The 111,667-nt window shown below is 67.1% G+C and carries 100 protein-coding genes and 3 pseudogenes (1 of these 103 cut by a window edge); 49 read left to right on the plus strand and 54 right to left on the minus strand.

Going from position 1 to position 111,667, the window contains the following annotated elements:
- Both MAA8898_RS26535 and MAA8898_RS26545 read left to right on the plus strand, forming a co-directional pair.
- Window positions 1-172 (plus strand): annotated as a pseudogene (locus MAA8898_RS26535) (hypothetical protein) (its annotated part extends 5 nt beyond the left edge of the window); the annotation flags it as partial.
- Between the two features lie 75 nt (window positions 173-247).
- A pseudogene (locus MAA8898_RS26545) lies at window positions 248-652 on the plus strand (integrase core domain-containing protein); the annotation flags it as partial.
- 318 nt (window positions 653-970) lie between these two features.
- On the opposite strand, the pseudogene MAA8898_RS02295 reads toward MAA8898_RS26545, so the two are convergent.
- The 4 genes and pseudogenes from MAA8898_RS02295 to MAA8898_RS02310 form a co-directional block, all read right to left on the minus strand.
- A pseudogene (locus tag MAA8898_RS02295) lies at window positions 971-1,279 on the minus strand (transposase); the annotation flags it as partial.
- 316 nt (window positions 1,280-1,595) lie between these two features.
- On the minus strand, window positions 1,596-3,896 hold the full coding sequence (locus tag MAA8898_RS02300) for a xanthine dehydrogenase family protein molybdopterin-binding subunit (RefSeq protein ID WP_094019334.1): 2,301 nt from the start codon (window positions 3,894-3,896) through the stop codon (window positions 1,596-1,598).
- 3 nt (window positions 3,897-3,899) lie between these two features.
- Window positions 3,900-4,352, minus strand: a complete 453-nt coding sequence (locus MAA8898_RS02305; RefSeq protein WP_094019335.1) for a (2Fe-2S)-binding protein — start codon at window positions 4,350-4,352, stop codon at window positions 3,900-3,902.
- Between the two features lie 149 nt (window positions 4,353-4,501).
- On the minus strand, window positions 4,502-5,593 hold the full coding sequence (locus tag MAA8898_RS02310) for an IS630 family transposase (RefSeq protein ID WP_094019336.1): 1,092 nt from the start codon (window positions 5,591-5,593) through the stop codon (window positions 4,502-4,504).
- 281 nt (window positions 5,594-5,874) lie between these two features.
- On the opposite strand from MAA8898_RS02310, the gene MAA8898_RS02315 reads away from it, so the two are divergent.
- The 3 genes from MAA8898_RS02315 (at window position 5,875) to MAA8898_RS02325 (ending at window position 8,607) form a co-directional block, all read left to right on the plus strand.
- A complete protein-coding gene (locus MAA8898_RS02315; RefSeq protein ID WP_094019337.1) occupies window positions 5,875-7,293 on the plus strand; it encodes a TrkH family potassium uptake protein in 1,419 nt (472 codons plus the stop codon).
- Window positions 7,294-7,357: 64 nt separating this feature from the next.
- Window positions 7,358-8,119 (plus strand): potassium channel family protein, encoded by a 762-nt coding sequence (locus tag MAA8898_RS02320; RefSeq protein WP_094019338.1) that lies wholly within the window; start codon window positions 7,358-7,360, stop codon window positions 8,117-8,119.
- Complete coding sequence (locus MAA8898_RS02325; RefSeq protein ID WP_094019339.1) at window positions 8,116-8,607, plus strand: GNAT family N-acetyltransferase; 492 nt, start codon at window positions 8,116-8,118, stop codon at window positions 8,605-8,607. The genes MAA8898_RS02320 and MAA8898_RS02325 overlap by 4 nt, the downstream gene beginning before the upstream one ends.
- On the opposite strand, the gene MAA8898_RS02330 is transcribed toward MAA8898_RS02325, so the two are convergent.
- Complete coding sequence (locus MAA8898_RS02330) at window positions 8,604-9,566, minus strand: DUF3137 domain-containing protein (protein WP_094019340.1); 963 nt, start codon at window positions 9,564-9,566, stop codon at window positions 8,604-8,606. The genes MAA8898_RS02325 and MAA8898_RS02330 overlap by 4 nt on opposite strands.
- Before the next feature lie 119 nt (window positions 9,567-9,685).
- On the opposite strand from MAA8898_RS02330, the gene MAA8898_RS02335 reads away from it, so the two are divergent.
- The 3 genes from MAA8898_RS02335 to MAA8898_RS26120 all read left to right on the plus strand — a co-directional run bounded on the left by MAA8898_RS02335 (window position 9,686) and on the right by MAA8898_RS26120 (window position 11,144).
- Entirely contained in the window at window positions 9,686-10,393 is a 708-nt protein-coding gene (locus MAA8898_RS02335) for an NYN domain-containing protein (RefSeq protein ID WP_094019341.1), read from the plus strand.
- Between the two features lie 227 nt (window positions 10,394-10,620).
- The gene (locus tag MAA8898_RS02340) at window positions 10,621-10,803 is read left to right on the plus strand and encodes a hypothetical protein (RefSeq protein WP_094019342.1); all 183 of its coding nucleotides are present in this window, start codon (window positions 10,621-10,623) and stop codon (window positions 10,801-10,803) included.
- Between the two features lie 191 nt (window positions 10,804-10,994).
- Window positions 10,995-11,144, plus strand: a complete 150-nt coding sequence (locus MAA8898_RS26120; protein ID WP_176445043.1) for a hypothetical protein — start codon at window positions 10,995-10,997, stop codon at window positions 11,142-11,144.
- 56 nt (window positions 11,145-11,200) lie between these two features.
- On the opposite strand, the gene MAA8898_RS02345 is transcribed toward MAA8898_RS26120, so the two are convergent.
- Together MAA8898_RS02345 and MAA8898_RS02350 are read right to left on the minus strand one after the other, a co-directional pair.
- On the minus strand, window positions 11,201-12,136 hold the full coding sequence (locus MAA8898_RS02345) for an AEC family transporter (protein ID WP_094019343.1): 936 nt from the start codon (window positions 12,134-12,136) through the stop codon (window positions 11,201-11,203).
- Window positions 12,137-12,197: 61 nt separating this feature from the next.
- On the minus strand, window positions 12,198-12,710 hold the full coding sequence (locus tag MAA8898_RS02350; RefSeq protein WP_094019344.1) for a hypothetical protein: 513 nt from the start codon (window positions 12,708-12,710) through the stop codon (window positions 12,198-12,200).
- A gap of 415 nt (window positions 12,711-13,125) precedes the next feature.
- On the opposite strand from MAA8898_RS02350, the gene MAA8898_RS02355 reads away from it, so the two are divergent.
- From MAA8898_RS02355 to MAA8898_RS02365, 3 genes are all read left to right on the plus strand, one after another.
- Window positions 13,126-14,016, plus strand: a complete 891-nt coding sequence (locus MAA8898_RS02355) for a CPBP family intramembrane glutamic endopeptidase (RefSeq protein ID WP_094019345.1) — start codon at window positions 13,126-13,128, stop codon at window positions 14,014-14,016.
- Between the two features lie 99 nt (window positions 14,017-14,115).
- Window positions 14,116-14,646: an RNA polymerase sigma factor gene (locus MAA8898_RS02360; RefSeq protein WP_094019471.1), complete on the plus strand. Its 531-nt coding sequence runs from the start codon at window positions 14,116-14,118 to the stop codon at window positions 14,644-14,646.
- Window positions 14,643-16,694, plus strand: a complete 2,052-nt coding sequence (locus MAA8898_RS02365) for a vWA domain-containing protein (RefSeq protein WP_094019346.1) — start codon at window positions 14,643-14,645, stop codon at window positions 16,692-16,694. Before MAA8898_RS02360 ends, MAA8898_RS02365 begins: the two co-directional genes overlap by 4 nt.
- 85 nt (window positions 16,695-16,779) lie before the next feature.
- On the opposite strand, the gene MAA8898_RS02370 is transcribed toward MAA8898_RS02365, so the two are convergent.
- From MAA8898_RS02370 to MAA8898_RS02400, 7 genes are all read right to left on the minus strand, one after another.
- Window positions 16,780-17,703, minus strand: coding sequence for a LysR family transcriptional regulator (locus tag MAA8898_RS02370; protein WP_176445044.1), 924 nt, complete (start codon window positions 17,701-17,703; stop codon window positions 16,780-16,782).
- A 231-nt stretch (window positions 17,704-17,934) separates the two neighbouring features.
- Window positions 17,935-18,411: an Hsp20 family protein gene (locus MAA8898_RS02375; RefSeq protein WP_094019348.1), complete on the minus strand. Its 477-nt coding sequence runs from the start codon at window positions 18,409-18,411 to the stop codon at window positions 17,935-17,937.
- Window positions 18,412-18,545: 134 nt separating this feature from the next.
- Entirely contained in the window at window positions 18,546-19,268 is a 723-nt protein-coding gene (locus tag MAA8898_RS02380; protein ID WP_094019472.1) for a trypsin-like serine peptidase, read from the minus strand.
- Window positions 19,269-19,422: 154 nt separating this feature from the next.
- Window positions 19,423-20,706 (minus strand): glycolate oxidase subunit GlcF, encoded by a 1,284-nt coding sequence (glcF, locus tag MAA8898_RS02385; RefSeq protein ID WP_094019349.1) that lies wholly within the window; start codon window positions 20,704-20,706, stop codon window positions 19,423-19,425.
- A 1-nt stretch (window position 20,707) separates the two neighbouring features.
- A complete protein-coding gene (locus MAA8898_RS02390; protein ID WP_094019350.1) occupies window positions 20,708-21,040 on the minus strand; it encodes a hypothetical protein in 333 nt (110 codons plus the stop codon).
- A complete protein-coding gene (locus MAA8898_RS02395; RefSeq protein WP_094019351.1) occupies window positions 21,040-22,161 on the minus strand; it encodes an FAD-binding protein in 1,122 nt (373 codons plus the stop codon). The genes MAA8898_RS02390 and MAA8898_RS02395 overlap by 1 nt, the downstream gene beginning before the upstream one ends.
- 66 nt (window positions 22,162-22,227) lie before the next feature.
- Window positions 22,228-23,676, minus strand: a complete 1,449-nt coding sequence (locus MAA8898_RS02400) for an FAD-linked oxidase C-terminal domain-containing protein (RefSeq protein WP_094019352.1) — start codon at window positions 23,674-23,676, stop codon at window positions 22,228-22,230.
- A 168-nt stretch (window positions 23,677-23,844) separates the two neighbouring features.
- Here MAA8898_RS02400 and MAA8898_RS02405 point away from each other — a divergent pair, with 168 nt between their 5' ends.
- From MAA8898_RS02405 to MAA8898_RS02415, 3 genes are all read left to right on the plus strand, one after another.
- Window positions 23,845-24,255 carry a CopD family protein gene (locus MAA8898_RS02405; protein ID WP_094019353.1) on the plus strand — a complete coding sequence of 137 codons (411 nt, stop codon included), beginning with the start codon at window positions 23,845-23,847 and terminating at the stop codon, window positions 24,253-24,255.
- Window positions 24,255-24,968 (plus strand): DUF599 domain-containing protein, encoded by a 714-nt coding sequence (locus MAA8898_RS02410; protein WP_094019354.1) that lies wholly within the window; start codon window positions 24,255-24,257, stop codon window positions 24,966-24,968. Before MAA8898_RS02405 ends, MAA8898_RS02410 begins: the two co-directional genes overlap by 1 nt.
- Before the next feature lie 61 nt (window positions 24,969-25,029).
- Window positions 25,030-25,377 carry a hypothetical protein gene (locus MAA8898_RS02415; RefSeq protein ID WP_094019355.1) on the plus strand — a complete coding sequence of 116 codons (348 nt, stop codon included), beginning with the start codon at window positions 25,030-25,032 and terminating at the stop codon, window positions 25,375-25,377.
- A gap of 20 nt (window positions 25,378-25,397) precedes the next feature.
- Here MAA8898_RS02415 and MAA8898_RS02420 read toward each other — a convergent pair whose 3' ends face one another.
- From MAA8898_RS02420 to MAA8898_RS02435, 4 genes are read right to left on the minus strand one after another with little or no spacing between them, the layout of a single operon-like run.
- Window positions 25,398-27,437, minus strand: a complete 2,040-nt coding sequence (locus tag MAA8898_RS02420) for a glutamine amidotransferase (RefSeq protein ID WP_094019356.1) — start codon at window positions 27,435-27,437, stop codon at window positions 25,398-25,400.
- A gap of 12 nt (window positions 27,438-27,449) precedes the next feature.
- Complete coding sequence (locus MAA8898_RS02425; protein WP_094019357.1) at window positions 27,450-30,212, minus strand: DUF4159 domain-containing protein; 2,763 nt, start codon at window positions 30,210-30,212, stop codon at window positions 27,450-27,452.
- A complete protein-coding gene (locus MAA8898_RS02430; RefSeq protein ID WP_094019358.1) occupies window positions 30,209-31,087 on the minus strand; it encodes a DUF58 domain-containing protein in 879 nt (292 codons plus the stop codon). Before MAA8898_RS02430 ends, MAA8898_RS02425 begins: the two co-directional genes overlap by 4 nt.
- Window positions 31,084-32,103 carry an AAA family ATPase gene (locus MAA8898_RS02435; protein WP_094019359.1) on the minus strand — a complete coding sequence of 340 codons (1,020 nt, stop codon included), beginning with the start codon at window positions 32,101-32,103 and terminating at the stop codon, window positions 31,084-31,086. The genes MAA8898_RS02430 and MAA8898_RS02435 overlap by 4 nt, the downstream gene beginning before the upstream one ends.
- A gap of 69 nt (window positions 32,104-32,172) precedes the next feature.
- Here MAA8898_RS02435 and MAA8898_RS02440 point away from each other — a divergent pair, with 69 nt between their 5' ends.
- Window positions 32,173-32,754 carry a DUF1285 domain-containing protein gene (locus MAA8898_RS02440; protein WP_094019360.1) on the plus strand — a complete coding sequence of 194 codons (582 nt, stop codon included), beginning with the start codon at window positions 32,173-32,175 and terminating at the stop codon, window positions 32,752-32,754.
- Here the strand turns inward: MAA8898_RS02440 and MAA8898_RS02445 are convergent.
- Both MAA8898_RS02445 and MAA8898_RS02450 read right to left on the minus strand, forming a co-directional pair.
- The gene (locus MAA8898_RS02445) at window positions 32,739-34,181 is read right to left on the minus strand and encodes a Hint domain-containing protein (protein WP_094019361.1); all 1,443 of its coding nucleotides are present in this window, start codon (window positions 34,179-34,181) and stop codon (window positions 32,739-32,741) included. The two genes, MAA8898_RS02440 and MAA8898_RS02445, sit on opposite strands and share 16 nt — an antisense overlap.
- Window positions 34,182-34,297: 116 nt before the next feature.
- A complete protein-coding gene (locus MAA8898_RS02450; RefSeq protein ID WP_245853214.1) occupies window positions 34,298-35,212 on the minus strand; it encodes a DMT family transporter in 915 nt (304 codons plus the stop codon).
- A 253-nt stretch (window positions 35,213-35,465) separates the two neighbouring features.
- Between MAA8898_RS02450 and MAA8898_RS02455 the strand changes: the two genes are divergently transcribed.
- Complete coding sequence (locus MAA8898_RS02455; protein WP_094019362.1) at window positions 35,466-35,855, plus strand: rhodanese-like domain-containing protein; 390 nt, start codon at window positions 35,466-35,468, stop codon at window positions 35,853-35,855.
- 4 nt (window positions 35,856-35,859) lie between these two features.
- On the opposite strand, the gene MAA8898_RS02460 is transcribed toward MAA8898_RS02455, so the two are convergent.
- Window positions 35,860-36,678: a sulfotransferase family protein gene (locus MAA8898_RS02460; RefSeq protein WP_094019363.1), complete on the minus strand. Its 819-nt coding sequence runs from the start codon at window positions 36,676-36,678 to the stop codon at window positions 35,860-35,862.
- A gap of 137 nt (window positions 36,679-36,815) precedes the next feature.
- On the opposite strand from MAA8898_RS02460, the gene MAA8898_RS02465 reads away from it, so the two are divergent.
- Together MAA8898_RS02465 and MAA8898_RS02470 are read left to right on the plus strand one after the other, a co-directional pair.
- Window positions 36,816-38,390 (plus strand): DUF5928 domain-containing protein, encoded by a 1,575-nt coding sequence (locus MAA8898_RS02465; RefSeq protein WP_094019364.1) that lies wholly within the window; start codon window positions 36,816-36,818, stop codon window positions 38,388-38,390.
- Between the two features lie 141 nt (window positions 38,391-38,531).
- Window positions 38,532-38,900, plus strand: coding sequence for a histidine triad nucleotide-binding protein (locus MAA8898_RS02470; RefSeq protein WP_094019365.1), 369 nt, complete (start codon window positions 38,532-38,534; stop codon window positions 38,898-38,900).
- 216 nt (window positions 38,901-39,116) lie between these two features.
- Here the strand turns inward: MAA8898_RS02470 and MAA8898_RS02475 are convergent, their stop codons facing one another.
- Complete coding sequence (locus tag MAA8898_RS02475; RefSeq protein ID WP_094019366.1) at window positions 39,117-40,055, minus strand: ABC transporter ATP-binding protein; 939 nt, start codon at window positions 40,053-40,055, stop codon at window positions 39,117-39,119.
- A 64-nt stretch (window positions 40,056-40,119) separates the two neighbouring features.
- Here MAA8898_RS02475 and MAA8898_RS02480 point away from each other — a divergent pair, with 64 nt between their 5' ends.
- The 5 genes from MAA8898_RS02480 to polA all read left to right on the plus strand — a co-directional run bounded on the left by MAA8898_RS02480 (window position 40,120) and on the right by polA (window position 45,924).
- Window positions 40,120-40,299 (plus strand): zinc-finger domain-containing protein, encoded by a 180-nt coding sequence (locus MAA8898_RS02480; protein WP_094019367.1) that lies wholly within the window; start codon window positions 40,120-40,122, stop codon window positions 40,297-40,299.
- Between the two features lie 103 nt (window positions 40,300-40,402).
- Window positions 40,403-41,314: a pirin family protein gene (locus MAA8898_RS02485; RefSeq protein WP_094019368.1), complete on the plus strand. Its 912-nt coding sequence runs from the start codon at window positions 40,403-40,405 to the stop codon at window positions 41,312-41,314.
- A gap of 163 nt (window positions 41,315-41,477) precedes the next feature.
- Entirely contained in the window at window positions 41,478-42,149 is a 672-nt protein-coding gene (gene trhA / locus MAA8898_RS02490) for a PAQR family membrane homeostasis protein TrhA (protein ID WP_094019369.1), read from the plus strand.
- A 141-nt stretch (window positions 42,150-42,290) separates the two neighbouring features.
- Window positions 42,291-43,055, plus strand: coding sequence for a DsbA family protein (locus MAA8898_RS02495; RefSeq protein ID WP_094019370.1), 765 nt, complete (start codon window positions 42,291-42,293; stop codon window positions 43,053-43,055).
- A 67-nt stretch (window positions 43,056-43,122) separates the two neighbouring features.
- A complete protein-coding gene (gene polA / locus MAA8898_RS02500) occupies window positions 43,123-45,924 on the plus strand; it encodes a DNA polymerase I (protein WP_094019371.1) in 2,802 nt (933 codons plus the stop codon).
- Between the two features lie 114 nt (window positions 45,925-46,038).
- On the opposite strand, the gene MAA8898_RS02505 is transcribed toward polA, so the two are convergent.
- Both MAA8898_RS02505 and nth read right to left on the minus strand, forming a co-directional pair.
- Window positions 46,039-47,028, minus strand: a complete 990-nt coding sequence (locus MAA8898_RS02505; protein WP_094019372.1) for an adenosine kinase — start codon at window positions 47,026-47,028, stop codon at window positions 46,039-46,041.
- Entirely contained in the window at window positions 47,025-47,669 is a 645-nt protein-coding gene (gene nth, locus MAA8898_RS02510; RefSeq protein ID WP_094019373.1) for an endonuclease III, read from the minus strand. The genes MAA8898_RS02505 and nth overlap by 4 nt, the downstream gene beginning before the upstream one ends.
- A 199-nt stretch (window positions 47,670-47,868) precedes the next feature.
- Between nth and MAA8898_RS02515 the strand changes: the two genes are divergently transcribed.
- The 3 genes from MAA8898_RS02515 to MAA8898_RS02525 all read left to right on the plus strand — a co-directional run bounded on the left by MAA8898_RS02515 (window position 47,869) and on the right by MAA8898_RS02525 (window position 50,202).
- Window positions 47,869-48,711, plus strand: coding sequence for a methylated-DNA--[protein]-cysteine S-methyltransferase (locus MAA8898_RS02515; RefSeq protein ID WP_094019374.1), 843 nt, complete (start codon window positions 47,869-47,871; stop codon window positions 48,709-48,711).
- A gap of 177 nt (window positions 48,712-48,888) precedes the next feature.
- Window positions 48,889-49,545 (plus strand): YiaD family glycine zipper/OmpA-like lipoprotein, encoded by a 657-nt coding sequence (locus MAA8898_RS02520; RefSeq protein WP_094019375.1) that lies wholly within the window; start codon window positions 48,889-48,891, stop codon window positions 49,543-49,545.
- A gap of 105 nt (window positions 49,546-49,650) precedes the next feature.
- Window positions 49,651-50,202, plus strand: coding sequence for an NADPH-dependent FMN reductase (locus MAA8898_RS02525; protein WP_094019376.1), 552 nt, complete (start codon window positions 49,651-49,653; stop codon window positions 50,200-50,202).
- A 39-nt stretch (window positions 50,203-50,241) separates the two neighbouring features.
- Here the strand turns inward: MAA8898_RS02525 and MAA8898_RS02530 are convergent, their stop codons facing one another.
- The gene (locus MAA8898_RS02530) at window positions 50,242-50,640 is read right to left on the minus strand and encodes a VOC family protein (protein ID WP_094019377.1); all 399 of its coding nucleotides are present in this window, start codon (window positions 50,638-50,640) and stop codon (window positions 50,242-50,244) included.
- A 39-nt stretch (window positions 50,641-50,679) separates the two neighbouring features.
- On the opposite strand from MAA8898_RS02530, the gene MAA8898_RS02535 reads away from it, so the two are divergent.
- Window positions 50,680-51,483, plus strand: coding sequence for an HTD2 family dehydratase (locus MAA8898_RS02535; protein ID WP_094019378.1), 804 nt, complete (start codon window positions 50,680-50,682; stop codon window positions 51,481-51,483).
- Between the two features lie 19 nt (window positions 51,484-51,502).
- Here the strand turns inward: MAA8898_RS02535 and MAA8898_RS02540 are convergent, their stop codons facing one another.
- Window positions 51,503-52,192: a sugar transferase gene (locus MAA8898_RS02540; protein WP_094019379.1), complete on the minus strand. Its 690-nt coding sequence runs from the start codon at window positions 52,190-52,192 to the stop codon at window positions 51,503-51,505.
- A 985-nt stretch (window positions 52,193-53,177) separates the two neighbouring features.
- Here MAA8898_RS02540 and MAA8898_RS02545 point away from each other — a divergent pair.
- The 7 genes from MAA8898_RS02545 (at window position 53,178) to MAA8898_RS02575 (ending at window position 58,434) form a co-directional block, all read left to right on the plus strand.
- The gene (locus tag MAA8898_RS02545) at window positions 53,178-53,792 is read left to right on the plus strand and encodes a ribonuclease D (protein WP_094019380.1); all 615 of its coding nucleotides are present in this window, start codon (window positions 53,178-53,180) and stop codon (window positions 53,790-53,792) included.
- 13 nt (window positions 53,793-53,805) lie between these two features.
- Complete coding sequence (locus MAA8898_RS02550; protein ID WP_094019381.1) at window positions 53,806-54,420, plus strand: hypothetical protein; 615 nt, start codon at window positions 53,806-53,808, stop codon at window positions 54,418-54,420.
- Window positions 54,417-54,926 carry an LptA/OstA family protein gene (locus MAA8898_RS02555; protein ID WP_094019382.1) on the plus strand — a complete coding sequence of 170 codons (510 nt, stop codon included), beginning with the start codon at window positions 54,417-54,419 and terminating at the stop codon, window positions 54,924-54,926. Before MAA8898_RS02550 ends, MAA8898_RS02555 begins: the two co-directional genes overlap by 4 nt.
- The gene (gene lptB / locus MAA8898_RS02560; RefSeq protein ID WP_094019383.1) at window positions 54,926-55,684 is read left to right on the plus strand and encodes an LPS export ABC transporter ATP-binding protein; all 759 of its coding nucleotides are present in this window, start codon (window positions 54,926-54,928) and stop codon (window positions 55,682-55,684) included. The genes MAA8898_RS02555 and lptB overlap by 1 nt, the downstream gene beginning before the upstream one ends.
- Before the next feature lie 259 nt (window positions 55,685-55,943).
- Complete coding sequence (hpf, locus tag MAA8898_RS02565) at window positions 55,944-56,507, plus strand: ribosome hibernation-promoting factor, HPF/YfiA family (RefSeq protein ID WP_094019384.1); 564 nt, start codon at window positions 55,944-55,946, stop codon at window positions 56,505-56,507.
- Window positions 56,508-56,579: 72 nt separating this feature from the next.
- A complete protein-coding gene (locus tag MAA8898_RS02570; RefSeq protein WP_094019385.1) occupies window positions 56,580-57,044 on the plus strand; it encodes a PTS sugar transporter subunit IIA in 465 nt (154 codons plus the stop codon).
- 259 nt (window positions 57,045-57,303) lie between these two features.
- Window positions 57,304-58,434, plus strand: a complete 1,131-nt coding sequence (locus tag MAA8898_RS02575; protein WP_094019386.1) for an RNA ligase RtcB family protein — start codon at window positions 57,304-57,306, stop codon at window positions 58,432-58,434.
- A 182-nt stretch (window positions 58,435-58,616) separates the two neighbouring features.
- On the opposite strand, the gene MAA8898_RS02580 is transcribed toward MAA8898_RS02575, so the two are convergent.
- The 8 genes from MAA8898_RS02580 to cysQ all read right to left on the minus strand — a co-directional run bounded on the left by MAA8898_RS02580 (window position 58,617) and on the right by cysQ (window position 68,004).
- Window positions 58,617-60,044 carry a sulfotransferase family 2 domain-containing protein gene (locus tag MAA8898_RS02580; RefSeq protein WP_094019387.1) on the minus strand — a complete coding sequence of 476 codons (1,428 nt, stop codon included), beginning with the start codon at window positions 60,042-60,044 and terminating at the stop codon, window positions 58,617-58,619.
- A gap of 9 nt (window positions 60,045-60,053) precedes the next feature.
- Window positions 60,054-61,754, minus strand: a complete 1,701-nt coding sequence (locus MAA8898_RS02585; protein WP_094019388.1) for a DUF5927 domain-containing protein — start codon at window positions 61,752-61,754, stop codon at window positions 60,054-60,056.
- Window positions 61,751-62,761: a glycosyltransferase family 2 protein gene (locus tag MAA8898_RS02590; RefSeq protein WP_094019389.1), complete on the minus strand. Its 1,011-nt coding sequence runs from the start codon at window positions 62,759-62,761 to the stop codon at window positions 61,751-61,753. Before MAA8898_RS02590 ends, MAA8898_RS02585 begins: the two co-directional genes overlap by 4 nt.
- Before the next feature lie 48 nt (window positions 62,762-62,809).
- A complete protein-coding gene (locus MAA8898_RS02595) occupies window positions 62,810-63,982 on the minus strand; it encodes a glycosyltransferase family 4 protein (RefSeq protein WP_094019390.1) in 1,173 nt (390 codons plus the stop codon).
- Window positions 63,972-64,955 carry a UDP-glucose 4-epimerase GalE gene (gene galE / locus MAA8898_RS02600; RefSeq protein ID WP_094019391.1) on the minus strand — a complete coding sequence of 328 codons (984 nt, stop codon included), beginning with the start codon at window positions 64,953-64,955 and terminating at the stop codon, window positions 63,972-63,974. Before galE ends, MAA8898_RS02595 begins: the two co-directional genes overlap by 11 nt.
- 4 nt (window positions 64,956-64,959) lie before the next feature.
- Window positions 64,960-65,853 (minus strand): UTP--glucose-1-phosphate uridylyltransferase GalU, encoded by an 894-nt coding sequence (gene galU, locus MAA8898_RS02605; protein WP_094019392.1) that lies wholly within the window; start codon window positions 65,851-65,853, stop codon window positions 64,960-64,962.
- A 122-nt stretch (window positions 65,854-65,975) separates the two neighbouring features.
- Window positions 65,976-67,199, minus strand: a complete 1,224-nt coding sequence (locus MAA8898_RS02610; RefSeq protein WP_094019393.1) for a glycosyltransferase family 2 protein — start codon at window positions 67,197-67,199, stop codon at window positions 65,976-65,978.
- A 7-nt stretch (window positions 67,200-67,206) separates the two neighbouring features.
- Window positions 67,207-68,004 (minus strand): 3'(2'),5'-bisphosphate nucleotidase CysQ, encoded by a 798-nt coding sequence (cysQ, locus tag MAA8898_RS02615; RefSeq protein WP_094019394.1) that lies wholly within the window; start codon window positions 68,002-68,004, stop codon window positions 67,207-67,209.
- A gap of 126 nt (window positions 68,005-68,130) precedes the next feature.
- On the opposite strand from cysQ, the gene MAA8898_RS02620 reads away from it, so the two are divergent.
- Genes MAA8898_RS02620 through MAA8898_RS02630 form a run of 3 tightly spaced genes read left to right on the plus strand, consistent with a single transcriptional unit; the run spans window position 68,131 to window position 70,218 of the window.
- Window positions 68,131-68,961, plus strand: coding sequence for an ABC transporter permease (locus MAA8898_RS02620; RefSeq protein WP_094019395.1), 831 nt, complete (start codon window positions 68,131-68,133; stop codon window positions 68,959-68,961).
- Between the two features lie 49 nt (window positions 68,962-69,010).
- Entirely contained in the window at window positions 69,011-69,607 is a 597-nt protein-coding gene (locus MAA8898_RS02625; RefSeq protein WP_094019396.1) for a COG3650 family protein, read from the plus strand.
- An 8-nt stretch (window positions 69,608-69,615) separates the two neighbouring features.
- Window positions 69,616-70,218 carry an SH3 domain-containing protein gene (locus MAA8898_RS02630; RefSeq protein WP_094019397.1) on the plus strand — a complete coding sequence of 201 codons (603 nt, stop codon included), beginning with the start codon at window positions 69,616-69,618 and terminating at the stop codon, window positions 70,216-70,218.
- 11 nt (window positions 70,219-70,229) lie between these two features.
- On the opposite strand, the gene MAA8898_RS02635 is transcribed toward MAA8898_RS02630, so the two are convergent.
- On the minus strand, window positions 70,230-70,832 hold the full coding sequence (locus MAA8898_RS02635) for an alpha-ketoglutarate-dependent dioxygenase AlkB family protein (RefSeq protein ID WP_094019398.1): 603 nt from the start codon (window positions 70,830-70,832) through the stop codon (window positions 70,230-70,232).
- Window positions 70,833-71,053: 221 nt separating this feature from the next.
- Here MAA8898_RS02635 and dnaK point away from each other — a divergent pair, with 221 nt between their 5' ends.
- From dnaK to radC, 3 genes are all read left to right on the plus strand, one after another.
- On the plus strand, window positions 71,054-72,976 hold the full coding sequence (gene dnaK / locus MAA8898_RS02640) for a molecular chaperone DnaK (protein WP_094019399.1): 1,923 nt from the start codon (window positions 71,054-71,056) through the stop codon (window positions 72,974-72,976).
- Window positions 72,977-73,057: 81 nt separating this feature from the next.
- Window positions 73,058-74,206, plus strand: coding sequence for a molecular chaperone DnaJ (gene dnaJ, locus MAA8898_RS02645; RefSeq protein ID WP_094019400.1), 1,149 nt, complete (start codon window positions 73,058-73,060; stop codon window positions 74,204-74,206).
- A 265-nt stretch (window positions 74,207-74,471) separates the two neighbouring features.
- A complete protein-coding gene (radC, locus tag MAA8898_RS02650) occupies window positions 74,472-75,236 on the plus strand; it encodes a RadC family protein (protein WP_094019401.1) in 765 nt (254 codons plus the stop codon).
- A gap of 141 nt (window positions 75,237-75,377) precedes the next feature.
- On the opposite strand, the gene MAA8898_RS02655 is transcribed toward radC, so the two are convergent.
- The 3 genes from MAA8898_RS02655 to secA all read right to left on the minus strand — a co-directional run bounded on the left by MAA8898_RS02655 (window position 75,378) and on the right by secA (window position 80,850).
- The gene (locus MAA8898_RS02655) at window positions 75,378-76,937 is read right to left on the minus strand and encodes a substrate-binding domain-containing protein (RefSeq protein WP_094019402.1); all 1,560 of its coding nucleotides are present in this window, start codon (window positions 76,935-76,937) and stop codon (window positions 75,378-75,380) included.
- Window positions 76,938-76,958: 21 nt separating this feature from the next.
- Entirely contained in the window at window positions 76,959-77,951 is a 993-nt protein-coding gene (locus MAA8898_RS02660) for a translocase (RefSeq protein ID WP_094019403.1), read from the minus strand.
- 139 nt (window positions 77,952-78,090) lie between these two features.
- Window positions 78,091-80,850 carry a preprotein translocase subunit SecA gene (gene secA / locus MAA8898_RS02665; RefSeq protein ID WP_094019404.1) on the minus strand — a complete coding sequence of 920 codons (2,760 nt, stop codon included), beginning with the start codon at window positions 80,848-80,850 and terminating at the stop codon, window positions 78,091-78,093.
- 174 nt (window positions 80,851-81,024) lie between these two features.
- Between secA and MAA8898_RS02670 the strand changes: the two genes are divergently transcribed.
- From MAA8898_RS02670 to MAA8898_RS27025, 4 genes are all read left to right on the plus strand, one after another.
- Window positions 81,025-81,876 (plus strand): peptidylprolyl isomerase, encoded by an 852-nt coding sequence (locus MAA8898_RS02670; protein ID WP_094019405.1) that lies wholly within the window; start codon window positions 81,025-81,027, stop codon window positions 81,874-81,876.
- Window positions 81,877-81,880: 4 nt separating this feature from the next.
- The gene (gene argJ, locus MAA8898_RS02675; protein ID WP_094019406.1) at window positions 81,881-83,101 is read left to right on the plus strand and encodes a bifunctional glutamate N-acetyltransferase/amino-acid acetyltransferase ArgJ; all 1,221 of its coding nucleotides are present in this window, start codon (window positions 81,881-81,883) and stop codon (window positions 83,099-83,101) included.
- A 100-nt stretch (window positions 83,102-83,201) separates the two neighbouring features.
- A complete protein-coding gene (locus MAA8898_RS02680; protein ID WP_094019407.1) occupies window positions 83,202-83,600 on the plus strand; it encodes a (deoxy)nucleoside triphosphate pyrophosphohydrolase in 399 nt (132 codons plus the stop codon).
- Between the two features lie 170 nt (window positions 83,601-83,770).
- Entirely contained in the window at window positions 83,771-83,902 is a 132-nt protein-coding gene (locus tag MAA8898_RS27025) for a hypothetical protein (RefSeq protein WP_094019408.1), read from the plus strand.
- Between the two features lie 123 nt (window positions 83,903-84,025).
- On the opposite strand, the gene infB is transcribed toward MAA8898_RS27025, so the two are convergent.
- The 14 genes from infB to MAA8898_RS02755 all read right to left on the minus strand — a co-directional run bounded on the left by infB (window position 84,026) and on the right by MAA8898_RS02755 (window position 106,076).
- The gene (gene infB, locus MAA8898_RS02690; RefSeq protein ID WP_094019409.1) at window positions 84,026-86,551 is read right to left on the minus strand and encodes a translation initiation factor IF-2; all 2,526 of its coding nucleotides are present in this window, start codon (window positions 86,549-86,551) and stop codon (window positions 84,026-84,028) included.
- 9 nt (window positions 86,552-86,560) lie between these two features.
- On the minus strand, window positions 86,561-87,193 hold the full coding sequence (locus MAA8898_RS02695) for an RNA-binding protein (protein WP_094019410.1): 633 nt from the start codon (window positions 87,191-87,193) through the stop codon (window positions 86,561-86,563).
- Complete coding sequence (gene nusA / locus MAA8898_RS02700; protein WP_094019411.1) at window positions 87,190-88,818, minus strand: transcription termination factor NusA; 1,629 nt, start codon at window positions 88,816-88,818, stop codon at window positions 87,190-87,192. Before nusA ends, MAA8898_RS02695 begins: the two co-directional genes overlap by 4 nt.
- A gap of 5 nt (window positions 88,819-88,823) precedes the next feature.
- Window positions 88,824-89,441: a ribosome maturation factor RimP gene (gene rimP / locus MAA8898_RS02705; RefSeq protein WP_094019412.1), complete on the minus strand. Its 618-nt coding sequence runs from the start codon at window positions 89,439-89,441 to the stop codon at window positions 88,824-88,826.
- 269 nt (window positions 89,442-89,710) lie between these two features.
- Window positions 89,711-91,342: an alpha-D-glucose phosphate-specific phosphoglucomutase gene (locus tag MAA8898_RS02710; protein WP_094019413.1), complete on the minus strand. Its 1,632-nt coding sequence runs from the start codon at window positions 91,340-91,342 to the stop codon at window positions 89,711-89,713.
- Window positions 91,339-93,330 carry a 4-alpha-glucanotransferase gene (gene malQ / locus MAA8898_RS02715; protein ID WP_094019414.1) on the minus strand — a complete coding sequence of 664 codons (1,992 nt, stop codon included), beginning with the start codon at window positions 93,328-93,330 and terminating at the stop codon, window positions 91,339-91,341. Before malQ ends, MAA8898_RS02710 begins: the two co-directional genes overlap by 4 nt.
- Window positions 93,327-95,432, minus strand: a complete 2,106-nt coding sequence (gene glgX / locus MAA8898_RS02720) for a glycogen debranching protein GlgX (protein ID WP_094019415.1) — start codon at window positions 95,430-95,432, stop codon at window positions 93,327-93,329. The genes malQ and glgX overlap by 4 nt, the downstream gene beginning before the upstream one ends.
- Window positions 95,429-96,865, minus strand: coding sequence for a glycogen synthase GlgA (gene glgA / locus MAA8898_RS02725; protein ID WP_094019416.1), 1,437 nt, complete (start codon window positions 96,863-96,865; stop codon window positions 95,429-95,431). The genes glgX and glgA overlap by 4 nt, the downstream gene beginning before the upstream one ends.
- 4 nt (window positions 96,866-96,869) lie before the next feature.
- Window positions 96,870-98,126: a glucose-1-phosphate adenylyltransferase gene (glgC, locus tag MAA8898_RS02730; protein WP_094019417.1), complete on the minus strand. Its 1,257-nt coding sequence runs from the start codon at window positions 98,124-98,126 to the stop codon at window positions 96,870-96,872.
- Between the two features lie 31 nt (window positions 98,127-98,157).
- Entirely contained in the window at window positions 98,158-100,365 is a 2,208-nt protein-coding gene (gene glgB / locus MAA8898_RS02735) for a 1,4-alpha-glucan branching protein GlgB (RefSeq protein ID WP_094019418.1), read from the minus strand.
- The gene (locus MAA8898_RS02740) at window positions 100,362-102,740 is read right to left on the minus strand and encodes a glycogen/starch/alpha-glucan phosphorylase (protein WP_094019419.1); all 2,379 of its coding nucleotides are present in this window, start codon (window positions 102,738-102,740) and stop codon (window positions 100,362-100,364) included. Before MAA8898_RS02740 ends, glgB begins: the two co-directional genes overlap by 4 nt.
- Window positions 102,741-102,947: 207 nt before the next feature.
- Window positions 102,948-103,751 (minus strand): ATP-binding cassette domain-containing protein, encoded by an 804-nt coding sequence (locus tag MAA8898_RS02745; protein ID WP_094019420.1) that lies wholly within the window; start codon window positions 103,749-103,751, stop codon window positions 102,948-102,950.
- A 103-nt stretch (window positions 103,752-103,854) separates the two neighbouring features.
- Window positions 103,855-104,925, minus strand: coding sequence for an ABC transporter permease (locus tag MAA8898_RS02750; protein ID WP_094019421.1), 1,071 nt, complete (start codon window positions 104,923-104,925; stop codon window positions 103,855-103,857).
- 125 nt (window positions 104,926-105,050) lie between these two features.
- Window positions 105,051-106,076, minus strand: a complete 1,026-nt coding sequence (locus tag MAA8898_RS02755) for a sugar ABC transporter substrate-binding protein (RefSeq protein WP_094019422.1) — start codon at window positions 106,074-106,076, stop codon at window positions 105,051-105,053.
- A gap of 216 nt (window positions 106,077-106,292) precedes the next feature.
- On the opposite strand from MAA8898_RS02755, the gene MAA8898_RS02760 reads away from it, so the two are divergent.
- The gene (locus tag MAA8898_RS02760; protein ID WP_176445045.1) at window positions 106,293-107,513 is read left to right on the plus strand and encodes an ROK family transcriptional regulator; all 1,221 of its coding nucleotides are present in this window, start codon (window positions 106,293-106,295) and stop codon (window positions 107,511-107,513) included.
- A gap of 100 nt (window positions 107,514-107,613) precedes the next feature.
- Here the strand turns inward: MAA8898_RS02760 and MAA8898_RS02765 are convergent, their stop codons facing one another.
- Both MAA8898_RS02765 and MAA8898_RS02770 read right to left on the minus strand, forming a co-directional pair.
- Entirely contained in the window at window positions 107,614-108,096 is a 483-nt protein-coding gene (locus MAA8898_RS02765) for a fasciclin domain-containing protein (RefSeq protein ID WP_094019424.1), read from the minus strand.
- A 315-nt stretch (window positions 108,097-108,411) separates the two neighbouring features.
- On the minus strand, window positions 108,412-108,858 hold the full coding sequence (locus MAA8898_RS02770) for a DUF302 domain-containing protein (RefSeq protein ID WP_094019425.1): 447 nt from the start codon (window positions 108,856-108,858) through the stop codon (window positions 108,412-108,414).
- Between the two features lie 29 nt (window positions 108,859-108,887).
- On the opposite strand from MAA8898_RS02770, the gene MAA8898_RS26125 reads away from it, so the two are divergent.
- From MAA8898_RS26125 to msrQ, 4 genes are all read left to right on the plus strand, one after another.
- Complete coding sequence (locus MAA8898_RS26125; RefSeq protein WP_176445046.1) at window positions 108,888-109,151, plus strand: hypothetical protein; 264 nt, start codon at window positions 108,888-108,890, stop codon at window positions 109,149-109,151.
- Between the two features lie 372 nt (window positions 109,152-109,523).
- On the plus strand, window positions 109,524-110,462 hold the full coding sequence (gene msrP, locus MAA8898_RS02775) for a protein-methionine-sulfoxide reductase catalytic subunit MsrP (RefSeq protein WP_094019426.1): 939 nt from the start codon (window positions 109,524-109,526) through the stop codon (window positions 110,460-110,462).
- A gap of 5 nt (window positions 110,463-110,467) precedes the next feature.
- On the plus strand, window positions 110,468-110,671 hold the full coding sequence (locus MAA8898_RS02780; protein ID WP_442403412.1) for a GDCCVxC domain-containing (seleno)protein: 204 nt from the start codon (window positions 110,468-110,470) through the stop codon (window positions 110,669-110,671).
- Window positions 110,668-111,276, plus strand: a complete 609-nt coding sequence (gene msrQ, locus MAA8898_RS02785) for a protein-methionine-sulfoxide reductase heme-binding subunit MsrQ (RefSeq protein ID WP_094019428.1) — start codon at window positions 110,668-110,670, stop codon at window positions 111,274-111,276. Before MAA8898_RS02780 ends, msrQ begins: the two co-directional genes overlap by 4 nt.
- Window positions 111,277-111,667 lie beyond the last annotated feature (391 nt).

The raw sequence follows: 111,667 nt of genomic DNA on the forward strand, positions 1-111,667 counted from the left end.
GGCGTCTGGGAGTGTCGTGAACTTTGTGTATCCGGCCCGGTCCAAGCACCATTCTTCGCGGCCAAGCTCGATCGGCCCGAACGAGATCGCCGTTTTGGTCCACTTGATCGATCACTGGTGGCAACCCGAGGCGATGCCTTGGCCGTCACAAAAAGCCATCGCCGAGCCCCTGAGCGTCAGCACCAAAACCGTGCACCGCGCGATCGTCGTCCTAGAAGAATATGGCCTTGTGTCAATCCCGGAGCAAAATGGGTCAGTGAACCGGTGGAATAGTCCTCAACGGCTGGGGTCTGCTGGGCGGCTTGGCGACGAGGCCTATGCCATGGAGGAGCTGATCGCCGAGCTGGGCGCTGCCTTCCTCTGCGCCGAGCTGGGCATCGAGCACCGCCTGACCCCGCCGATGCACCCACAGACGAACGGCATGGTCGAACGCTTCAACGGCCGGATCGAGGACGTCCTCCAGAGCCACCGCTTCCAGAGCGGCGAGGACTTGGAGCAGACCATCCTGCGCTACGTCCACCTCTATAACAGCCAGTTGCCGCAATCAGCTCTGAAGGGCCAAACGCCCATCAGGGCGCTCAAGGAATGGAAACGACAGAGGCCAGAGCTGTTCAGGAAGCGCGTCTACAATCACGCGGGATGTGACAGCTAGTGTTCACCACCTGACACAAGATTCCCGATGGAGGCAGGGTGTCAGGCACGGCTCCACCATACCTGACGCAAACTGTCAGATGACTACTAAGAGCCCAGAGTGACCGCGTTGGCCGTGGAAGGCTTCGCAGTTGCAGCATGGGCGCGCCGGTCGCGACCGGCCCTTTGCTGCCTTTCGTCGATCGGCTCAGCGCCGCATCGCAGCGTCACCGAACCGGTCATTCATGCAAGCCGCAGCATTACGCTCATCCAAGGGTCGGCAGTGCGGGACGAAACTGCCGATGAACCTACCGCTTGGCTGGCAGCAAAACGGCCCACAATCGCTGCACATCCCGCGGACGAACTCGCGCATCTTACCAGGCTTTAGTGCTTTCGGCGGATCACATCCTGCAGCATCTCGCGATCGAGGGTGAGGTCCGCCGAGCTTCTTCAGCCGCGTATTCTGGTCCTCGAGCTGTTTCAGCCGCCGCATCTCGTCGGGCAGCAGGCCCGCATACTTCTACTTCCAGCTGAAGTAGGTCGCCTGGCCGATCCCCGCCTTGCGGCAGATCTCCGCGACCGGCGTTGCTTCCTCGCCCTGCTTCAGGATGAACGCCTTCCGCGCGCCTGAAAACTCGCTCGCCTTCATGCGATTCCGCTCCTCTCCCAGCCAGGAAAGCGTAGCGAAAAACTCCAGCTTCAAACGGTCCAGTTTTCGGGGATCAGATGAAGTTGGACCGGACTCTAATCGCAGGTGGAGGAAGAATCCTGTGGCAGGTCACTGCCACCCGGCTCCTGGACCGAAACGTCGACACCTGACCTTCATCGGGACCCGAGAAGAGACAAAACGCGGTGCGATCCCAATCTTTACTGCAAGCGCATCATTTTGGGTCCTATCCATTCGTCTTTCTTTGACGTTCGCGAAGGTCCTGCGCGATCAGCCGATCACGCAGGACCCAGAACCCTCAAGCTTCGGTTCCGAGAGGAAGCGCGCGACGCCGGTCACCGGTCGCCGCAAAAAGGCCGTTGGCGATAGCCGGAGCTACCGGCGGAACGCCTGGTTCTCCTACGCCGGTCGCGTGGACTTCGAAGGGATGCGGCACGATGTGTGTCACGACGACGGGGAAATTGTCCGACCGCACCGTGTCGTAGTCGTAGAAGTTCGACTGAACGACCGCGCCGTTTTCGAACGTGACACCCGAATGCAGGGCGACCGTCATGCCCATGACTGCAGCGCCTTGCATCTGGCTTTCGATACGCTCCGGGTTGGCCGCGAACCCGCAATCGATCGCCATATGCATTTCGGGCACCGTGATGCGGCCGTTCGATACCTTCACATGCGCGGCGCAGGCCACGTACGATACGAAGCTCCGGTGAACAGCGAGTCCGATGCCTTCCCCCTCGGGCAGCTCTTTTCCGTAGCCTATTCCATCGGCCGCCAGTGTCAGAACATTGGCGAGACGTCCTGTCTCGATGGGGAACTCATCAAGCGGTTCGCCATAGTTCCAAAAACTGTCGGGGAAAGCTGACGCTACCGGATCAAGGCTGCGCGGCGCTCCGATCAACTCAAGCCACATCTCCTTCTGGTTCTTGCCAAGCTCGTTGGCCAACTCGCCAACAAAGGATCCGATGGCCCAAGCATGGGGAATGTTGGAGACCGCGCGGAACCAGCCGATCCTGGTATGGGCGAGAGCCTTCCCGCTTTCGCAACGGATGTTCGGGATGTCGAATGGAACATCTGTCATACCCATGCACTGCTCCAGCGGCAGGACGTTACCCTCGTCCGGCGCGAAGGTCGACAGGATCGAAGGTGCCACGGATCGATGCAACCAGCCCGTCACCTTGCCAGACTCGTCCATCGCGACTTCGATCCGCTCGGCCGAGGTCGTGTGATAGAAGGAATGACGGACATCGTCTTCCCGCGTCCATTGCACCCGAACAGGAGCGCCCACTTCCCGCGATAGAAGCGCTGCCTCGGTCACATAATCCGCCTTCGACTTCCGACCAAACCCGCCACCCAGCAGTGTGACATTCACAGTGACTTTGGCGGGGTCGAGCCCGAGTGCCTCCGCCGTGTCGGTGCGCGTGGTGTAGGGGCTTTGGACCGGCGCCCAGATCTCGAGGCCCGCGCCGGTGTAGTTTGCGATCGCCGCAGGCGGCTCCATCGGAATGTGCGCCATGTGGGCCTGGGTGTAAGTCTGGGCAAAGGTCTTCGCGGCGTTCGCAAAGGCATCATCTACATTGCCCTGATCTCGTGAAACCGAGCCTGGCTGCGCCGAAGTGGCAACCATCTCGGCCATGTATCTCTCGGACGTGTAGTCGCCGTGCGGGCCAGCTTCCCACTCGATCTTGAGCCTCTCCCGCCCCCGGATTGCCGCCCAGGTATTCGTCGCGACGACGGCGATCCCGCCCAGAGGTGCGAACTTCATCGCAAGGCCACCATACGGTATCTCATGGACGCTAACCACGCCCGGCACAGCCAGCGCTTCGGTTGCATCATATGAAGTAGCTCTGCCGCCCACGACAGGCGGCCGAGCGATGACCGCAAACTTCATGCCGTCCAGAACGACGTCCGCACCATAGACCGCCTGGCCTGTCGTGATGTCACGCAAATCGGTGATCTGAACCTCGCCCTTTCCGATGTAGCGGAATTGATCCTCAGACTTGTAGGCAATTTCCTCATGTGAGGGCACAGGCAACGCCATCGCCGCCTCTGCAAGTTCGCCGAAGCCCAAAACCTGGCCTGACGGTCCTTTCACTTCGTGCATCTCAACGGTGACGGCGGACGGCTCGACACCCCATTCCGTCGCCGCCGCGCGCGCGAGCATCGTCCGGACGGATCCTCCTATCTTGCGGGCCGCTTGGATGTGGTGACGCAACGAACGCGAGCCGTCCGTGTCCTGGTTGCCGTATTTCGGCTCGTCGCCCGGCGCCTGGATGATCTTCACCCGGCTCCAGTCAGCCTCCATCTCGTCGGCTATGACCATCGGCAGCGATGTACGGCTGCCCGTGCCCATTTCCGAGCGATGTGCGACGAGCGTGACCGTGCCATCCGCGTCGATAGACACGAAGACCAGCGGATTGTCGACAAGCCCATGCGGCATATCCCCGGCGCCGGTGGCATAGGTGTCGAAGGCGCGAGCAGGAGCCGCATAGGCAGCAATTGCAAAGGCGCCGGTGGTGCCGAGGAAACCGCGGCGACTGACCTTGGTGATCCGTACGGTCTCCAACATGACGGGCACTGCAGAATCGATATACTTCAACATGATTCAGATTCCTGTGCTTGCGAGACGAACGGCATCGACGATGCGCTGATAGCACCCGCAGCGGCACACATTCCCGGACATGCTTGCAAGGATTTCGTCGTCTGAGGGTTTCGGGTTTTCGGCCAGCAACGACGCGGCCTGCATGATCTGACCTGTCTGGCAGAACCCGCATTGTGGCACATTGAGATCACGCCACGCGACCTGTACTGCGTGATCGCCGGACGGGTGGAGCCCTTCGATGGTGGTTACAGACTTGCCGTCAACATCGCCGAGGGTGACCAGACAAGAACGCTCCGCCTTCCCATCCACATGCACCGTGCAAGCGCCGCAAAGTCCGACACCACAACCGTATTTCGTGCCATTGAGTCCGGCTATGTCTCGCAAGGCCCAAAGCAGCGGCATCGTAGGATCTTCTTCAAACTCCTTCTCAACGCCGTTAAGTGTGATTATCGCCATTTTTCCTCCCTTTCGCCCACGATAATGTGCGACGCAGAAACGCATTTCTTGTTCAGTTCTAAGGAAACTCGTAAGCCAAATAAGCTTGTCTACCCCGAGTACGTTACCACGATTCGGCGATCAGACTAGTGTTCCGAGTCTGACGCATGTTACCTTCTTCCTCTGATTTCATCGAGTGCGTTCAGGGCGCGGCGTTCTCGGGTTAGGATATCGTCAGCCGTTTTGGTCCAGACGAAAGGTTTCGGTTTTGCGTTGTGCAGCAGCAGGTAGTCGTAGATGGCGCTCTCCAGATCGTCGACGCTGGTATAGCTGCCGCGCCGGATGCGCTTCGAGGTGATCTCGGCAAAGAACCGTTCGACCAGGTTCAGCCATGACGCGCTGGTGGGTGTAAAGTGCAACTTGAAGCGCGGGTGCTTCTCCAGCCAGGCCTTGACGTCAGGCGTCTTGTGGGTGGCGTAGTTGTCGAGGATCAGGTGCACTTCGCGCTTCCCCGGCACGGCCCGGTCGATGCGGCGGAGGAACTTCAGGAACTCCTTCGCCCGGTGGCGCGGCATGCAGTCGCCTATCACCATGCCCGATTTCATGTCGAGCGCGGCGAACAGCGTGGTCGTGCCATGGCGCTTGTAGTCGTGGGTCATGGTGGCCGCGCGGCCCTTCTTGAGCGGCAGTCCCGGCTGGGTCCGATCAAGGGCCTGGATCTGGGATTTTTCGTCGACGCAGAGCACCACCGCCCGCTCTGGAGAGTCGAGGTAAAGCCCGACGATATCGGTGACCTTCTCTTCGAACATCGGATCGTTGGAGACCTTGAAGCCCTTCGTCAGGTGCGGCTTCAGACCCGCCTCGGCCCATATGCGGCCCACGCTCGACGGCGAGATGCCCATGGCCTCGGCCATGGTAGAGCGGCTCCATTGGGTGGCGTTGGGCGGGCTCTCCTGCACCGTCTTCGCGATCACCTTGAGCCGCGTTTCCCGAGGCAGCGGCGGCACCCGCGACGGCCGGGTCTTGTCGCGCTTGAGCCCGGCCACCCCTTCGTCAAGGTAGCGCTCCTGCCAGCGCCAGACGGTCGGCTTCGACGTGTTCGCGCGCCGCATGATTTCGAAGGTCCCATAGCCGTCCGCCGTCGCCAGCACGATTTCGGCCCGCCAAACCAGCTTTCGCGGTGTGTTACGGTCGGTGACCAGGGCTTCAAGCTGTGCACGGTCAGCGGGGCTCAGATACAGGCAGATGTCATCGCGTCTCATGACCCGACAATGGCATGCCAGACCACAGATGGGAATCTTACGTCAGGTGGGGAACACTGCCGGAACCGTGCAGGTATGTGTCGGTGAACGGGCGCGCGGTGCAAACTCCGCCCCGGGCAGACGGGGCCGGCTGAACATGGCCGGCCGCTGTCGCTGACCTTTCGGGTGTCTGGACCTTCGCCGCGCGGCGCGGCATGGTGCGCGCGACTGCATCAGAGTGCCCGCACCGTGCCCCCCGCCCCTTCCTCGTGTCGCGTGACCTCCCGCCGGGACGGGCGCGCATGAGCCTTGTGATCCTGGCGAACGGAGTCCTGCTGCTGGGCATGTCGGTGCTGATGGCGCTGATCGCGGCGCTGTTTGCCGACACGCGCGAGGTGTTCCTTGACGCGGCGCTGTTGTCCGGGCTGGTCGGCGGTCTGGTGGCGCTGGCGGTGGCCAACCGCAAGGACGCCTTTCGCCTTGTGCACAGTTTCCTGCTGACCAGCAGCATCTGGGTCTGCGGCGCGGCGGCCGGGGCGCTGCCGCTGTGGCTGTGGGGCCTGGTGCCGGTGGATGCCTTTTTCGAGGCGATGTCGGGCATCACAACCACCGGATCGACCGTGATGACGGGGCTGGACGACACGCCGAAGGGGCTGTTGCTGTGGCGGGCGATCCTGCAATGGCTGGGCGGGATCGGCTTCATCGTCGCGGGCATCGCGGTGCTGCCGATCCTGCGGGTCGGCGGGATGCAGCTGTTTCGCACCGAAAGCTCGGAGCGGGGCGAAAAGGAGATGGCGACGGCGGCGCGCTTTGCCAGCGCGACCTTCTGGGTCTACCTGGTGCTGACGGTGATCTGCCTGGTGGTGTACCGCGCCGGCGGCATGACCCGGTTCGAGGCGCTAGTGCATGCGCTGACCACCCTGTCGACCGGCGGCTATTCCACCTCGGATGCCTCATTCGGGCAGTTCGACAGCGCGTTCCTGCAATGGGCGGGGACATTCTTCATGCTGGCGGGCGCGGTGCCCTTTGCCTGGTACATCCGGATGCTGACCGGCAAGGGCCTGCAAAACGAGCAGGTGCGCGCGCTGCTGATCCTTTTCGCGGTCAGCATCGCCGGGCTGACCGCCTGGCGGGTCTGGACCAGCGCGGCGGGCGTCGAGGAAAGCCTGCGGCAGGTGGCGTTCAACGTCGTGTCGGTTGTCACGACGACGGGCTATGCCACGACGGACTATACCACCTGGGGGCCCTTTGCGGCGGCGGCCTTCCTGATGCTGACGGCGCTGGGCGGGTGCAGCGGATCGACCTCGGGAGGCGCCAAGATGATGCGGTGGATCGTGTTTTTCCGGGTGACGCGGCAGCGGCTGGCGCGCATCCGCCATCCGTCGCTGGTGCGGGTCACGCGCTATGACGGCCGCATCGTGCAGGACGACGTGGGCACCGGCGTCGCGGTCTTTTTCGTGCTGTACGGCACGACGATCCTGGCGCTGGCCATGGCGCTGGACCTCTACGGGCTGGACCTGACGACCTCGTTCAGCGGGGCGCTGACGGCGGTGGCGAACGTCGGCCCGGGGATCGGCGACGTGATCGGCCCGGCGGGCACCTTCCAGTCGCTGCCGGAGGGGGCCAAGTGGCTGTTGTGTTTCGGCATGTTCGCCGGGCGGCTGGAGATGATGACGGTCTTTGTGCTGTTCTCGGGCGCGTTCTGGCGCGAGGCGCTGTGACGGCGGGATGCCTTGGCGGGGTGGCGCGGATCGTCTATCCCGGAGGCCTCAGGCGGGGAAGATCATGCGCAACACCGTGCGGGAGCTCTACAAAGGCGAAAGCGTCCGGGCGCGGCGGTTCCGCTATGGCATCCTGATCTTTGACGTGGTGACGATCCTGTTCGTGATCGCCACCTCGTTCAGCCATCACGGCCCGGTGGTCGAGGCGGTGGACGCGGTGTTCGGCGTGGTCATCCTGGCCGAGTTCAGCGCGCGGCTGTGGATCAGCGCCAACAAGCTGCGGTTCTTTACCCGTCTGGTGAATCTGGCCGACATCATCGCCATCGTGTCCTTTCTGGCGCCGCTGGCGGGCGAGGGGCTGGGGTTCCTGCGGGTGCTGCGCACGCTGCGGCTGCTGCGGACCTACCACCTGTCGCAACAGCTGAAACGCGACTTTGTCTTTTTCCGGCGGCAGGAGGACGTGATCATCGCGGTGCTGAACCTGGGGGTGTTCATCTTCGTGATGACCGGGCTGGTCTATGCCACGCAGTACACCGTCAACCCGCAGATCGGGAACTATGCCGACGCGCTGTATTTCACCGTCACCGCGCTGACGACCACGGGGTTCGGCGACATCACGCTGCCGGGTACCACGGGGCGGCTGATTTCGGTGCTGGTGATGATCTTTGGCGTGACGCTGTTCCTGCGGCTGGTGCAGGTGCTGATCCGGCCCAACAAGGTGCGCCACGAATGCACGCGCTGCGGGCTGGTGCTGCATGACGCGGACGCGGTGCACTGCAAGCATTGCGGCGAGGTGGTTCATATCGTGACGGAAGGCGGCACATGAAGATACGCGCGGCGGAAGAGGCGGATCGCGATGCGGTCTGGGCGATGCTGGAGCCGGTGTTTCGCGCCGGAGACACCTACACGGTGGACCCGGACATCGGGCGCGAGGCGGCGCTGACCTACTGGTTTGGCCCGGAACGGCGGGTGTTCGTGGCCGAGGACGGCGGCGAGAGGCTGGGCACCTATTACATCGTGCGCAACCAGAAGGGCGGCGGGTCGCATGTCTGCAACTGCGGCTATGTCACCGCGCCGGCGGCGCGCGGGCGGGGCGTGGCGCGGCAGATGCTGGCGCATTCGCTGGAACTGGCGCCGCGGCTGGGGTTCCGGGCGATGCAGTACAATTTCGTGGTCAGCACCAACACCCGCGCGGTGGAGACTTGGCAGCGCGCCGGGTTCGAGGTGGTGGGCCGGCTGCCGGGGGCCTTTCGCCACCCGCAGCAGGGCTATGTCGACGCGCTGGTGATGTACCGCGCGCTGGAGGGGGTCTAGGCCCTGAGCCACTCGATGATGCGGCGGATCAGCGCCATGTCGTCGAACACGCGGTGCAGGTCCTCGGTGATGTTGCTGACCGGCTTGCCCAGGCTGGCCATTTCCATGAACGGCTTGGTCCGGTCCAGCGCCAGCCAGAAATCCTCGCCGTCGAAGGCGGCGCGCATGCCCTTGGTGCCCTTGTCCGATTCCGTCTCGCCGATGGCGACGAGGTTGTCCAGAAAGGCCGCCGGCAGGTAGTCGAGCGCGGCGTCGGGGTCGGCCGCGTGCAGCTCGAAATCCTTTTCAAAGCCGGCGTGCCCGGTGTCGACCCGGGGCAGGCCGCGGCCCTTGCCGCGCGACAGGAACCCGGCCACCGCGTTCAGCGTGCGGCCGTAGTTGCGCAGGATGACGATGCGCGTGGGCGCGGGGTGCGGCAGGCCGATGCGGAACAGCAGGCCGGAAAACACGGTGTCCGAGGTCTTCTTGTCCTTGCTGTTGGACGAGCGGGTCAGGCGCGCCTCGACCAGGGTGTAGTCCACGCCCTGCCAGCGGCCGACGACCTGGTCTTCGAGCCGGGCGCTGTCATGGCTGCCGATGAGGCCGATGCTTTCCACCCGGTCGAGCGGAAAGCGCGTCGCGGCGCTGCGGTCATAGCGGGTTTCGCCGAGAAAGGCGCAGACATGCGGCATCACCGTTTCGGCCACCGCGCCGGTCCACTTGTTGCCCTGGAGGCCGCGGGCGATCAGCCCGGCGATGGCGCCGAAGATCAGGAAGAACACCGCGCCAAAGCCGCCGAGCGCGGGCCAGGCCACCGCCGCGATGCCGACGAAGACCGCGACCACCACGGCAAACCACAGCCAGCCCTTGCGGCTGAGCGCCTGGCGCTGCGCCTCCAGTTCATCGAGCCGCGGCGCGATCTCGCGGGCAAAGATCTCGGCGAAACCGGTCTCGATCGGCGATTGTTCGGTGAACTGCATGGATTCCTGGGTGGTTGCGTGCCGAAAATGCTGGCAGAGTAGCCACCCGACCGATAGCTGTCATCTCCGGACTGCCTGCCCGCGCAGAACGGCAGGACCGGCACCAAAGGAGAGGCCCCATGAGTGACACCCCGCTGTTTGCCGTGCTGATCGACGCTGACAACACCTCGCCGAAATACGCCAAGGCGATCTTTGACGAGATCGCGACGCTGGGCGAGGCTTCGGTGCGGCGCTGCTACGGCGACTTTTCCAGCCAGCAGATGGCCGGCTGGAACAAGGTGCAGGCCGAGTTCGGCATCGTGCCGCACCATTCGCCGGCCAATACCGTGGGCAAGAACGCCAGCGACATCGCGCTGGTGATCGACGCGATGGACCTGATGCACACCGGCCGGTTCGACGGGTTCGTGCTGGTCAGCTCGGACAGCGATTTCACCCGCCTGTCGAGCCGCATCCGCGAGCAGGGGTTGCAGGTCTACGGCATGGGCATGCAAAAGACGCCGGACGCCTTTCGCAAGGCCTGCAAGCGGTTCATTTTCCTGGAAAACCTCGAGTCCGTGCCGGAAAAGGTGTCGGGCGGCAAACCGGCCAAGCAGACCGACCTGACGCAGGTGCGCGACCTGATCTTCAAGGCGATGGAATCGATCGATCAGGACGACGAATGGTATCGCCTGGGCGATATCGGCCAGGTGATCACCGCCGCCAACCCGGATTTCGACACCCGCAGCTTTGGCAAGCGCAAGCTGTCGGACCTGGTGGCGGAACTGAAGGTGTTCGAGACCAAGCGCAGCAGCACCGGCAACCAGCTGCTGGTGCGCCGCGTCGACTGAGCGCGCCGCCGCCGCCCCGGCGGCGGATGTCCCGGCGGGTTTGATCCGCTGCCGTCGAAGGTGTATCGTCGAAGGCAGGAGACCTGGCGGTTGCGCCGCCGGCCCCGTCTTGGACACCTGCCGACGGCGCAGTACCGATCCACCAAGGACCGTTCGCACCCCCTTGGGGAGTTGGCGGCCGCCGGTTCGGACGCGCGCTGCATCGCTGCACAGAGGGAGGCCAGCCCATGGACGTCACCAAGGTCATCGAGATTGCCCACGCCCTGTACCGGGCGCGTGGCGACAAGGCCGAGGTCGAGGCCGCGCAGAAAGAGCGCCACTACCGGGAAACCGGAGACGAGCAAGAGGCCGAGACCTGGCGCAGGATCCGCGGCAGCATCCGGCAGATGCGCGGCGCCAACGAAAGCTGAGAGGCCGGTTTTCCGGCGGATGGAGTGAGCTTGGGGGGCGGTCCTCGCCCTGTACCCTGCGTGCCGGTGCGGCAGGATCGGGGCCAGGGACGCCGGGCCGGGATCACGCGTCAGACACGGGCTCTGCGTGATCTGTTCCCATCCGGTCACAAACCGCCTATAGCCGTGCCGAGATCCTGAAAGGATACCGCATGCCCAAGTCCAAGAAGCCCAAGGTCAAACGCCCCGCCGCCAACCCGGTCAAGCAGCCCGCCTGGTATCAATCGCTCAACGGCGCGGCCGGGCAACACGCCCAGCGGCCAAGCAAGACCGGCAAGAAGGCCCAGAACAAGACGGCCTGACCCGAAGGGTCTTTGCAGGGGGACGGGGACTTTGGTGGCGCGCTCTGGCCCGCCGCCTAGCCCGTCCAGCCCGTCACCGTCGCGATCACCGCGCTGACGGTCAGGATGCTGATCGCGGTGGAGATCAGGATCGAGGCCGACACGCGCTGCGGCGCGATGTTGTAGTGCTGCGCCAGGATGAAGACGTTGCCCGCCACCGGCAGCGCGGCAGCGGACACCGCGACGGCGGCGCGGTAGGCATCGACTGGGAAGAAGAGATAGACGCCGAGGCCGACGAACAGCGGGTGCAGGATCAGCTTGGCAAAGCTGAGCCAGACGGCGATCTGCAACCGTTCGGCAGATTTCGACGCCAGCGAGGCGCCGATGGCGAACAGCGCGCCCGGAGTCGCGGCATTGCCGAGCGTCGTGACAAAGCTGTTGACCACCTCGGGCACCGGCAGCCCGGAGGCCGAGACCGCGAGGCCGAGCGCGATGGAGACGATCATCGGGTTCTTGAGCAGGCCCAGCAGCAGTTTCCACAGGATCGAGACATGCATCCGGCCTTCGCGCGCGCCGGTCACCAGCAGCGTCAGCAACGAGGAAAACACGATCAGGTCGATCGACAGGATCAGGATGATCGGGCCGACCGCCTCTTGCCCCAGGAGCAGCGCCAGCATCGGCACGCCGAGAAAGCCGGTGTTGCCGATGGCGGCGCATTGCGCCTCGATCGAGGCGGTGGGCAGGTCCAGCCCGCGCGCAAAGGCGATCAGCATGCCGATGGCCCAGGTAAAGGCGGTGCCCCAGAGATAGGCGGCGGCGAGGCGCGGTTCAAAGATCTCGTCAAATCGCAGGTTCGCGGAAAAGCGGAACAGCATCGCCGAGAGGGCGAAGTAGAAGACGAATTTCGTCAGGCTGGCCGAGGCTTCCTCGGAGAAGAAGCGCGATTTGGCCGCGCCGTAGCCCAGGCCGATGAGGCCGAAGAAGGGCAGGGTCTTGAGGAAGATGTCCAGCATGCCGCTGCATTAACACGGGAACCGGCGGGGTCAATCGCCGCCTGTGGCGGAGCGCGGCGGCTCAGGCCGTGGCCCGCGGGGCGGGCTGGTCCGGGCAGGCGGGATGACCCACCGGGCAGAGTTCGATTCCGGCGACGATGAAACGGTGCCGGCCGGCATCGTCATGGACCGGCAGGAACACCTCCTGGGTGCAGGAATAGCGCGGGTCCGGGCCAATGTAGGGCAGGCTGACCAGCAGGGGGCGCGGGTCCTGGGCGATGGCCATGTAGGCCGCCCAGATCTGCGAGCCGGGCCGCTTTTCCGGGTTTTCCGACATGCGATGGCCGGTCAGCTCCTGCCGCAGCACGCCGTTGACCGTGCGGCCGATATACAGGAATGCGAAATCCTCGGGGATGCCTTCGGCGCTGCGCAGGATTTCCGTAACCACCACGCAATCCAGCCCGGCGGCGACGCGGTGCAGGCCGAACCTGTCCAGGCTTGGCGGCGTGCCCCGGTGATGGGCGCGCTGCCAGTGGAAATAGAGATCACGCAGGCGATCCGAAAGGCCTCGGGTCGTGTCGAGCGGTTTGAACATGACCTGACCTCTCGGCTGACCTGACGCGAGGTAACGCAAGTGACGCCGAGCCTGCCGTCAATATAGGTGAAACGCAACCTTTTCAGGGCGCGGGCCGGCGCTGAGGTTGATCAGGTCCACCAATGCGGCGGATCCTTGCCGGATGACCCGAAAAAAGGCGCCGATGACAGCGCGGGCTGCCGGTGTTCCGGGCGGGGCGCTGGCCCGGCGGCAGGGCGGGCGTTCGCAAGGTTTCGCCCTGCGCGGCGCGCGTGCCCCTTGCCGGGGCGGCCGAACCCCTGTTTGCTGCGCCTTGCCGCCCTGCTGGAGCCTTTCGCCTGATGCCTGTTCCCGCCCCTGACCCGTCTTGCCCGCCCGTCCCCCGGCCGGGTCCGAATCCCGCCGGGGCGGTGCGCGCGTCCGGCGGGCGCGCGGCATGAGCTACGCCCGGCACCGCCTGATGACCGACCCGGCCCGGCCCAGCGCCGAGCTGTGGCGGCTGGTGGTCGGGCTGGTGCTGTGCCTTGTCGTGTGGTTCGGGCTGGCGCGCGGGGTGATCGCGGTGCTGGGCAGCGTGATGCAGGCGGATGCCTACATGGACCTGCTGGCGCGGCTTCAGACCGGGACGACCCCCGGCGCGCTGCTGCTGGTGCTGGCGCTGACCGGGACGCTGGGGCTGGGCGTGCTGCTGGTGAGCGAGACGCTGCACGGCCGACCGGCGCACAGCCTGTTCGGCCCCTGGCCATTGTTCCGGCGCGATTTCCTGCGCGTGCTGGGCGCGGTGGCGGCGCTGAACCTGGTGGTGCTGCTGTTGCCGCCCTGGGACCTGTATGGCGAGACGCAGGCAGGGCTGGCGCTGAACACCTGGCTGCTGTTCCTGCCCACGACGCTGATGGCGGTGCTGCTCCAGACCGGGGCGGAAGAGCTGTTCTTTCGCGGCTATTTCCAGTCACAGCTGGCGGCGCGGCTGCGGCACCGGGCGATCTGGCTGGGGGTGCCCTCGCTCGCCTTCGGGCTGGGCCACTACATGCCCGAGGTTTACGGCGACAACGCGCTGGCGGTGGCGCTGTGGAGCGTCGCCTTTGGCCTGGCCGCCGGGGACCTGACGGCGCGGGCGGGCAACCTGGGGCCGGCGATCGCGCTGCATTTCGCCAACAATTTCCTCGCCTTTGCGGTGATCTCGCTGGGCGGGGACATGTCGGGGCTGGCGCTGCGGCAGCTGCCATTCGGCCCCGAGGACAGCGCCGCCATCGCCGCGCTGCTGCCGGTCGACCTGCTGATGATCGGGGTCAGCTGGCTGGCGGCGCGGGTGGCCCTGCGGCTGTGAGCGGGGGCGATTTCCGGGCCTTGTGCGGGGTGAACTGAAAAAAACAGGTAAGGTTTCCAAGAATTGCGCCTGCGGCTGCGTCCCACTCATGTGATGCGCATGGAAGTCAGTGACGAATCCCTCGCCCGCGCGGCGGCCAATGGTGACCGGGAGGCCTTTGCCTTGCTGGTGGGGCGGGTGTACGACAGGGTCTATGCCTATGCCGTGCGCCTGACCGGCAACCGGACCGAGGCCGAGGACCTGGCGCAGGACATCTGCGCCGCCCTGCCCGCCAAGCTGAAGAGCTACCGCGGCGAGGCCAAGCTGACGACCTGGCTATATCGCATCACGGTGAATGCCGCCCGGGACCGGTTCCGGCGCGCCAGCACCCACGCCCGCGCCGCCGACGGCTGGGGCGACTGGGAACTGGCCCGCCAGGCCGAGATCACCGAGGCGGCCGAGCGCAGCGACTGGCTGGGGACCGCCCTGCGGGACCTGTCGGCCGATCTGCGCGAGACCGTGACGCTGATCCTCGACGGGGTGACCCATGCCGAGGCGGCGCAGATCCTCGAGATCTCGGAGGGCACCGTCAGCTGGCGGGTCTCGGAGGCGAAGAAGAGGTTGAAGGCGATGAAGGAGGCCGAGGCATGAGCGACGATCTGGACGATCTGAAGCGCGCATTCGACGCGGGCCTGCCCAAGGCGGACGCCGGCCGGCGCGCCGAGGCCATCGCGCTGGCGATGAAAAACTTTGACGATCTCCAGGATGCTGGCCAAGAAACCGCGAGGCAGCCGCGTCAGACCTCTGAGCCCACCCGAGAGGGGGGCGTATTCAGAGGACTCAAGATGATGTTTGCCAATTTGTCCCATCGCGGATTTCTGACCGCCACCACCGCCCTTGCCGCCGTTGCCATGGTGGCGCTGATCCCCGTCCTGAACGACAGCAAGCCGCCGCAGGTGTCGCCGCTGCCGGTGGCCGAGGAGGCGCCCGTGGTCGCACGGGAGCGCGTCGCGCCCGAGCCTGAACCCGCTGTCACCCCGCCCGCAGCGCCCGCGGCCAAGCTGACCCGCGACGCGCCGGTCGTGGCGATGGACGCGGCGCCCGCGCCGTCGCCCACGCCCGCGCCGATGGCGCGCGGGCAGTTGACCTCCATGCCGCCGTCTCAGCCGATCCTGAACCAGTACAGCGGCGCGCCGGGGGCAGACGCTGCCATGAGTTTCGAATCCGGGGTGCTGAACCTGTCGCACAGCCCGTCCTACGTGCCGCCGCGCCCCGCCGACCCGGTGCTGATCGCCCCCGAGGGCGACACCGAGGCCTTTCCCGAGGCCGAGGACAACCCGATCAAGGTCACGGCCGAGGCGCCGGTGTCGACCTTTTCCATCGACGTGGACACCGCGTCGTGGGCGATGGTGCGCAACTCGCTGCGGCGCGGGCAACTGCCGCCCGAAGGGGCGGTGCGGATCGAGGAGATGGTGAACTATTTCACCTATGATTACCCGGCGCCGGAGGGCGATGCCCCCTTTGCCACCCATGTCGGCGTGATGGACAGCCCGTGGCGCGCGGGCACGCGGATCGTGCACATCGGCCTTCAGGGCATGATGCCGGACGAACGGCCGCCGATGAACCTGGTGTTCCTGATCGACACCTCCGGGTCGATGAACGATCCGGCCAAGCTGCCGCTCTTGATCCAGAGCTTTCGCCTGATGCTGGGCCAGTTGTCCGAGGACGACACCGTGGCGATTGTCACCTACGCGGGCAGCGCGGGCCTCGCGCTGGAGCCGACCAGGGCGAGCGAGCGTGACACCATCCTGAGCGCGCTGGAGGCGCTGCACGCGGGCGGGTCCACCGCCGGGCAGGCGGGCCTGCAACAGGCCTATGCCACGGCGGCGAAGATGGCCAAGGACGGGCCGGAGGGCGCGGTCAGCCGGGTGATCCTGGCCACCGACGGCGATTTCAACGTCGGCATCAGCGATCCGCAGGACCTGAAGGACTTCATCGCCGACAAGCGGGACGAGGGCACCTACCTGTCCGTCCTGGGCTTTGGCCGGGGCAATCTGGACGATGCGACGATGCAGGCGCTGGCGCAGACCGGCAACGGCATCGCGTCCTACATCGACACGCTGTCCGAGGCGCAGAAGGTGCTGGTGGACCAGCTGACCGGCGCGCTGGTCCCCATCGCCAACGACGTCAAGATCCAGGTGGAATGGAACCCCGCGCTGGTCGCCGAATACCGGCTGATCGGCTACGAGACCCGCGCGCTGAAGCGCGAGGATTTCAACAACGACAAGGTGGACGCGGGCGAGATCGGTGCCGGGGTGCAGGTGACGGCGCTCTACGAGATCACGCCGGTCGGCTCTCCCGCGCGGATGACCGACCCGCTGCGCTATGGCGGGGCGGAACCGGTGGCCGACGAGAGCGGCGAGCTGGGGTTCCTGCGGCTGCGCTACAAGACGCCCGGCGAGGACACCAGCCAGCTGATCGAGACGCCGATCCGGACCGATGCCGCACCGCTGCGCGAGGCCGACTGGGCGCTGGCCATCGCCGGCTTTGGCCAGTTGTTGCGCGGGTCGGACCTGATCGGTGACTGGAGCATGGGCGATGCCATCGCGCTGGCGCAGACGGCGCGCGGCGAGGATGCCTATGGCTACCGGCAGGAGGCGATCACGCTGATGCGGCTGGCCGAGAGCCTGCAAAAGTGAGCCACGCGCCCCGGGCGTGACGCTTGGCCTGACCCGGGGCCTCTCGTCAAAAGGGAAACGCGCCCTCCGCAGCCTCTGCGGGGGGCTAGTCCCGTGTGGTGGCCGTCCCCGCCTGCGCGCCCAGCATCCCCGGCAGCATCGCGGCCAGCAGGTCCCAGACGATGCGCACCCGGGGGCTGGTGCGCAATTCGCGGTGCGCCACCAGCCAGACCGGAAAGCGGAACGTCACCTCGGGCAGCACGCGGCGCATGGTGGGGTCGCCGTCGCCCAGCCCGCAGGGCACGGTGCCCAGCCCCAGTCCGGCGCGGGCCATTTCCCAATGCGCGAGGTGCGAGGAGGCGGTGACCGGGAACTGTGCCGGGGTGACGGGGATGTCGCGCTGGTGCAGCGCGGCGATGAAATTGGCGTTGTCGGCAAAGCCGATGAAGGAGGCGCGGGCCAGGTCGGCCGGGCCGGTGATCGGCCCCAGCCGGGCGAGGTAGTCCGGGGTGGCGTAGAACGTGCCCTCGTCCTCGCCCACCAGCTTGCCGATCAGGTCGTCATCGTCCGGGCGGGCGTTGCGGATGGCGATGTCGGCCTCGCGGCGGCGCAGGTCGCGGATCTCGTTCGAGGCGACAATCTCCAGCGTGATGCCCGGCGCGGTGTCGCGCAGGGCGCGGGCGATGCGCGGCATCAGCCAGGCGGAGTAGATCTCGGAGGCGGTGACGGCGACATGCCCCGATGCGGCCTGCGCCTGCCCGGAGGCGGCCAGCGAGACGCCCATCGCCGCCTCGCCCATGGCGCGGACATGGGTCATCAGCTGGGTGCCGGCCTGGGTCAGGACAAGGCCACGGCCGACCCGTTCGAACAGGACGACGCCCAGTTCTTCCTCCAGCGCGGTCACCTGGCGGCCCAGCGTCGGCTGGGTCATGCCCAGGGCGCGGGCGGCGGCGGACAGCGAGCCTTCCTCGGCGGTGACGAGAAAGGCCCGCGCGCGGTTCCAGTCGAAGGTGACAGAGCGCCAGTCCATGCGGAATTGCATGGGCTGTGGGGATGGATTGTCAACCGGAAACGGAAAAGGCCCCCGGTGTGGGGGCCTCTGGTTTGGGACGATGGGACGACGCTCGTGTCCCTGCGGGCCACGTCGCCCCGCCCACCGTCCCTGTGGCGTTGCGCCCGGCATGTCACCGTGTCGGCTGGTGGCCTTTCCTGCGGAAAGGCACCCTTGCCGACCAGGCGGGTTTGCCGGGGCAAACCCGCCTTAGTTCACCGTCTCGGCGTCGACCACGTCCTTTTCGATGGCCACGGGCGACGAAGGCTTGGCGATCTCGATCCGGCGCGGTTTCAGCGCCTCGGGGATCTCGCGCTTGAGGTCGATGTGCAGCATGCCGTTTTCATGCAGCGCGCCCTCCACGCGGACATGATCGGCCAGGTGGAAGCGGCGCTCGAAGGCGCGGGTGGCGATGCCGCGGTGCAGGTAGGTCTTGCCGTCCTCGCCCTCGGCCTTGCGGGCGGAGACGACCAGCGCCTGGTCCTTGACGTCGACCGACAGGTCTTCGTCCGAGAAACCGGCCACCGCGATCGAGATGCGGTAGGTGTCGTCGGCGGTCTTTTCGATGTTGTAGGGCGGATAGCCGGCCTGCGCGGTGTCGCTGGCCAGGACACGGTCCATCAGGTCGGCGATCTGGTCAAAGCCGACCGTGGCACGGTAGAGCGGGGCAAAATCGAAATGTCGCATGGAATCCTCCGTTGAGCGATACCTGTGTGGATGCGCCTTCCCTGCTGCGGGACAGGCGGCTGGACTTCCGGGACCCTGTCACAGGCGTCCCGGTACAGATCACTTGGGAAAGGATTTGCGCGGTTTCAAGACCCTCAGGGCCGGACGAACTTGGCCCCGGTGGCGCGCCGGTCGCCGGCGGACAGCCGTTCCAGCCCCGCGCCCGCGTCCTGTTTTGCCTCGAGCGCGGCGATCAGCTCCTGCAAGGGGCCATCGAGATCGGTGGCCAGCGCCACGGGGGCGCCGTTGGCCTCGGCCTTGGACGACACCACCGACACGATCCGCGGCGCGCCGTCACCGTCGAGCGCAAACACGGGTGAGCCGGAGGCGCCGAAGTCCACCGCGCAGGACAGCACCACCATGCCTTCCTGCCGGGCCAGCACCTCGCACAGCTCCTGCAGGGAGGGCGCTTCGGAGCGGTCATGCGCGTAGGACACCACGCCCACCCGCGCGCCCTGCGCCGGGCCGTGATCGGTGGCAAAGGGCTGGATCGAGGTGTTGCGGATCGGGTGCTGCAATTCGAGCAGCGCTAGGTCCAGCTGGACGCGGTCGGGGTTCAACGGGCCGCGGTAGACAAAATCGGGATGCGGCACCGCGCGCCGCACGTAGCGGTAGGCCGCCGCGCGCCCGTTGCGCCAGCCGGCCAGGAACTGCATCTGCTCGACCGGCAGCCGCGCCCCGGTGGCGGGGTCAAAAAGGCAATGCGCCGCCGTCAGCACCATGCGTGGCGCGATCAGCGCGCCGGTGCAAAAGCCCTTGCCCGCCAGCTCCAGCCGGCCGACGCCCTCCCAGCGGCGGCCATCCTGGGCCGATTCCATGGAAAACAGGCCCTGCGCGCCCACGGCGCTGCCCAGAAGCCAGAAACAGAAGATCAACAGATACCGCACACGCCGTTCCTTGGGTTTTTGTGCCAATTCGCACGACATCTGGGCAAAATTGCGGCAAAACCGCCCCAAGGACACAGTGTTGCCATCAGTTCAACGATCGCGGTTTCGGCCCGCCGGTCGCCCAGTCCAGCAGCTCGACCGTATGCACGATGGGCACACTTGTGCCGCCGCCGATCTGCATCATGCAGCCGATGTTGCCGGCGGCGATCACGTCGGGCTGTTTCGCCTCCAGCGTCTTGACCTTGCGCGCCTTGAGCTGCTGGGAAATCTCCGGCTGCATCAGGTTGTAGGTGCCCGCGCTGCCGCAGCACAGGTGCGGGTCGGCGGGCTCAACCACCTCGAATCCGGCGCGTTTCAGCAGCGTCTTGGGCGCGGTCTTGACCTTCTGGCCGTGCTGGAGCGAACAGGCCGAGTGATAGGCCACGCGCAGCCCCTTGGCGGCGCCCTCGGGGATCTCCAGCCGGGTCAGCAGTTCGCTGACGTCCAGGGCGATACCGGCCACGCGCTTGGCGTCCTCGGCCATGTCGGTCTGGGCGAACATGTGGCCGTAGTCCTTGACCGTGGTGCCGCAGCCGGAGGTGTTGATGACGATGGCGTCGAGCCCGTCCCTGTCCATCTCGCGCGTCCAGGCGCGGATGTTCCTGGCCGCGGTGCCATGGCTCTCGTCGGTCTTGCCCATGTGGTGGGTCAGCGCCCCGCAGCAGCCCGCGCCCCGGGCCACCACCACCTCGCAGCCCAGCCGGGTCAGCAGGCGGATGGTGGCGTCGTTGATGTCGGTGTTCAGCGCCTTTTGCGCGCAGCCGGTCATCAGCGCGACGCGCATCCGCCGCGCGCCCTTGGGGGCAAAGCTCTGCGGGTCGTCGTTGCGGCTGACCGGGGGGATATGCTTGGGCGCCATCTCCAGCATGGCGCGCAGGCGCGGGTCGGGGATCAGCCCGCGAAAGGGCTTGCCGATCTTGGCCAGCAGCAGCGCCACGCGAAAGCGGGTCGGGTAGGGCAGGATCCGCGCCAGCATCCAGCGCAGCGCCTTGTCGTGCCAGGGCCGGTCGTAGTGTTTCTCGATGTATTCGCGGGCGTGGTCGACCAGGTGCATGTAATGCACGCCCGAGGGGCAGGTCGTCATGCAGGCCAGGCAGGACAGGCAGCGGTCGATGTGCTTGACGGTCTTGGCGTCGGGTTTGCGCTCGTTCTCGAGCATGTCCTTGATCAGGTAGATGCGGCCGCGCGGGCTGTCCAGTTCGTCGCCCAGCACCTGGTAGGTGGGGCAGGTGGCGGTGCAGAAGCCACAGTGCACGCAGGTGCGCAGGATCTGGTTGGCGCGCGCGGTGCCCGCGTCCTTCAGTTGCTCTTGGGTGAAATTGGTCTGCATGTCAGTCCATCAATTGTGCGGTGGCAAGGCCGAACCAGGGCAGCGGGGCGGCAAGTGCCGCGCCCAGCGCCGTCCAACGGCGGGTGTGGGGGCCAGGAAGGCGGCGGCGCAGGGCCTGCGCCACAAGAGCGACCGCCAATAGCCAGCCCAGCCAGAGCGCGGCCAGCAGGCCGGGGGCGCTGCGCCCCTGCAGGAGCAGCGCGCCGACCATCGCGGCAAACACGCCGCCGGCCTGTAGGGTCAGCACCGGCAGGCGCGGCGGCAGACGCAACAGCGCCAGCACAAGCGCCGGACCGGCGGCAAAGGCCAGGACAAAGGCCAGAAGGGCGGCCATCAGGCCATGATCCCGGCGTTCAGCAGGCCCCTGGGGTCAAAGCGGTCGCGGATGCCTTTCGTCAGCGCCGCCACGGCGGGCGGCTCGGGCTGGAACACCGACACGCGCCGCCGCGTGGCATCCGCCGCGCGCACCAGCGTGGCATGGCCCTGCAAGCCCCTGGGGCGCAGGTCGCCGCCCGCCGCCGCCTCGATCCAGACCAGCCCGCCGCCCCAGTCGTACATCACCCGCGCGATGTCATGCCGCGCGCGCAGCTCCGCCACCAGCGCCGGTGCCGCGCTGGGCCGCACCGAAAAGCGCCAGACATCGCCCGCGGTGCCCGTCATCGGTGCCACGTCCCGCACGTCGCGCCAAAGGGCGGCCACCTTGTCCGGATCACTTTCGACCCGCAGGACATGGCCGGGGAACAGCGCCTGCACCCGCCCGGTGCGATAGGCGACCGACCCGGCGAATCCCTCCAGCCGCAGCAGCGTCACCGGGCCGCTGTCGCCGTCCGGATCATGCGCCGCGCCAGTGACCTCGAAGGGCGAGGTCAGCGCCCGGCTCATCGCGTTCACCGCTTGCGCCTCGGTCAGCCCGTCGATCATCACGCAGGCGGCGGTGTCGGGCTTTGGCAGCACCTTGAGGCTGACCTCGGTCAGCACGCCCAGGGTGCCCCAGCAGCCGGTCATCAGCTTGACCAGGTCATAGCCGGTGACGTTCTTCATCACCCGGCCGCCGTTCTTGACCACGTTGCCGCTGCCGTCGACGAAACGCACACCCAGCATGAAGTCCCGGCAGGCCCCCGCCTGCACCCGCCGCGGCCCCGAGATATTGCCCGCGACCACGCCGCCGATGGTCGGCTCTCCGGAGGTGCCCAGCAGCCCGCGATGGTCCATCGGCTCGAACGCCAGCCTTTGCCCCTCCGCCGCCAGCGCCGCCTCGATCTCGGCCAGCGGAGTCCCCGCCCGCGCCACCAGGGTCAGCGATCCGGGCTCGTACAGGGTGATGCCCGACAAACCGCCGGTCTCCAGCACGGCACCCACCGGCGCCATGCCGCGGGTGCCGCCGCCGCGGATCATCAGCGGCCCCGCCGCCGTCTTGATCGTCTCGGCCAGCTCGGCCTCGGTCTCGGGTCTCATGTCCTGCGCCTCGTGTTTCTTCTTGGTCCAAATACCTCCGGGGGGTGTGGGGGGCTGGCCCCCCACCTACTCGGCCGCCATCCGCGCCGTCCGCCGGGCCTCGCTCGAGGCCAGCGGAAAGACCTTGGCCGGGTTCAGCAGCCAGGTCGGGTCGAACACGTCCTTGACCGCCATCTGCGCCTCCAGGTCCGCCGGGGCGTACTGGTCGACCATCAGGTCGCGCTTTTCGATTCCCACGCCATGCTCGCCGGTTAGGCAGCCGCCGACCTCGACGCACAGCTTGAGGATATCCGCGCCAAAGGCCTCGCACAGCTCGAGGTCGCCGGGCTTGTTGGCGTCGAACAGGATCAGCGGGTGCATGTTGCCGTCCCCGGCGTGGAACACGTTGGCCACGTCCAGCCCGTACTGCTTGGACATCTCGCCGATGCGGCGCAGGACGTGGGGCAGTTCGGACACCGGGATGGTGCCGTCGAGGCACATGTAGTCGTTGATGTTGCCCATCGCGCCAAAGGCCGACTTGCGGCCCAGCCAGATACGCGCCGCCTCGTCGGCGTCCTTGGCCTCGCGCAGCTCCACCGGGTTGTGCCGCCGGGCGATCTGGAGGATGAGGCCCAGCTGCTCGTCGATCTCGGCGGCAGAGCCTTCGACCTCGACGATCAGCAGCGCCTCGCACATCGGGTAGCCGGCCTGGGCAAAGGCCTCGGTCGCCTCGATGCAGGGGCGGTCCATGAATTCGATCGCCACCGGCAGCACGCCGGCCTTGATGATGTCGGAGACGCAGGCGCCCGCGACCTCGTTGGAATCGAAGCCCATCAGCACCGGCCGCGCGCCCTCGGGCTTGCGCAGGATGCGCAGCGTGGCCTCGGTCACGACGCCCAGCTGGCCCTCGGAGCCGCAGATCACCCCCAGCAGGTCCAGCCCGCCCGCGTCCAGGTGGGCGCCGCCGATCTCGACCACGGTGCCGTCCATCTGCACCAGGGTCACACCCAGCAGGTTGTTGGTGGTGACGCCGTATTTAAGGCAATGCGCGCCCCCGGAGTTCATCGCGATGTTGCCGGCGATGGCGCAGGCCAGCTGCGACGACGGGTCCGGCGCGTAAAAGAACTCCTCTTCCTCGACCGCGCCGGTGACGGACAGGTTCGTGCGGCCGGTCTGCACCCGGATGATGCGGTCGGCGTAGTCCGTTTCCAGCACCTGGTTCATCCGCGCCACGCCCAGGATCACCGAATCCGCCGTCGGCAGCGCGCCCCCTGCCAGCGAGGTGCCCGAGCCGCGCGGCACCACCGGCACCCCCTCTTCAAAGCAGACCCTGAGCACCGCCGAGACTTCCTCGGTCGAGGACGGCAGCACGGCGGCCAGCGGCGGACAGCGGTAGGCGGTCAGCGCGTCGCATTCATAGGCGCGCGTCTCGGAGATGTCGTCGATCACCGCGTCGGCGGGCAGCACGCTGCGCAGGCGTTCGACGATGCGCGCCTTGCGCTTGAGAATGGCGGGGTTCGGCTCCGGCATCTGCATGGGTCGTCCTCCTCTTGCGCGCCGCACCGGGCACGATCCGGGTGAATTGGTAAAAAGATATAACCAAATTGGCCGTCAGGCCAAGCATATTCGTGTCGCGGTCCCGCGGCATCTTGCACTTTTTTGCCCCGGGGGGTCAGGTGCAGCGCGCAAAATGCGGGAATTCCGATGGCCTGGGTCAAGATCATACACATTCTGTGCGTCATGGGCTGGATGACCTCCATCTTTGCCGTGCCGCGCGCGCTGATCTACTGGAAGCGCGAATTCGCCAGGCTGAACGAGAACGGCCCGCTGGGCGACCTGACCTTTCGCCTGTACCGGTTTTCCGCCGGGCTGGCGGTGATCGCCGTGCTGACGGGGCTGTGGCTGGCCTGGACCTTCGGCTTTCCGGTCTGGACCCATGTCAAGCTGGCGCTGGTGGTGCTGCTGGCCGGGCACTACGCCTGGACCGGGCGGCTGGTGCGGCGGGCGCAGCAGGGCATCTTTACCGAGAGCGACATGTTCCTGCGCATCTTCAACGAGGTCAGCGTGATCGGCGCCATCGCGATCCTCTGGGTCGTGGTGGTGCAGCCGTTCTGATGGACTGGGCCGGGATCCTTGCCAGCTTTGCCCTGTGGGACGCCGCGGCGCTGGGTCTGCTGGTGCTGGCCTGGGCGGGCAGCACCTGGGTGATCGAGCATCCGCCGAAGCGCTATCCCTCCACCTCCAGCCTGATGGCCGACTATCGCCGCGCCTGGATGGAGGTCTTTGTCCAGCGCGACCCGCGCATCTTCGATTCGCAGATCGTCGCCAGCCTGCGCCAGGGCACCGCCTTTTTCGCCTCGGCCAGCATGATCGCCATCGGCGGCGGCTTTGCCCTGCTGGGCAATGCCGACCGGCTGCGCGGCGTGGCGCAGGACCTGGGCAGCAGTGTCGACCCGGTGGTGGTGTTCGAGATCAAGCTGCTGGTGCTGCTGATGTTCGCCGCCAACGCGTTCCTGAAATTCGTCTGGTCGCACCGGCTGTTCGGCTATGCCTCGGTGCTGATGGCGGCGGTGCCGAACGATCCCGCGGACCCCAGGGCGCTGCCCCGCGCGCGCAAGGCCGGCGAGATCAACGTCGCCGGCGGGCGGGCCTACAACCGCGGCCTGCGGTCGGTCTACTTTGGCATCGGGTCGGCGGCCTGGCTGATCGGCCCCTGGGCGCTGATGGCGGCGGTGCTGGTCACGCTGGCGGTGATCCTGCGGCGCGAGTTCACCTCGGTTTCGCGCGACGTGCTGCTGGACCCCAGCGACCGGCCCGGGACGGGCTGAAACCCGCCTGCTCTGGCCAACGTGATCGGACGGAGGGAAGGCGATCTGCTAGGCTGGCGGGATGAAATATCTCATCCCGCTCCTGCTGATCGCCCCGCCCCTGTTCGCCGACCCGCCGCAGATCGAGGGGGTGGAGGCGCAAGACGCCGGCAACGGCTGGCGGTTCGCCGTCACGCTGCGGCACCCCGACACCGGCTGGGACCACTACGCCGACGCCTGGCGGATCGAGCTGGAGGACGGCACGGTGCTGGGCACCCGGGTGCTGGTGCATCCGCACGAGACCGAGCAGCCCTTTACCCGGTCGCAGGGCGGCATCGTCATTCCCGACGGCACGGAGCGTGTCGTGGTCCGCGCCCGCTGCCTTGTGGATGGCTGGTCGGACGCGGCGACGGTCTATACCTTGCCGTAGGGCGGGGTTCCCCGCCGCCCTTACGACCGCCCCTCGCGCAGCCAGGCTCCGACGATCATCGCCGAGGCCAGCAGCAGCACCAGCCAGGCCGGCGCCAGCGGGGTCTGGCGGATGTCCAGCGTCTCGTAGGCCTCGCGCGGGGTCAGGCCCAGCCAGCCGCGCCCGGCAGCAGGGCGCCCGGCGCGCACGTCGCGGATCGAGGGCAGGCCGTCCTCCACCCGCACCACGCCGCCGCGCAGCGACTCGACCGCCGGGGTCAGCGCCTCGGCGCTGGCGATGGTCTGGACGAACTCGCGCGGCGCGGCGGGGCCAAGGCCCACCACCGCCGACAGCGCGTTTTCCTCCAGCCGGTAAAGACCGATTTCCGGGCCATCGTAGATGGCTTCGTAGCGGCCCGGGCTGACCTCGGTCAGCGGCACCTCGACCGTGCTGCCGTCCGGGGCGGTGATGATAACCGGGCCGACAAATTCGTTCAGCGTGCGGCGGATGATGCGCATGCTCTGCCCGGCGGGTTCGGCCCAGAGCGCCTCTTCCTCCAGTTCCGGCTCCTTCATCATCCAGTGCGCCAGCCGGCGCAGCAGTTCCAGCTGCGGGCCGCCGCCCTCGTATCCGCGGCTCCAGAGCCAGGCCTGGTCCGAGGCCAGCAGCGCCACGCGGCCCTCGCCGACGCGGTCCAGCACCAGCAGCGGCCGGTCGTCCACGCCGGACATCACCACGTCGCCCTTGATCGGCAGCACCTCGACCTGGCGCAGCCAGCGGCCCCAGTCCTCGGGGCTTTGCAGGCCGGAGGTCACCGGGTGGCGCAGGCCAAGGTCGGTCACCGCCGGGCGGTAACCCTGGTCGACCACCCGCGCGGTCGGCTCGGCCGGCATGATCTCGGCCAGTGGCGAGCGGTAGAGCGAATCCGCCGAGGCGAAATCCGGCCCCGCCGCCACCAGCAGCGCGCCGCCCTGTTCGACGTAGCTGCGCACGTTGTCGAGGTAGATCGCCGGCAGGATGCCGCGCCGCTTGTAGCGGTCGAAGATGATCAGGTCGAAGTCGTTGATCTTTTCCAGGAACAGCTCTCGCGTGGGGAAGGCGATCAGCGACAACTCGTTGACCGGCACGCCGTCCTGTTTCTCTGGCGGGCGCAGGATGGTGAAATGCACGAGGTCGACGGATGAGTCCGACTTCAGCAGGTTGCGCCAGGTGCGGCCGCCGGCGTGCGGCTCACCCGACACCAGCAGCACGCGCAGCCGGTCGCGCACGCCGTTGATCTGGATCAGCGCCTTGTTGTTGCGGTCGGTCAGTTCGCCCTCGGCCGTGGGCACGGTGAATTCGATCACGTTCAGCCCGCCGTGCGGCAGGGTGATCGGCAGGCTCAGATCCTCGCCGATGGGCACTGTGTAGCGGTTGGCCTCGGCGCCATCGACGGAAATCAGGATCTCGGTGCTGAGGTCGCCGGGGGCGGCGCCGTCATCCTCGATCCGCAGGGTCAGTTCGACCTCTTCGCCGAGGATGGCAAAGGCGGGGGCGTTGCGCACGATCAGGCGGCGGTCCCAGTCGTCCTGGCGCCCGGTCAGCAGCAGGTGCATCGGCGCGGGCAGATCGGGCAGGCGGTCGAGGTCGTGCAACCGGCCGTCCGACAGCAGCACGACGCCGGCGATGCGGCCGCGCGGCTCTTCGGCCAGCGCGTTGGACAGCGCGGTCATCAGCAGGGTTCCGGCGTCGCCCTCGCCATCGGGGACGGGGATGCGCCGCACCTCGGTGTTGGGGCGGGCCAGCAGGCGGGCCTGCATGGTGTCGGCGGCGTCCGACGTGACCTGCGCCCGCTCGGCCAGCATCTGCGAGGCGGTCTCGTCGACCAGCATCAGCACGATGTCGGCCAGCGCCGCGCGGTCCTCGACCTGATAGGACGGCTGCGCCAGCGCGCCCACCAGCACCACGCCGGCAAGAAAGCGCAGCGCCCAGCCCGACAGCCCGCGCCACAGCGCGAGGCCGGTGCCCAGCAGCGCCAGCGCCGCCAGCACCGCGATCACGGGCCAGGGCAGCAGCGGGTCGAATACGATCTGTCCGTTCATCTCAGCGCTCGCTTATTGGCCCAGGCGGTCAAGCAGGGCGGGGACGTGGACCTGGTCGGACTTGTAGTTGCCGGTCAGCACATGCATCACGAGGTTTACCCCGAACCGGTAGGCAATCTCGCGCTGGCGTTCGCCGGTAAAGCCGCTGCCCAGCTGTACCAGCGGGTTGCCCTGCTCATCCGTGGCCCAGGCGGCGGCCCAGTCGTTGCCGCCGATCACCACCGGCGTCACGTTGTCGTTGAGGTCGCGGAACGGCATGCCCTCGATCAGCTCGGCGTCCGGCGGCGCGGCCTCGACCCAGACTTCGCGGCCGGCATAGCGGCCGGGGAAGTCCTGGAGCAGGTAGAAGGTGCGGGTCAGCACGTGGTCGGCGGGCACCGGCTCCAGCGGCGGGATGTCCAGCGGCGCGGCCAGGTCGCGCAGGCGGCGGCCGTTCGGCGTGGCGGTGCCAAAGCCTGCGATGTCGGCGTCGCGGGTGTCGAACACGATCATGCCGCCGGTGCGCATGTAGGTGTTCAGCTTGGCATAGGCCTCGCGCGAGGGGGTCGGCTGGCCCTGGGTGATCGGCCAGTAGAGCATCGGGTAAAAGGCCAGTTCGTCGGCCTCAAGGTCGACGCCGCGCGGCGCGCCCGGCTCTACCGAGGTGCGGAAGTAGAGCGTATCGGCCAGTCCGCGCAGACCGGCGCGCGACAGGTCATCCACGGATTTGTCTCCGGTGATGACATAGGCCAGCGCGACCTCGGCGGTGGCCTCGATGGCGATGCGGTCCTCGGCGGTCTGGGCCTGGCCGTCCTGCGGCAGCAGCATCAGCGCCGCCAGGATCGCGGCGGCGGACACCGGCCCGCGCAGCCGCCCCGACAGCGCCAGCGAGGCGATCACGTCGGCCAGCAGCAGCGCGATGGCCCCGGCCAGAAGCCATCCGGCCAGCGGCTTTTCACGCGGCAGGCTGATGCCTTCGACGCGGATACGCTCGGGCCACGCGACCGGGGTCAGCACGGTGTCGGCGGTCACGACGTTGCGGGCCAGGCTGCGGTCCTCGCCCTGGTAGAGGCCGGGGCGCAGGTTGGGGCCCAGCGGTGCCTCGATCAGCGCGGGGCCGTCGACGCCGGGCAGGGTGCCTGCCTCGCGCGGGCGGCCAAAGGCATCGAGCACGCGGACCGGCTGCCAGACGGTGCCTTCCATGTCGGCGATCTCGGGCTGGGTGGTGGCGGAGGAGACGGCCAGCCGTTCGAGCATCTGCACGAAGAGACCCGACAGCGGCAGGCTCGACCATTCGGCATTGGCGGTGACGTGGACCAGCACGACCTGCCCCTGGCCCACGGCCTTGCGGGTGACCAGCGGCGTGCCGTCGGTCAGCTGGGCGATCACGCGGGAGGCCAGCGTGGGGTCCGGCTGCGCCATGACCTGGCTGTTGACGCTGACATCGGCGGGGATGGCGAGGCCGAAGAAGGGGCTGTCCTCATCGAAGGGGGCCAGCGCCTTGGGCTCGCCCCAGCTCATCGCGCCGCCCACGGTGCGGCCGCCGGCGCGCAGGCGCACCGGCATGAGCGGGTCTTCGCGGTCACGGCTGATGTCGGAGGCGGCGAGGCGCGGCCCGGCGAAACGCAGCAGCATCCCGCCCTTGTCGAGCCATTCCAGCACGGCCTCTTCCTCGGCCGCCGAAAGCGTGGCGACGTCGGCAAGGATGATCACGTCCGGGTTGGCGGGCAGGATGTCCAGCAGCGCGCCGTCCAGCAGGTCGGCGGTGGGGATCAGCGCCTTGTGCAGGTAGTGCAGGGGCGAGAGCAGCTCCAGCCCCTCGCGGTCGGTGCTGCCGGCGATCAGCGCGACCTCGCGGCGGCGCAGGCTGTCGTCGGGCAGGGTCACGGCGCCGGCGCTGCGCGCGCCCTCGATCTCGAACCGTTCGATGCGGGCGCGCAGCTCGGCCGGAAGGGCGATTTCCGAGGTCGCCTCGGTCATCCCCGCCTCGAAGGTCAGCGGCGTGCGGCTGAGCACGGCGGGGTTGCCGGCCGGGTCGCGGCCGTGGCCGGCAAGGGTCAGCTCGACCTGCGGGCCGTCGTTCAGGCGGCGGGCGGTCAGCAGCAGGTTGCCGTCGGAGACCTGCGCCGGTTCCAGCGCGTAGACCGTGTGCGGCGCCTCGAAGACCGTCACGCGGCCGCGTGCCTCCAATGCAGCCAGCAGCCCGGTCCGGCTGTCACGCGCCAGCCCGTCCGACATCCAGTAGCTGTCAAAGCCGGTCTCGGGCAGCAATTCGATGGCGCGGGCGACCGACTCGGCGCTGGGCTCCCAGGGTTCGGGCTGAATCCCGGTGAGGCGGGTGCGCAGGACATCGGCAGAAAGGAACTGCACGGCATTGGGATCGGTCAGCCTCAGCACCGCGACGGTGCGGGAATCGCGCCCCGCCTCGGACAGCAGCCCGTCCAGCGCGTTCATCCGCACGCGCCAGTCGGTGGCCGAGGCCCAGGAGGCATCCATCACCACCAGCAGCGGGCCGTTGCCGGCCGTTTCGGTCCGGTCGTCGGGGTTCAGGATCGGCCCGGCAAGGCCGATGATCACCGCCGCCACCGCCAGCAGGCGGATCAGCAGCAGCCACCAGGGCGTGCGGTCGGTGACCTGTTCCTCATCCTTGAGGCCCAGCAGCAGGACAACCCCGGGAAACAGCCGGCGGATCGGCGCGGGCGGCACGGCGCGCAGGATGATCCACAGGATGGGCAGGGCCAGAAGCCCCAGCAGCAGCCAGGGCGTCGTGAAACCGATCAGGCCGAAAAGCGTCATCCGTGGCTCCCGTCCAGCGCGCGATAGACCCAGAGAAGGGCGGACTGCGCGGTCTGGTCCGTGTGATGGGTGAAGTGCTGCCAGCTGGTCAGCCGGCAGATCGCGTCCAGCCGCGCCTTGCGCTCGGCCAGGCGCTGAAGATAGGTCGCACGCAGGTCGCCGGCCTTCAAGGTCTCATGGCGCAGGGTCTTGTTCACGCTTTCGAAGATGGTGCGCCCGTCGAAGGGAAACGCCTCTTCGGAGGGGTCGAGCACCTGCAGCAGCACGCCGCGCACGCCGCGGTCCGCCGCCTTGGTCAGCGCGGCCTCGACCGGAGCGATGTCGCCGAGGAAATCGGACACGAACAGCGCCTTGGCGTTGGGCAGCATGCCGCGCGCCTCGGGTTCGGCGTAGTCGTCCTCGCCGTCCTCGGCGAACAATTCGGCCAGCCGCAGGGTCTGGAGGTCGCCGCGCTGCGGCGGCAGGCGCCAGCCGGTCAGGCCCACACGTTCACCGCCCCGGATCAGCAGGATCGAGGCGGCCAGCGCCACCAGCCGCGCGCGGTCGGCCTTTGTCGGCAGGTTCTTGTGGCTGGAAAAGCGCATCGAGGCGCCGGGATCGACCCAGACCTGCACCGACTGCGCGATCTGCCATTCGCGTTCGCGCACGTATTGCTCATCCCCGCGCGCCGAGCGGCGCCAGTCGATGGAACGGTAGGTGTCGCCCGCGCGCAGCGGGCGGTATTGCCAGAAATCGTCGCCCATGCCGGAGCGCCGCCGCCCGTGTTCGCCCAGCAGCATGGTCCCCGCCAGGTGTTCGGCCCGGGCAAGCAGGGCCGGAAAGCGGCTGGCCTCTTCCTGGGCGCGGGTGCGTAGCTGGGCGACGGTGGCGCTCACGCTGCGGCCTCGGTCCGGCGCAGGCCGGCCGCGACCTCGTCGATGAGCTGGCCCAGGGATTCGCCCCGGGCGCGGGCCGAGAAGGACAGCGCCATGCGGTGCACCAACACCGGCTTGGCCATGTCCAGCACGTCCTCGGGCGCGGGGGCCAGGCGCCCCTGCAACAGCGCGCGGGCGCGCACCGTCAGCATCAGCGCCTGAGCCGCGCGCGGGCCGGGGCCCCAGGCGACCAGTTCGCGCACCCGTTCGGGTGAGGTCGGATCGTCGGGGCGGAAGGCGCGCACCAGGTCAAGGATCATCTCGACCACCGCGTCGCCCACCGGCATCCGCCGCAACAGGTGCTGGGCGGCGATCAGCTCGGCCGCGGTGAACACGCCATGCGCCTGCGCCTCTTCGGTGCCGGTGGTGGCCAGCAGGATGTCCTTTTCGGTCTTGCGGTCGGGGTAGGCCACGTCGATCTGCACCAGGAAACGGTCAAGCTGCGCCTCGGGCAGCGGATAGGTGCCCTCCTGTTCGATCGGGTTCTGGGTGGCCAGCACATGGAACGGCAGGTCCAGCGTGCGGGTCTGACCGGCGACGGTGACCTGCTTTTCCTGCATCGCCTGCAACAGCGCCGACTGCGTCCGGGGCGAGGCGCGGTTGATCTCGTCCGCCATCAAGAGCTGGCAGAAGATCGGGCCCTCGATGAACTTGAAGGCGCGTTCGCCGCTGAGGCCGGTTTCCAGCACCTCACTGCCCAGGATGTCGGCGGGCATCAGGTCCGGCGTGAACTGCACGCGGTTGCCGTTCAGGCCCATGACGGTGGACAGCGTTTCCACCAGCCGCGTCTTGCCCAGGCCCGGCAGGCCGATCAGCAGCGCGTGCCCGCCGCACAGCAGGGCCGACAGCGTGAGATCGACGACACGCTCCTGCCCGATGAAGCGGGCGGTGATCGACCGCTTGGCCTCGGCCAGCTTGTCTTCCAGCGCCTCGATCTCGGCGACCAGGTCCTCGGTCGTACCCGCCTGAACGGCCATGTCGTCTCTCCATTGAATGCTATGTTACACGATGTTTATGTATCGTCTTGCATCGGGATGGCAAAAACAATGAGCGGACAAAATATCGTGACACCTTCGGCCGAGGGCATTGCCGCTTCGGCGCGGGCGGCAAAGCGCTCAAAGGGGCCGCCGCCGGTTCACCTGTGGAATCCGCCCTTTTGCGGCGATCTGGACATGCGGATCGCGCGGGACGGGACCTGGTTCTACCTCGGCACGCCGATCGGCAGGTTCGAGCTGGTGCGGCTGTTCTCGTCGATCATTCGCAAGGACGGCGATGCCTATTTTCTGGTCACTCCGGTCGAAAAGGTCGGAATCACCGTCGACGACGCGCCCTTCGTGGCGGTGGATTTCGCAGCGGAGGGCGCGGGTGAGTCGCAGGTGCTGACCTTCGAGACCCATGTCGGCGACCGCGCCGTGGCCGGGCCGGACCATCCGATCCGCGTCGAACGCGACCCCGAGACCGGCGAGCCGTCGCCCTACGTCCTGATCCGCGCCAACCTGGAGGCGCTGATCGACCGCAAGAGCTTTTACCGGCTGGTCGAGCGCGGCGCGCATCACGATGGCTGGTTCGGGGTCTGGTCCTCGGGGCAGTTCTTTCCGATCATCCCGTCGGATCAGCTGCCCGACTGAGCGATCAGGACCGCCGCCGCCGCGCGCGCGGCCGCCGCTCCGTGCAGCGGTGCGGGCACCGCCGGCCAGGCTGGCAAAGCCGCATCGTGCGGAACCGTCTGGATCGGCTTTGCCGTCTTGCGGTGCCATTTCAACAGCTCGTGCAGGTCCGATTTCCGTTGCACGATCCGCCGCGCCGGGGCCGGCAGGCCGGGCTGTCCGTGCAGCGCCTGCTGGATTTCCTCGCGCATCCAGTCGGCGGCGACGCCAAGATAGCGCTGCGTGACCAGCAGGCTTTCGGTGGCGGCGTGTTCGGCCAGCAGGATTTCGTGCCGCGCGAACAGCAGGTGGTAGTAGCGCGCGCCGTCGCGGGCCGGTTCGCGGCGGATGCCGGGCAGCGGGAGCAGCTTTTTCGCGGGCACGAGGATCTCGGCCACGCCGAACAGCCGCATCGCGATGTCCGAGGCGACCAGGATCCGGTGCTGCGGCGAAACGATCAGGTCGCGCTGCGGGATGCCGGGGCCCAGCGCGCCGGCGGTGATCCGGATCGGCCGCAACCTGTGCTCGCGGCGCAGCACCTCTGCCGCCACCTCCTCGACCCCGGTCCAGAGCAGCGGGACAAGCCCGTGGTCGCGGCTGTGCACCGCCATGCCCGGGCGCAGCAGTTCGACCGGCGTCCAGCCCGTGGCGGTGGCGATCCGGGTGCCGCGGGCAAAGCAGATCACCTCGTGATTTTCGACGTTCGTGGCGTTCAGGTTGCCGGTCTGCGTGGTCAGCGTGTCGTCGCCGCTGCCGCCGTCCACCGTGGTGATCCGGGACTGCGAGCCGATCCAGATGCTGTCGTTTCCGCTGCCGCCGACGATTTTCTGACCGGTCGCGTGGTCGTCCAGGGTGATCTTGTCGTGGCCGCCTTCGGCGTCGATCTCGCCGAACCGGGCGCCCTTGCCGAACTTGATGGTGTCGTTGCCCGCGCCGCCCTTGAGCTTGCTGGCGGTGAAGTCGGCGTTGTCACCGGCAACAAAGGAATCGTTGCCGCCCAGCAGGTTCCAGTCGCCGGTGGCCTTGAAATTGTCGCCCAGCCGGATGGTGTCGCCATACTGCGAGCCGTCGAATTTGCCCATGGTCACGCCGTTGCCCGCAACCAGCGTGACCGGGTTGGAGTTGGACGCGAAAAAATCGACATGCGACATGTTCACATTGTCGGCGACGACAACCTTGGGCGTCAAACCGTTGCCGACGTTGATCTGGAAATGGTTGGCGTTGCTGTCGTTGACCTGGATGGTGAATTTCGGCGGTGTGCTGTTCGTGGAACTGAAATTGACGTTCGAATTCGCGCCCGACGAGATGATGAAGACATCGCCCTCGGCCGGGTTGATCGTCGTTCCGGCGCGGATCTCGCCGGGGCCGAGAACCTGCTTGGTGGCGCTGACGATGGTATAGGTGGCCATGGGGTGCCCTTCGCGTTCCGATTGCCGCAAAGGTCGGACCTGTGGCGGCGCATGTGGCCGCAGATTGCCCCGGGAGGGGTGAATATTCCGGAAAGACCCGTGCGGGGCCGCGCGCCTCAGCCGCGCTGCGCCGCCAGCACCCCCAGCGCCACGACAAAGGCGCCCGCCGCCGCCTGCCAGTCCCAGCCGCCGCCCAGCGCCAGCAGGATCAGCATCACGTAGAATGGTGCGAGGTTGATGTGGAACGAGGTCAGCGCCACCCCCATCTTGCCCACCGCGGCCAGGAACAGCACCTGGCTCAGCGCCATGCCGGCAAAGGCGTAGATCGCCAGCAGGCCCAGCTGGTCCATGTCGATCGGCGCCGAGGGCGCCAGCGACCAGCCCAGCGTTTCCGCCCCCAGGGTCACCGCCGCCATGGCGACAAAGCCGCCGGCAAAGGTCACCGTGGCGCGGCCCAAGGGCGTCAGCAGCGGAAAGTCCCGCACCGCCAGCAGGCTGCCCCAGCTGAACAGGAAACACGACCCGATCGCCGCCAGCGCGCCCAGGCCCAGCGCCACGCCGCCGCCGCCGGTGGCGATGACGCCGCCCGCCAGCGTCGCCACCAGCCCCAGCGCAAAGCCGCGCGACAGCCTGCGCCCCTGCCAGATCATCTCGACGATGACGGCGGCTACCGGGCAGGCCGAGGCGATGATCGCCACGGTGACCGCATCGGTCAGCGACTGCGCCACTACCAGCAGCCAGGTGCCCAGGCCAAAGGCCAGCCCGCCCACCAGCAGGCCACGGCCCCAGCGCGCGGTGATCACGGCGCGCGGCCCGTCGAGCAGGATCCAGAGCGGCATCAGCATCAGCAGCGCCATGCCCAGCCGCGCGGTGATCAGCGCCGTGGGCGACCAGGTGTCCAGCAGGATGTCGGCCGCGGGAAAGCCCGCCGACCACGCCAGCATCGAGGCCACGGCAAAGGCATTGCCGGTGGCCAGCGTCTTGCGCGCGCCCAGGTCGGGCGACAGCATCGGTTCGGGCGCCTGGGTCACCGGCGTCCTCCTGCATGGATCGAGGTCTAAAGGGCCGCGCGGGGCTGTGAAATCGCCCGCGCGGTCCGCCAGCGATGGGCCGGGTCACGCGCGCCGTCTTGCCCGTTTTCGACAGCGTGTCGCGAACGGACCGGGCGGGCGGTGATTTTTCCGTGCAATTGCGCGGTTTTGTGGCGCGCCGTCGACAGGGGCTTTCCCCGCGCGGCGCGGCGTGGCACCCAAGACCCCGGAGCGATCAACCGGAGGGGGACGCATGAAACGGGTCAAGGACATGGTGGCCGAGGCCAACGAACTGGTCGCGCACGCGCCGGCGGCGGACCTGCTGGCGCAACACGGGACCGAGGGCGTGACCTTTGTCGACCTGCGCGACCCGCGCGAACTGGACCGCGACGGGATGATCCCCGGCGCGTTTCACTGCCCGCGCGGCATGCTGGAATTCTGGATCGACCCGGACAGCCCCTATGCCAAGGAGGTCTTTCAGTCCGGCAACCGGTTCGTGTTCTACTGCGCGTCGGGCTGGCGCTCGGCCCTCTCGGCGCGGGTGGCGCAGGAGATGGGGCTGGAAAACGTCGCGCACATCCGCGACGGGTTCACCGGCTGGAAGGCGGCGGGCGGGCCGGTGGCCGAACGCAAGCCGCGCTGAGGCGTCAGTCGCCCAGCTTGGCGTGGACCTCGGCCAGGTCGATCTCGCCGATCGGCAGCTTGTTGGCGGGGTTGTCGAAGTCGTATTTGAACAGCTCGAAATCCCGGCCGTAGATCTCTTTCATCAGGTGCATCGACAGGTCGTCGAAATAATCCTCGACCGGGTGGGCGCGGCTGGGCCCGTGACCTTCGGATTCGTTGAAGCGCGGGATCGTGGCCAGGTCCACCGGGTGCGGCGTGGTGATGCTGTCCAGCACCTGCTGCATGCCCTCGTTGAACTTTTCCGTCCAGAAGATGCCGTTGTAGCGCCCGCCGTTGACGATGAAGGTCGAGACATGGCCCGACATGGCCGACCAGTGAATGTCCGGTTCCATCGGGCGGCGCCAGCGGATGGTGTCGCGGGCGAACAGCAAAAAACGGCGAAAGCTGCGGACCTGGTCGAATTCGAACCCGTTTTCGGGGTCGCCCACCTCGATCCCGTATTTCTGCATCAGCAGCGGCACGAGGTTGCCGCGATAGCGCTTGCCATTGCGCTGGATGCCGCAGATCTTGTCGAAAAAGCTGGACAGGACGCGCGTGTAGGGGTTGCGCACGCAGGTGAAGGCATAGGCCGAGCGTGTCTTGATGTTGGCGCGGATCAGCTGCTGGCTGTCCTCCTGCGCCCATTTGTGCAGCCCGGTCTTGGCGTCGTGGATGTCGCCGTCAAAGAACGTGCCGTGGTCGGAGTAGTAGAGGATCTGGCCGATGGTCGAACAGGCGCATTTCGGCACCACGCGGTACACGACGCTTTCGCTTTCGGTCATCCAGGTGCCCGGAAATCCCATCTCTCATGTCCCTCGTCACGTGTTCCCGGCGCGATTCCCCGGCGCGGGAAAGTTCCCGCCAAAGCAGGTTTATTCAACCAGAATTTATCTCTATCAACATAAACAATCAGGCGAAAATGGGGCGAACGGTTTCCTGAATGGCAAAAATTGCCTTCATCCTATTGTGTCACAAGGACCCTGACGCCGTCATCAAGCAGGCGCAGAGCCTGACCGCCGTGGGCGATTACATCGCCATCCATTTCGACGCGCGCGCCCCGGCGGAGGGATTCGCCCGCATCCGCAGCGCGCTGAAGGACAACCCGAACGTCGCCTTCGCCAAGCGGATCAAATGCGGCTGGGGCGAATGGAGCCTGGTGCGCGCCACGCTGAACGCGGTCGAGGCGGCGGTGGACGCCTTTCCGCGCGCGACGCATTTCTACATGCTGTCGGGCGACTGCATGGCGATCAAGTCGGCGGAATACACCCATGCCTTTCTCGACCGGCGCGACTGCGACTACATCGAGAGCTTTGACTACTTCCAGTCCGACTGGATCAAGACCGGCTGGAAGGCCGAGCGGCTGATCTACCGCCACTGGTTCAACGAACGCACCCAGAAACGGCTGTTCTACGCCATGTTCGAGCTGCAAAAGCGGCTGGGCCTGACGCGCAAGATCCCCGAGGACCTGGAGGTGATGATCGGCAGCCAGTGGTGGTGCCTGCGCCGCCGCACGGTGGAGGCGGTGCTGGATCTGATCAAGGCGCGGCCGGACGTGGTGCGGTTCTTCTCCACCACCTGGATCCCGGACGAGACATTCTTTCAGACCCTGGTCCGCCACCTGGTGCCGGAACGCCAGATCGAATGCCGCACGCTGACCTTCCTGCTGTTCACCGACTACGGGATGCCGGCGAATTTCTACAACGATCACTACGACCTGCTGCTGGCGCAGGACTACCTCTTTGCGCGCAAGATCAGCCCCGAGGCGGGCGACCTGCGCCGCCGGCTGGGGGTGCTCTATGCCGCCGAGGGGGCCAAGTTCCGCGTGTCGAACGAGGGGCGGTCGCTGTTCCGCTTCCTGACCGAGCGCGGCCGCACCGGGCGCCGCTTTGCGCCGCGCTTCTGGGAGACCGAAAGCTCGCTGGGGCGCGAGCGCGAGCTGATGATCGTGATCTGCAAGAAATGGCACGTGGCCAAGCGGCTGGTGGAGCGCATCCACCAGGTGACGGGCGTGCCCTGCATCGAGTACCTGTTCAACGAGGAGGCCTGCCCGCTGCCGGACCTGGGCGGCATCCAGGCCAGCATGGCCAAGCGGCACCGCCACCGGCGCGCGCTGATGCGGATGCTCTACGACTACCACGACAGCGACCGGCTGGTGATCTGCATGGACCCGGGCAGCCTGGACCTGCTGGAGGATTTCGCCCGCGACCGCGCCCAGACCCGGATGCTGGAGATCGAGTGCCAGTTCTCCGACGACTACCTGGTCGGCCATGCGATCCGCTCGGGGCTGGCGGGAGAGCGCACCCCGGCCGAGACGATGGCCCGCCTGCTGCCGACGGTGCGCAACGACCTGATGCACGAAAGCGACCGCATCCGCGACGCCAAGTTCGACCACCACGTCCGCCTGCGCGAGACCGACCCGCGCGCGGCGCAGGTGCAGGCGGTAACCAGCCTGCTGTCGGTGTCCGAGCCGGTGGCGGAAGAGGTCCTGTCGCACGACCACCTGTTCGCGGACTGATCGGGGCGCTCAATACCTCAGAGCCCGGCAAGCCACGACTGCGGTGATCCAAGAAACCGGTGGCGTTCGCCGGTGAAAAAGCTATGCCTGACCGCGGGCCGGCGCGGACCGGCCCGGGCATGTTTCGCAAGCGAGGACAGGATGGCGTACAGCTACGACCCCGACAACATCTTTGCCAAGATCCTGAAGGGCGAGATCCCCAAGAAGACGGTGCTGGAGACCGAGCACACGCTGGCCTTTCGCGACATCTACCCGCAGGCGCCGGTGCACGTTCTGGTGATCCCGAAAGGGCCCTACGTGAACTTCGATCACTTCGCCCGCGAGGCGACAGACGCCGAGATCGTGGATTTCACCCGGGCGATCGGCGAGATCTGCCGCAAGGAAGGGCTGGAGGCCGAGGGGTTCCGCCTGATCGCCAACGCCGGCGTCACCGGGGTGCAGGATGTGCCGCACCTGCACGTCCACATCCTGGCCGGCCTGCCGCTGGGCCGGATGCTGTCCAAGCCGTGATCCGGCGGCGCGCCTGCGGCGCACAGGGTGTCTCGCCCGTCGGCCTGCGGCCGCCGGGCTCGGGGGCGGTGGCGGGGTGACGCCCCTGCCCCGGATGGGGTGACGCGGCCCGTGCAGGGCGGGGTATTTCGACAGAGAAGAAACACTTCGGGCTTCTTCTCTGGAAAAATACCCCAATGCATCCTTCGTGACAGGCGCCCGGGTCGTGGCCTGGCGTCAGGCCGCCGGGCTGCGGGTCAGGGCGAGGAAGACATCCTCGAGGTCCGGCTCCTCGGTGCGCAGCTCGCGGATGCGGATGCCGCTGGCGCGGACCGCGTCGAGCACCTGTTCGGCGCTGGTCTGCGTCGCGCGGTAGGTCAGGGAGAGGCTGCCATCGCTCCGCATCGTGGCCTCGATCCCGGGGGCCTCTGGCAGGTGGTCCGGGGCGGTGTCGGGGAGGATGACCATGGTGCGGGCGTCGAGCCGCCCGAGCAGGTTGGCGGTGCTGTCCTGGGTGACGACCTGGCCGTGGTTGATGATGGCGATCTCGTCGCACATCTCCTCGGCCTCTTCGAGGTAGTGGGTGGTCAGGATGATGGTCATGCCGCGCTCGCGGTTCAGCTTGCGGACGTTTTCCCACAGCATCTGGCGCAGTTCGATGTCGACCCCGGCGGTGGGTTCGTCCAGCACCAGCACCTGCGGGTGATGCACCAGCGCCTTGGCCAGCAGCAGCCTGCGCCGCATCCCGCCCGACAGGGTGCGGGCGTAGGCTTCGGCCTTGTCCGTCAGGCCGACCATCTTCAGGATATCGTCGGTCCGGCGCTGCGCCTTGGGCACACCGTAGAGCCCGGCCTGCACCTCCAGCGCGGCGCGCGGGGTGAAGAAGGGGTCGAGGTTCAGCTCCTGCGGCATCACGCCGATCGCGGCGCGGCTTTGGCGCGGGTTGCGGTCCTGGTCCCAGCCCCAGATCCCGACCTTGCCGGAGGTCTTGATCACCAGCCCGGCGAGGATGTTGATCAGCGTCGACTTGCCCGCGCCGTTCGGCCCCAGCAGGCCGAAGACCGACCCGGCGGGCACCGTCAGGTCGACGCCTTTCAGCGCCTGCTTGCCGCCGGCATAGGTCTTGGTCAGCTTCTCGATGCGGATGGCTGCGTCGCTCTGTGTCGGTCCGGGCATCTTGCTCCCCCTCGCGGCATTGGTCATAAGGCAGATAGGCCAGAGCATCGCGAAAGGGAACCAGATGACCACCGAGGCGCCCGAGACCAAGATTGTCGACAGCTACCGCGTGTCCTGCGACGGCGGCGAAGGGGCTCTGGGGCATCCGCGCGTCTGGCTGTCGCTGCCGCATGACGCGGGCTGGGTCGAATGCCCCTATTGCGACGCGAAATACGTCCACAAGGATTTCGCCGGCAAGGTCTGACCCCGCGCGGCTGTGACGGCGCTCACAGGGTCTGTGCGGGCCTGCGGCTTGGGTTGTGTGCGTGGGTGCTCTATCTCTTGGCAAACATGAGCTGGAGCTTGACATGACCTTTCGACCTGTCCGATCCCAATCCCGCGCGCAGCCCACCATGGAGGGCGCGGGGGTCCACCTGCACCGCGTCTTTGGCTTTGGCGATCCGGGCGAGACCGATCCGTTTCTGATGATGGACGATTTTCGCAACGACGACCCGGCCAAGTACCAGAAGGGCTTTCCCTGGCACCCGCACCGCGGGATCGAGACCATCACCTACGTGCTGGAGGGCGAGGTCACGCACGGCGATTCGCTGGGCAACGAGGGGGTGCTGGGCGCGGGGTCGGTGCAGTGGATGACCGCCGGGTCGGGGATCCTGCACCAGGAGATGCCGCGCGGCAACGCACAGGGGCAGATGCACGGCTTTCAGCTGTGGGCCAACCTGCCGTCCTCGCTGAAGATGACCGCGCCGCGCTACCAGGATGTGCAGGGCAAGGATATCCCGGTGATCACCGACGATGACGGCACGCGGGTCAAGATCATCACCGGCGCGTTCTGGGGCAAGCGCGGGCCGGTGGACGGCATCGCCGCCGATCCGCTGTACCTGGACGTGTCGGTGCCGCCGGGGGTGACGAAATCGCTGCCGGTGGACACCCGGTCCAATGCCTTTGCCTATGTCTTTGCCGGGTCGGGGCGGTTTGCCGAGGCCTCGGACCCCATCGGCGTACGCGTCGAGAAGGAGTTCGGCGGCAAGGAAGTGAACATCCGCGACATGTCGGGCAACCGGACGCTGGTGAAGTTCGGCAACGGCGACGAGGTCAAGGTGACGGCCGGTCCGGAGGGCGTGCGTTTCCTGCTGGTCGCCGGGCGGCCGATCCAGGAGCCGGTCGCCTGGCACGGGCCGATCGTGATGAACACGCAGGCCGAGCTGATGCAGGCGATGAAGGACCTGCGCAACGGGACCTTCATCAAGCCCGCGCACTGAAGCCCCGTCTGGGTGGGTCCGAGGCCCCGGGTCAAGGCCCGGGGCAGCGCGGTCGACTGCCGCAAGGGCATCCGCCAAGGCGACGGGCTTGTGATCACGGGCCGCTTGCATTGCGGTCACGACGGTATAGTTTTTGAATATGTCGTCGACAGCGGAACCCCTGATGCGGCCGGTCGAAGGCGCGGACCGGGACTATAGCCGGGCCGAGCTGGCGACCGACATGATCGTCCATATCGCCGCGCTGGTGCTTGCGCTGGCGGCGGTGCCGGTGCTGATCACGCTGACGGCGGTGTGGCGGGGCGATGCGGCGGGCATCGTCGGCGTGTCGGTCTACGGCGGGACGCTGATCCTGATGCTGACCGCCTCGCTGGTCTACAACCACGTGCCGCACCCGCGATTTACCGCGCTGTTCCGGCGGATCGACATGTCCGCCATCCATCTCAAGATCGCCGGCACCTACACGCCGTTCGCGCTGCTGTCCGGGGCGGGCGGCGGCCTTCTGGCGGCTGTCTGGAGCGCGGCGGCGGCCGCGGCGGCGCTGACGCTGTTCAAAAGCCGGCTGCCGGCGGGGCTGGCGGTGGCGATGTGCCTGGTAACCGGCTGGGCAGTTGTGATCGGCGGCTGGGACCTGCTGGCAACGCTGCCGCTGTCGGTCTGCGTGCTGATGCTGGTGGGCGGGGTGCTGTATTCCGCCGGGACACCGTTCCTGATGGCCTCGCGGCTGCGGTTCCACAACGCGATCTGGCACGGCATGGTGGTGGCGGCCTCGATCGTGTTCTTCGTGGCGGTGTTCCTTGTCGCGGCGGTGCCGACCGAGGTGTTTGCCGCGCGATGACCGGGTCGGCCAGGGTTCAGACGGCGCCTCCGTTCCGGTGACAGCGCGCTCCGAGGCCCAGCGGGGCACCGCGACCCGGACAGGATGGCGGCCGGGTGGTCCTGGGGTTTGCGGCGGATGATCGACGGCATCGGGTAACGCATGAAGAGAGACGCGCAAGAGCATGCGGGAGCAACCCGCCGCGGGCTTCTGAAGCTGGGTGTTCTGCTGGCATTGGTTTCGGGCAGCGCCGGGGTGTCCGCGTTGTTGCGGCGACGCAATGCGACCGCGCTGGACAGCTTTGAACCGGTGCCCGACGCGCCCGGATTTCTTCGCAGCGCTTCGGCGCAGGTGACGCGGGGCAATCCGGTCTTGCTGGGCCTTGAAACGGAACCCGGGCCAGGGCCGCTGTCGACCGGCCTTTGCGACGCGTTGTTCCGGGCCGACCGCCGACCGGACCAGACCGCGATCGCCTATTTCACGGATGCCCGCTGTGCGATCTGCCGGGTCATGAGCCCGCTGATGACCGAACTGGACGCAAGGCCCGACATCGCCATGCGATGGCACGAGTTGCCGCTGTTGGGTCCGATGTCCGAACAGGCGGCACGCGCCGCGCTCGCCGCTGGGCAGCAAGACGCTTATGCCTTCTTTCAGAAAAGACTGGCGGAAACGCCGGTTCTGGCCACGCCGGAATTCCTGCGGGACCTGTCGCGGCAGGCCGGGATCGACGCAGAACGCCTGTTGCAGGACATGCATGGCCCGGCCGTCGACCGCCAGCTGCGCGACACCGCTTCGCTGGCGCGGCGCTTTGGATTTCTGGGCACCCCGGCGCTTGTCGTCGGCAGCGTCGCCGTGCTTGGCCGTGTGGACCGGGCGGGCATGGATCGGCTGATCCAGCTTGCGCGATCCCGGCCCGCTGCGTGCTGATGCGAAGGCTGGCCTTCGCGGGAGTCCTGCGGCATTGTCCGCTCACCGCAGCACGAGGAAAGACGACATGACCTTTGGCAAGGGATGCCATCTGCACCTGATCGACGGATCGGCCTACATCTTTCGCGCCTTTCACGCGCTGCCGCCGCTGACGCGCAAGTCCGACGGGCTGCCCATCGGCGCGGTCAGCGGGTTCTGCAACATGCTGCAGCGCTATATCGACGGCAACAACGGGTCGAACGCACCGACCCACGTGGCGGTGATCTTCGACAAGGGCAGCCACACCTTTCGCAACGACCTTTACGACGCCTACAAGGCCAACCGCGAGGCCATGCCCGAGGACCTGCGCCCGCAGATCCCGCTGACCCGGCGCGCCACCGAGGCCTTCAACATCGCCTGCAAGGAGATCGAGGGGTTCGAGGCGGACGACATCATCGCCACGCTGGCCTGCCAGGCGCGCGAGGCCGGCGGGCGGGTGACGATCCTGTCCAGCGACAAGGACCTGATGCAGCTGGTCGGCGACGGGGTCGAGATGCTGGACCCGATGAAGAACAAGCGCATCGACCGCGACGGTGTCCTGGAGAAATTCGGCGTCCCGCCCGAACGGGTGGTCGATGTGCAGGCGCTGGCCGGCGACTCGGTCGACAACGTGCCGGGCGCGCCGGGCATCGGGCTGAAGACCGCCGCGCTGCTGATCAACGAGTTCGGCAGCCTCGAAGAGCTGCTGAACCGCGCCGAAGAGATCAAGCAGCCCAAACGCCGCGAGGTGCTGATCGAGAAACGCGACCAGATCGAGCTGTCCAAGAAGCTGGTGCAGCTGGATTGCGACATGGAGCTGCCCTTCTCGCTGGACGACCTTGAGGTGCGCGAACCCGATCCCGAGACCCTGCTGGGCTTTCTCAAGGAGATGGAGTTCCGCACCCTGACCAAGCGGATCGCCGACGGCCTGGGCGTCGAGGCACCGGCGATCCCCGACACCACGCCCGAGGGCGCGAACCCCAAGGAAGAGGACCCGGACTGGCCCGCCATCGACCCCGAGCGCTACGAGACGGTCGCCGACATGGCCGCGCTAGAACGCTGGATCGCGCGGGCGAACGAGCGCGGCACCGTCGCATTCGACACCGAGACGACGGGTCTGAACGAGATGACCTGCGATCTTGTCGGCATCTCGCTCTGCGTCGATCCGGGGCGGGCCTGCTACATCCCGCTGACCCACCGCAAGGAGGCCGGCGAGGGGCTGTTCGGCTCGGACGAGCTGGCCGAGGGGCAGATCCCGCTGCAACAGGCGCTGGACGCGCTGAAGCCGCTGCTGGAGGATCCGGCGGTGATGAAGATCGGCCAGAACATGAAGTACGATGCCAAGGTCATGGCGCGCTACGGCATCCACATCGCGCCGATCGACGACACCATGCTGATGTCCTACGCGATGAACGCCGGCCTGCACGGGCACGGCATGGACGCGCTGTCCGAGCGCTATCTCAGCCACACGCCGATCCCGATCAAGGAGCTGCTGGGCAGCGGCAAGGGCCAGATCACATTCGACCGGGTGCCCATCGACAAGGCGACGCGCTACGCCGCCGAGGATGCCGACGTCACCCTGCGGCTGGCCCGCGTGCTGAAACCGCAACTGCACCGCACCCGCGTCACCCGCGTCTACGAGGGGCTGGAACGGCCCATGGTGCCGGTGCTGGCCGAAATGGAAATGACCGGCATCCGCGTCGACCGCGAGGTACTGTCGCGGATGTCCAACGTCTTTGCCCAGAAGATGGCGCAGCTGGAGGAGGAAATCCACGAGCTGGCGGGCGAGAAATTCAACGTAGGCTCCCCAAAGCAGCTGGGCGAGATCCTGTTCGACAAGATGGGGATCGACGGCGGCAAGAAGGGCAAGACCGGCGCCTATGCCACCGGGGCCGACATCCTGGAGGACCTGGCGACCGAGCATGAACTGCCGCGCCGCGTGCTGGACTGGCGGCAGATCTCCAAGCTGAAATCGACCTACACGGATGCGCTCCAGGAGCACATCAACCCCGACACGGGGCGGGTGCACACCTCGTACTCCATCGCCGGGGCGAACACCGGGCGGCTGGCCTCGAACGATCCCAACCTGCAGAACATCCCGGTCCGGACCGAGGAGGGGCGGCGCATCCGCACCGCCTTTGTCGCGCCCGAGGGGCATGTGCTGGTCTCGCTCGACTACAGCCAGATCGAATTGCGCATCCTCGCCCACATCGCCGATATCCCGGCGCTGAAGCAGGCCTTTCGCGATGGCCACGACATCCACGCCATGACCGCGTCCGAGATGTTCAACGTGCCGCTGGACCAGATGACGCCGGACATCCGGCGGCAGGCCAAGGCGATCAACTTTGGCGTGATCTACGGCATCTCGGGCTTTGGCCTGGCGCGCAACCTGCGGATTCCGCGGGCCGAGGCGCAGGGTTTCATCGACCGCTATTTTGAGCGTTTCCCCGGAATCCGGGGCTACATGGATGCGACGGTGGAGTTCGCCAAGGAACACAAGCGGGTCGAGACGCTGTTCGGCCGGCAGATCCAGACGCCCGAGATCGCCGCCAGCGGGCCGCGCGCGGGCTTTGCGAAACGCGCGGCGATCAACGCTCCGATCCAGGGCACGGCGGCCGACATCATCCGCCGCGCCATGATCCGCATGCCCGAAGCGATCCAGGGCCTGCCCGCCAAGATGCTGTTGCAGGTGCACGACGAACTGCTGTTCGAGGTCGAGGAGGGCGCCGCCAAGGACCTGATCGGCGTGGCGCGGCAGGTCATGGAGAGCGCCTGCGCGCCGGTGCTGCAACTGGACGTGCCGCTGGTGGTGGATGCCGGGCAGGGGGCGAACTGGGCCGAGGCGCACTGAGGCCGGGCCGTCCGGGGAGGCGGCGTCATGCCGGGGGCGCTGCCCCCGTCTCCCTTCGGTCGACTCCCCCGGGATATTTTCAGCCAGAAGAAACCGGGGGTGCGGGGCGCGACGTCAGAGCAGCCCTTGCGCCTTGAACAGTTCGGGCAGGCTGGTTTCGGGGCGCGGGCCCATGTGGGTGATCACCTCGCGCGCGGCGCAGCTGCCCATGCGGGCGGATGTTTCCATGTCCGCGCCGGTGGCCAGACCGTAGAGGAATCCGGCGGCAAACTGGTCGCCCGCGCCGGTGGCATCGACCGGCACGATCTTGTCCACCGGCACGTCGATCCGCGTGCCCTCGTGCAGGACCGACACGCCGTCACCCGAGCGGGTGCAGACCACCAGCGGGCAGATCGCGCCCACCGCGCGCAGGTCGGCCTCGAGGTCGTCGTTCTGGTAGAGCGAGCGGATTTCGTCTTCGTTGCCGATCACGAAATCCATGTCGTGTTCGATCAGCTTGAGGAAATCGGCGCGGTGGCGTTCGACGCAGAACGGGTCGGAGATGGCGATGCCGGGCTTGCCGCCGGCCGCCTTGCAGGCGCGCGCGGCCTTGAGAAAGGCCTCTTTCCCCTTGTCCTTGTCGAACAGGTAGCCTTCGAGGAACAGGAAGTCGGCCTGGCCGGCGACGTCCTCGGACACGTCCTCGGGGCCCAGCTCGGCCGAGATGCCGAGGTAGGTGTTCATCGACCGTTCGCCATCGGGCGAGACAAAGATCATCGAACGCGAGGTCGGCAGGTCGCCGCCCGCCACCGGGGGATTGACGAAATCGGTGCCGTCCCCGGCCATCGACCCGGCGTAGAACCGCCCCAGCGCGTCGTCATGGACCCGCCCGATGAAGGCCGAGCGCAGCCCGAGGTTGCCGATCCCGGCCATGGTGTTGGCGACCGAGCCGCCGGGCGCCTCGATCCGGTCCCGCATCGCGCCGTACAGCGTTTCGGCGCGGGCGCGGTCGACCAGCTGCATGATGCCCTTCTGGATGCCCATGTGGTCAAGGAAGCTGTCCTCGGCGCGGGTCAGAACGTCGACGATGGCGTTGCCGATGCCGACAACCTGGTACTTTTTCATGATGTCTTTTCCTCGAACGGGCAAAGGTCGTTGATCAGGCAGGCCTTGCACTTGGGTTTGCGCGCCACGCAGATGTAGCGCCCGTGCAGGATCAGCCAGTGATGGGCGTGCTGCTGGAAATCGACCGGGATGTTGTCCTCGATCGCGCGTTCCACGGCGACCACGTCCTTGCCGGGGCAGATGCCGGTGCGGTTGCCGACGCGAAAGATATGCGTGTCCACCGCCTGCGCCGGGTAGTGCCACCACATGTTCAGCACCACGTTGGCGGTCTTGCGGCCCACGCCGGGCAGGCTTTCCAGCGCGGCGCGGCTGTTGGGCACCTCGCCGCCGTAGTCGTCCACCAGGATGCGCGACAACTTGATGACGTTCCTGGCCTTGTTGCGAAACAGGCCGATCGTCTTGATATGCTCGATCACGCCCTCTTCGCCCAGCGCCAGCATCTTGTCCGGCGTATCGGCGATCTCGAACAGCTTTTCGGTGGCCTTGTTCACCCCCGCGTCGGTCGCCTGCGCCGACAGCGCCACGGCCACCACCAGGGTATAGGCGTTGACGTGGTGCAATTCGCCCTTTGGCTCCGGCTCTGCCGCATGGAACCGGGTAAAGATCTCGCGGATCGTGTGATAATCGAGCTGCCTGGCCATGCGCTCCTATTGCCCGCTCCCTTGCGGGGCTGCAAGTCCGGCCTTGCGCTTCTTCTCTGTGAAAATATTCCCGGGGGAGTCGAGCGAAGCGAGACGGGGGCAGCGCCCCCACCCTGCGCCGCCGGTCGGCTCAATGCGCAAGGATCGGATCGCACCGCCGCCGCAGAGCGGGTAGACAGGCGGCAAGGAGGCCACGACCATGCCCAAAGACGACGATCAAAGCTATCACTACCATGTCATGCGCCGCGCCATCGACACGGTCGACCGGCTGGGGCCGCAGGCCACGCTGGAGCAGACCGCGCGCGAGATGGGCATGAGCCCGGCGCATTTCCAGCGCCTGTTCACGCAATGGGCCGGTGTCTCGCCCAAGCGTTACCAGCAATACCTGGCGCTGGGCCATGCCAAGGCGCTGCTGGCCGAGCGCTTTACCACGCTGGAAACGGCGCATGCCACCGGCCTGTCCGGCGGCGGGCGGCTGCATGACCTGTTCCTGCGCTGGGAGGCGATGAGCCCGGGCGACTATGCCCGCGCCGGTGACGGGCTGACGATCTATTGGGGCAAATTCGAAAGCCCGTTTGGCCCCGCGCTGGTCATGGGCACGGACAAGGGCATCTGCGGCATCGCCTTTTCCGCCGAAAGCACCGAAGAGGCGGCCATGCAGGACATGCTCGGGCGCTGGCCGCGCGCCGAGTTCATCGAGGATCCGATGCGGCTGCGGCCCTGGGTGCTGACCGCCTTCGGGGTGAAATCCGAAGGGCCGGTGCCGCTGTTCCTGATCGGCGCGCCGTTCCAGATCAAGGTCTGGGAGGCGCTGATGCAGATCCCCTCGGGGCATGTCACCACCTATTCCGAGATCGCCGACTGCATCGACCATCCCCGGGCCGTGCGCGCGGTGGGCACAGCGGTGGGGCGCAACCCGATCAGCTACCTGATCCCCTGCCACCGGGCGCTGCGCAAGTCGGGCGGGCTGGGCGGCTATCACTGGGGTCTGCCGGTGAAACGCGCGATCCTTGCCTGGGAGGCGGCGCGGCTCGAGGCTTGAAGGGTCAACACCCTGTAAACACGCCATGTTTCGCACGCGAAACACCTGGGCGGCGGGGCCGATGCGCGGAGCTTTGCCGATTTGCCCCATGACAAGGCTGGGGTTTGCCGCCATGTTATTGCATATCAGCAGCAATTGACCCCACGAATGGGGGCAAATCCCAGAAAGAGGCACATCATGATCCGTGCGAAATCCCCGATTCTCCTGTTCTCCGTCCTGGCCATCGGCCTTGCCGGCTGTACCCTTCCGCCCGACGATCCCAATGCCAAGGCCAAGCAGGGCGCGCTGATCGGCGCCGGTGTCGGCGCCGTGGCTGGCCGGCTGGCCGGCGGCAGTGACGTGGGCGAGCGCAACCGCGCCACCCTGGCAGGTGCTCTGGTCGGCGCCGCCGCCGGTGCCGCCATCGGCAACCAACTGGACAAGCAGGAAGCCGAACTGCGCCAGCAACTGGGCGACGACGTCACCATCCGCAACACCGGCGACCGGCTGATCGTCACCATGCCGCAGGACATCCTGTTCGCCAAGGACAGCGCCGACCTGCGCCCGACCCTGGTGTCGGACCTGCGCGACGTCGGCCAGTCGCTGCTGGCCTACCCGAACACCACCGTGCAGGTGATCGGCCACACCGACAGCGACGGCGAAGCCGCCTACAACCTGAACCTCTCGCAGCGCCGGGCGCAGTCCGTGGCCAACGTGCTCTACAGCGAAGGCGTGCCGCGCGGCCGCGTCGCGGTCATCGGCCGGGGCGAGGATCAGCCGATCGCGTCCAACCTGACCTTCGAGGGCAAGGCGCAGAACCGCCGGGTCGAGATCATCATCCTGCCCAACCGCTGACCGCTTGCGGGGCCTCGTGCCCCGTTCGGGACGAAACGAAGAGCGCCGCGCCTTGCCGCGGCGCTCTTGCGTTGTAGGTCTGGGGTAACGGAACAGGAGACGGATATGAGCGACATGACCCTTGTCGGCCTCTGCGGCGCGCTGCGCCGCGAGTCGAGCAACCGCAAGCTGATGCAGGAGGCCGCGCGCCTCTTTGCCCCCGCCAGCTTTCACGAGATCGACCTGCGCTTTCCGCTGTTCGACGCCGACCTGCAAGAGGCCGAGGGCATCCCCGACATGGTCCGCGACGCCGCGGCCCGGATCAAGGCGGCAGATGCGGTGATCGTCAGCACCCCGGAATACAACAAGGGGATCACCGGCGTGCTGAAGAACGCGCTGGACTGGATCAGCCGGGTCGAAGGCCAGCCCTGGCGCGACAAGCCGGTGGCGCTGCTGTCCGCCTCGACCGGCCGCGCTGGCGGAGAACGCGCGCACAGCATGGCGCGGCTCTGCCTCAACCCGTTCCGCCCGCGCCTGCTGGCCGGGCCGGAGGTGATGCTGGCGCAAAGCCGCAGCCAGTTCGACGAAAACGGCCACCTGACCGATGAGCGCGCCGCCGGCTTTCTGCAAGAGCTGATGGACGAGCTGAAACGCGACGTGCTGCGGATGCGGGGCTGAGCACCGCACCCCTGGTTTCTTCTCTGTGAAAATACCCCTCTAGAGCCGGTTCGAGACCTCGATGAGGCTGCCGTCCGGGTCGCGCAGGTAGAGCGACAGGATCGGTCCGCTGGCCCCGGTGCGCCGGACCGGCCCGTCCTCGATGTCGACCCCGAGTGAGGCCAGGTGCGCCTGCCACTCGGCCAGGGGCGTTTCGCTGAGAAAACACAGGTCGGCCGAGCCGGGCAGGGGCTGGCGCGCCTTGGGTTCGAACTCGTGCCCTGCCAGGTGCAGGTTGATCTTCTGCGCGCCAAAGGACAGCGCCCAGCGCGGCGCGCCGCCTGCCGGGGTGAATTGGTTCGCCGTCATGCCCAGCGCGGCCTGGTAAAAGGCGCAGGTCGCGGCGATGTCGGCCACGGTCAGGACAAGATGGTCGAGCGACTGGACGGCAGGCGGCATGGCTGGAATAACCCCGGACAATTCAGGAGGGAGAGTCGGATGCAGGGTGTCAAGCGGGCGGAGCGGCGTCAAACCGATGTGATGGACCCGGACCGCGCCGCCGCGCTGGCCGCGGCGCTGGACCTGCCGGGCGGCATCGACATCGGCGATCCGCTGCCGCCGTTCTTTCATCAGATCTATTTCTGGGAGGCCCGGCCGCCGCACCACCTGGGCCGGGACGGGCACCCCAGGGTGGGGACCGGGCTGATCCCCGACCTGGGCCTGCCGCGGCGGATGTGGGCGGGCGGTGCGTTGCAGTTCCACGCGCCCTTGCGCGCGGGCTACATGGCGGAACGGCATTCCCGGGTTGCCGACACGCAGAAAAAGACCGGCCGCACCGGGCCGCTGGGCTTTGTCACGCTGGCGCACGAGATCTGGCAGGGCGGGCAGCTCTGCGTGACCGAACGGCAGGACCTGGTCTACCGCGAGGACCCGGACCCGGCAGCCCCGCGCCCCGTCCCGCCGACCGCACCGACCGACGAAGAGACGCGGCGCGACTGGGCGTTTTCGCCGACGCTGCTGTTCCGCTATTCGGCGCTGACCTTCAACGGCCACCGCATCCATTACGACATCGGCTATGCCAGGACGGTCGAAGGCTACGCCGGGCTGGTGGTGCATGGTCCGCTGCTGGCGCAGGGGCTGCTATTGATGGCGTCCGAACAGGCGCCGGTACGCGGGTTCCGGTTTCGCGCCACCGCGCCGCTGATGCATGACGAGGTGGCCACGCTGTGCCGCAAGGGGCCCAAGATGTGGGTGCGGGGGCCGGACGGCCGCCAGTGCATGACGGCGACGGTCGAGGTCTGAGCGACCCCGCCCGGGCGCGTCAGCAGCCGGTGCCGCGCAGCACCACGCGCACCGTCCTGGCCATGACCCGCAGGTCGTTCAGCAGCGACAGCTGGTGGAGATAGGCGGTGTCAAAGCCGGCGCGCTCGGCAAAGGAGGACTCGTTGCGCACCGACACCTGCCAGTAGCCGGTGATCCCGGGCCGCAGCGCGTAATAGGCGGTGCCGGGATACAGGTCCTGCTGGCAGGGCATCATCGGGCGCGGACCGACCAGCGACATGTCCCCGCGCAGCACGTTCCACAGCTGCGGCAGTTCGTCGATCGAGGTCTTGCGGATCAGCCGCCCCACGGCGGTGATGCGGGGGTCGTGGCGCAGTTTCTGCGTCAGGTCCCATTCGGCCCGGGCATCCGGGTTCTGCGCCAGGTAGGCGTGCAGGCGGCTGTCCGCATCGGGCACCATGCTGCGCAGCTTCCAGATGTAGAACATCCGGCCGTTCCGCCCCAGGCGCTTCTGGAAATAGAACGGCGAGTGGCCGTCCAGCGCGATCAGCAGCGCAAAGAAGCCGACGATGAGCAGGGCCGGAAGCCCGCCCAGAACCACCAGGACAACATCGAGAACGCGCTTGAAGACATCGCGATAGAGGGTCGGTCTGGCCTGCGGGCCAAGCGCCTCGTCGATCAGGGTTTCGATCCTCGCCGTAGGCAGCGGCCGGCGCAAATGCAGTGTCAAGATGACCTCCTAACAGTCATTCGTTGACGAGAGCGTGGTTAACTACGTTCCATTCCAGAGGCTCGTGACAAAGCTCCGCCCCGGCGCGGAATAGCGCGCCAATCGAAGCCCGCCCGTGGGCCAAGCCGAAATGTGCATGTTTTTTCTGCGCGCAGACCGCAGCGAACGTACCAAGCAACTCCCGAGTGGAAGCACCAACCCCCCAGTGCCGGTTAAAGGCAAATACGACGAAACTTTGTTGCACTTGCTCGACCCGGTGTTTATCGCGCAGCGACGCAGGGCACGTCAATGTCCTGTTCTTGCTGCAACCTTTGGCTGAAACCTGTGCCTGGCCGATCCGGGTGCCCAGGTGGCCCGGCCCAGGCTGCGCGCCGCGGACGACGCCCGGCCATCGAGGCTGCCGCCTGACGGCCCCGGGGCTGCGACCGGATGGGCGGGCCCGGAATGCGGCCCCGATTGCCGCACCGGATTGGAAACAAATCCTCGGCCAATTGGCGGGCATTGTCCGGAAATCGGAAACAGTATCGGAAAAAGATCGGGACAGGTCTTTCCGCGAACCGGATTGACCCGTGGGCTGCCTTGGAAACGCGCGATTCGTTAATTTCTGTCGGAAACAATGATATCCGGGGGTGTGCGCCTGTCGCGGTTGCTCCCACGGCCGGGCGCCGCCGATCCCCGGCGGAAGTGTACGTAACGTCAAGACGTTCGGTCGTCAGGGTCCCGGACAATCAGGAGGGGAGTCCGGGTCCTCACGAATTGTTTCAGAGTTTAGGAAAACGCGAGGTGCTTGCCGAATTTCGGCCCGAATCGGGACAAATCTACGCCATCGAATCGACGCCTGTCGCCGCAATCCTGCCCGATTTTCGCCGCAACTCGGCGAAATATGGCGCGCCGCCCCGCCGGGGCGGAGTTGAAAGCGGTTGGCCCGGCGGATATGTCCAACCGATCCGACCGCATGACCACGACCGCAACAAAGAGGCCGCCCGTGACCAATCATCTCTACAAGAGAGACCTGCCCGACGGGCTGAACCTGGGTCCCGTCGTCGCCATCGACTGCGAGACCATGGGCCTGAACCCGCACCGCGACCGGCTGTGCGTGGTGCAGCTGTCCGGCGGCGATGGCAACGCGCACCTGGTGCAGATCGCCAAGGGCCAGATCTCGGCGCCCAACCTCGAGCGGCTGCTGACCGACCCGGAGGTGCTCAAGCTGTTCCACTTCGGGCGCTTCGACATCGCCGCCATGTACCACGCCTTTGGCGCGCTGGCTGCGCCGGTCTACTGCACCAAGATCGCCAGCCGCCTGGTGCGCACCTTCACCGACCGGCACGGGCTCAAGGTGCTGACGCAGGAACTGCTGGGTGTCGACATTTCCAAGCAGCAGCAGTCCAGCGACTGGGGCGCGACCGCGCTGACCGACGCGCAGCTAGACTATGCCGCCTCGGACGTGCTGCACCTGCACCGCCTGCGCGACGCGCTGAACGCCATGCTGGTGCGCGAAGGCCGGATGGAGATCGCGCAGAGCTGTTTCGACTTTCTGCCGGTGCGGGCGATGCTGGACCTGCAAGGCTGGCCCGAGACGGACATCTTTGCCCATGCCTGAGCACGGTTGAGCCATGGCGCGCGCGGGCGGGTTGTATTCACGGGTGATCGCCTGGCTGAAGATCCTTCTGCCGCTGGCCGCGCTGGCCCTGTTGTCGACCATGTTCCTGCTGTCGCGCCCGCGCGAGCCGTTGCAGAACGCGCCCTTTGCCGATGCGCTGAGCTCGGGCGCGGCCGACCAGAAGGTGACGGCGCCCTACTATGCCGGCACGACCGAGCGGGGCGACATGCTGACCATGACCGCCCGCACCGCCCGTCCGCAGGAGGGCGGCAGCATCGTCGCCGACAGGCTGGAGGCGCGGATGCGCCTGTCCGACGGCAGCGAGATCCGGCTGGACGCGACCGAAGCGCTGCTGCGCGACCGCGAGCACAAGGCGCTGCTGTCCGGCGGGGTGCGGATCGAAAGCTCGCAAGGCTATGTGCTGACCACCGAGGGGCTGGTGTCGCACCTCGACAAGGTCGCGGCCGAAAGCACGGGGCCGGTGCAGGGGGTGGGGCCCATGGGCCATTTCGAGGCCGGGCACCTGAAGATCCTGCCCGCCGAGGCGGACGGCGAGGTGCAATTGCTGTTTTCCGGCGGCGTAAAGCTGGTATATCAACCGCCAGACAACGAAAGCACGTCCGAATGATCCGCCTTTTGACCTTTCTCACCCTGCTTGCCCTGATGCCGCTTGCCGCGGCGGCGCAGCAGGGCGCGCAGGTGGCCTTTGGCGGGATGCAGCAGGACACGCGCGCGCCGGTCGAGGTGACCGCCGACGCGCTGTCGGTCAACCAGTCGGACGGCACCGCGCTCTACACCGGCAACGTGGTGATCGCGCAGGGGCAGATGCGGCTGGCCGCGCCCCGCGTGCTGGTGGTCTACGCCAAGGACGTCGGCCGCATCAAGCGGCTGGAGGCCACCGGCGGCGTCACCCTGGTCAGCGGCACCGAGGCGGCCGAGGCCGAGCGCGCCGACTATGACATCGAGGGCGGGCAGGTGATCATGTCCGGCAACGTGCTGTTGACCCAGGGGCCCAGCGCGCTGACGGCGGAACGCATGGTGGTCAACCTGCGCGACGGCACGGCGCAGATGTCGGGCCGGGTGCGCACCGTGTTGCAGCAGGCCGACAGCCCCGCGCCGCAAGGCCAGCCGTGATGGACCGCCCGCAGCTGACCGTGACCGAAGGCGACAGCGGCTTGCTGGTCAACCACCTGCGCAAGAGCTATCGCAAGCGGGTGGTCATCCGCGACGTCACCTTGCGGCTGGACCGCGGCGAGGTGGTGGCGCTGCTGGGGCCCAACGGGTCGGGCAAGACGACCTCGTTCTATGCCATCGCCGGGCTGGTGAACCCGGAGGGCGGGCAGGTGCTGATCGACGGGGTCGATGCCACCTACCTGCCGATGTACCGCCGTGCGCGGCTGGGCATCGGCTACCTGCCGCAGGAAATGTCGATCTTTCGCGGCCTCAGCGTCGAGGACAACATCGGCGCGGTGCTGGACATCGCCGAAAAGAACATCCACCGCCGCCGCGAGCGGCTGGAGGAACTGCTGGGCGAGTTTTCCATCGAACACCTGCGCCGCGCCCCCGCGCTGGCGCTGTCCGGCGGCGAACGGCGGCGGGTCGAGATCGCGCGCTGCCTGGCCGCCGACCCCAAGTATCTGCTGCTGGACGAACCCTTTGCCGGGGTCGACCCGATCAGCGTGGGCGACATCCGGCACCTGGTGGCGGATCTCAAGACGCGCGGCATCGGCGTGCTGATCACCGACCACAACGTGCGCGAAACGCTGGAGATCGTCGACCGCGCCTACATCCTGCACGACGGCCGCGTGCTGATGTCCGGCACACCGCAGGAAGTGGTGCAGAACGAAAACGTCAGACGTGTCTATCTGGGCGAGAACTTTCGCTTTGGTTGAGTGTGACGTGCGCGCGATACTGACAGTTTGTCGCGTACGCGGTTGTGATCGCCGTCCGGTTTCCATTGACAGAACCGGGGGTTTCCAACTCAAATGAACTCATGGTGCTCTGTATCGCGGCATGGCAACTGGACGGGATCCTCGGTTTCGAGGCGGACAGGGCTTTTTCCGCGGCGGGGGGCCTCTCCTGAACCCGCAACGCAGCCAAGGGTCCCCTCGGCCCTGCTGACTCGCGGGTCCACAAGAAAAAGGACAAATCATGCGCTACCAGATCACGGGTAAACACATCGACATCGGCGACGCCCTCCAGGTCCACGTCAAGACCGAGCTGGGCACTGTCCTGGACAAGTACAGCCAGCGTCCCACCGACGCGACCGTGATTTTCTCGAAGTCGGCACACGAGTACGTCTGCGAAACCATCGTCCACCTGTCCAGCGGGTTGAACGCCGCCGCCAAGGGCCATGCGACCGAGATCTACGCAGCTTTCGAAGCCTGCGCCGAAAAGATGGACAAGCAGCTCCGCCGGTACAAGCGGCGGCTGAAAGATCACCACCGCGACCGGAGCGAACCGGTTGAACATTTCGGGGCGGCCTCGTATATCCTCGCGCAAGAAGTGGATTCGGGCGGTGAAGAGCCCGAGAGCCTGCAACCGATCATCGTGGCCGAGATGGAAACCAAGATTCCGTCTCTCTCGGTCGGGGAGGCCGTGATGCAGATGGAGCTGGCCGGTGCGCCCGTACTGGTTTTTCGAAATGAAAAAAAGGATGGCGTGAACGTCGTGTACCGCAGGGAAGATGGCAACATCGGCTGGATCGACCCGTAAGGTTTGGCTGGTCATCCCAATCCCCCCTCCGGACCGTTTCCGACCCGCGCGCCGCAGCGACAGGCAAAAGGCATGAAGTTCGTCGATCTCATCAGGCCCTCGGCTGTGAAAGTCATCACGTCCACCTCCAGCAAGAAGCGCCTGATGCACGACGTCGCCGACCTGGCCGAAGGGGCCTATGGTCTGAACGGTCCGCAGACGCTCGAAGCCTTGATGGAGCGTGAGACGCTGGGGCCCACGGGTGTGGGCCACGGTGTCGCCCTGCCGCATGCGCGCATCAGCGGGCTGGAGCGGGTTGTCGGCGTCTTCATCCTGCTGGAACGCCCGATCGACTTCGACTCGGTCGACCGTCAGCCGGTGGACATCGTCTTCGGCCTCTTCGCACCCGAAGAGGCCGGGGTCGAGCACCTCAAGGCGCTGGCGCTGGTGTCCCGCAGCCTGCGGGATGCCGGGCTGTGCGCCAAGTTGCGGGCCAACCCGGTGCCCTCGACGCTCTACACCCTTCTGACCGCGACCGAGGCCGAAAAGGCCGCCTGAGGCGCTGCGGCCACATCCGGCCGGGGTCAGGAATTCCCCCGTTGGCGCCAGCGCGCCAGCGGGGTATCTGAGGTTCATTGATCACCCCGACAGGACAGGAGGGCCACACATGACCGGATATCGTCGCGCCGCTTCCTTCCTGGATCGTTCGGGCCGCTGATCGCCTGCCCCCCTTTGCGGGGCGTCCTTTCCGCCTGACGATCCGATCTTTCGCGGCCGCTTGTGCGGCTGCTTCTCACGTCACGAGAAAGACGGAGCCATGGGCAATCCTCCCATCGGGGCACGCGCTGAGGTGTGTCCATTCTACTCGGACGCCGCCTGGATCGAAGGGCGCGCGGTCGACCAGTTGAACGAGGTCGCCGCCTGGCCCGGCATGACCGCCATCGCGGCCTTCCCGGACCTGCACCCCGGCCGTCACGGCCCGGTGGGCGCGGCCTTCCTGGCCGACCGGATCTATCCGCAACTGATCGGGCCGGATATCGGCTGCGGCATGGCGCTGTTCCGGCTCGACCTGCCGCGGCGCAGGCTGAAGCTGGACAAGGCGGTGCGCCGTCTGGAGGTGCTGCAGGACGGCGCGACGCCGGACGAGGCCGCGATGGCGCTGGCCGGGACTCCGGGCGCACCCCTGGGTCCGCACGGCCTGGGCACGCTGGGCGGCGGCAACCACTTCTGCGAGGTGCAGGCGGTGGCCGGGATCAGCGATCCCGCCCGCGCGGCCGCGCTTGGCCTGGCCCGGGGTGACCTCTGCCTGCTGGTGCACAGCGGATCGCGCGGCCACGGCGCCGGGATCTTCACCGGGATAGAGGCGCGCTGGTCGGTGGGGCTGACCCCGGACAGCGACGCGGCGCAGGACTACCTGGCGCTGCACGCGGCGGCGCAGGCCTGGGCGCGGGTCAACCGGCGGGTGCTGGCGGACCGCGCCGCCGAGGCGCTGCGCTGCGACCTGCGCCTGCTCTGCGACGCGCCGCACAACCACCTGGCGCGGCACGGCGCGGGCTGGCTGCACCGCAAGGGCGCGGCCGCCCCGGACCGCGGGCTGGCGCCGCTGGCGGGGTCGCGCGAGAGCCTCAGCTACCTGCTCACGGTGCCCAAAGGCCCGGCGCAGGCGCTCGGCTCGGTCTCGCACGGGGCGGGCCGCCGCTTTGACCGCGCCGCCATGCACGGCCGCATCCCAAGGGTGAAATCGACGCAGGAGGCGATGCGCCAGACCGCGTTCGGCGGCCGCGTGGTCTGCACCGACCGCGACCTGCTGATCGAGGAGGCGGGCAGCGCCTACAAGGACCCCGCGCAGGTTGTCGCGGACCTGGCCAGTTTCGGGCTTGCCGCGCCGATCCTGGCGCTGGAGCCGCTGATCACCTTCAAGACCTGCGCAAGGGAGGGCCGGACATGATCCCGCATGTGTCGTCCCGCGGCATGGGCCCCGGAAACCGCCGTCCGGCGAAGGTATCATCACGGGCACAGACAGAGGCCGACGCGCGCGCCCTGCCTGAACCGCCCTTCCGGGCTTCTTCTCTGTGAAAATACCTCCGGGGAGTCGCCCCGCAGGGGCGGCGGGGGCAGCGCCCCCCCTTTTCAGGCCCAGTCGCCGAAACCGAACATGACGTAATCGCGCTGGTAGGCCTCGCGGCCCAGCCGCTCGACTTCGTCGTCGTAGATCTCGGCGAGTGAAAACGGCGCGCTGTTGGCCACCGGCTCCGGGTCGGGCGGGTTCGGGTGGCCGACCTGCAAGGCCAGCGCGGGCAGGTAGGCGGCCATCTCCTCTTCGCGGACGATCATGTCGGGCAGGGTGAACTCGGCCATGCCCTGGATGCATTGCGCCTGCGTCGCCCAGTGCCCGTCGACCCGCAGCGCGGTCTGCCCGGCGAGGTTGGCCCGGACCCAGTCCAGCCAGGCGGTAAAGGCGGCGCGGTGCGCGGCCACGTCGTACTCCGGCCCCGGCTCGCCTTCGGGGATGGGCAGGTTGTGCGCGCGGCGCAGCACCTTGCGGATCCCCTGAAAGCTGCCCTTGCCGGTGGTCAGGATCTTTGCGCAAAAGGCGTCATGCGCCCGCGCCAGCGGGTGCCGGATCACGGTAAAGCTGCGGTGGCCGGGGCGGTCGCGCTTCCACGCCCGTAGCGAACCTTGGGTGAAATCGCTCTCCAGCTTGCCCCAACCCACCCCGTCGAGCGCGGCCAGCCAGTCCTTGACCGCGCGTTCCGGGCCGGACCGCACCGGCATGTAGAGCAGCGGCGTGGCCTGGGCGGCGATGTAGGTCGGCACCACCGGGCCGCGGCGCGGCTCGAAATTGGGGGTGCGGGCCAGGTTGAACCGGTCCAGCCGCGCCAGCGCCTGCACCATCTCGGCGTAGTTCTCGACCTTCTCCGAGGCGGGTTCCGGGTTCTGCCGTTTGAGCGCGGTGTTCAGGCTGTCCAGCCGCGCCGAACTACCCAGCCACTGCGCCAGCCCGTTCATCACGGCCACCTCCTGGAGATCCTCGTAGGCGACGTAAAACGCCGTCTGGCCCGAGGTCTGCAAGGCCGCTTGCAGGCGGAGCTGGAAGTCCTGCAACTCGGACAGGTGCGTCTCGAACTCCTCGGCGTCGAAGACCGCCGATCCTTCCTTGCGCTTCTTGACGTTGGTCAGCTTCCACTGGCCGGTGGCCTGGGCGATCTTCCAGCTGATGTAGCTGTCGACCGGGTTGCGGGTCAGCACGATCTTGGCGATCTTTGGGTCGCCCAGCAGCGCGTCCAGCACGCGCGGATCGTGGTCGTGGAAAAAGCGAAAGCCGTGCAACCCGCCGGGCGCGCTTCGGATCCGGTCCAGCAGGCGCTGCGGGTCGCGGTCCCGTTCGGCCTGCGGGATGTCGAGGATCTCGGTGCTGTTGGGGTAGCCGATGAAATGCGGGTTGAACGCCTCGCCGTGGCAGGTGAGCCCGTCAAAGGCGTTCAGGTTCGCCTCGAGAAAGTTCGACCCGGTGCGCATCTCTGCGAAGATCACGAAACAGTCGAATTTCTGGGACATCAGGCGGGCCTATTTCCGGACAAGGTAGGGTCTGCGGGCGCGGCCCTGCGCGCGAGAGGGGGCCGAGTGGACGGGAAAATCGCCCATCAAGTAGGGGTGCATCCCCTGGTTCTTGAGGTTTTGCAGGAATTGGCCAAAGCCCGCCAGCGGCACCAGGCGCGGCGCTTCAGCAAGGCGGCGGTTGCCCTTTTGCCCGATCTCGTCGATCAGGGTCTGGAGCGGCTCCATCGGCGCCTCGATGAAATCGGCCATGGTCCAGACCCGGATGCGCGCCTTGACGTCGGGCTTGCGCAGTTCGTCCAGCATCTTGGCTTCGGCCTTTTGCAGCCGCGCGGCCTGGACCCGGATCTCGGCGAAATCGGCCTGCGACCGGAACAGCGAGACCGCCCATGCGCCGGAAATCACGCTGATCTGGGCATTGGGGTCGCGCGCCATGTGCCACAGGATTTTCGGATTGTCGCGCGGGCCGTACTGAAAGCACTGCCGTTCGCCCCGGGTGTTCCACAGCAGGTTGGTCAGAAAGGCCTTTGGGTTGGCGTCTCGCAGGGCGGCATTGTCCGGCAGAGCCCCGGCACCGATCCGCACGCCGCCGGCGAACTCGGCCCGTTCGGGGGCGTAGAGATGGCCGTGGACCTGCACCCCGGTGGTGCGCGCCAGCCAGCCCTCGAAATCCTCGAACAGCTCGGCGAACCCCTGGAACACCGAGTATTTCCCCGCCGTCACGCCGTTTTCCCAGCCGTGCTGCGGGAAACGGCTTTGCATGTAGAGACCGGGGCGGCCGCGGGTCCGCCGTTCCACCGCGCGGGCAAAGATGCGGTCGATCTTGCCCGGGGTCGGTTCCTGCGGTCGGTGCACGCGCGCCGGATCGCCCAGGAACACCTCGTAGAGGCGGTCGGCGTGCGGCCAGATCTTGCGCGCGACAAAGCAATCCGACCGGCGCAGCAATTGCAGGTGATCGTCGTAGAAGATGTGCGGCTTGCCCTGGAAATCGAACTTGGACAGCGTCAGCGAGCGGCTTTCGATCTGGGTGGAATAGAGCCGGGCGAGGGTCTGGAAATAGCTTTCGTCGGGGATCCAGACGCGGCGAAAGTAGCGGTCTTGCCGGGCGCGGTTGGGGTCTTGCAGGATGGCGGTCAGGGTGCGGCGAGTCAGGCACCACCACTGGCTGCCCATGTGCGGGGTCAGCCCCTCGGGGATGCGGCGGGCATAGCCGACCGCGCGCTGCATCTCGACGAATTTGTCGAACAGGTAGCGCTGGTTGCGCCAGCTGAACGGGAATTGCAGGGTAAAGCGTTCGTGGTCCAGCCCGCCGACCGTCCAGGGCACATCCGCCGTGGTGGCGCTTTCGATGAAATCGGTGCGCGGGCGCTCCGCGAGGTAGGCTTGCAGTTCCTCGACGGGGCGCAACGGCAGGCAGGATCCGGATGTGAGGTAGACGTGCCGGACCTCGGCAAAGCGTTCCAGCATCAGCGTGGCGGCGTCCTGGCTGGCGGCGACCAGCCCCCAGGTGCCCCATTCGCAGCGGTGACGCTTGCTGAACAGCACGTCGGGCAGGTCTGACAGCGCCTCGCGAAAGCGGCGGAGCTGCTCGCTGGGGACCTTGGCGTCAACGTGGATCACCACCGGGCAGCCGCCTCCGGCCCAGTGCCGCGCCACCTGTTCGGCGCGGTCAAAGGCGGTGTGGACCAGCATGATGACCCCGACGCTCATGCCCAGTTCCCCTTGGACATCAGGCCGAGGATTTCCAGCTGGCGCCAATTGATGTAGCGTTCGGACCACTTGCACCACAGGTCCGGGTCGTCCTTCACGCCATCGGCATAGGCGATGTATTCGCGGCTGCCGCCGTAGTGCTGGCCGCGGGTCAGTTCCTCTTCGGCCTTCTGGGTGAAAGTCGACAGGAATTTCGTGTGCAGCAGGATGCCGCTGGCCTTTTCGCCGCCCCAGGCATCGTAGACCTGGTTCAGCCCGCGCGGCAGCAGGTTGTGGGTGGAGGAGACATAGGCATAGCGCCGGTCCCATTTCACCAGCGGGATCTTGTTCAGCGCCGGGGCCAGTTCCGGCCGGTCGGCAAAGAACACGCGGGCGCGCGGGCCGCCCTGGATCCAGAGGTTGCCGAAGGCGGGGTTCTTCTTGATGGCGTAGTTGCCCGCGTCGAACCAGTTGACGATGTCCAGCGGGTCCTGCCCGGGCTGATACGGCTGCGCGTCGATCCGGCCCTTGGGGTACATGTCCAGCAGCATAGCCGAGAACGACTTGATCGAGGAGGCATCCAGCCAGTCGGTCAGCGCGCGCAGCGGGCGGGTGTCGCAGAACGGGTAAAGGAACAGCTCATCGGGATCGACGGTCAGCGCCCAGTGGCCGTGGGCGTGTTGCATCAGCAGCCAGTTCATCCAGTCCATGCCAAAGCGCGCGCGCTTGTAACTGGCGCGGGTGGTCCAGACCGAGACATCCGGCTGCCGCGCGAGGTAGTCGAGCGAGCCATCGGTCGAGTCGTTGTCGACGAAGAAGAAGTGGTTGACCCCCATCTCGCGGTAGTGGCGCAGGAACCAGGGCAGGCGCACGCCCTCGTTGCGCTGGGTCGAGAACAGCAAGAGGTCCGAGGGGCGGATGTCCGACGTTCGGTCGGCGACAGGGCGCAGCTCTCGCCGCTTGCGGAAGGCGCGAATGCGCCAGCGCTTGCGCTGGAGCCTCAGCCGATATGCCTGCCAGATGCCCAAAAAAGTGCCTCTTGTCGCGCGCGCGGCGCTTCTTGCCCATGGCAGCTATCAGGTCATGGTTAAGACCGTCTTGAAATGCGCCTCCCAGGTGGGGGGCGCAAAGCGCGGCGCCTGGTCCGCGCGGGTCCGTCCAGCCCGATGATGCCCTGCCATGCGGTTGATTTCTTGGCGCCAAAGATAACCGTCGCTGACGGGTGCGTAAACGGGAATGTCGCCAAGCACTTCGCGGTAGATCGGCAGGTCGTTGACCAGCACCGGCACGCCCAGCGCGGCGGCCTCGACCGGCGGCAGGCCATAGCCTTCGGCGAGCGAGGGAAACAGCAAGCCGGCAGAGCCTGTCAGCAGGGCGGCGACCTGGCTATCGTCCAGGCCCGCCAGTTCGTGGATGCGCGGCGGGCGGGCGTCGAGCCGGGCAAAGGTGGCGTGGTTTTCCCAGCCCCGGCTGCCGCAGATCAGCAGGTGGGCGTCGGGGATGTCGTCCCAGAGATCCAGCAGGAAACCGTGGTTCTTGCGTGGCTCGATGGTGCCCAGGGTGACGAAATAGGGGTCTGTCCACGGGCCCTTGGGGGCTTCGGTCGGCGTGGTCAGGTCCAGGCCCAGCGGCGCGGCGACGGTCTGCGGCAGGCGCGCGCCTAGGTGGCGGGCCAGATCGCCCTCGGTCTGACGCGAATTGCAGATCAGCAGGTCGGCGCGGGCGGCGCGGGCCAGGAAGCTGCGAAAGCGGTCCACGGTGCCGGGGCGCTGGAACTGCGGATGATCCAGCGGGATGGTGTCGTGGATGAACACCGAGACGCGCGCGCCGACGCCCCGCAGCGCGGCCAGCACCCGTTCGGTCAGGTTGGTGTGGCCGGTGTTGAGGTAGGTCACGCCGCGCGGCAGGTGGCGGCGCAGCATGGCAGGCAGGCGCAAGGGCAGACAGCGCGCGCGGCAGAGGCGGCGCAGGTCGGCCTCGGCCCGGGCGCGCATCGGGTCGATGTCGCGCACGATGCGCGACAGCCGGTCCGCCGGGCCCCAGTCCTGCGCTTGCAGACGGTCGCGCAGGCGGGCGCAGCCCGAAGGGTCCAGCAGGACATAGCCCAGCGAGGTGCGCACCAGCCCCCAGAGCGGGCCGGCCTGCATCAGGTGGGTGAGATAGGCGAATTCGACCCGGTCGACGCCGGTCATGGGGCGACCCGCCCGGCTGATCAGCCGCGACAGGTCCAGCAGGCGGTCACCGCTCATAATGCCCGTTCACGTGCCAGCGCCAGGCGTCGGTGATCATCTGCGGCATGGTCGAGCGGCGCGGCTCCCATCCCAGCTCCTCGCTGGCGCGGGTCGAGCCGGAGACCAGCTTGGTCGCGTCACCGGCGCGGCGGGGGCCGTCGGTGCAGGGCACGGGGCGGTTGGTGACATGGCCCGCCGCCTCGATCACCTCGCGCACGGAAAAGCCGCGCCCGGTGCCCAGGTTGAACACCCGGCTGCCCTTGCCCGCCTCCAGCCACTGCAACCCCAGCACATGCGCCTCGACCAGGTCCATGACATGCACGTAGTCGCGGATGCAGGTGCCGTCGTCGGTGTCGTAGTCGGTGCCGTGGATGGTCAGGCCGGGGCGCTTGCCGTCGATCGCCTCCAGCATGACCGGGATCAGGTGCGTCTCGGGGCGGTGGTGTTCGCCCACCTCGCCCTCGGGGTCGGCACCGGCCACGTTGAAATAGCGAAAGATCACCGATTTCAGGCCATAGGCGGCCTCGAAGTCGCGCAGGATGTTTTCCACCGCGCGTTTCGACGCGCCGTAGGCGTTCAGCGGCAGCTGCGGGGTGGTCTCGTCCAGCACCACGTTGTCATGCTCGCCGTAGGTGGCGCAGGTCGAGGAAAAGACAAAGTCCATGCAGCCCGCCGCCACCGCCGCCTCGATCAGCGTCAGCGAGCCTTCGACGTTGTTGCGCCAGTAGAGGCCGGGCTTGGCCATGGCCTCGCCCACCTGGCTCAGCGCTGCGAAATGCATGACGGCGGAGGGCTGCCAGCGGCCAAAGACCTCGTCCAGCCGCGCGCGGTCCGACAGGGCGCCCTGTTCGAAGGGCCCGAACTTGACCGCGTCCTGCCAGCCGGTCACCAGGTTGTCATAGGTGACGGGCGTATGGCCCGACGCCTTCAGCGCCTTGCAGGCGTGGCTGCCGATGTAGCCCGCGCCCCCGGTGACCAGGACGGTCGCCAAGGCCCTATTCCGCCGACTTGCGCGTCAGCATCAGCGCCTGAAGGTAACCTTCGAGGTCGTCGCGCAGTTCTTCGCGCGCCAGGCCAAAGGCCACGGTCGCCTGGAGGAACCCGGCCTTGGAGCCGCAGTCAAAGCGCTGGCCGCGAAAGCGGTAGCCATAGACGCCGCCGGTGTGGATTTCCTTGGCGATGGCGTCGGTCAGCTGGATCTCTCCGCCGGCGCCGGTTTCCGGGTGTTCGAGGTGCTCGAAGATCTTGGGCGACAGGATGTAGCGGCCGATCACGGCCAGGTTTGACGGCGCCTTGTCGGCGGCCGGCTTTTCCACCATGCCCTGCACCTTGACCAGCTGGCCCATGTCCTCGGACACGTCCAGCACGCCGTAGGCGCTGACCTTGTCGCGCGGCACCTCCATCGCGGCGACCATGCAGCCGCCGGTGTTCTCGTAGGCCTCGACCATCTGTTGCAGGCAGGGCTTTTCGGCGGCGATCACGTCGTCTGGCAGCATGACGGCAAAGGGTTCGTCGTGGCTGACCAGCCGCCGCGCGCACCAGATGGCATGGCCGAGGCCCAGCGCCCTGTGCTGGCGGATATAGGCGATCTCCCCGGAATCCATGTTGGTGGTCTGGAGGATCTCGAGCAGCTTCTTCTTGTCCTTGCGGCGCAGCTCTTCTTCCAGCTGCGGGGCATGGTCGAAATAATCCTCGAGCGCGCCCTTGCCGCGCGAGGTAACAAAGATGAACTCGGTGATCCCGGCGGCGCGCGCCTCGTCGATCGCGTATTGCACCAGTGGCCTGTCCACCAGCGTCATGATTTCCTTGGGCACGGATTTCGTAGCGGGTAGAAAGCGGGTTCCCAGACCCGCCACCGGAAAGATCGCCTTGGTGACCTTCTTCGTCATTTCAGTCTCCGTCTGGTTTCGCCGCGATGCGTTGGCTGCATCTTATCCCGGGGGTGTGCGAAAACCTTGGTAAAGTTGTGTTCCCAATCTGTCGGTTCGGGCCTTTGGCCCGCAGTGGTCCATTATCCGCGCACTTTCTGCAATCGCATCATTTCGCATGCGAGACGAGATGAAAAGGTCCACCAGCGGAATTGCGCCCCCTCCCGAAGGCTTTGACCAAAAAGCCCGCCGGTCTGGAGCCATATTCCGTCGGATGTCAGGCGCACGCGATGGCGGCGCGCCGTGGGTGAAAAGACAAACAGGCTGACGATGGCCCCGTCGCGCACCCGTTGCGCGGCTTCGGCGCGCAGGCGGGCGGCCTGCCAGGGGCGGCCGGCCAGGTGGACGCGCGGGGCGCCGGGACGTCCGGGGTAGGGCAGAAAGGCGGCGGCGGAGGCTGGGAGCGGCGGGGTCAGCCCGAAGGGGCGGGTTGCGCCCTCCGCTCTGCCACGCCGCAGGCCGCGCATCAGGTGCAGCAGGTCGGCCGGGTCCAGCGGCCCGCGTTGCAGGACCCTCAGCAGGCGGGTGCGCTGGGCGGCGACAAAGGCGCGCCAGGCGGCTTTGCGGTCCTCTTCGGGGCAGTGTTTGCGCAGGAAAACCTGCTGCGACGCTGCGATCTGGGTCAGGTCGCGCGGGCTGCGGTCGCGGGCGCGGCGGTCGCTTTCGGCAAACCCGTGGTGCACCTGCGCCAATGGCACGAGCGCGGTCAGGTGCCCGGCCCCGGCCAGCCGCAGGTTCAGGTCGGTCTCATCCAGGTAGAACCGGAACGCGGGGTCAAAGCCGCCCAGTCCCGCCAGCACGTCGCGGCGCAGCGCCATGTTGGTGCCCTCGGTCTTGACGGCCTGGCCCGCGGGCGGCGCGGGGATCACCGGCGCGTCGCCCTCAAGGCCCAGGTCATGCGCGGTGCCGCTGCGGTCCACCGTGCGCGCGCGCCACTGAAAGGAGATGCCGTTGCGGCCGATCACGTAGCCGCCGGCGCAGGCGACGCGCGGGTCGGCAAAGGGCTGGACCAGGTGAGACAGCCACAGCGGTTCGGGCACGGCGTCATCGTCGATGAAGGCGACGACCTCGCCCGCCGCCACGGCGATGCCATGATTGCGGGCGGCCGAGATGTTCGGCTCGTCGAAGCGGACCAGCCGGATCTGCGCCGAATCGGGCCGCGCCGCCACGGCGGCGGACCCGGCGGGGCAGGCGACGACGACCACCTCGAACGGCGCATAGTCCAGCTGTGCGACCCCGGTCAGGCACCGCATCAGCGCCTCCGGGCGGCCCCGGCTGACGATGACGATGCTGACCGGCGGGGTCACGGCGCGATCAGGCCTGTTTGAGGTCCACGCCCGGCGCGTAGGCGATGAAGAAGGGGTTGGCAAAGCCGTGCTTGCCGTAGGTCAGCGGGGTATGGTCGTCAAACCGCACCACGCGCCCGCCCGCGCCCTGCAACACCGCCTGACCGGCGGCGGTGTCCCATTCCATCGTGCGGCCCAGGCGCGGATAGAGGTCGGCCTCGCCGGTGGCGACCAGGCAGAACTTCAGCGAGGACCCCGCGCTGGTCATGTCCTTGACCTCGTACTTGGCGATGTAGTCGTCGGTCGCCTGGTCGCGGTGCGACTTCGACGCCACCACCATCAGCGCGTCATTGTCGGGGGTGCTGACCTTGAGCGGCGTGGTTTCTCCGGGGGTGTCGAGGTCGAAGGGTCCGGTTTCCTCGACCGAGTGGCCGACGCTGTCGGTGTAGAACATGCGCCCCTTGGCCGGGGCATAGACCACGCCGCGCGTCGGCAACCCGTTTTCCACCAGCGCGATGTTCACGGTGAAATCGCCGCGCCGCTGGATGAATTCCTTGGTCCCGTCCAGCGGATCGACGATCAGAAAGGTCATCGCGTCGATGCCGTGGCTGGCGGCCTGTTCCTCGGTCACCAGGGCGACATCGGGAAAGGCCGCGCGCAGGCCTTCGGAAATCAGCGCATCGGCGGCCTCGTCGGCCACCGTCACCGGGCTGTTGTCCGATTTGACCATGACCTCGAACTCGTCGGACTGGTAGATCTCCATGATCTTCTCGCCGGCCTGAAGGGCGAGGCGGCGCAGAACGGGGGTGAGGTCCGAATAGTTCATCACAAGGCTCCTGACCGCGCCACCCGCGCGGATTTATTGATTTGAAACGTCATCTGTCTTATGCTGCCGGAAACAATAAACGGCAAGTGTGCGGCCCGTCACGGGCACGCCTCCGGAGCAGTCTCGATGTTTCAGGTCACCAAACCCCGGTCGCGGCTGGAGTCCTTCGTCTACATCCTCGAACTGATCTACCACAACTCGGTCCGGGCGGTGCGCAAGACGCATGGCAACGCCTTCATGGCGATCTTCATGAACATGCTTCAGACGATCATCTTTGTCCTGGCCTTCTACTTCATGTTCAAGATCCTCGGCATGCGCAGCGCGGCCCTGCGCGGCGACTTCCTGATCTACATCATGACCGGGGTGTTCCTGTTCATGACCCATGCCAAGACGCTGGGCGCCGTGGCCGGGTCCGAAGGGCCGGCCAGCCCGATGATGCAGCACGCGCCGATGAACACCGCCATCGCCATCGCCTCGGCCATGGTGTCGACGCTGTACATCCAGGTGCTGTCGCTGTTCGCGATCCTGTTCGTCTACGACGTGGCCTTCAATCCCTTCGTCATGCTGGAGATCCACGATCCGATCGGCTGCATGGCGATGCTGCTGTTGTCGTGGTTCTCGGGCGCGGCGATCGGGCTGGTGTTCCTGGCGGCGAAACCGTGGTTCCCGACCCCGGTCAGCATCCTGTCGACGGTCTACCAGCGCGCCAACATGATCGCCTCGGGCAAGATGTTCGTGGCCAATGCGCTGCCCTCGTCGATGCTGGTGATGTTCGACTGGAATCCCCTGTTCCACACCATCGACCAGTCGCGTGGGTACGCTTTCGTGGATTACAACCCCCGGAATTCCGACTGGGAATATGCTTTGTATCTGAGTATCGTTCTCGTGATGATTGGTCTCATGGGTGAGTTCTACACCCGCAAACACGCCTCGGCCTCGTGGAGCGCGCGCCGCTGATCCGGACGCTTTCCCCTTCGGTCGCGGCGCGGTCAGAAGGACGAGAGTAATGAATAGATTTGCAGCAATTCTGATCTGCTTCGCCGGGGCGGCCTCGGCGCAGGAGTTCCCCGCCCTGTTCAACGTCAAGGACGTGAACGAAGGCGATGTCCTGAACATGCGGACCCGGCCCACGGACCTGGGCACGGTGATCGGCTCCCTGCCGTTCGACGCCAAGCATGTCGAAGTGGTCGAGGAGAAAAAGGGCTGGGGCCGGGTGAACACCGATGGCCTGTCGGGCTGGGTCTCGCTGGAGTTCTTGGAACGCCAGGAGGGCACCGAACTGCCCGACGGCTACCAGTTCAAATGCTTCGGCACCGAACCGTTCTGGAGCGCGACGGTGATCCAGGGCGATACGCTGACCTTTACCCGCCCCGACGACGACGACAAGGCATTCACCGTGGGCCAGCTGGCCACTGCCAGCAGCCGCGAACATCCGCATGCGCTGCTGGGTTCCAAGCTGGGCGAGAACATCACCCTGGTCGTGACGCAGGAACTGTGCAGCGACGGGATGACCGACTACACCTTCGGCTTCTCCGGGGCGGCGGTGATCGGCGGCTATGACACGCAGGTTTACAGCGGCTGCTGCTCGCTGGCGATGCAGTGAGCGGGGCGATGTTGCGCCTTGCTCTGGCGCTGATCCTGGCCTGTGGCGGCGCTGCCGCCCAGGACGCGTTTCCGCACCTGCACGACGTGACGGGCGTGGCGGCGAACGATGTGCTGAACGTGCGCGCCGGACCGGGGCCTGGCCATCCGGTCATCGGCGAGCTGGCGCATGACGCCCGCGCGGTCGAGGTGGTCCGGGTCGAAGGAGGCTGGGGCCAGGTCAACGTCTACGAACAGGCCGGCTGGGCGTCGATGCGATTCCTCGCGCCGCGCGTGGACGGCGACATCGGCAATGTCGGGCGGCTGGTCTGCGGCGGGACGGAACCGTTCTGGGGCATCGACGCGCGTCCCGGGCAGGTGGCCACGGTCAAGACGCCGATGAACTACGATCCGGGCGAAACCTATTCGGTGGGCCTGCTGCAACGGGTCTACAACCCGCTGCAAAAATGGCTGCTGCAAGGCAGCGACGGCCCGCGCACCCTGTCCATGGTCGTGGCCCGCACCTACTGCGACAACGGCATGTCCGACAACGAATACGGCTTTGACGCAACGCTGATCGTGACGGGACCGGAGGGCTATGTCTTTTCCGGCTGCTGCCGGTTGAGGGACTAGCGCCGCTGCGGTCAGGTCACCACCCGCAGTGTCAGGTTGATCCGCCCGCCGTTGGGCAACAGCGTGGAGGACCCGTAGCGGATGCGGTCCACCCCGTGGTAGGCCAGCCGCGCCGCGCCGCCCATCACCACCACGTCGCCGGATTTCAGCCAGACCGACTCGGTCCTGCCGCCGCGTTCGGGGTTGCCCATGCGGAACAGCCCCTCATCCCCCAGCGAGACCGAAACCACGGGGCAGGAGAAATCCCCCTCGTCCTCGTCGCGGTGCAGGCCCATCCGCGCGCCCTCGCCGTACCAGTTGATCAGGCAGCACTCCGGCAGGCGGGCGCAGCCCGACACCGCGCGCCAGATCGCCAGCACCTCGTCCGGGATCGGCGGCCAGGCCACGCCGCTCGGATGGCGTTCCTCGTAGCGGTAGCCGCGCGCGTCGCTGATCCAGCCGAACCGGCCCGCGGCACTCATCCGCACCGACATCGGCCCGCGCCGCGTCACCGGCGTGACCAGCGGCGCAACCGCCAGCACCGACCGCAGCCGATCGACCAGCGCCTCCTGCGCCGGGCGGTCGAGAAAGCCGGGGTAGATGTCGAACCCCTGTCGCGTGAGGCGCGTCGTCATAAGCGGGTTGTCAACCAATGGGCCTTAGAAGCCAAGCAAGGATCGCGCAAAACGCAGGAATTGCTCACATCACGACGCTTGCAGGCTTCCCACCCCCTCCTTATATGTCCTCCGAACGCCGGGAACGCCTCTCACCGTGCCCGGTTCCAACCATACGGGGCAGGATGCCGCAACGGGTCCACCGCCTCGTGACATCGCCTTGAGAATGAAAGGGATCGAACATGGGTAAAGTGATCGGTATCGACCTCGGAACCACCAACTCTTGCGTCGCCATCATGGACGGCAGCGCGGCACGGGTGATCGAGAACTCCGAAGGTGCACGCACCACCCCCTCCATCGTCGCCTTTACCGACGACGAACGGCTTGTCGGCCAGCCGGCCAAGCGCCAGGCCGTGACCAACCCGGAAAACACCATCTTCGCCGTCAAGCGTCTGATCGGCCGCCGCGTCACCGACGCGGAGGTGACCAAGGACAAGGACATCGTTCCGTACAAGATCGTCGATGGCGGCAACGGCGACGCCTGGGTCGAGATCCGCGGCGAGAAATACTCGCCCTCGCAGATCTCCGCCTTCACGCTGCAAAAGATGAAGGAAACCGCCGAGAGCTATCTTGGCGAAGAGGTCACGCAGGCGGTCATCACCGTTCCGGCCTACTTCAACGACGCCCAGCGTCAGGCCACCAAGGACGCCGGCAAGATCGCCGGTCTCGAAGTGCTGCGCATCATCAACGAGCCGACTGCCGCCGCGCTGGCCTACGGTCTCGACAAGAAAGAGGCCAAGACCATCGCGGTCTACGACCTCGGCGGCGGCACCTTCGATGTCACCATCCTGGAAATCGACGACGGCCTGTTCGAAGTGAAGTCCACCAACGGGGACACCTTCCTCGGCGGTGAAGACTTTGACATGCGGATCGTCAACTACCTGGCGGACGAGTTCAAGAAGGCGCACGGCGTCGACCTGACCAAGGACAAGATGGCGCTTCAGCGCCTGAAGGAAGCCGCCGAAAAGGCCAAGATCGAACTGTCCAGCGCCACCCAGACCGAGATCAACCAGCCGTTCATCTCGATGGGGTCGAACGGCCAGCCGCTGCACATGGTGATGAAGCTGACCCGCGCCAAGCTGGAAAGCCTGGTCGGGGACCTGATCAAGGCCTCGATCAAGCCGTGCCAGGCCGCGCTCAAGGATGCCGGGCTGACCACCTCCGACATCGACGAGGTCGTGCTGGTCGGCGGTCAGACGCGGATGCCGAAGGTCATCGAAGAGGTGACCAAGTTCTTCGGCAAGGAGCCGCACAAGGGTGTGAACCCGGACGAAGTGGTGGCCATGGGCGCCGCCATCCAGGCCGGCGTGCTGCAGGGTGACGTCAAGGACGTGGTCCTGCTGGACGTGACCCCGCTGAGCCTGGGCATCGAGACGCTGGGCGGCGTGTTCACCCGCCTGATCGACCGCAACACCACGATCCCGACCAAGAAGTCGCAGATCTTCTCCACCGCCGAGGACAACCAGTCGGCCGTGACGATCCGCGTCTTCCAGGGCGAACGCGAGATGGCGGCCGACAACAAGATGCTGGGCCAGTTCAACCTGGAACAGATCCCGCCGGCGCCGCGCGGCATGCCGCAGATCGAGGTGACCTTCGACATCGACGCCAACGGCATCGTGTCCGTCGGGGCCAAGGACAAGGGCACCAACAAGGAACAGAAGATCACCATCCAGGCCTCGGGCGGCCTCTCGGACGACGACATCGAGCGCATGGTCAAGGAAGCCGAGGACAACGCCGAGTCCGACAAGAAGCGTCGCGAACTCGTCGAGGCCCGCAACCAGGCCGAAAGCCTCATCCACTCGACCGAGAAGTCGATCGAGGAGCATGGCGAAAAGGTCGATCCCTCGACCGTCGAGGCGATCGAGCTGGCCGTGGCCTCGCTCAAGGACGATCTGGAGAAATCCGACATCTCGGCTGACAAGCTGAAGTCGGGCATCCAGAACGTGACCGAGGCGGCGATGCGGCTGGGCGAGGCGATCTACAAGGCCCAGGCCGACGAAGGTGCGCCCGACATGCGTGACCCGGACGGCGCCCGTGGCGGTGCCGACGACGACAGCATCGTCGACGCGGACTTCGAGGATCTCGACGACAACAAGCGGGCGTAAGGCCATCGCCCTCGGAACCAATCTGGGGCCGGTCCGGACACCGGGCCGGCCTCATGACGTTCCGACCAGAGGAGGACGCTGATGTCCAAACGTGATTACTACGACGTGCTCGGCCTCGCGCGCGGTGCTTCTGCCGAAGAGATCAAGAAAGCCTACCGCGCCAAGGCCAAGGAACTGCACCCCGACCGCAACGCGGACAAGCCGGATGCAGAGGCCATGTTCAAGGACGTGAACGAGGCCTACGACTGCCTCAAGGACCCTGACAAGAAGGCGGCCTACGACCGCTTTGGCCACGCGGCCTTTGACGGCGGCATGGGCGGCGGGCCGCGCCCCGGCGGCGGCGGCATGGGCGGCAACGCCGATTTCGCCAGCGCCTTTTCCGACGTGTTCGACGATCTGTTCGGCGATTTCATGGGCGGCCGGCAGGGCGGGCGGCAACGCGCCTCGCGCGGGGCCGACCTGCGCTACAACCTGCGCGTGACGCTGGAAGAGGCCTACAATGGCCTCCAGAAGACGATCAAGGTGCCGACCTCGATCCAGTGCGGCGAATGCAACGGCTCAGGCGCCGAAGGCGGCGCCGAACCCACCACCTGCCCGACCTGCTCGGGCCTGGGCAAGGTGCGCGCGACCCAGGGTTTCTTCACGGTCGAACGGACCTGCCCGACCTGTTCCGGCCTGGGCCAGATCATCAAGAACCCCTGCAAGGTCTGCAGCGGCGCGGGCCGGGTGCAGAAGGAACGCGCGCTGTCGGTCAACATCCCCTCCGGGGTCGAGACGGGCACGCGGATCCGCCTCGCCGGCGAAGGCGAGGCCGGGATGCGCGGCGGCCCTCCGGGGGATCTCTACATCTTCATCGAGGTGGAGCCGCATCCGATCTTCGAACGCGAAGGCGCGGAACTGCACTGCCGGGTGCCGGTGTCGATGACCGTGGCTGCGCTGGGCGGCGACATCGAGGTGCCGACGATCGACGGCGGCCGCTCGCGCGTCAAGATCCCGGGCGGCAGCCAGTCGGGCCGCCAGATGCGCCTGCGCGGCAAGGGCATGCGCTCGCTCCGCGGTGGGGCGACGGGCGACATGTTCATCGAACTGGCGGTCGAAACCCCGGTCAACCTGACCTCGCGGCAAAAGGAATTGCTGCGCGAGTTCGATTCGCTGGCCGAGGACAACAACCCGGAATCTTCGAGTTTCTTCAAGTCGGTCAAGAACTTCTGGGACTCGATGAAGGGGTGATCTGACGAACCCGCGCAGCGGGCGGACTGTCCAGTGGACAGTCCGGTCAGATCACGGGCGAAAGCCCCGGGCCGCAGGCATCTGACGAACCCGCGCAGCGGGCGGACTGTCCAGTGGACAGTCCGGTCAGATCACGGGCGGAGCCCCGGGCCGCAGGCATCTGACGGACCTGTGCCCGGCAACAGATCTGGCGGGGCGCTGACAGGCGTCTCGCAGATCGAATGGCGTTAACCACCTGTTCACCATCCGGGCGCAGGATTCGGGCATGACCCGTGGCCCGCATTTCTCAGATTCCCAGGCAGCCCTCTTCGACATCGACGAGGCAACCGCGCGCCCCGCCAGCGGCGGCGACAAGCTGCCCTCCTACATCCGCGATCACCGCGCCCGCCTGCGCGAACGCTTTGTCATCGGCGGCGCCGACGCCCTGCCGGACTACGAGCTGCTCGAACTGGTCCTCTTTCGCGCCATCCCGCGCCGCGACGTCAAACCCCTCGCCCGGCACCTGCTCGAAACCTTCGGTGACTTCAACGCCGTGCTCTCGGCGCCGGTGCCCCGGCTCAGGGAAATCAACGGCGTCGGCGATGCCGTCGTGACCGAGCTCAAGATCGTCGAGGCCGCCGCGCACCGCCTCGCCAGGTCCCGGGTGCTGCGCAAACACGTGGTCAGCAGCTGGGACGCGCTGCTTGAGTACTGCCAGACCGCCATGGCGCACCGCGAGACCGAGCAGTTCCGCATTCTCTTCCTCGACCGCAAGAACGTCCTCATCGCCGACGAGGCGCAGGCGCGCGGCACCGTCGACCACGTGCCGGTCTACCCCCGCGAGGTGGTGAAACGCGCCCTGGAACTCAACGCCTCGGCCTTCATCCTGGTGCACAACCACCCCTCGGGGGACCCGACGCCCAGCCAGGCGGACATCGACATGACCCTGCAGATCCAGCAGGCGGCCGACGCCCTGGGCATCACCCTGCACGATCACCTGGTGATCGGCAAATCGCGCGAGCTCAGCTTCCGGTCCGAAGGCCTGCTCTGACGGCGCACGAGTTTCTTCTGGCCCAAAATATCCCGGGGGAGTCGCGCACCGCGCGACGGGGGCAGCGCCCCCGACCCGAACCCGGAGGCCGCAGGCCGAGGGGTGAGAAGGCCTGTGCGCGCGTCAGCGCGCGCCGCCGGATCACCGGACCCAGATCTCGACACGCCGGTTCACCTGCCGGCCCCAGGCACTGTCGTCGCAGGCCATGGGCATCGCCTCGCCAAAGGCCTCGACCGCGATCTCCACTTGTTCCAGGTCGGCACTCTTGGCCTCGGTCGCAACCGCGGCGCGCACGGCCTCGGCGCGTCGGCGCGCGATCTCCAGGTTCGCCGGGGCCGGTCCCACGCCGTCCGAGAACCCGACAAAGACCAGCCGCCGGCCGTCGTAATCACCCCCCTCCAGCGCGCGGGCCAGCGCCAGCACGTTGGACCGCGATTGCGCATCCAGCCGCGTCGATCCGGTCTCGAAGCGGAAGGTCGCGGTCAGCCGCTGCATCGCCGACAGGGTCCGCGTCATGTCCTGCAAGGTCCCAAGGCCGCCCGCCTCCCCGGCGACCATGACCGCGTTGGCCAGCCGGTCGCCCTGCAGGTCGCGGCTGACCTCCTCGGGGTCCTGGTCGACAAATCCCGCCTCGCGGATCACGGTCTGCGCCGGCGGGCTGAGCGAAAAGGCCAGGAAGTCGCGGGCCAGCTTCGGCAGTCGGCGGGCGGGCACATACAGGAACATCGGCGCGGTCAGCGGGTAGTCCTCGGTCTTGATGCTGCGTCGGGCGGCGCGCAGCTGAAAGCCGCAGCTGCCTTGCAGCGTCAGCGGTTTTGCCGCCCCGATCTCGGCATAGCTGGCGATGCCGAGGCCGAAGGGGTCCCGCACCACGGCGTCGACCAGCTCCAGGTTCCCGGCGTGGCGCACCGCGCTCTCGGTCACGCTCTGCCGCACCGGCGCGAGAATACGGTCCTCCAGCCCCTGCATCGCGCCCGAGCCGCTGTCGCGCAGGTGCACGGTGATCGGCGCATCCGGCCCGCCCAGGGCCTGCCAGTTTGTCACCTGCCCGGACAGCACCGCGACAAGCTCTTCGATCGACACCACGTCGACCGGGTTTCCGGGGGCGACCACGGGCACCGCCGCGTCCAGCGCCAGCACGCGGGACCGGCTGGGCTCCAGCAGGTCGCCCAGGCCCGCCTCGCGCGCGGCGGCAGCCTCGACAGGCCGGATCTCGCGCAGGGCCATGGCCATGTCGGCCTCGTCCGCCAGCAGGTCGGCAAAACCACCGTCCGTGTCGCTGATCCGCAGGTGAAAGCGGCCCAGCAACCGGTCGGACCCACCGTCGCGAACCTCGTAGACGACGGCGCCAGAGACCTCCCCGGACCGGTGCGCCGTCATCCCGCCGCGTCGGGCAAACCCCTCGATCAGCGCGGGCATCAGCACCCGGCCGATGGTGGCCGAGCCCGAGATCGTCACATCGGCCACGTAGTCGGTCAGCGAGGGGCAGCCGACACCGGTGCAGCTGACGCCGGAGCCATCCACCGTGAGTTCGCCGTAGCGGGTCTGGACGCGGTAGAATTCACCGTCAAAGCCAAGCAGCGTGCCACTGAGCGCGATCGACCCGTCCCGCGACCGCAGGGTCACGTCCTGTGCAAAAGCCGCGGCGGCCAGCGAGCAAAGGAAAAGTGCGGCGAAAACCGCCGCACGCACAATCGTCATGAATTCCTCGCCAGCCCCGCGTCACCTGGAGGCGATAGTCAGGTCTTCGACGAGGTTTTTCAACACCAGAAAGTCGCCGACAGCGTCGCAGGCCGGCATCGCGACCGACAGGTCCCGCGTCCGCAGCGACCCGCCACCGCGGATTTCCAGCGTCTGCGCCTCCACCGGCGCGCCGCAGTTCGCCTCCGTGACCTCGGCCTCGACCGACAGCAGCACCGTGCCGGTCTTGCGCGCGGTGCCGGAGGGGAAGGAGTAGATCTCGGCCATCAGCGCCTCGGGTGTGTCGGTGCGGCCGAGCCGGGTCAGGAAACCGCCTTCGCCCTTGGCGGCGGCGGTCAGGTCCCCGGCGGCGGCGGCCCAGATGTGGCCCTCGGCAAAGTACTCGGCGGAAAACTCGCGGGCGTGCAGTTGCAGCCCGGCGTCGCCTTTCCACTGCACCGCGACGCGGTCGTAGAACGGCAGCGAGGCCACCTCGGCGCTGGCCATGGCGCCGTCGCCGCCCGGGAAGGAGGCGATGAAGGCCGCCTGTTCGGCCAGCGCGGGGACGCTGACGCTGAGCGTGCCGTCGGGCTGCATGATCTCGGTGAACATCAGGCCCTGGTGGTGCAGGGTCACGCGCTCGCTGGCGCGGCAGGGCGCGGTCAGCACCACGTTGACCATCGCGCCGGCGGTCGGCTCTGCCGTCATGGTGATGTCGCAGGCAAAGCCCGTCGCGCCGGGTGCCTGGGGCAGGTCCTCGATGGGCAGGTCGACCTCGGCGGCGGCCTGCACGATCATCGGCGCTTCGGGCAGCTCCATCTCGAGCACGAGGTCGGCGGGCATCTCGGGACTGGCGGAGGCGGCCAGCGGGGCAAAGACCGCCGAGGTGGCCGGCACGACGCCGGACAGTTCCAGCCTCTCTGCCGCCTGCGGTGCCCTGGTCGGCGCGCCGAACCCGTATTGCATCACGTAGCCGGTGCCAAGCGCGCAAACCAGCGTCGCGCCGCCGATAATGTAACTGGTTAGCCGGGCCATGGTCGGACTCCTGTGCTTTTCGTCCAACCTTGACCCTGACGGGCAAAGATGGCGCGCATGGGGCGCGTCGGCGGAGTCATTTTGGCAATTCGGCGATGCCCCGGAGCGTGTCGTCACACTTCGGGGCACCGCGGGTCGTTCAGCTGAGGCGGCCGTGGCAATGCTTGAACTTGTTGCCCGATCCGCAGGGGCAGGGGTCGTTCCGGCCCGGGTTGCCCCAGGTTGTCGGATCGGTCTCGTCAAAGCCTTCGGCCGCGACGGCACCGGCACCGGCCGCCGCCGTGGCGGCGCCTTCCAGCGCCGGCGCAGGGGCAGGGGCGGGGGCAGCGGCACCGCTGGCCTTGGCGGCGGCCTCTTCCATCTTGCGCTGCATCGCGGCCTGCTGGCGGCGCATCTCTTCGATCATCGCCCGCTGTTCTTCCTCGGTCATCGGGCGGATCTTGCTGAGCTGCTCGGTCACGGTCGAGCGCAGGCCGTCCAGCATGTTCTGGAACAGCTGGAAGGCCTCGTTCTTGTACTCGTTCAGCGGGTCGCGCTGCGCGTAGCTGCGGAAGCCCACGACCGACCGCAGGTGTTCCAGCGTCAGCAGGTGTTCGCGCCACTTGCCGTCGATGGCCTGCAACAGCACCTGCTTTTCGACCTGGCGCATGGTGTCGGGGCCAAAGGCGGCGGTCTTTTCGGCCATCATCTCGTCGCTGGCCTCTTCGAGCCGTTCGCGGATCACGTCCTGGTCGACCCCGTCCTCATCGGCCCAGGCGATCAGCGGCAGGTCCATGCCCAGCTTTTCCAGCACGGCGGCATAAAGCCCCTGCATGTTCCACTGGTCGGCATAGGCCTTGGGCGGCGCGTAGATGTCGACCAGGTCGTCGATCACCTCGTGGCGCATGTCCATGGTGATCTCGGAGACGTCCTTGGCCTCCATGATCTCGCGGCGCTGGCTGAAGATCACCTTGCGCTGGTCGTTCATCACGTCGTCGAATTTCAGCAGTTGCTTGCGGATGTCGAAGTTGCGCCCCTCGACCTTGGCCTGCGCGCGCTCCAGGCTCTTGTTCACCCAGGGGTGAACGATGGCCTCGCCCTCTTTCATGCCGAGGCCCGACAGCACCTTTTCCAGCCGCTCGGAGCCGAAGATGCGCATCAGGTCATCTTCGAGCGAGAGGAAGAAGGACGACCGCCCCGGGTCGCCCTGCCGGCCCGACCGGCCGCGCAACTGGTTGTCGATGCGGCGCGATTCGTGCCGTTCGGTGGCCAGCACGAACAGCCCGCCCGCGTCCTTGACCGCCTGTTCGTCGGCCTCGTGCTGATGCTCGATCTCGGCGCGGATCTCGTCGGGGTGACGGTCGGGGCTGGCGGCGATGGCCTCCATGACCTTGAACTCGACGTTGCCGCCCAGCTTGATGTCGGTGCCGCGGCCGGCCATGTTGGTGGCGATGGTGATCGCGCCCAGCTTGCCGGCGTCGGCGACGATCTGCGCCTCCTGCTCGTGCTGGCGCGCGTTCAGCACGTTGTGCTTCAGCTTGGCCTCCTTGAGCATCTGGCTCAGCATCTCGGATTTCTCGATCGAGGTCGTGCCCACCAGAACCGGCTGGCCCTTGTCGTGCGCCTTGCGGATCTCCTCGACGATGGCGGCGTATTTCTCGCGCCCCGTGCGGTAGACCGCGTCGTCCTCGTCGATCCGGGTGATCGGCTTGTTGGTCGGCACCTCGACGACGCCCAGGCCGTAGATCTCGCTGAATTCGGCGGCCTCGGTGGCGGCGGTGCCGGTCATGCCGGACAGCTTGTCATACAGGCGGAAATAGTTCTGGAAGGTCACGCTGGCCAGGGTCACGTTCTCGGGCTGGATGTCGCAGCCTTCCTTGGCCTCGATGGCCTGGTGCAACCCGTCCGACAGGCGGCGGCCGTGCATCATCCGGCCGGTGAACTCGTCGATCAGCATCACCTCGCCGTCGCGGACGATGTAATCCTTGTCCTTCAGGAACAGCTTGTGCGCGCGTATCGCCTGGTTGACGTGGTGCACGATGGTCGTGCTTTCCGGGTCATACAGGCTCTGACCCTCGGGCAGCAGGCCGCGGGCGTGCAGCTGTTCCTCGAGGTACTCGTTGCCCTCGTCGGTAAAGCTGACGTTGCGGGTCTTTTCGTCGACGGCATAGTGTTCTTCGACCAGCTCCGGGATCAGCTTGTCGACGGCGACATACAGCTCGGACCGGTCCTGCGACGGGCCGGAGATGATCAGCGGCGTCCGCGCCTCGTCGATCAGGATCGAGTCCACTTCGTCGACGATGGCGTAGTAGTGGTCGCGCTGGAACATCTGGTTCAGCTCGGACTTCATGTTGTCGCGCAGGTAGTCAAAGCCCAGTTCGTTGTTCGTGGCATAGGTGATGTCGCAGGCATAGGCCTGCTTTTTCTCGGCGTCGGGCTGGCGCGGGTAGACGACACCGGTCGACAGGCCCAGCGCACCGAAAACGTTGCTCATCCACTCGGCGTCGCGGCGGGCGAGGTAGTCGTTCACGGTGACGATGTGCACGCCCTTGCCGGTCAGCGCGTTGAGATAGGCGGGGAAGGTGGCGACCAGGGTCTTGCCCTCGCCGGTCTTCATCTCGGCGATGTTGCCCTGGTGCAGAAAGATGCCGCCCATCAGCTGCACGTCAAAGGCGCGCAGCCCCAGCGCCCTCCTTGCCGCCTCGCGGCAGTTGGCAAAGGCCTCGGGCAGGATCGCCTCCAGGCTTTCGCCTTTCTCGATCCGCTCCTTGAATTCCTTGCTCTTGGCGATCAGGCCGTCATCGTCGAGCTTCGCGAACTCTGGTTCCAGCGCGTTGATCTTTTCCACCAGCGGACGGACGGCCTTGATCTTGCGGTCGTTCGGCGACCCGAACACCTTGCGCGCGATTTTTCCCAGCATGGTCTGATGCACCTGTTCCCAGCTTCTTGTGCGGCATCTGCTTGCCCGCCTCGCACATGAGCCATATGACGGAACGAAAGAACCGGCCTCGCAGAGCCTTTGCGGCATGTAAGGGGGCGGCCCAAAAGTGTCAACGCCGCCTACGGACGCGGCACCGATGAAGAGGACCAACCGATGTCGAAAACCCTCATGAAACTCTCGGTCGCGGCCTTCGCGATCTGTACCGCCCTGCCCGCCCTGGCGCAGGACGAGGTCACGCCGGACACGGTCGTCGCCACGGTGAACGGGACCGAGATCACCTTTGGCCAGATGCTGCTGGCCCGCGCCGCGCTGCCCGAACGGTTTCAGGGCGCCCCGAGCGAACAGCTGTGGGACGGCCTGCTGGAACAGCTGATCCAGCAGGAGGCGCTGGCCCAGTCCGACAAGGCGATCGAGAGCAAGCGCGTCGAACTGGCCCTGATCAACGAACGCCGCTCGCTGCTGGCCGCCGAGGCGATCAATGCCGTGGCCAAGGCCGCCGCCACCGACGAGGCCATCGCCGCCGCCTACCAGGCACAATACGTCGAGGGTGACCTGGGCGTTGAATACAACGCCTCGCACATCCTGGTCGAGACCGAGGAAGAGGCCAAGGCCATCGCCGAGGAACTGCGCGGCGGCGCCGATTTCACCGAGACCGCGCAGGCCAAATCGACCGGCCCCTCGGGCCCCAGCGGCGGCGCGCTCGGCTGGTTCGGCAAGGGCCGCATGGTGGCCCCCTTCGAAGAGGCCGTCGTGGCGATGGAGCCGGGCACGATCTCGGACCCGGTGCAGACGCAGTTCGGCTGGCACGTGATCCGCCTGAACGAAACCCGCGCCATCGACGCCCCGCCGCTGGACCAGGTCCGCGACGCGCTCAGCCAGCAGGTCCAGCGCGACGCGGTGCAGGCCTTCATCGACGATCTGGTCGATGGCGGCGAAGTGACGCGCATGGACCGCGCCGAGATCGACACCTCGGTGATCAACAACCTCGGCCTGCTGGGAGACTGACCAGATGCCCCCGCGTTCCCCCCTGGCCCCTGACGCCTTCCCCGAGCTTCCGGTCATCGGCGGCGCCCGCTTCGCCTATGTCGAAGCCGGGGTGCGGTACAAGAACCGCCCCGACGTGATGCTGGCGGTGCTCGATCCGGGCACCGTCATGACCGGCGTCTTCACCCGGTCGGCCACCCGCTCGGCCTGCGTGCTGGACTGCCAGCGCAAGATCACCGGCGACGACGGCGGCAAGGGCGCGGCGATCCTGGTCAACTCGGGCAATTCCAACGCCTTCACCGGCCGCGCCGGCGAAGACTCGGTCAACGCCATCTGCAAGGCCGTGGCCGAGATCACCGGCGTGCCCGAGTACCGCGTCTTCACCAGCTCCACCGGGGTGATCGGCGAACGGCTGCCGCACGACCGCATCACCGCCAAGCTGGCGGAGCTGAAGGACAAGCTGTCGCCCAACGCCCTGCCCGACGCCGCCCGCGCGATCATGACCACCGACACCTTCCCCAAGGCGGCGACCGCCGAGATCGACGTCGACGGCAAGACCGTCCGCATCGCCGGCATCGCCAAGGGCTCCGGCATGGTCGCGCCCGACATGGCGACCATGCTGGTCTACATCTTCACCGATGCAAGGATCGGCCGGGACGCCCTGCAATCGCTGGTCTCCGAGATCAGCGACAAGACCTTCAACAACATCACCGTCGACAGCGACACCTCGACCTCGGACACGCTGCTGATGGCGGCCACCGGGGCCTCGGGCGTCGATGTGACCTGGAACGCCGAGTTCACCCAGGCGCTCTACGACGTGATGCTGGATCTCGCCCACCAGGTGGTGCGCGACGGCGAGGGCGCGACCAAGTTCGTCACCGTGCATGTCACCGGCGCGGCCTCGGACGCCGATGCCCGCACCCACGCGCTGTCGATCGCCAATTCGCCGCTGGTCAAGACGGCGCTTGCCGGCGAGGACCCGAACTGGGGCCGCATCGTCATGGCGATCGGCAAATCCGGCGCCAGGGCCGAGCGCGACCTGATCTCGATCCGCTTCGGCGAGATCCTCGTCGCGGAAAAGGGCTGGGTGGCGCAAAGCTACAAGGAAGCCGACGGCGCGGGCTACTTCAAGAGCCCCGAGATCGACATCAACGTCGACCTCGGCATCGGCGAGGGCATGGCCACGGTCTGGACCTGCGACCTGACCCACGGCTACATCTCGATCAACGCCGACTACCGCTCCTGACCGCCAGGTTTCTTCTGGCTGAAAATATCCCGGGGGGGGCGCCGCAGGCGCGGGGGCAGAGCCCCCTCTGCGGCGCTCCCTCCCTCGGAGACCCCACCCGATGAAGATCATCCTCGTTTCCGCCGTCGCCCTGATCGACGCCGATGGCCGCGTGCTGCTGGCCCAGCGTCCGCAGGGCAAGAGCATGGCCGGCCTGTGGGAATTCCCCGGCGGCAAGGTCGAACCGCAGGAAACGCCCGAGGCCGCGCTGATTCGCGAACTGCACGAGGAGTTGGGAATCGAAACCTGGTCCAGTTGCCTCGCGCCGCTGACCTTTGCCTCGCACGGCTACGACGATTTCCACCTGCTGATGCCGCTCTTTGCCTGCCGCAAATGGGGCGGCATCCCGCAGTCGAAGGAAGGGCAGGCGCTGAAATGGGTGCGCAAGGACCAGTTGCGCGACTATCCCATGCCGCCGGCCGACATTCCGCTGATTCCGATCCTGAGAGACTGGTTGTAGACAAGCCGCTTTGTGCCGCGGCGCGGCGCCGGTCTTGGGCATTTGGCGAGAAATGTTCAGACTTTGGTCGCGTCTGAGGGGAAAAACGGCATTTTCGTGACGTATTTCAGTGGAACTGTTGCCGCGGACGGCCTAATTATTGCAACAGATGGACATTGGGAGATGCCTTCATGTTGCGGACCATCATCATCGGCAGCTGTGTATCCGTGCAGGGCCTGCTGGAACGGACGTTTCCAGACGGGCGAATCTCGGTCCGGGTTGGGGACCGGGTGTTCGTCGGCCTGCCCGTCAACGCCGCCTGAGCGGTCCGCGCGTCCCGGGCCTGACCCGCGACCTTCGGCCAGCCACACCACACCGTTTGCCACAGGGCCCAAAAAAAAGACCCCCGCTTCGGGGGTCTTTTTCGTTTCCATGTGCCGGCCAGATCAGCTGAGCTTGCGCTCGATCTCTTCGCGCTCGAAAATCTCGATGACGTCGCCGGGGCGGATGTCGTCGTAGTTCTCGAAGGCCATGCCGCATTCCTGGCCCGACTGGACCTCGGCGACCTCGTCCTTGAACCGCTTCAGTGTCTTCAGCGTGCCTTCGTGGACAACCACGTCGTCGCGCAGCAGGCGCACACCGGCGGACCGGCGGGCAACGCCCTCGGTCACCAGGCAGCCCGCGACCTTGCCCACGTTGGAGACCTTGAAGACCTCCTTGATCGTGGCATAGCCGATAAAGTTCTCGCGGATCTCGTTCGACAGCAGGCCCGAGGCCGCCGCCTTCACGTCGTCCACGAGGTCGTAGATCACCGAGTAGTAACGGATCTCCACGCCCTTCTGGTTGGCCGCGTTGCGGGCGGTCGCGTTGGCGCGGACGTTGAAGCCGATCACCGGGCACCCCGAGGCTTCGGCCAGGCCGACGTCGGTCTCGGTGATCGCACCCACGCCGTAGTGGATGACGCGCACGCGCACTTCCTCGTTGCCGATCTTCTCCATCGCCTGGACGATGGCCTCGGCCGAACCCTGCACGTCCGCCTTGACGACGATCGGCAGCTCGCTGACGTTCTTGTCGTCCTTGGCCTTCTGCAACAGCTGGTCCAGCGTGGTGGCGGCACCGGCCGCGGCGCGCTTTTCCTTGGCCAGGTTGGCGCGGTATTCCGCGATCTCGCGGGCCTGCGCCTCGGTCGCGACGACGTTCAGCACGTCACCGGCCTCGGGCGTGCCGTTGAGCCCCAGCACCTCGACCGGGACCGACGGTCCGGCCTCGGCGATGCGCTCGCCCTTGTCGTTGATCAACGCGCGGACCTTGCCGTACTGCTCGCCCACGACAAAGATGTCGCCCTGCCGCAGCGTGCCGGTCCGCACCAGCACGGTGGCCACGGGGCCGCGGCCCACGTCCAGCTGCGCCTCGATCACGGCGCCTTCGGCGGCGCGGTCGGGGTTGGCCTTGAGTTCCAGGATTTCCGCCTGAAGCGCGATGGCCTCCAGCAGGTTGTCCAGGCCCTTGCCGGTCAGGGCAGAGACCTCGACGTCCTGCACGTCGCCGGACATTTCCTCGACCACGACCTCGTGCTGCAACAGGTCGGTGCGCACCTTGGTCGGGTTGGCCGAATGCTTGTCGATCTTGTTGATCGCCACGATCATCGGCACCTTGGCCGCCTTGGCGTGGTTGATCGCCTCGACGGTCTGCGGCATCACGGCGTCATCCGCCGCCACCACCAGCACGACGATGTCCGTCACCTGCGCCCCGCGCGACCGCATCGAGGTAAAGGCGGCGTGGCCCGGCGTGTCGAGGAAGGTCAGCACGGCCCCGCTGTCGGTTTCCACCTGGTAGGCGCCGATGTGCTGGGTGATGCCGCCGGCTTCGCCCGCGGTCACCTTGGTGTTGCGGATCGCGTCCAGCAGCGAGGTCTTGCCGTGGTCGACGTGACCCATGATCGTGATCACCGGCGGCCGCGGCTTGAGATCCTCGGGCGCATCGGCGACCTCGTGGATCACGTCCTCGACGTCGGCGTCGGAGACGCGCGTCACCCGGTGGCCGAATTCCTCGATGATCAGTTCCGCGGTGTCGGCGTCGATGGTCTGGTTCTGTGTCGCCATGATGCCGCTCTGCATCAGCGACTTGACCACGTCGGCCACGCGCTCGGCCATCCGGTTGGCCAGTTCGGCCACGGTGATCGCCTCGGGCAGCTTGACGTCGCGCACCACCTTCTCGCGGCTCGCGGCGCCGCCCATGGCCTTCTGCCGGGCACGCTCCTGCTTGCGCTTCATCGCCGCCATCGACTTCTGCCGGCCGCCTTCGCCACCGGACAGCGCCTGGTTCAGCGTCAGCTTGCCTGCGCGGCGGTTGCCGTCCTCGCGGACCCGGCCACGGCCACGGCCTGCGTCATCGCGGCTGTCGCGATCGGCGACGGGGGCGCGGCGCGGAGCCTCTTCGGCTTCCTTGGTCTTCTTGGGCTTGGCGCGGGACTGGTCCTCGGCCTTGGGCGCGGGCTGAGACGCCGCCACGGCCGCCGCCTTGGCGGCTTCCTCGGCTTCGCGGACCTTGCGCTCTTCTTCCTCGAGCTTGCGGCGCATGGCCTCTTCGGCCTCGCGCTGCTCGCGCTCCTTCAGTTCCTTCTCGGCGCGCATGCGCTCGCGCTCTTCGGCGCGGGCCTTTTCATCGGCCTCGCGCTGCGCGGTTTCCTCGACCTCGCGGGCCTTCGCGGCCTGCAGGGCCTTCAGGCGCCGTTCCATTTCCGCATCGGAAATGCCGGCCGGACGCTTGCCGCCCGAACCGCCAACCGAACCGCCCTTGCCGCCGCCACCGCCGGTGGCCGCAGCCACGCCCGGCTTCGGCACCACGACGCGCTTGCGCTTGGTCTCCACCACGACGTTCTTGGTCCGTCCATGGCTGAAGCTCTGCTTCACGCTGCCCGAACGGGCCCCGCCACGTACGCCCAAAGTCTTCTTGCCGTCGTCATCGCTCATCAAGCTACTTCATCCTTTCCGGTGGCCCCTGCCACCGCGATCCGCGTCAAACCCGACGCGTACACCCTTCAAGCGTTGGGCTTCCTCTACAATACGCGGCACGAGTCCGCCAGAGCCTAGCGCCGCATGTATGACAGTTTGTCGGCCAAAGGCCGCGCCCAGTTCATCTGCCGTCAACCAGCCGATATAGCGGCCACCGTAGGGCGTCGACAGTTTCGACTTGCCACGCCCCGACCCGTCCTCGGCCTGGATCAGCACCGTGGCCTCCTCTGTCTGGAGCCACGACTTTACCTTCTCATAACCGGCAACGGCCTCACCGGACTTGCGGGCCAGCGAGATCAGATCGACCACCCGCTTGACCAGCATCTGCTCGATCAGATCGGGCAGACCGTCCGGCACCTTCACCGGCTGTTTCAATGCCCGCGAGAACAACCCTTTGGAGGCCGCCTTTTCAACGGCCTCCCGATTGGCCGACACATATACGCCGCGTCCGGGCAATTTACCAGCCAGATCGGGCACGACGCGGCCATCCGGCCCCAGAACAAAGCGGATCAGCCCGTCTTTCGGCTGCACTTCGCCGGTGGCGATGCACTTCCGCTCGGGTCCGTCCGTCGTGTCCGTGTCGTGTCCGCCGCGAGTCATGCCTTGTCTTCTTCCTCCGCGTCGTCGCCTTCGACGGCCAGCTCTTCGTCCGACTCGTCTTCGGTCGCGGTCGGATCGACCCAGCCCAACAGGACGCGCGCGGTCATCACCAGGTTCTGCGCTTCTTCGAGGTCGACCTCGAACTTTTCCAGCAGCCCTTCGTCCTTGACGCGCTGCCCGTCGACCGTGGTCCAGCCGCCGGCCAGTTCCCAGTCGGCGCAGGTGGCAAAGTCTTCCAGCGTCTTGATGCCGTCCTCGGCCAGCGCCACCAGCATCTGCGGCGTCAGGCCCTCAAAGCTCACAAGGCTGTCGTCGACGCCCATCTCGCGGGCCTTTTCCAGCGCCTTGCGCGCCTGCTCTTCCAGGTGCTCGCGTGCCCGGGTCTGCAGTTCGCGGGCGGTGTCCTCGTCGACGCCGTCGATGACCAGCAGTTCGTCCTGCTCGACATAGGCGACTTCCTCGAGGTTGGTGAAACCTTCGGAAACCAGCAGCTGGGCAAAGAATTCGTCGAGGTCCAGCGTGTCCATGAACAGCTGCGTGCGCTCTTCGAATTCCTTCTGGCGGCGCTTGGATTCCTCTTCCTCGGTCATGATGTCGATGTCGAGGCCGGTCAGCTGCGAGGCAAGCCGCACGTTCTGGCCGCGCCGGCCGATGGCCAGGCTCAGCTGCTCGTCCGGCACCACGACCTCGATGCGCTCGGCGTCCTCGTCCAGGACGACCTTGGTCACCTCGGCCGGTTGCAGCGCGTTCACCAGGAAGGTCGGCATGTCCTCGTTCCACGGGATGATGTCGATCTTTTCGCCCTGCAACTCGTTCACCACGGCCTGCACGCGGCTGCCGCGCATGCCGACGCAGGCGCCGACCGGGTCGATGCCGCTGTCGTAGGAGATGACGGCGATCTTGGCGCGGCTGCCCGGGTCACGGGCGACGGCCTTGATCTCGATGATGCCGTCGTAGATCTCGGGCACTTCCATCTTGAACAGCTCGGCCATGAACTCGGGCGCGGTCCGCGACAGGAAGATCTGCGGGCCGCGGGTCTCGCGGCGCACGTCCTTGATGAAGCAGCGGATGCGGTCGCCGGGGCGATACGATTCGCGGCCGATCTTCTCGTTGCGGCGCAGGATCGCCTCGCCGCGGCCCACGTCGACGATGACGTTGCCGTATTCCTCGCGCTTGACGGTGCCGTTGATGATGGTGCCGGCGCGGTCCTTGAACTCGTCGTACTGGCGGTCGCGCTCGGCTTCGCGGACCTTCTGCAGAATCACCTGCTTGGCCGACTGCGCGGCGATCCGGCCCAGCTCGACCGGCGGCACTTCCTCGACAAAGGTGTCGCCGACCTTCGGCTCGGCCATGTACTGCTTGGCCTGCTGGACGGTCATCTCGGCCTGGTAGTTCTCAAGCTCTTCGTCCTCGACCACGGTGCGCACGCGGGTAAAGGTCGCCCGGCCGGTCTTGCGGTCGATCTTGACGCGGATGTCCATCTCGGCGCCGTAGCGGGACTTCGCCGCGCGGGCGAGGCTCTCTTCCATGGCCTCGACCACCAGCGACGGGTCGATCATCTTCTCGCGGGCGACCGCCTCGGCGGTCTGCAAGAGCTCCAGCTGGTTTGCTGACGTGATTGCCATTCTTCCTACTCCTCCTCGCGAGCCGTGTCGGTCTCGATCTCGTCAAACTTGGTTTCGTCCAGGACCGCATCGGCTTGGTCCGGATCGGCGGTGTCGTCGCCGGGTGCGTTGGCGGCGGCCTTGCGGCCCTTCAGCATTTCCTTGATCAACTCGTCGGTCAGGATCAGCTTGGCGTCAGACAGCCAGTCGAACTTCAGTCCGATGGTGCCCTCGTCCATGTTGACCAGGATCTCGTCGTCCTCGACCCCGGCCAGCACGCCGCGGAACCGCTTGCGCCCGTCGATCAGCTCGTCGGTTTCCAGCCGCGCCTCGTAGCCCTCAAAGGTGTCGAAGTCCTTCAGCCGGGTCAGCGGGCGGTCGATGCCGGGGCTCGAGACTTCCAGCGTGTAGGCCTCGACGATCGGGTCCTCAACGTCCAGCACGGCGCTGACGGCGGTCGAGATCTGGGCGCACTGGTCCACCTCGATCCCGCCTTCGGGGCGTTCGGCCATGATCTGAAGGGTCGGGATCTGCCCGCCCATCAGCCGGATGCGGACCAGTTCGAACCCCATGTCTTCGATCACCGGCTGGACGATCTCGGCGATCCGCTTGTCCATGCCAGTCTTGGCGATCATGTCGGTCATGTCTGTCCTGCCTTTCGGACACAAAAAAACGGGCCAGCGGCCCGTTGTCGAAACATCGTTGGGCACCGGGTTTGGACCCCAGCGCGCCGCTGTTGAACCGCATATAGGCGAGCAGGACAGGTCGTGCAAGCAGATTCGCCGGGTGGGCCGTCCGACGCGTTGCGCGCCCCTGCGGAAAGGGCGCGCGCGGCAGGGATTACCAGAACCTTACCGCTTTGTACAAAAAGACATTTTTCGCGTACAATTCGTACAAAACGGACAAGTCCGCCTCAGGTCATCACGTCCGGTGCGCTGCGCCCGGTCCGCTCTGCCAGGCCGCTCAGCGCATCCACGGCGGCGGCGAGATCCTTCAGCGCGGTCTGGGTCTCGATCTCCAGGTTGCCGCCGGCGGGCTCATAGCGTTCCAGGTAGACCCGGATCGTCGCGCCCTCGGTGCCGGTGCCCGACAGGCGCAGCACCGCGCGGCTGTCATCCTTGAAGAGAATGCGCAGGCCCTGGTTGTGGCTGACCGAGCCATCTACTGGATCCAGATAGGAAAATTGGTCCGCGGCGGCGACGGTCAGCCCGCCCGCCTTGGTCCCCGGCAGCGAGTCGAGCCGCGCGTCCAGGTCCTTCATCAGCGCCGAGGCCGCAGCCGAATCGACCGCCTCGTAATCGTGCCGCGAGTAGTAGTTGCGCCCGTAGGTCTGCCAGTGATCCATCAGGATCTCCTTCACCGAGACCTTGCGCACGGCGAGGATGTTGAGCCACAGCAGCACCGCCCAAAGGCCGTCCTTTTCGCGGACATGGTCGCTGCCGGTCCCTGCGCTTTCCTCGCCACACAGCGTCGCGCGCCCCGCGTCCAGCAGATTTCCGAAGAATTTCCAACCGGTTGGCGTCTCAAAGCATTCGATGCCCAGCTTTGCGGCCACCCGGTCGGCGGCGCGGCTGGTCGGCATCGACCGGGCCACGCCCGCCAGCCCGCGCGCGTAGCCGGGCGCGAGGTGGGCGTTCGCCGCCAGCACGGCCAGGCTGTCCGACGGCGTCACGTAGACGCCGCGCCCGAGGATCATGTTGCGGTCGCCGTCCCCGTCCGAGGCGGCGGCGAAATCCGGCCCGCCGTCGCTCATCACCATGTCGACCAGCGGCTTGGCCCAGATCGGGTTCGGGTCCGGGTGCCCCTTGCCAAAGTCGACCTTGGGCGTGCCGTTCATCACTGTGCCCGCCGGGGCGCCCAGCATGCCTTCGAGAATCGTCTTGGCGTAGGGGCCGGTCACCGCGTGCATCGCGTCAAAACGCAGGCTGAAACCGCCCTTGATCAGCGCGCGGATGGCATTGAAATCAAACAGTTGCTGCATCAACGCGGCATAGTCCGTCACCGGGTCGACCACCTCGACCACCATGCCGTTCAGCTCCGACTCGCCCAGCGCCGTCAGGTCGATGTCCGGTGTATCCAGCGTGTGATACTCGGTCAGGTGTTGCGTGGCGGCGTAGATCGCCTCGGTCACGCCCTCGGGGGCGGGGCCGCCGTTGGCGATGTTGTATTTCAGGCCGAAATCCTCGTCGATGCCGCCCGGGTTGTGGCTGGCCGACAGCACCAGGCCGCCGTTCGCCTCGCGCTGGCGGATCAGGTTGGAGGCGGCGGGGGTCGACAGCAGGCCGCCCTGTCCGACGATGGCGCGCGCCGCCCCCTGGGCGGCGGCCATGCGCAGGATCGTCTGGATCGCTTCGGCGTTGAAGAAACGCCCGTCGCCGCCGATGACGAGGGTCTTGCCCTGCACGCCTTCGATGGCGTTGAAGATCGACTGGACAAAGGCCTCGAGATAGCCCGGCTGCATGAAGACGCGGGTCTTCTTGCGCAGGCCCGAGGTGCCGGGCTTCTGGCCCTCGAAGGGCGTCAGGGGACGCGTGATCACGGTCATGGGGTCGGTCCTTTCTGATCGGGGCCGCGGGTGCGGTCCGCGGGCATGATGTCTGGCAGGCGGCGCAGGGCCGGGGCGGTGTGCAGCGCCGCAACGTCCACCGGCAGGCGGCGGCGCCAGTTGGGGTGTTCGTTCACCGTGCCGGGCAGGTTCTGCGCCTCGACAACGCCGATGATGTCATCGAGTTGCAGCGCCACCAGAGCCGAAGGGGCGGTGGCCAGGCGGGCGTGCAGGGCGTCGGTGATGCGGTCGGCGGGGGCATTCGGTGGCAGGGCGCATTGCGCCCGCAATCCGGCGCGCTGGCGCGACCGCTCGTCATGGCGGGCCTTTGCCGCGCCGCCGGACAGCCAGCCGACGCGCTGCCACCAGGCGATGTCCTGCCCGTACCAGAAACCTTGCAGCGTGGGGGTGTCATGGGTTCCGAAACAGGCCAGCGCAAAGGGGCGCAGCGCCTCGGGCGGCAACAGCGTGCCGTCCTGCGCGTTCTCGTACTGCCAGACCGCGTAGCTGAGCAGCCCGGCGCCGTTCAGCTTGTCGCGGAACCCGTCGGGGACCAGGCCCAGGTCCTCACCCACCACCAGGCAGCGGGCGCGGTCGGCCTCGATGGCGATCACCGCCAACAGGCTGTCGAAGGGCTGCGAGACATAGCCGCCCGGGCTGCCGTCATCGGGAATCCAGAAGCTGCGCAGCAGGCCCAGCGCATGGTCGATGCGCAGGATGCCGGCCTTGGCCATCAGCTTGCGCAGCATGGCGCGCAGGGGGCCGTAATGCGCGGCGCGCAGGCGGGCAGGGGCGTGCGCCGCCAGGTTCCAGGACTGGCCCTCGGGGCTGAGGTGATCGGGCGGGGCACCGATGGTAACGCCCTCGGCGATGGTGTCGCGGTGCATCCAGGCCTCGGCCCCGCCGGGGCGCGCCCCGACCGCGAGGTCGAGATACAGGCCAAAGTCCATGCCCGACTGGAGCGCCGCCGCCTGCGCTGCGTCGATCTGCGTTTCGGCGCGCCATTGCAGCCACTGGTGAAAGCCCAGGTCCTCGGCCGCCGCGCGGGCGGCCTCGGGTCCGGGGCGGCGCAGGGCGGCGGGCCAGCTGCGGAAATCCTCGCCGTGCCGGGCGCTCAGCGCCTCGAACTGGGCAAAGGTGTCCAGCGCCGCGCCGCCTGTCGCGCGGAACGCCTTGAACGCCCGCTGTTCTGACTGAGGCGCAAGGGAAAACCCCGCATAGTCGGCGCGCAGGGCGGCGCGCTGGCGGCGGCGGAACGCGGTGTAGTCGATCAACTCGTCGGCCGGAGTCGGCCCCAGCCCGGCGGCGGGCGCGATGTGATCGGTGGCAAAGTACCCGCGGTGCGTCGGTGAATAGGGGCTGGTCATCTCCTCGGCCGCCCAGCCCAGCGCGTGGATCGGGTTCAGGCCAAAGAACTGCGCCCCGGCCCCGCCCAGCGCAGACAGCAGCGCGGGCAGGTCGGCGTAGCTGCCCAGCCCCCCGTTGCGCGCGGATCGCAGCCCGTAGAGCGCGCCGCAGACGCCCCAGCCCCTGGCCCGGCCGGTCAGGTCGGTCATCGACGGAGCCCGCGCGGGTGTGGACAGGATCAGCGTAGCCGCCTGCCAGTCCTGACCCCGGGCCTGGAGGGTGAAATAGCCCGGCGGCAAGGGGGCGATGGACAGGTCGTCCTCGGCGCGGCCGGCCGCGATCTCCTGCCCGGCCTCGTCCAGCACGGACCAGCGGCAGGGCGTTGCGAGCGGCAGCGCGATGCGGCTGCCGGCGCAGGCGATGAGTTCGGGCGGCAGCGGGCTGTCCGCCTTGCGGGCGGTGGTGGCCTCCAGCGCGTCGCGCACGGCAGCGGCGGTCGCGGCGTCGACGCCCATGCCGCGCAGCAGCGCCCGCAGCGTGTCGGGGCTGGCCGGGTGCTCCTGCCCCTTGAGGTCGTGAAAGCCGAGGTGCACGCCATAAGCCCCGGCCAGCTGGCGCAGCTGGTCGTCCGCCGCGCTCATGCGCCGTTCCCCGGGGTCCGGCTGAAGGCCGTCACGCTGAAGGCCGCGACGGTCACGGCCCCGGTCCAGATCGTTTCGGGTGTCTGCCGTGCCGCGGCGGTGTCGATCTCGCGCCGCCAACGGCCGGCTTCGGGGTCGGGCAGGTGCAGCTCCTGCGGCAGCGCCTCGCGGTTGAAGGCCAGCAGAACCTCCTGGGGGTCGGCGCGGCCCTCGCGGCTTTCGGCGCAGCCGCGCAGCAGCAGGCAGAGGCTGGACAGGCCGGGATCGCGCCAGTTCAGCTCGGACCCGTCGAAGGCGCGCCACTCCACGTCGGGCTGGCCGTCGGGACGTTCCGCGCCATGCAGGAAATGGGTTTGCCGCAGCACCGGATGCGCCTTGCGGAATTGCGCCAATGCGGCGGTAAAGCCGACCAGGTCCTGGTCCATCGCCTGCCAGTCCAGCCAGCTGATCTCGTTGTCCTGGCAATAGGCGTTGTTGTTGCCGTGCTGGGTGTTGCCGCCCTCGTCGCCGGCCAGCAGCATCGGCGTGCCTTGGGAAAACAGGACGGTGGCCAGCATGTTGCGCACCCGGCAACGGCGCGCGGCAAGGATGTCGGGGTCGTCGGTCTCGCCCTCCTCGCCAAGGTTGTCGGAGTGGTTGGCATGGTGGCCGTCGCGGTTGCATTCGCCGTTGGCCTCGTTGCGGCGCTGGGAATAGGCGGTCACGTCGGCCAGGGTAAAGCCGTCATGCGCGGCGGCAAAGTTGACCGAGGACCAGGCCCGCCGCCCGCGCGTGTCGAACAGGTCGGCGGTGCCCAGCAGGGCCGAGCCGAGGTCCTGCGCCGCGTGGCCGTCGCCGCGCCAGAACCGCCGCACCGTGTCGCGGAAGCGGTCGTTCCATTCGGCGAACTCGGGCGGGAAATGGCCCAGCCGGTAGCCGCCGGGGCCCAGGTCCCAGGGTTCGGCGATCAGCTTGACGCCGCTCAGAACAGGGTCCTGCCGCAGCGCGTCCATGAAGCCGCCGTTGGGGTCGAAACCATGCGCCTCGCGGCCCAGCGTGGTGGCGAGGTCAAAGCGGAAACCGTCGACGCCCATGGTCTGCACCCAGTAGCGCAGCGAATCGAGGATCAGCCGCAGCACGTAGGGGTGGCTGGTGTTCAGCGTGTTGCCGGTGCCGGTGTCGTTGACGTAGTATCGCGGCTGGCCTTCGGGCAGGCGGTAGTACGAGGCGTTGTCGATGCCGCGAAAGCTGAAGGTTGGCCCCATGTGGTCGCCCTCGGCCGAGTGGTTGTAGACCACGTCCAGAAGGACCTCGATCCCGGCGGCATGAAACCGGTCGACCATGGCGCGAAACCCGTCCACCCCGGCGGGGCCGAGGTAGCGCGGTTCGGGCGCAAAGAAGGCGGCGGTGTTGTAGCCCCAGTAATTCACCATGCCGCGCGTCGTCAGGGCGTTTTCCGCCCGGATCGCCTGAACGGGCAGGAGTTCGACCGCCGTGATGCCCAGCCGGGTCAGGTGGTCCAGCATCGGGTCCGAGGCGAGTCCCTCGTAGGTGCCGCGCAACGGGTCCGGCACCCGTGGGTGCAGCATCGTGGCACCGCGCACGTGTGCTTCGTAGATCAGCGCGCCGTCCCAGCCGCGCCGCAGGGGGCGGCCCTCTTCGGTGTGGTCGGCCGGGTCCCAGACCACCGATCTCGGCACATGCGGGGCGCTGTCGCGGGTGTCGAAGGACAGGTCGGCCTCGGGCGCGCCGTGGGTATAGCCGAAGGTCGCGGCATGCGTGGTGAACCCGCCGTGCAGCGCGCGGGTGTAGGGATCCAGCAGCAGCTTGTGCGGATTGAAGCGGTGCCCGCGTTCGGGCGCATAGGGGCCGTGCACGCGGTAGCCGTAGAGCGCGCCGGGACGCAGACCGGGCACGAAGCCGTGCCAGACCGGGCCGGTGCGCTCGGGCAGGGTCAACCGCTGCGTTTCGGTCCGGCCGTCGGGCGAAAAGAGGCAGACCTCGACTTTGTGCGCGTGCTCCGAGAACAGCGCGAAGTTCACGCCTTCATTGTCAAAACGCGCGCCAAGGCGGTGAGGCGTTCCGGCGCCGACGTCCTGCTGGGCACGGACCCTGACCGTCATGTGAGCAGCGACTCGTATGTCTGGACATAGGCGCGGGCCGAGCTTTCCCAGCCCACGGGATGCCGCATCGCGGCTTTCTGCATCTTGGCCCACTGCGCGCGGTCGGTCCAGGCCGCCGCAACGCGGCCAAGCACGCCCTCGATCCCCGCGACCGAGACATCGTCAAAGACAAAGCCGGTGGCGACGCCGGCGGCCAGGGCCGCGTGGTTGGCGTCGATCACCGTGTCGGCCAGCCCGCCGGTCCTGGCCACCACCGGCAAGGTGCCGTAGCGCAGCCCGTACAGCTGGGTCAGCCCGCAGGGTTCGAATCGCGAGGGGATCAGGATGGCGTCCGACCCGGCCTGCACCAGGTGCGACAGCCCCTCGTCATAGCCGATGTGCACGCCGATCCGCCCGGGATAGCGGCTGGCGGCGTCGCGGAACGCCTGTTCCAGGCCCGGTTCGCCCGATCCCAGAAGGGCCAGCTGACCGCCGCTGTCGACCAGCGCGGGCAGGGCGCCTGCCAGCGCGTCCAGCCCCTTTTGCAGGGTCAGCCGGCTGACAACGCAGTAGAGCGGCCCGTCGTGTTCGGCCTCCAGCCCCAGCCGGTCGGCCAGTGCGGTGCGGTTGTGGGCCTTGGCCTTCAGCCTGCGGGTGTCATAGGGCGCGGCCAGCGCGGGGTCGTTGGCCGGGTCCCAGGCCTCGGTGTCGATGCCGTTCAGGATGCCGGTCAGCGCCCCGGTCCGGTTGCCCAGGATGCCTTCCAGGCCCATGCCGAAGGCGGGGGTCAGGATTTCGCGTGCGTAGGTGGGGCTGACCGTGGTGATGTGATCGGCAAAGACCAGCGCCGACTTCAGAAAGCTGACGTCACCGTAGTATTCCAGCCCGCCGGGATGAAACCAGTCGCTGCGCAGCTGGAGTTGGCCCAGCACATGCGGGCCATAGCGGCCCTGGAAGGCGATGTTGTGAATCGTGATGACCGAGCGCGGCGGCGGTCGGCCATCCTGTTTCAGGTAGACGGGGGCAAGGCCCGCCTGCCAGTCGTGCGCGTGCAGGATGTCGGGCACCCAGCCTTCGAGCCCGTCAAAGCAGATGCGCGCGGCGGCCTGGCCGAGCGCGCCGAACCGCAGGTGGTTGTCCGGCCAGTCGTGGCCATCCGGCCCGGTGTAGGGTGCGCCGGGCCGGTCGAACAGCTGCGGCGCGTCCAGCAGCAGCAGGGTGATGCCCTGCGCCTTGACCTCGACCAGCCGCCCGGAGCCGCCGGGCAGATCGCCGAAGCTGGCCACTTCCTTGCCCTTCGGCAACAGCGGAAACAGCGCCGGATAGGCGGGCAGGACGACCTTTGTCTCGACCCCCAGCGGCGCGAGCGCCCCGGGCAGGGCCCCGGCCACGTCGGCCAGGCCCCCTGTCTTGACGAAAGGCGCACACTCCGAGGTGACCATCAGCACCTTCATTCGATCACTCCAGCGCTTCGATCATCTTGCGGGTGATCAGGCAGATGCCGTTTTCCGTGCGGCGAAAACGCTTGGCGTCCAGTTTGGGATCCTCACCCACGACAAGGCCCGGGGGGATCTGCACACCCCGGTCGATGATCGCGTTCTTGATGTGGGCGCGGCGACCGACCTCGGAGTAGGGCAGGGCGACCACGCCTTCGAGCTGCGAATAGGAGTGCGTCTTGACCCCGGTGAACAGCAGGCAGCGGTACAGCGACGAGCCCGAGACGATGCAGCCGCCCGAGACCATCGAGGACACCGCCTGGCCGCGCCGGCCCTCTTCGTTGTGGATGAACTTGGCGGGGGCGGTCAGCTCGGAATAGGTCCAGATCGGCCAGTCGGTGGCGTAGATGTCCAGTTCGGGCTTGAAGTCGGTCAGGTCGATGTTGGCCTGCCAGTAGGCGTCCAGCGTCCCCACGTCGCGCCAGTAGGGCTTGGTCTCCAGTCCCGACATCACGCAGGAGCGGCCAAAGGGATGCGCGACGGCATCACCCGAGGCGACAAGCCCGGGAATGATGTCCTTGCCGAAATCGTGGCTGGAATTCGGGTCGTTGGCGTCCTTTTCCAGCAGGTCGCACAGGAATTCGGTCTCGAAGACGTAGATGCCCATGGAGGCAAGCGAGCGGGTGGGATCGCCGGGCATGGCGGGCGGATCGTCGGGCTTTTCGACGAAATCCAGGATCTTGTCGCTGGCGTCCACCGCCATCACGCCAAAGCCCTTGGCCTCTTCGCGCGGGACCTCGATGCAGCCCACGGTCACCTTCGCGCCCGAGGTGACGTGCTGCTCGATCATGTAGGAGTAATCCTGCTTGTAGATGTGGTCCCCGGCAAGGATCAGGATGTACTTGGGCCCGTAGCCGCGGATGATCGAGATGTTCTGGGTCACGGCGTCGGCGGTGCCCTTGTACCAGTTCTCTTCGCTCACCTGCTGCGAGGCGGGCAGGATGTCGAGACCCTCGTTGCGCTCGGCCCGGAAGAAGGACCAGCCGCGCTGAAGGTGGCGGATCAGGCTGTGCGCCTTGTATTGCGTCGCCACGCCGATCCGGCGGATGCCCGAGTTGACCGCATTCGACAGTGCAAAGTCGATGATGCGTGTCTTGCCGCCGAAATAGACCGCCGGCTTTGCCCGGACATCGGTCATTTCCTTCAGCCGGGATCCCCGTCCGCCGGCCAGGACAAAGGCCATTGTCTGCTGGGTCAGCTTGTACCTGTCGTTTTCCATGTGATTCCTCCCCCCGTTTGCGAAAGCCGGGTTAGTTCCCGGACAATTGGATGAACACCGTCGCCAAAGGGGGCACGGTGATCTCGATAGACTGCGCGCAGCCATGCGCGGCCACCTCGGCGGAGTCGACGCCGCCGATGTTCATCTGCCCGCTGCCGCCGTAGTCCGGTGCGTCGGTGTTCAGCACTTCGTGCCAGCGGCCCGCATGCGGCACGCCGATCCGGTAGCCGGTGCGCGTGACCGGCGTGAAGTTCGACACCACGAGGACCGGCGGCGCGCCGTCCTGTCCCATCCGCAACCAGGAAAAGATCGATTCGTCCGCGTTGCCGCCGTCGATCCAGCGAAAGCCCTCGGGCTTGCTGTCCAGCTGGTAGAGCGCGGGCGTGTCGCGGTAGACGCGGTTGAGATCGCGCACGAGGCTCTGCATGCCCTTGTGCGGTGCGTGGTCCAGCAGGTGCCAGTCGAGGCTGCTGTTGTGGTTCCATTCACCCGGCTGGGCCATTTCGCAGCCCATGAACATCAGCTTCTTGCCCGGGTGGCCGAACATGAAGCCGAAGTAGGCACGCAGGTTGGCAAAACGCTGCCAGTCGTCGCCCGGCATCCGCCCCAGCAAGGATCCCTTGCCGTGCACCACCTCGTCATGGCTGATCGGCAGCACGAAGTTCTCGGAAAAGGCGTAGTGCAGGCCAAAGGTCATCTTGTCGTGGTGGTATTTGCGGTTGATCGGGTCTTCGGACATGTACCGCAGGGTGTCGTTCATCCACCCCATGTTCCACTTGAAGCCGAACCCCAGCCCGCCGGTATCGGTGGGGGCGCTCACGCCCGGAAAGGCGGTGCTTTCCTCGGCCACGGTCATGATGTCAGGGTGTGCGGCGTAGACCTTTTCGTTCATCTGCCGCAGAAAGGCGATGGCTTCGAGGTTCTCGCGCCCGCCGTGGATGTTGGGCACCCATTCGCCCTCTTTCCGCGAATAGTCGCGGTAGAGCATCGAGGCCACGGCATCGACGCGCAGCCCGTCGATGTGGAATTCCTCCAGCCAGTAGCGGGCGTTGGCGATCAGGAAATTCGCCACCTCGACGCGGCCGTAGTTGTAGACCAGCGTGTTCCAGTCGGGGTGAAACCCCTCTTTCGGGTCGCCGTGCTCATACAGCGCGGTGCCGTCGAACTGCGCCAGACCGTGCGCGTCGGTCGGGAAATGGCCGGGCACCCAGTCGATGATCAGGCCCATTCCGGCCGCGTGCGTCGCCTCGACCAGCGCGCGGAAATCCTCGGGCGTGCCAAAGCGGGCGGTGGGGGCATAGAGGCCCACCGGCTGATAGCCCCAGGAACCGCCGAAGGGGTATTCCGAGATCGGCGTCAGCTCGATATGCGTGAATCCCATGTCGGCGGCGTAGCCGACCAGCTGTTCGGCGTGTTCGCGGTAGCTGAGCGAGCGGTTGCCGTCCTCGGGGACGCGCCGCCAGCTTTCCAGGTGCACCTCGTAGACCGAGATCGGCTTGTCGATGCGGTGCAGCGCACCGCGCTTTTGCATCCAGTCGCCATCCTGCCAGGTGTACTGCGACAGGTCACGCACCACCGAGGCGGTGCGCGGCGGCGCCTCCGAGCCAAAGCCGACCGGGTCCGCCTTGAGCGGCAAGAGACGGCCGTGCTGGTCCAGCAGTTCGTACTTGTAGATCGCGCCGTCCTGCACGCCGGGAATGAAGATCTCGTAGACCCCGGTCGATCCGCGCCGCCGCATCGCGTGGCGCCGTCCGTCCCAGCCGTTGAAGCTGCCCACCACCGACACGCGCGAGGCATTGGGCGCCCAGACCGCGAAATGCGCCCCCAGGGTGCCGCCGTGCGTGAGGACATGCGCCCCCAGCGCGCGCCAAAGCTCGCCGTGCGTGCCTTCGCCCAGCAGGTATTCGTCGAGGTCGCCCAGCACGGGGCCATAGGCGTAGGCGTCGTCCTCTTCCCAGGTGTCCGGGCCGCGGGTCAGCCGCAGGCGGTAGTCCTGGCGCCCGGTCACTCCGGGCAGGGCGCCTTCGTAGAGCCCGTCGGCACCATCGACCCGCGCCAGCGTCGCCAGCGGCGCGCCGGTGTCGCGGGCCAGGACCTCGACCCGGTCGATGTGCGGGTAGAAGACACGCACGCAGACGCGCCCGTCCGGCAGGGTGTGTTGGCCGAGAACGGCAAACGGGTCACCGTGGCGCCCTTCGGCGAGCTGCCGCGCGGTCCAGTGATCCAGGGAGGCTGTCATGCGCTTTGCTCCAGTGTCGCCCCAAGTGCCGAACGCACGTGCCAGATGTCGCGCGCGTAGCCCTGGACCGTCCGGTCCGAAGAAAACCAGCCGACGTTTGCGGTGTTGTGCAGCGCCATGGCCGACCATGTCGCCGGATTCTTGAAGGCCTCGTCGGCGCGGCGCTGGGTGTCGAAGTAGCTGTCGAAGTCGCAGGACACGAGGAAATGGTCATGATCCCAGAGATTGCCCACCAGCCCATGATAGCGCCCCGGGTCCTGCGGTGCAAAACGCCCTTCGGCGATCTGCGCCAGGACCTTTTGCAGGCGCGGGCTTTGTTCGATGGCGGCGCGGGCATAGCCGGGGTGCTTGCGGCGCTCGACCACCTCTTCGGCGGTGAGGCCGAAGAGAAAGAAGTTCTCGGCGCCCACGTGTTCGCGGATCTCGACGTTGGCCCCGTCCAGCGTGCCGATGGTCAACGCGCCGTTCAGGGCGAACTTCATGTTGCCGGTGCCGCTGGCCTCCTTGCCGGCGGTCGAGATCTGTTCGGACAGGTCCGCCGCGGGGATCAGCATCTCGGCCATGGTCACGTTGTAGTTCGGCGGATAGACGATCTTGAGCAGGTCCCTGGTCACCGGGTCGGTGTTGATGACGCGGGCGACGTCGTTGATCAGGTGGATGATCTCCTTGGCGACGTGGTAGCCGGGCGCGGCCTTGCCGCCAAAGATCTTGACCCGCGGCGTCCAGCCCGCGGTCGGGTTGGCGTGCATGTCGTTCCAGAGCGCGATGGTCTCCAGGATGTTCATGTGCTGGCGCTTGTATTCGTGGATGCGCTTGATCTGGATGTCGAACATGGCGTCGGGGTCGATCGCGACGCCGCAGTGCTCGCTCACCCAGTTCGACAGCCGTTCCTTGTTGGTGCGTTTGGCGGCGCGGAACTCCGTGAGGAAACCCTTGTCACCGGCCAGGCTGCGCAGGCCGCGCAGCTGGTCCAGATCGGCGGGCCAGGCGTCACCGATCTCGCGGGTGATCAGCGTGCTGAGCGCCGGGTTGCAGCCGTGCAGCCAGCGGCGCGGCGTGATGCCGTTGGTCTGGTTGACGATGCGCGTCGGGTGGATGCGGTGCAGGTCGGCAAAGACGGTGGATTTCACCAGGTCGGTGTGCAGCGCCGAGACGCCGTTGACCTTGTGCGCCATGATGAAGGCCAGTTCGCCCATGTTGACGTTGCCGTGGTCCAGGATGCGCGGGCTGCCGGGGTGCTGGCCCTGCTGGCTGTCCTCGATGGCGCGGATGATCTCCAGGTGCCGGGGCAGCACGCGGCCCAGCAGCCATTCGGGCCAGCGCTCCAGCGCCTCGGGCAGCAGGGTGTGGTTGGTGTAGCCCAGGCAGCGGCGGGCCAGCTCGATCGACTCGACCATGCCCAGGCCGTGCCGGTCGACCAGGATGCGGATCAGTTCCGGCCCGGCGATGGCGGGATGCGTGTCGTTCAGCTGGATCGCGGCGAATTCCGGCAGGTCGCGGATGTTGTCGTGGTCCGACAGGAAGCGGCGCAGAAGGTCCTGGAGCGAGGCGGCGGTAAAGAAATACTCCTGCTTGAGGCGCAGTTCCTTGCCGGTCTCGGTGGTGTCGTCGGGATAAAGCACGCGGCTGATGGTGCGGGCCAGCGCCTCGGACCGGCTGGCGGCGAGGTAGTCACCGCGGTTGAAGCTGGCGAGGTCGAATTCCGTTTGCGGGCGGGCCGACCACAGCCGCAGCGTGTTGGCCCATTTGCCCTGCCAGCCGATCACCGGCGTGTCGTAGGCGGTGGCAAGGACGGTTTCATGCGGGTGCCATTTGGCCTTGCCATCCTGGTGCTGGACATGGCCGCCAAAATTGATCTGGTAGCTGACTTCGGGGCGTTCGAACTCCCAGGCGTGGCGCTGTGCCAGCCAGGTCTCGGCCTTCTCGACCTGCTTGCCCTCGACGAAATCCTGCTCGAACAACCCGTGTTCGTAGCGGATGCCGTAGCCCATGGCCGGAATGCCCAGCGTGGCGAGGCTGTCCATGAAGCAGGCCGCCAGCCGGCCCAGTCCGCCGTTGCCCAGCGCGGCGTCGGGTTCGTCCTTGACCAGCAGGTCGTAGTCCTGGCCCAGGTCGGCCATCGCGGCGCGGGCCTCGTCGACCAGGCCGAGGTTGGCGGCGATGTCCTCGACCAGGCGGCCGATCAGGAATTCCATCGACAGGTAGTACACGCGCTTGACGCGCTTTTCGTAGGAGGCCTGCGTGCTGCGAAACCACGGGTCGACCATGCGGTCGCGCAGGCTGAGCGACAGGGCCATCCGCCAATCGTAGACAGAGGCGTGTCCGGCGTCCTTGCCAAGCGAATAGCGCAGATGCGCGAGGATTTCGTCTTTCATCGGGTCGCTCCCATTCTGTCTCACGGGTCACACCCCCCTTGGCCGGGTCGCGGGGCCTGGCAGGATGACGTGATTGTTTCCGCTAACATCACTGGCGTGGCAATGACCATCCCCGGTCCCCGCCATCGTTAACTGTGTCCTGCAATGTTGCAAGCGTGTCTCGGTCTTGCCCTGCCTCTTGTTACCGAAGAGGCAGGGCCTAAGGGCCTACGCGGCGGCCTTGGGCGTCAGCTGCTGTTCCTCGATCGGCGGCGGATCCATGGCGCCGGTCATGATCGCCACCGCATCGGACATGGTGATCTTCTTGGGGTCGACCACCGCGTGCCGCTTGCCCAGGCGGTGGATGTGGACGCGGTCCGCCACCTCGAAGACATGCGGCATGTTGTGGCTGATCAGGATGATCGGGATGCCCTTGGCGCGCACGTCCTGGATCAGCTCCAGCACCCGGCGGCTTTCCTTGACACCCAGGGCGGCGGTCGGCTCGTCCATGATGATGAACTTGCGGGCGAAGGCGGCGGCGCGGGCCACGGCGACACCCTGGCGCTGACCGCCGGACAGCGTCTCGACCGCCTGGTTGATCGACTGCACGGTCATCAGGCCCAGTTCGGTCAGCTTGTCGCGGGCGAATTTCTCCATCGCCTTCTTGTCGAGCTGGCGGAACACCGTGCCCATGATGCCGGGTTTGCGGATCTCGCGTCCGGCGAACATGTTGTCGGCGATCGACAGGGCGGGCGACAGGGCCAGCTGCTGGTAGACGATCTCGATCCCCATTTCGCGCGCCTGGATCGGCGAGGTGAAATGCACCGGCTTGCCTTCGATGCGGATCTCGCCCTCGTCCGCCTGGACGGCGCCGCAGATCGCCTTGACGATCGAGGACTTGCCGGCGCCGTTGTCGCCGATCACTGCCAGCACCTCGCCGGGGAAGAGATCGAAGTCGGAGTGGTCGATGGCGGTCACGTGGCCATAGCGCTTCACGATTCCGCGGCCTTGAACGATCGGTTGCACGGACATCATCCTGTCACCTTTCTGATCTGCGCCGGGGTGGCCGGCGCGCCGGCAGGCCTGTGTCCTGCCGGGAGGGGGTTGAGTTGAACGAGGCGGGTCATGTGGCGGGTCATCCGGACACCTTCCGGATCCACTGGTCGACAGCGACGGCGCCGATGATGAGCAGGCCGATCAGCAGGTAGGTCCACTGGGCGTCGGCCCCCATCAGGCGCAGGCCCAGGGTGAACACGCCCACGATCAGCGCCCCGAACAGCGACCCCATCACCGCGCCGCGCCCACCGAACAGCGAGATTCCCCCGATCACCACGGCGGTGATGCTTTCGATGTTGGCCAACTGGCCCGAAGTGGGCGAGACCGAGCCGATGCGGCCGATCAGGGCCCAGCCGGCAAAGCCGCAGATCAGCCCCGAGGCCATGTAGACCGAGATCAGCACCTTGTTGGCCTCGATGCCCGAAAGCTCGGCCGCTTCCTTGTCATCGCCCACGGCGTAGACATGCCTGCCCCAGGCGGTCTGTTTGAGCATGTAGGCCACGACGAAGAACAGCAGCACCATGAAGATCGCGCCATAGGTCAGCGTCGCGCCGCCCATCTTGATGGTCGTGCCGAAGAACTGGAGGCTGGGCGCCTTTTCGGCGATGTCCTGCGAGCGGATGGTCTCGTTCGCGGAGTAGAGGAAGTTGGTGGCCAGAACGATCTGCCACATGCCCAGCGTCACGATGAAGGGCGGCAGCTTCACCTTGGCGACGAGCCAGCCGTTGATGAAGCCGATCAGCGTGCCGACGGCCAGGCCGCAGGCGATCGAGACCGGGGCCGGGATGCCATAGCGGAAGGTGAACTGCCCCATGACGACGGAGGACATCACCATGATCGCGCCGACCGAAAGGTCGATCCCGGCGGTCAGGATCACCAGCGATTGCGCCACCGCGACGATCCCGACGATCTGCACCTGCTGCAGGATAAGCGTCAGCGCAAACGGGGAAAAGAACTTGGACCCCAGCAGGAGGCCGAACACGGCAACCGAAATCACCAGGACGATGAGCGGCACCATCGCCGGGTTCGTGTGCAGGGTGTGCTGTATCTTGGGAACGAGGCCTTCGCGTTTCTCGAATTCGGCCACGGACTGGGTGGCCTTGGACAACGAGTTCTCGAAGTCCTGCCCCTTTGGAGCAGAATCAGACATTGGGGTCCTCCCGGATGTGTGAGTGCGTTCTGGTGCGCATGTGAAACCAGCCTAGTGCAAAGGCCGTTCGCGCGTCCACGACGAAGGGGCGGTGTCCGCCCCTTCGCAGTCTTTTCAGGCCGGGATCAGCCCCAGCACTTTTCCATGCCTTCGGCGACCGAGATCGACTCGACGCCGTCAACGGGCTGGTCGGTGACCAGGGCCACGCCGGTGTCGGTGAAGTCCTTGCCTTCGGTCGGCTCCGGCTTCACGCCTTCGGCGGCCCACTTGGCGATTGCCTCGATGCCCAGCGAGGCCATCAGCAGCGGGTACTGCTGCGAGGTGGCGCCGATGACGCCGTCCGCGACGTTTTGCACGCCGGGGCAGCCGCCGTCGACGGACACGATCAGCACGTCGTTCTCACGGCCAACTGCCTTGAGCGCCTCGTAGGCGCCGGCGGCGGCGGGCTCGTTGATGGTGTGCACGACGTTGATCGTCGGGTCACGGGCCAACAGGTTTTCCATCGCGCGGCGGCCGCCTTCCTCGTTGCCGTCGGTCACGTCCGAGCCGACAAGGCGCGGATCGGTTTCGTCGCCGATGATGTTCGGGTCGGCGAGATCGACGCCGAAACCGGCGAGGAAGCCCTGGTTGCGCAGCACGTCCACGGTGGGCTGGCTGACGTTCAGGTCCAGCGTCGCGATCTTGGCGTCGGCGGCGGCGTCACCCATCTTGGCCTTGGCCCACTGGCCGATCAGCAGTCCGGCGAGGTAGTTGTCGGTGGCAAAGGTCGCGTCGGCGGCATCGACCGGGTCCAGCGGGGTGTCCAGCGCGATCACCAGGATGCCGGCGTCGCGCGCCTGCTGCACGGCGGGAACGATCGACGAGGTGTCCGAGGCGGTCAGCAGGATGCCCTTGGCGCCGTCGAGGATGCAGGTCTCGATGGCCTGAACCTGGGTCTCGTGGTCGCCGTCCACCTTGCCGGCAAAGCTCTTGAGCTCGATGCCCAGCTCTTCGGCCTTGGCGGTGGCACCTTCCTTCATCTTGACGAAGAAGGGGTTGGTGTCGGTCTTGGTGATCAGGCAGGCGGTGATCGCGTGGCTGCCTGCCGAAGCGCCGGTGGCCAGCGCGGCTGCGGTCAGGGCAATTGCGGTGCCTGTCATGAGTTTTTTCATGGTATCCTCCCAAAAAGTCATTCGACTGTCGCGGGGCTCGGCGCGGTTGTCAGAAAGCCCAAGGGTCGGTTCTACCACCCTTCTCCTTCTAAAAAACCGATTCGGCGTCTCCTGTCAACATTAATAAATCCGGTTTATTTATTATTGACAGGGGGCGCTGAAAGAGGGAGGGTGTTGTTCAAGAAGTCTCAACAAGACAAAGGCCGGTACAGGGTCATGGACAGCACGCAAGGGAGCGGAGAGGCGGCGGCCCTACCGCCCGACAGTGTCAGGGGCTCGAACCAGAGCGGCGTGCGCGCGCACAACGAACGGCTGGTGCTGACGCTGATCCGCCAGGTCGGCCCGCTGGCCAAGGCCGAGATCGCGCGCCTGACGGGGCTTTCGGCGCAGACCGTGTCGGTCATCATGCGGGCGCTGGAAAAGGAAGGCCTGCTGGAAAAGGGCGACCCGGTGCGCGGCAAGGTCGGCCAACCCTCCGTGCCGATGAACCTGGCCCGGCAAGGCGCCTACTTTTTCGGGTTGAAGGTGGGGCGACGGTCGCTTGACCTGATCCTGACGGATTTCTTCGGCCGGGTCGAAGGGCGGGTGCACCTGTCACACCGCTATCCTACCCCGGACAGCGCGGTGCGCTTTGCCAACGCCGCCATCGCGCAGCTGCTGGACCAGTTGACCGATGCACAACGGGCGCGGGTGGCCGGACTGGGGATCGCCCTGCCGTTCCGTCTGTGGGATTGGGCAGGGACGCTTGAGGTCAGGCCCGAGGACATGGAGGCCTGGCGCCACCGCGACATCGCCGCCGAGATCGCGCGGTCCTGGGATTTTCCGGTCTACATGCGCAACGACGGATCCGCGGCCTGCGGCGCGGAACTGGTCTTTGGCGACCAGAACAAGCCGCGGGATTTCCTGTATTTCTTCATCGGCTTCTTTGTCGGCGGCGGGCTGGTGATCGACAACACGCTGTTCACGGGCCAATCCGGCAACGCCGCGGCGCTGGGGTCGATCCCGATCGGGATCGAGGGCACCAGGATCAGCCAGCTGGTCGATGTCGCGTCGATCGTGACGCTGGAACAGCAGGTGATCGCCGCGGGTGGAACCCGAGACATGATCTGGGACGATCCTGCCCACTGGTCCTTGCCCGAGGGGGTGCTGGACGCCTGGATGGACAAGGCGGCGGACGGGCTTGCCTATGCGATCCTGTCGTCTTCCTGCCTGATCGATTTCGAGGCGGTGCTGATCGACGGCTGGCTGCCCGAACCGGTGCGGGCCGGCCTTGTCGAGCGGACCGCGCGGCGGCTGGCGCTTATCAGTGTCGCCGGGATCGAAGTGCCGGAGATCCGCGAAGGCACCATCGGGCGCGATGCCCGTGCGCTGGGCGCGGCCAGCCTGCCGCTGTCGGACAGGTTCCTGGTGGACCGCAACGCCTTTCTCAAGGGCTGAGACGCGTCTTCGGTATGGGGGCCGGACAGGAAAAAGGGGGCCGCAAGGCGACCCCCCTTTCCGTTCTGCGATCGGGCCGGGAACTGGCCCGGACGCCGAATTACATGCCGGGCATGATCACCTTGTCGATGACGTGGATCACGCCGTTCGAGGCTTCGATGTCCGCGGTGACGACGCTGGCTTCGTCCACCATGACGCCGTTGTCGAGGTCGATGGTGATCTCCGACCCTTCGACGGTGGCCGCCTTCATGTCATCGACGAGGTCGGTCGACATGACCTTGCCTGCCACGACGTGGTAGGTCAGGATTGCCACGAGCTTGTCCTTGTTCTCGGGCTTGAGCAGGTCTTCGACGGTGCCGGCCGGCAGCGCGGCAAAGGCTGCATCGGTCGGTGCGAAGACGGTGAAGGGGCCTTCGCTCTTCAGCGTGTCGACGAGGCCGGCTGCGGTGGCTGCGGCAAGCAGGGTTTCGAAGGTGCCGGCGCCTGCCGCGGTGTCGACGATGTCCATCGAGTGGCTGCCTGCGAAGGCGGGGGCTGCAAAGGTGAGGGCGGTGGTGGCGGCGAGGATGGTCTTGCGGAACATGGAATGTCCTCCTGAGTGTTTCTGAGTGGCGATGTGCCGTTCACATCTGAAAATTCTACGCCCCGGATCGTGGACTGGTTCACCGGGGATTTCTGCCACCGCCGCTTGACAGATTTCGCGCCGCGCCTAAGCCACGGCGAAAGGCGTTTTCCAGTGACATCTTTGTGATCGGAAATCGGCAAACCCTTTGAAATCCAGTCGGCTGCACGTGGAGTTCCAAAGCCGCGGCACGCACCAAGAACGGCCCCGGATGTGATCCGGGGCCGGTTATCACGTCAGGTGGAGATCCCGCGCCCGGTCCGGGGCGCGGCGTTTCTAGTCCAATCCGATCGCCTTGCGGGCGATCCCGTCGAGCAGGGCTTCGACCTTTTTCATCTCGCCCTCGGGATAGGTCCGAAAGCCGATGGTGGTGACGTCCGGCGTCTCGGGACGGGTGACGACGAAGATGTCGTAGGGGCAGTACACGAGGTTCATCGGGTCCGCCTCCATGACCTCGCGCGAGACCTTGGCCGAACAGAAGCTGAAGACGTCCGCCTTGTCAAAGATCGTCACCTCCGAGCCGACATCGGCCTTGGTGCGTTCCAGCATGTCGCCGACATGGCTCACGGCGTCGATGACCAGCCCGGCATCGAGGATCGCGTTCTCGAGCCCGAAGACGACATCGTCGAAGCTGTCCTCGGAGTCGTATGTGATGATCCCGTCTGCGGCCAGAGCGCCGGTGGCGCCAAAAGCCAGCGCCGCGGCGCACAGAAGTCTTTTCATGTCTTCTCCCTTTCACGAAATACGCAGACGTGCCGCGCATCATCCATGATGCATGTATCATATTGGCACGATCCGCGATTTGCCTTGAGGCAAATCAAACATTCCCGAGGCAGAATATGACTTGGGCGATGACCACTGTACAGGACCTGGCGCTGATTTTCGTCTTTTTGATGCGCGTGGATATCGCGCGCGCAGCGCCAATGTTGCTGATCGACTTGCGCGACCTTGCCGGGCCGCGCGACCGCATCATCGCCGGCGGCAAGCTGATCGTGCCGGGCGACGTGGGCCGGTGATGATGCGGTGGCGGCACGAGCCGGTGGTCAAGGATGACGGAGTCCGAGTGCAGATGAACGCGATCATCCCTCGGTCCGGTTGGCGGATGAGGGCGGCCGTGTCTGCGCGACCCGCATATTATTAGAGCGTCGCGGCGGATGCAGGCGGATTCGCGGCCGCCATGACCGTCGCGGGTCGGGGTGACGCTCGCGCCTTGGGGCGCATCGCCCGCCCATTGACCCTTTGGTTCGCGCTATCAAATGGCGGGCGGGTTCCGCGCGGCGGTGTCGGCAGGCAGTGTTACACGACGTTTACACCAACGTGAAAAGCCGTTGGTTTGTTGAGCGGCGCGGATCACCTATCTTTCCGTCCAGAAACGCCGAGGAGAGATCATGGCCAACCGCTGGACGAACAAGCTGACCCGCGCCGACGTCACGCCGGAGAATGTCTTCCTGAACCGCCGCAAGGTTCTGGCGGGCCTTGGCCTTGGGGCCGGCGCGGCCGCCGGGCTGGGCGGGCTGGCACTGTCGGGAATGCCCGGCGCGGTGCAGGCGCAGGACGCCGATGCGCTGGAGCCGAACGCCTGGGAAGAAATCACCTCCTACTGCAATTATTACGAGTTCGGCACGAACAAGGATGACCCCGCGCGGAACGCCCACCTGCTGACCACGGCACCCTGGTCGATCACCATCGACGGGCTGGTCGAAAAGCCGGGGGACTATGCGCTGGACGACATCCTGGGCCAGATGACCATCGAGGAGCGGATCTATCGGTTCCGCTGTGTCGAGGCCTGGTCGATGGTGGTGCCCTGGAACGGGTTCGAACTGGCCGACCTGCTGGCGCTGGCGGGGGTAAAGCCCGAGGCGCGCTATGTCGCCTTCGAGACGGTCTATCGCCCCGAGGAGATGCCCGGCACCCGCTACCCCGTGCTCGACTGGCCTTATGTCGAGGGGCTGCGGCTGGACGAGGCGCAACATCCTCTGACGATCATGGCGACGGGCATCTACGGCAAGACCATCCCCAACCAGAACGGCGCGCCGATCCGGCTGGTGGTGCCATGGAAGTACGGCTTCAAGTCGATCAAGTCGATCGTGCGGATCACGCTGACCGACAGCCAGCCGCCGACCTCGTGGAACGTGGCCGGTCCGCGTGAATACGGGTTCTATTCCAACGTGAATCCGAACGTGGATCATCCCCGCTGGAGCCAGGCGACCGAGCGGCGCATCGGCGGCGGCCTCTTTGCGCGGCGCGTTCCGACGCTGATGTTCAACGGATACGAGGACGAGGTCGCCGCGCTGTATGACGGCATGGACCTGCGGCAGAACTTTTGAGCACGGTGATCCTCCAGTCGGTCCTGACCTGCCCCGCCTGCGGGCAGGTCGAAACCGAAACGATGCCGCAGGACAGCTGCCAGTTCTTCTGGGAATGCCCGGGCTGTCACATCGTTGTGCGGCCGAAGCCGGGGGACTGCTGCGTCTTCTGTTCATATGGCACGGTGCCCTGCCCGTCGATCCAGGCCGGTGACGGGTGCTGCGCATGACTGCCCTGCGTGACAGGCTCAACACGGCATTGCGTGGGGTGCCGACCTGGGTTGTCTACCTGGCCCTCGCGTTGCCGGCACCCTGGTACCTGTACCAGGGTGCGACCGGCGGGCTGGGCGTGGAGCCGATCAAGGCACTGGAACACGCGCTGGGCGAATTCGCCTTGCAACTGGCGATCGTCGGCCTGGCGGTGACGCCGCTGCGCCGCCTTGCCGGGGTGAACCTGCTCAAGTTCCGCCGGGCGATCGGACTCATGACCTTCTTCTACGTGGCGACGCATCTGCTGGTCTGGCTGGTGCTGGACGTGCAACTGCCCGGCCAGATCTGGGCGGACATCGTGAAACGTCCTTACATCACGGTGGGCATGGTGGGTTTTGCGCTGATGATCCCGCTGGCGGTCACGTCGAACAACTGGTCCGTGCGCCGGATGGGGGCCGCCTGGCGGCGATTGCACCGGCTGACCTATCCGGCGGTGGCGCTGGGCGGGCTGCACTTCGTGATGCTGGCCAAGGGGTTCCAGATCGAACCGCTGGTCTACATGGCGGTGATCCTGGGGTTGCTGGCGACTCGCCTGCCCAAATCGGTCCGGATTCGCATGGCGTGACCTGGCTAAACCAGGTCATGGAGAGGGCCTGAAAGGGGCGAGTCGTCCTTTTGCCCTGCCGCGGCGGCCCCGGAAGACGCGTCTCATCGGTGTTTCGTAGCGCGAGTCGCTTCGGAAACCCGGCTGATTTGGGGGATAACCCTGTGGGTAACTCCACATGTAGAGTCGCGCCATGCTGCGCCGCGGCGATTCCCGGGCAGGAAAACTGGCGAGCCGCCCAACCACGCCTAACCAACTATCTGATATTGCTAACTTATTCATCTATTCGGAAAAAAATCGCATGATGTCGTAAAAACTGCTTGCGGAGGTTGGCGGTGTTCCTTAGATAGCCCTTCACCGGCGGCGCTGAGGCGCACGGCGGGACGGCCGGGACGGTCGGGGCGGTGAGCTC

The organism is Antarctobacter aquimaris, assembly GCF_900184945.1.
Classification (GTDB): Bacteria; Pseudomonadota; Alphaproteobacteria; order Rhodobacterales; family Rhodobacteraceae; genus Maliponia; species Maliponia aquimaris.

Bases quoted from the DNA above. Each gene is read 5' to 3' on its own strand.
- MAA8898_RS02300 (WP_094019334.1), bottom strand. From the start codon at position 3,896: ATGTTGAAGTATATCGATTCTGCAGTGCCCGTCATGTTGGAGACCGTA.
- MAA8898_RS02305 (WP_094019335.1), bottom strand. From the start codon at position 4,352: ATGGCGATAATCACACTTAACGGCGTTGAGAAGGAGTTTGAAGAAGAT.
- MAA8898_RS02310 (WP_094019336.1), bottom strand. From the start codon at position 5,593: ATGAGACGCGATGACATCTGCCTGTATCTGAGCCCCGCTGACCGTGCA.
- MAA8898_RS02315 (WP_094019337.1), top strand. From the start codon at position 5,875: ATGAGCCTTGTGATCCTGGCGAACGGAGTCCTGCTGCTGGGCATGTCG.
- MAA8898_RS02320 (WP_094019338.1), top strand. From the start codon at position 7,358: ATGCGCAACACCGTGCGGGAGCTCTACAAAGGCGAAAGCGTCCGGGCG.
- MAA8898_RS02325 (WP_094019339.1), top strand. From the start codon at position 8,116: ATGAAGATACGCGCGGCGGAAGAGGCGGATCGCGATGCGGTCTGGGCG.
- MAA8898_RS02330 (WP_094019340.1), bottom strand. From the start codon at position 9,566: ATGCAGTTCACCGAACAATCGCCGATCGAGACCGGTTTCGCCGAGATC.
- MAA8898_RS02335 (WP_094019341.1), top strand. From the start codon at position 9,686: ATGAGTGACACCCCGCTGTTTGCCGTGCTGATCGACGCTGACAACACC.
- MAA8898_RS02340 (WP_094019342.1), top strand. From the start codon at position 10,621: ATGGACGTCACCAAGGTCATCGAGATTGCCCACGCCCTGTACCGGGCG.
- MAA8898_RS26120 (WP_176445043.1), top strand. From the start codon at position 10,995: ATGCCCAAGTCCAAGAAGCCCAAGGTCAAACGCCCCGCCGCCAACCCG.
- MAA8898_RS02345 (WP_094019343.1), bottom strand. From the start codon at position 12,136: ATGCTGGACATCTTCCTCAAGACCCTGCCCTTCTTCGGCCTCATCGGC.
- MAA8898_RS02350 (WP_094019344.1), bottom strand. From the start codon at position 12,710: ATGTTCAAACCGCTCGACACGACCCGAGGCCTTTCGGATCGCCTGCGT.
- MAA8898_RS02355 (WP_094019345.1), top strand. From the start codon at position 13,126: ATGAGCTACGCCCGGCACCGCCTGATGACCGACCCGGCCCGGCCCAGC.
- MAA8898_RS02360 (WP_094019471.1), top strand. From the start codon at position 14,116: ATGGAAGTCAGTGACGAATCCCTCGCCCGCGCGGCGGCCAATGGTGAC.
- MAA8898_RS02365 (WP_094019346.1), top strand. From the start codon at position 14,643: ATGAGCGACGATCTGGACGATCTGAAGCGCGCATTCGACGCGGGCCTG.
- MAA8898_RS02370 (WP_176445044.1), bottom strand. From the start codon at position 17,703: ATGGACTGGCGCTCTGTCACCTTCGACTGGAACCGCGCGCGGGCCTTT.
- MAA8898_RS02375 (WP_094019348.1), bottom strand. From the start codon at position 18,411: ATGCGACATTTCGATTTTGCCCCGCTCTACCGTGCCACGGTCGGCTTT.
- MAA8898_RS02380 (WP_094019472.1), bottom strand. From the start codon at position 19,268: ATGGAATCGGCCCAGGATGGCCGCCGCTGGGAGGGCGTCGGCCGGCTG.
- glcF (WP_094019349.1), bottom strand. From the start codon at position 20,706: ATGCAGACCAATTTCACCCAAGAGCAACTGAAGGACGCGGGCACCGCG.
- MAA8898_RS02390 (WP_094019350.1), bottom strand. From the start codon at position 21,040: ATGGCCGCCCTTCTGGCCTTTGTCCTGGCCTTTGCCGCCGGTCCGGCG.
- MAA8898_RS02395 (WP_094019351.1), bottom strand. From the start codon at position 22,161: ATGAGACCCGAGACCGAGGCCGAGCTGGCCGAGACGATCAAGACGGCG.
- MAA8898_RS02400 (WP_094019352.1), bottom strand. From the start codon at position 23,676: ATGCAGATGCCGGAGCCGAACCCCGCCATTCTCAAGCGCAAGGCGCGC.
- MAA8898_RS02405 (WP_094019353.1), top strand. From the start codon at position 23,845: ATGGCCTGGGTCAAGATCATACACATTCTGTGCGTCATGGGCTGGATG.
- MAA8898_RS02410 (WP_094019354.1), top strand. From the start codon at position 24,255: ATGGACTGGGCCGGGATCCTTGCCAGCTTTGCCCTGTGGGACGCCGCG.
- MAA8898_RS02415 (WP_094019355.1), top strand. From the start codon at position 25,030: ATGAAATATCTCATCCCGCTCCTGCTGATCGCCCCGCCCCTGTTCGCC.
- MAA8898_RS02420 (WP_094019356.1), bottom strand. From the start codon at position 27,437: ATGAACGGACAGATCGTATTCGACCCGCTGCTGCCCTGGCCCGTGATC.
- MAA8898_RS02425 (WP_094019357.1), bottom strand. From the start codon at position 30,212: ATGACGCTTTTCGGCCTGATCGGTTTCACGACGCCCTGGCTGCTGCTG.
- MAA8898_RS02435 (WP_094019359.1), bottom strand. From the start codon at position 32,103: ATGGCCGTTCAGGCGGGTACGACCGAGGACCTGGTCGCCGAGATCGAG.
- MAA8898_RS02440 (WP_094019360.1), top strand. From the start codon at position 32,173: ATGAGCGGACAAAATATCGTGACACCTTCGGCCGAGGGCATTGCCGCT.
- MAA8898_RS02445 (WP_094019361.1), bottom strand. From the start codon at position 34,181: ATGGCCACCTATACCATCGTCAGCGCCACCAAGCAGGTTCTCGGCCCC.
- MAA8898_RS02455 (WP_094019362.1), top strand. From the start codon at position 35,466: ATGAAACGGGTCAAGGACATGGTGGCCGAGGCCAACGAACTGGTCGCG.
- MAA8898_RS02460 (WP_094019363.1), bottom strand. From the start codon at position 36,678: ATGGGATTTCCGGGCACCTGGATGACCGAAAGCGAAAGCGTCGTGTAC.
- MAA8898_RS02465 (WP_094019364.1), top strand. From the start codon at position 36,816: ATGGCAAAAATTGCCTTCATCCTATTGTGTCACAAGGACCCTGACGCC.
- MAA8898_RS02470 (WP_094019365.1), top strand. From the start codon at position 38,532: ATGGCGTACAGCTACGACCCCGACAACATCTTTGCCAAGATCCTGAAG.
- MAA8898_RS02475 (WP_094019366.1), bottom strand. From the start codon at position 40,055: ATGCCCGGACCGACACAGAGCGACGCAGCCATCCGCATCGAGAAGCTG.
- MAA8898_RS02480 (WP_094019367.1), top strand. From the start codon at position 40,120: ATGACCACCGAGGCGCCCGAGACCAAGATTGTCGACAGCTACCGCGTG.
- MAA8898_RS02485 (WP_094019368.1), top strand. From the start codon at position 40,403: ATGACCTTTCGACCTGTCCGATCCCAATCCCGCGCGCAGCCCACCATG.
- trhA (WP_094019369.1), top strand. From the start codon at position 41,478: ATGCGGCCGGTCGAAGGCGCGGACCGGGACTATAGCCGGGCCGAGCTG.
- MAA8898_RS02495 (WP_094019370.1), top strand. From the start codon at position 42,291: ATGAAGAGAGACGCGCAAGAGCATGCGGGAGCAACCCGCCGCGGGCTT.
- polA (WP_094019371.1), top strand. From the start codon at position 43,123: ATGACCTTTGGCAAGGGATGCCATCTGCACCTGATCGACGGATCGGCC.
- MAA8898_RS02505 (WP_094019372.1), bottom strand. From the start codon at position 47,028: ATGAAAAAGTACCAGGTTGTCGGCATCGGCAACGCCATCGTCGACGTT.
- nth (WP_094019373.1), bottom strand. From the start codon at position 47,669: ATGGCCAGGCAGCTCGATTATCACACGATCCGCGAGATCTTTACCCGG.
- MAA8898_RS02515 (WP_094019374.1), top strand. From the start codon at position 47,869: ATGCCCAAAGACGACGATCAAAGCTATCACTACCATGTCATGCGCCGC.
- MAA8898_RS02520 (WP_094019375.1), top strand. From the start codon at position 48,889: ATGATCCGTGCGAAATCCCCGATTCTCCTGTTCTCCGTCCTGGCCATC.
- MAA8898_RS02525 (WP_094019376.1), top strand. From the start codon at position 49,651: ATGAGCGACATGACCCTTGTCGGCCTCTGCGGCGCGCTGCGCCGCGAG.
- MAA8898_RS02530 (WP_094019377.1), bottom strand. From the start codon at position 50,640: ATGCCGCCTGCCGTCCAGTCGCTCGACCATCTTGTCCTGACCGTGGCC.
- MAA8898_RS02535 (WP_094019378.1), top strand. From the start codon at position 50,680: ATGCAGGGTGTCAAGCGGGCGGAGCGGCGTCAAACCGATGTGATGGAC.
- MAA8898_RS02550 (WP_094019381.1), top strand. From the start codon at position 53,806: ATGGCGCGCGCGGGCGGGTTGTATTCACGGGTGATCGCCTGGCTGAAG.
- MAA8898_RS02555 (WP_094019382.1), top strand. From the start codon at position 54,417: ATGATCCGCCTTTTGACCTTTCTCACCCTGCTTGCCCTGATGCCGCTT.
- lptB (WP_094019383.1), top strand. From the start codon at position 54,926: ATGGACCGCCCGCAGCTGACCGTGACCGAAGGCGACAGCGGCTTGCTG.
- hpf (WP_094019384.1), top strand. From the start codon at position 55,944: ATGCGCTACCAGATCACGGGTAAACACATCGACATCGGCGACGCCCTC.
- MAA8898_RS02570 (WP_094019385.1), top strand. From the start codon at position 56,580: ATGAAGTTCGTCGATCTCATCAGGCCCTCGGCTGTGAAAGTCATCACG.
- MAA8898_RS02575 (WP_094019386.1), top strand. From the start codon at position 57,304: ATGGGCAATCCTCCCATCGGGGCACGCGCTGAGGTGTGTCCATTCTAC.
- MAA8898_RS02580 (WP_094019387.1), bottom strand. From the start codon at position 60,044: ATGTCCCAGAAATTCGACTGTTTCGTGATCTTCGCAGAGATGCGCACC.
- MAA8898_RS02585 (WP_094019388.1), bottom strand. From the start codon at position 61,754: ATGAGCGTCGGGGTCATCATGCTGGTCCACACCGCCTTTGACCGCGCC.
- MAA8898_RS02595 (WP_094019390.1), bottom strand. From the start codon at position 63,982: ATGAGCGGTGACCGCCTGCTGGACCTGTCGCGGCTGATCAGCCGGGCG.
- galU (WP_094019392.1), bottom strand. From the start codon at position 65,853: ATGACGAAGAAGGTCACCAAGGCGATCTTTCCGGTGGCGGGTCTGGGA.
- cysQ (WP_094019394.1), bottom strand. From the start codon at position 68,004: ATGAACTATTCGGACCTCACCCCCGTTCTGCGCCGCCTCGCCCTTCAG.
- MAA8898_RS02620 (WP_094019395.1), top strand. From the start codon at position 68,131: ATGTTTCAGGTCACCAAACCCCGGTCGCGGCTGGAGTCCTTCGTCTAC.
- MAA8898_RS02625 (WP_094019396.1), top strand. From the start codon at position 69,011: ATGAATAGATTTGCAGCAATTCTGATCTGCTTCGCCGGGGCGGCCTCG.
- MAA8898_RS02630 (WP_094019397.1), top strand. From the start codon at position 69,616: ATGTTGCGCCTTGCTCTGGCGCTGATCCTGGCCTGTGGCGGCGCTGCC.
- MAA8898_RS02635 (WP_094019398.1), bottom strand. From the start codon at position 70,832: ATGACGACGCGCCTCACGCGACAGGGGTTCGACATCTACCCCGGCTTT.
- dnaK (WP_094019399.1), top strand. From the start codon at position 71,054: ATGGGTAAAGTGATCGGTATCGACCTCGGAACCACCAACTCTTGCGTC.
- dnaJ (WP_094019400.1), top strand. From the start codon at position 73,058: ATGTCCAAACGTGATTACTACGACGTGCTCGGCCTCGCGCGCGGTGCT.
- radC (WP_094019401.1), top strand. From the start codon at position 74,472: ATGACCCGTGGCCCGCATTTCTCAGATTCCCAGGCAGCCCTCTTCGAC.
- MAA8898_RS02655 (WP_094019402.1), bottom strand. From the start codon at position 76,937: ATGACGATTGTGCGTGCGGCGGTTTTCGCCGCACTTTTCCTTTGCTCG.
- MAA8898_RS02660 (WP_094019403.1), bottom strand. From the start codon at position 77,951: ATGGCCCGGCTAACCAGTTACATTATCGGCGGCGCGACGCTGGTTTGC.
- secA (WP_094019404.1), bottom strand. From the start codon at position 80,850: ATGCTGGGAAAAATCGCGCGCAAGGTGTTCGGGTCGCCGAACGACCGC.
- MAA8898_RS02670 (WP_094019405.1), top strand. From the start codon at position 81,025: ATGTCGAAAACCCTCATGAAACTCTCGGTCGCGGCCTTCGCGATCTGT.
- argJ (WP_094019406.1), top strand. From the start codon at position 81,881: ATGCCCCCGCGTTCCCCCCTGGCCCCTGACGCCTTCCCCGAGCTTCCG.
- MAA8898_RS02680 (WP_094019407.1), top strand. From the start codon at position 83,202: ATGAAGATCATCCTCGTTTCCGCCGTCGCCCTGATCGACGCCGATGGC.
- MAA8898_RS27025 (WP_094019408.1), top strand. From the start codon at position 83,771: ATGTTGCGGACCATCATCATCGGCAGCTGTGTATCCGTGCAGGGCCTG.
- infB (WP_094019409.1), bottom strand. From the start codon at position 86,551: ATGAGCGATGACGACGGCAAGAAGACTTTGGGCGTACGTGGCGGGGCC.
- MAA8898_RS02695 (WP_094019410.1), bottom strand. From the start codon at position 87,193: ATGACTCGCGGCGGACACGACACGGACACGACGGACGGACCCGAGCGG.
- nusA (WP_094019411.1), bottom strand. From the start codon at position 88,818: ATGGCAATCACGTCAGCAAACCAGCTGGAGCTCTTGCAGACCGCCGAG.
- rimP (WP_094019412.1), bottom strand. From the start codon at position 89,441: ATGACCGACATGATCGCCAAGACTGGCATGGACAAGCGGATCGCCGAG.
- MAA8898_RS02710 (WP_094019413.1), bottom strand. From the start codon at position 91,342: ATGACCGTGATCACGCGTCCCCTGACGCCCTTCGAGGGCCAGAAGCCC.
- malQ (WP_094019414.1), bottom strand. From the start codon at position 93,330: ATGAGCGCGGCGGACGACCAGCTGCGCCAGCTGGCCGGGGCTTATGGC.
- glgX (WP_094019415.1), bottom strand. From the start codon at position 95,432: ATGACGGTCAGGGTCCGTGCCCAGCAGGACGTCGGCGCCGGAACGCCT.
- glgA (WP_094019416.1), bottom strand. From the start codon at position 96,865: ATGAAGGTGCTGATGGTCACCTCGGAGTGTGCGCCTTTCGTCAAGACA.
- glgC (WP_094019417.1), bottom strand. From the start codon at position 98,126: ATGGAAAACGACAGGTACAAGCTGACCCAGCAGACAATGGCCTTTGTC.
- glgB (WP_094019418.1), bottom strand. From the start codon at position 100,365: ATGACAGCCTCCCTGGATCACTGGACCGCGCGGCAGCTCGCCGAAGGG.
- MAA8898_RS02740 (WP_094019419.1), bottom strand. From the start codon at position 102,740: ATGAAAGACGAAATCCTCGCGCATCTGCGCTATTCGCTTGGCAAGGAC.
- MAA8898_RS02745 (WP_094019420.1), bottom strand. From the start codon at position 103,751: ATGTCCGTGCAACCGATCGTTCAAGGCCGCGGAATCGTGAAGCGCTAT.
- MAA8898_RS02750 (WP_094019421.1), bottom strand. From the start codon at position 104,925: ATGTCTGATTCTGCTCCAAAGGGGCAGGACTTCGAGAACTCGTTGTCC.
- MAA8898_RS02755 (WP_094019422.1), bottom strand. From the start codon at position 106,076: ATGAAAAAACTCATGACAGGCACCGCAATTGCCCTGACCGCAGCCGCG.
- MAA8898_RS02760 (WP_176445045.1), top strand. From the start codon at position 106,293: ATGGACAGCACGCAAGGGAGCGGAGAGGCGGCGGCCCTACCGCCCGAC.
- MAA8898_RS02765 (WP_094019424.1), bottom strand. From the start codon at position 108,096: ATGTTCCGCAAGACCATCCTCGCCGCCACCACCGCCCTCACCTTTGCA.
- MAA8898_RS02770 (WP_094019425.1), bottom strand. From the start codon at position 108,858: ATGAAAAGACTTCTGTGCGCCGCGGCGCTGGCTTTTGGCGCCACCGGC.
- msrP (WP_094019426.1), top strand. From the start codon at position 109,524: ATGGCCAACCGCTGGACGAACAAGCTGACCCGCGCCGACGTCACGCCG.
- msrQ (WP_094019428.1), top strand. From the start codon at position 110,668: ATGACTGCCCTGCGTGACAGGCTCAACACGGCATTGCGTGGGGTGCCG.